105 protein-coding genes and 2 pseudogenes (2 of these 107 running past the window's edge) are annotated in these 112404 nt (G+C 62.4%); 64 read left to right on the top strand and 43 right to left on the bottom strand.

The features are described 5' to 3' along the window. The 6 genes from secA to K5Q02_RS23860 form a co-directional block, all read left to right on the top strand. Positions 1–467 carry the 3' portion of a preprotein translocase subunit SecA gene (secA, locus tag K5Q02_RS23885; protein ID WP_225835038.1) on the top strand. 2272 nt of this gene lie to the left of the window's left edge, so 467 of the gene's 2739 nt are visible here — the last part of the coding sequence; its start codon lies beyond the left edge, outside the window; the stop codon is at positions 465–467. A gap of 247 nt (positions 468–714) precedes the next feature. Further along, positions 715–1932, top strand: a complete 1218-nt coding sequence (gene argJ, locus K5Q02_RS23880) for a bifunctional glutamate N-acetyltransferase/amino-acid acetyltransferase ArgJ (RefSeq protein ID WP_225835036.1) — start codon at positions 715–717, stop codon at positions 1930–1932. A gap of 182 nt (positions 1933–2114) precedes the next feature. Next, positions 2115–2741, top strand: a complete 627-nt coding sequence (locus K5Q02_RS23875) for a glutathione S-transferase family protein (protein ID WP_225835034.1) — start codon at positions 2115–2117, stop codon at positions 2739–2741. A 2-nt stretch (positions 2742–2743) separates the two neighbouring features. Further along, positions 2744–3688 carry a Nudix family hydrolase gene (locus K5Q02_RS23870; protein WP_225835032.1) on the top strand — a complete coding sequence of 315 codons (945 nt, stop codon included), beginning with the start codon at positions 2744–2746 and terminating at the stop codon, positions 3686–3688. A gap of 66 nt (positions 3689–3754) precedes the next feature. Beyond that, positions 3755–4684, top strand: a complete 930-nt coding sequence (locus K5Q02_RS23865; protein WP_225835030.1) for an AEC family transporter — start codon at positions 3755–3757, stop codon at positions 4682–4684. A gap of 21 nt (positions 4685–4705) precedes the next feature. Then, positions 4706–5596 (top strand): RluA family pseudouridine synthase, encoded by an 891-nt coding sequence (locus K5Q02_RS23860; protein WP_225835028.1) that lies wholly within the window; start codon positions 4706–4708, stop codon positions 5594–5596. On the opposite strand, the gene K5Q02_RS23855 is transcribed toward K5Q02_RS23860, so the two are convergent. The 4 genes and pseudogenes from K5Q02_RS23855 to K5Q02_RS23840 all read right to left on the bottom strand — a co-directional run. After that, the gene (locus K5Q02_RS23855) at positions 5586–6161 is read right to left on the bottom strand and encodes a cob(I)yrinic acid a,c-diamide adenosyltransferase (RefSeq protein ID WP_225835026.1); all 576 of its coding nucleotides are present in this window, start codon (positions 6159–6161) and stop codon (positions 5586–5588) included. The genes K5Q02_RS23860 and K5Q02_RS23855 overlap by 11 nt on opposite strands. A 20-nt stretch (positions 6162–6181) precedes the next feature. After that, on the bottom strand, positions 6182–8185 hold the full coding sequence (locus tag K5Q02_RS23850) for a sensor histidine kinase (protein WP_225835024.1): 2004 nt from the start codon (positions 8183–8185) through the stop codon (positions 6182–6184). 46 nt (positions 8186–8231) lie between these two features. Then, positions 8232–9143: a putative 2-dehydropantoate 2-reductase gene (locus K5Q02_RS23845; RefSeq protein WP_225835022.1), complete on the bottom strand. Its 912-nt coding sequence runs from the start codon at positions 9141–9143 to the stop codon at positions 8232–8234. Further along, positions 9140–10111 (bottom strand): annotated as a pseudogene (locus K5Q02_RS23840) (response regulator); the annotation flags it as partial. The pseudogene K5Q02_RS23840 and the gene K5Q02_RS23845, both read right to left, overlap by 4 nt. A gap of 272 nt (positions 10112–10383) precedes the next feature. Here K5Q02_RS23840 and K5Q02_RS23835 point away from each other — a divergent pair. Together K5Q02_RS23835 and K5Q02_RS23830 are read left to right on the top strand one after the other, a co-directional pair. Further along, entirely contained in the window at positions 10384–10863 is a 480-nt protein-coding gene (locus K5Q02_RS23835; protein ID WP_225835018.1) for a YajQ family cyclic di-GMP-binding protein, read from the top strand. A gap of 139 nt (positions 10864–11002) precedes the next feature. Beyond that, positions 11003–11839, top strand: a complete 837-nt coding sequence (locus tag K5Q02_RS23830) for a mechanosensitive ion channel family protein (protein WP_225835016.1) — start codon at positions 11003–11005, stop codon at positions 11837–11839. A gap of 64 nt (positions 11840–11903) precedes the next feature. Here the strand turns inward: K5Q02_RS23830 and K5Q02_RS23825 are convergent, their stop codons facing one another. From K5Q02_RS23825 to K5Q02_RS23815, 3 genes are all read right to left on the bottom strand, one after another. Further along, positions 11904–12953, bottom strand: a complete 1050-nt coding sequence (locus K5Q02_RS23825) for an IS3 family transposase (protein ID WP_225831062.1) — start codon at positions 12951–12953, stop codon at positions 11904–11906. Between the two features lie 271 nt (positions 12954–13224). Next, complete coding sequence (locus tag K5Q02_RS23820) at positions 13225–14769, bottom strand: AmpG family muropeptide MFS transporter (RefSeq protein WP_225835014.1); 1545 nt, start codon at positions 14767–14769, stop codon at positions 13225–13227. Positions 14770–14872: 103 nt separating this feature from the next. Next, positions 14873–15241 (bottom strand): MGMT family protein, encoded by a 369-nt coding sequence (locus tag K5Q02_RS23815; protein WP_225835012.1) that lies wholly within the window; start codon positions 15239–15241, stop codon positions 14873–14875. Positions 15242–15394: 153 nt separating this feature from the next. Here K5Q02_RS23815 and K5Q02_RS23810 point away from each other — a divergent pair, with 153 nt between their 5' ends. Next, complete coding sequence (locus K5Q02_RS23810) at positions 15395–16399, top strand: DUF481 domain-containing protein (RefSeq protein WP_225835010.1); 1005 nt, start codon at positions 15395–15397, stop codon at positions 16397–16399. 95 nt (positions 16400–16494) lie between these two features. On the opposite strand, the gene K5Q02_RS23805 is transcribed toward K5Q02_RS23810, so the two are convergent. Further along, on the bottom strand, positions 16495–17253 hold the full coding sequence (locus K5Q02_RS23805; RefSeq protein WP_225835009.1) for an SDR family oxidoreductase: 759 nt from the start codon (positions 17251–17253) through the stop codon (positions 16495–16497). A gap of 92 nt (positions 17254–17345) precedes the next feature. Here K5Q02_RS23805 and K5Q02_RS23800 point away from each other — a divergent pair, with 92 nt between their 5' ends. From K5Q02_RS23800 to K5Q02_RS23770, 7 genes are all read left to right on the top strand, one after another. Next, positions 17346–18077, top strand: a complete 732-nt coding sequence (locus K5Q02_RS23800) for a HugZ family pyridoxamine 5'-phosphate oxidase (protein WP_225835008.1) — start codon at positions 17346–17348, stop codon at positions 18075–18077. A 63-nt stretch (positions 18078–18140) separates the two neighbouring features. Next, complete coding sequence (locus K5Q02_RS23795) at positions 18141–18605, top strand: FxsA family protein (RefSeq protein ID WP_225835007.1); 465 nt, start codon at positions 18141–18143, stop codon at positions 18603–18605. Between the two features lie 272 nt (positions 18606–18877). Further along, complete coding sequence (locus tag K5Q02_RS23790) at positions 18878–19171, top strand: co-chaperone GroES (protein ID WP_042554944.1); 294 nt, start codon at positions 18878–18880, stop codon at positions 19169–19171. Between the two features lie 48 nt (positions 19172–19219). Next, positions 19220–20863 carry a chaperonin GroEL gene (gene groL / locus K5Q02_RS23785; protein WP_225835006.1) on the top strand — a complete coding sequence of 548 codons (1644 nt, stop codon included), beginning with the start codon at positions 19220–19222 and terminating at the stop codon, positions 20861–20863. A gap of 174 nt (positions 20864–21037) precedes the next feature. Then, the gene (locus tag K5Q02_RS23780) at positions 21038–21265 is read left to right on the top strand and encodes a hypothetical protein (RefSeq protein ID WP_042554946.1); all 228 of its coding nucleotides are present in this window, start codon (positions 21038–21040) and stop codon (positions 21263–21265) included. A gap of 113 nt (positions 21266–21378) precedes the next feature. Next, positions 21379–22209 carry an isocitrate lyase/PEP mutase family protein gene (locus K5Q02_RS23775; RefSeq protein ID WP_225835005.1) on the top strand — a complete coding sequence of 277 codons (831 nt, stop codon included), beginning with the start codon at positions 21379–21381 and terminating at the stop codon, positions 22207–22209. Then, complete coding sequence (locus tag K5Q02_RS23770; protein WP_225839863.1) at positions 22206–22901, top strand: extensin-like domain-containing protein; 696 nt, start codon at positions 22206–22208, stop codon at positions 22899–22901. The genes K5Q02_RS23775 and K5Q02_RS23770 overlap by 4 nt, the downstream gene beginning before the upstream one ends. A 4-nt stretch (positions 22902–22905) precedes the next feature. On the opposite strand, the gene K5Q02_RS23765 is transcribed toward K5Q02_RS23770, so the two are convergent. Continuing rightward, the gene (locus K5Q02_RS23765) at positions 22906–23319 is read right to left on the bottom strand and encodes a hypothetical protein (RefSeq protein WP_225835003.1); all 414 of its coding nucleotides are present in this window, start codon (positions 23317–23319) and stop codon (positions 22906–22908) included. Between the two features lie 128 nt (positions 23320–23447). Here K5Q02_RS23765 and K5Q02_RS23760 point away from each other — a divergent pair, with 128 nt between their 5' ends. The 4 genes from K5Q02_RS23760 (at position 23448) to K5Q02_RS23745 (ending at position 28212) form a co-directional block, all read left to right on the top strand. Continuing rightward, complete coding sequence (locus tag K5Q02_RS23760) at positions 23448–24194, top strand: class I SAM-dependent methyltransferase (RefSeq protein WP_442964026.1); 747 nt, start codon at positions 23448–23450, stop codon at positions 24192–24194. Between the two features lie 330 nt (positions 24195–24524). Then, positions 24525–25034 (top strand): (2Fe-2S)-binding protein, encoded by a 510-nt coding sequence (locus K5Q02_RS23755; RefSeq protein ID WP_225834999.1) that lies wholly within the window; start codon positions 24525–24527, stop codon positions 25032–25034. After that, positions 25031–26020: an FAD binding domain-containing protein gene (locus K5Q02_RS23750; protein WP_225834997.1), complete on the top strand. Its 990-nt coding sequence runs from the start codon at positions 25031–25033 to the stop codon at positions 26018–26020. Before K5Q02_RS23755 ends, K5Q02_RS23750 begins: the two co-directional genes overlap by 4 nt. Further along, positions 26017–28212, top strand: a complete 2196-nt coding sequence (locus tag K5Q02_RS23745; protein ID WP_225834995.1) for a xanthine dehydrogenase family protein molybdopterin-binding subunit — start codon at positions 26017–26019, stop codon at positions 28210–28212. Before K5Q02_RS23750 ends, K5Q02_RS23745 begins: the two co-directional genes overlap by 4 nt. Positions 28213–28255: 43 nt before the next feature. Here the strand turns inward: K5Q02_RS23745 and K5Q02_RS23740 are convergent, their stop codons facing one another. After that, positions 28256–29170, bottom strand: coding sequence for a DMT family transporter (locus tag K5Q02_RS23740; RefSeq protein ID WP_225834994.1), 915 nt, complete (start codon positions 29168–29170; stop codon positions 28256–28258). A 98-nt stretch (positions 29171–29268) separates the two neighbouring features. Between K5Q02_RS23740 and K5Q02_RS23735 the strand changes: the two genes are divergently transcribed. Next, a complete protein-coding gene (locus K5Q02_RS23735) occupies positions 29269–30123 on the top strand; it encodes a LysR family transcriptional regulator (RefSeq protein WP_225834993.1) in 855 nt (284 codons plus the stop codon). A 9-nt stretch (positions 30124–30132) separates the two neighbouring features. On the opposite strand, the gene K5Q02_RS23730 is transcribed toward K5Q02_RS23735, so the two are convergent. Then, complete coding sequence (locus tag K5Q02_RS23730) at positions 30133–31032, bottom strand: AraC family transcriptional regulator (RefSeq protein WP_225834992.1); 900 nt, start codon at positions 31030–31032, stop codon at positions 30133–30135. A 365-nt stretch (positions 31033–31397) separates the two neighbouring features. Between K5Q02_RS23730 and K5Q02_RS23725 the strand changes: the two genes are divergently transcribed. The 10 genes from K5Q02_RS23725 to K5Q02_RS23680 all read left to right on the top strand — a co-directional run bounded on the left by K5Q02_RS23725 (position 31398) and on the right by K5Q02_RS23680 (position 41038). Further along, positions 31398–31916 (top strand): nuclear transport factor 2 family protein, encoded by a 519-nt coding sequence (locus K5Q02_RS23725; RefSeq protein ID WP_225834991.1) that lies wholly within the window; start codon positions 31398–31400, stop codon positions 31914–31916. A 209-nt stretch (positions 31917–32125) separates the two neighbouring features. Continuing rightward, positions 32126–32365 carry an Atu4866 domain-containing protein gene (locus K5Q02_RS23720; protein WP_225839862.1) on the top strand — a complete coding sequence of 80 codons (240 nt, stop codon included), beginning with the start codon at positions 32126–32128 and terminating at the stop codon, positions 32363–32365. A 280-nt stretch (positions 32366–32645) separates the two neighbouring features. Next, complete coding sequence (locus K5Q02_RS23715; RefSeq protein ID WP_225834990.1) at positions 32646–33650, top strand: TerC family protein; 1005 nt, start codon at positions 32646–32648, stop codon at positions 33648–33650. Positions 33651–33701: 51 nt separating this feature from the next. Beyond that, positions 33702–34001: a hypothetical protein gene (locus tag K5Q02_RS23710; protein WP_225834989.1), complete on the top strand. Its 300-nt coding sequence runs from the start codon at positions 33702–33704 to the stop codon at positions 33999–34001. Between the two features lie 162 nt (positions 34002–34163). Beyond that, positions 34164–35027: a LysR family transcriptional regulator gene (locus K5Q02_RS23705; RefSeq protein ID WP_225839860.1), complete on the top strand. Its 864-nt coding sequence runs from the start codon at positions 34164–34166 to the stop codon at positions 35025–35027. Positions 35028–35149: 122 nt separating this feature from the next. Next, positions 35150–36190, top strand: coding sequence for a putative 2-aminoethylphosphonate ABC transporter ATP-binding protein (locus tag K5Q02_RS23700; RefSeq protein WP_225834988.1), 1041 nt, complete (start codon positions 35150–35152; stop codon positions 36188–36190). Continuing rightward, the gene (locus K5Q02_RS23695) at positions 36190–37899 is read left to right on the top strand and encodes a putative 2-aminoethylphosphonate ABC transporter permease subunit (protein WP_225834987.1); all 1710 of its coding nucleotides are present in this window, start codon (positions 36190–36192) and stop codon (positions 37897–37899) included. The genes K5Q02_RS23700 and K5Q02_RS23695 overlap by 1 nt, the downstream gene beginning before the upstream one ends. A gap of 17 nt (positions 37900–37916) precedes the next feature. Then, on the top strand, positions 37917–38744 hold the full coding sequence (gene phnX / locus K5Q02_RS23690) for a phosphonoacetaldehyde hydrolase (RefSeq protein WP_225834986.1): 828 nt from the start codon (positions 37917–37919) through the stop codon (positions 38742–38744). 50 nt (positions 38745–38794) lie between these two features. Further along, a complete protein-coding gene (locus tag K5Q02_RS23685) occupies positions 38795–39814 on the top strand; it encodes a putative 2-aminoethylphosphonate ABC transporter substrate-binding protein (RefSeq protein WP_225834984.1) in 1020 nt (339 codons plus the stop codon). A gap of 66 nt (positions 39815–39880) precedes the next feature. Further along, positions 39881–41038: a TIGR03364 family FAD-dependent oxidoreductase gene (locus K5Q02_RS23680; protein ID WP_225834982.1), complete on the top strand. Its 1158-nt coding sequence runs from the start codon at positions 39881–39883 to the stop codon at positions 41036–41038. 84 nt (positions 41039–41122) lie between these two features. Here K5Q02_RS23680 and K5Q02_RS23675 read toward each other — a convergent pair whose 3' ends face one another. The 3 genes from K5Q02_RS23675 to K5Q02_RS23665 form a co-directional block, all read right to left on the bottom strand. Next, positions 41123–42064 carry a GGDEF domain-containing protein gene (locus tag K5Q02_RS23675; protein WP_225834980.1) on the bottom strand — a complete coding sequence of 314 codons (942 nt, stop codon included), beginning with the start codon at positions 42062–42064 and terminating at the stop codon, positions 41123–41125. Positions 42065–42372: 308 nt separating this feature from the next. Then, positions 42373–43236 (bottom strand): sensor domain-containing diguanylate cyclase, encoded by an 864-nt coding sequence (locus tag K5Q02_RS23670; RefSeq protein ID WP_225834978.1) that lies wholly within the window; start codon positions 43234–43236, stop codon positions 42373–42375. 289 nt (positions 43237–43525) lie between these two features. Beyond that, positions 43526–44749 carry an MFS transporter gene (locus K5Q02_RS23665; RefSeq protein WP_225834977.1) on the bottom strand — a complete coding sequence of 408 codons (1224 nt, stop codon included), beginning with the start codon at positions 44747–44749 and terminating at the stop codon, positions 43526–43528. A 126-nt stretch (positions 44750–44875) separates the two neighbouring features. On the opposite strand from K5Q02_RS23665, the gene K5Q02_RS23660 reads away from it, so the two are divergent. Both K5Q02_RS23660 and K5Q02_RS23655 read left to right on the top strand, forming a co-directional pair. Then, on the top strand, positions 44876–45463 hold the full coding sequence (locus K5Q02_RS23660; RefSeq protein WP_225834975.1) for a TetR/AcrR family transcriptional regulator: 588 nt from the start codon (positions 44876–44878) through the stop codon (positions 45461–45463). A gap of 266 nt (positions 45464–45729) precedes the next feature. Continuing rightward, on the top strand, positions 45730–46116 hold the full coding sequence (locus K5Q02_RS23655; RefSeq protein WP_225834974.1) for a hypothetical protein: 387 nt from the start codon (positions 45730–45732) through the stop codon (positions 46114–46116). 72 nt (positions 46117–46188) lie between these two features. Here the strand turns inward: K5Q02_RS23655 and K5Q02_RS23650 are convergent, their stop codons facing one another. Next, a complete protein-coding gene (locus tag K5Q02_RS23650; RefSeq protein WP_225834972.1) occupies positions 46189–46581 on the bottom strand; it encodes a GFA family protein in 393 nt (130 codons plus the stop codon). A 104-nt stretch (positions 46582–46685) separates the two neighbouring features. Continuing rightward, positions 46686–47321, bottom strand: coding sequence for a TetR/AcrR family transcriptional regulator (locus K5Q02_RS23645; RefSeq protein ID WP_225834970.1), 636 nt, complete (start codon positions 47319–47321; stop codon positions 46686–46688). A 90-nt stretch (positions 47322–47411) separates the two neighbouring features. Between K5Q02_RS23645 and K5Q02_RS23640 the strand changes: the two genes are divergently transcribed. Together K5Q02_RS23640 and K5Q02_RS23635 are read left to right on the top strand one after the other, a co-directional pair. Then, positions 47412–48515, top strand: a complete 1104-nt coding sequence (locus K5Q02_RS23640; protein WP_225834968.1) for an efflux RND transporter periplasmic adaptor subunit — start codon at positions 47412–47414, stop codon at positions 48513–48515. A 6-nt stretch (positions 48516–48521) separates the two neighbouring features. Beyond that, the gene (locus tag K5Q02_RS23635) at positions 48522–51614 is read left to right on the top strand and encodes an efflux RND transporter permease subunit (RefSeq protein WP_225834966.1); all 3093 of its coding nucleotides are present in this window, start codon (positions 48522–48524) and stop codon (positions 51612–51614) included. A gap of 51 nt (positions 51615–51665) precedes the next feature. Here the strand turns inward: K5Q02_RS23635 and K5Q02_RS23630 are convergent, their stop codons facing one another. The 3 genes from K5Q02_RS23630 to plsB all read right to left on the bottom strand — a co-directional run bounded on the left by K5Q02_RS23630 (position 51666) and on the right by plsB (position 56165). Further along, on the bottom strand, positions 51666–52343 hold the full coding sequence (locus tag K5Q02_RS23630; protein WP_225834964.1) for a DUF4197 domain-containing protein: 678 nt from the start codon (positions 52341–52343) through the stop codon (positions 51666–51668). A 133-nt stretch (positions 52344–52476) separates the two neighbouring features. Continuing rightward, positions 52477–53559 carry a peptidoglycan-binding domain-containing protein gene (locus K5Q02_RS23625; protein WP_225834962.1) on the bottom strand — a complete coding sequence of 361 codons (1083 nt, stop codon included), beginning with the start codon at positions 53557–53559 and terminating at the stop codon, positions 52477–52479. Between the two features lie 122 nt (positions 53560–53681). After that, entirely contained in the window at positions 53682–56165 is a 2484-nt protein-coding gene (gene plsB, locus K5Q02_RS23620; RefSeq protein ID WP_225834960.1) for a glycerol-3-phosphate 1-O-acyltransferase PlsB, read from the bottom strand. Positions 56166–56512: 347 nt separating this feature from the next. Here plsB and K5Q02_RS23615 point away from each other — a divergent pair, with 347 nt between their 5' ends. The 6 genes and pseudogenes from K5Q02_RS23615 (at position 56513) to K5Q02_RS23590 (ending at position 62926) form a co-directional block, all read left to right on the top strand. Further along, positions 56513–57781 carry an SfnB family sulfur acquisition oxidoreductase gene (locus tag K5Q02_RS23615; protein ID WP_225834957.1) on the top strand — a complete coding sequence of 423 codons (1269 nt, stop codon included), beginning with the start codon at positions 56513–56515 and terminating at the stop codon, positions 57779–57781. Between the two features lie 3 nt (positions 57782–57784). Then, the gene (locus K5Q02_RS23610; protein WP_225834956.1) at positions 57785–58984 is read left to right on the top strand and encodes an SfnB family sulfur acquisition oxidoreductase; all 1200 of its coding nucleotides are present in this window, start codon (positions 57785–57787) and stop codon (positions 58982–58984) included. Beyond that, entirely contained in the window at positions 58984–60375 is a 1392-nt protein-coding gene (locus K5Q02_RS23605; protein ID WP_225834954.1) for an LLM class flavin-dependent oxidoreductase, read from the top strand. Before K5Q02_RS23610 ends, K5Q02_RS23605 begins: the two co-directional genes overlap by 1 nt. 19 nt (positions 60376–60394) lie before the next feature. Then, positions 60395–61189 (top strand): MetQ/NlpA family ABC transporter substrate-binding protein, encoded by a 795-nt coding sequence (locus tag K5Q02_RS23600; RefSeq protein WP_225834952.1) that lies wholly within the window; start codon positions 60395–60397, stop codon positions 61187–61189. A 53-nt stretch (positions 61190–61242) separates the two neighbouring features. Continuing rightward, positions 61243–62289: pseudogene (locus K5Q02_RS23595) on the top strand (methionine ABC transporter ATP-binding protein); the annotation flags it as partial. Further along, positions 62273–62926 carry a methionine ABC transporter permease gene (locus K5Q02_RS23590; RefSeq protein ID WP_225834950.1) on the top strand — a complete coding sequence of 218 codons (654 nt, stop codon included), beginning with the start codon at positions 62273–62275 and terminating at the stop codon, positions 62924–62926. The pseudogene K5Q02_RS23595 and the gene K5Q02_RS23590, both read left to right, overlap by 17 nt. A gap of 40 nt (positions 62927–62966) precedes the next feature. Here the strand turns inward: K5Q02_RS23590 and K5Q02_RS23585 are convergent, their stop codons facing one another. Together K5Q02_RS23585 and K5Q02_RS23580 are read right to left on the bottom strand one after the other, a co-directional pair. Further along, the gene (locus tag K5Q02_RS23585; protein ID WP_225834949.1) at positions 62967–63905 is read right to left on the bottom strand and encodes a LysR family transcriptional regulator; all 939 of its coding nucleotides are present in this window, start codon (positions 63903–63905) and stop codon (positions 62967–62969) included. Positions 63906–64017: 112 nt separating this feature from the next. Continuing rightward, a complete protein-coding gene (locus K5Q02_RS23580) occupies positions 64018–64242 on the bottom strand; it encodes a hypothetical protein (protein ID WP_225834948.1) in 225 nt (74 codons plus the stop codon). Between the two features lie 250 nt (positions 64243–64492). Here K5Q02_RS23580 and K5Q02_RS23575 point away from each other — a divergent pair, with 250 nt between their 5' ends. From K5Q02_RS23575 to K5Q02_RS23530, 10 genes are all read left to right on the top strand, one after another. Continuing rightward, entirely contained in the window at positions 64493–64807 is a 315-nt protein-coding gene (locus K5Q02_RS23575) for a hypothetical protein (protein ID WP_225834947.1), read from the top strand. After that, on the top strand, positions 64804–65820 hold the full coding sequence (locus tag K5Q02_RS23570) for a 4-hydroxythreonine-4-phosphate dehydrogenase PdxA (protein ID WP_225834946.1): 1017 nt from the start codon (positions 64804–64806) through the stop codon (positions 65818–65820). Before K5Q02_RS23575 ends, K5Q02_RS23570 begins: the two co-directional genes overlap by 4 nt. A gap of 133 nt (positions 65821–65953) precedes the next feature. Beyond that, the gene (locus K5Q02_RS23565; RefSeq protein ID WP_225834945.1) at positions 65954–66481 is read left to right on the top strand and encodes a TRAP transporter small permease; all 528 of its coding nucleotides are present in this window, start codon (positions 65954–65956) and stop codon (positions 66479–66481) included. Further along, positions 66478–67758, top strand: a complete 1281-nt coding sequence (locus K5Q02_RS23560; RefSeq protein WP_225834944.1) for a TRAP transporter large permease subunit — start codon at positions 66478–66480, stop codon at positions 67756–67758. The genes K5Q02_RS23565 and K5Q02_RS23560 overlap by 4 nt, the downstream gene beginning before the upstream one ends. 31 nt (positions 67759–67789) lie before the next feature. Then, positions 67790–68776, top strand: a complete 987-nt coding sequence (locus tag K5Q02_RS23555) for a TRAP transporter substrate-binding protein (RefSeq protein ID WP_225834942.1) — start codon at positions 67790–67792, stop codon at positions 68774–68776. 53 nt (positions 68777–68829) lie between these two features. Further along, entirely contained in the window at positions 68830–69756 is a 927-nt protein-coding gene (locus tag K5Q02_RS23550; protein WP_225834940.1) for a YncE family protein, read from the top strand. A 26-nt stretch (positions 69757–69782) separates the two neighbouring features. Continuing rightward, positions 69783–70793 carry a TRAP transporter substrate-binding protein gene (locus tag K5Q02_RS23545; RefSeq protein ID WP_225834938.1) on the top strand — a complete coding sequence of 337 codons (1011 nt, stop codon included), beginning with the start codon at positions 69783–69785 and terminating at the stop codon, positions 70791–70793. Position 70794: 1 nt separating this feature from the next. Beyond that, positions 70795–71754 (top strand): amidohydrolase family protein, encoded by a 960-nt coding sequence (locus tag K5Q02_RS23540; RefSeq protein WP_225834936.1) that lies wholly within the window; start codon positions 70795–70797, stop codon positions 71752–71754. Positions 71755–72098: 344 nt separating this feature from the next. Then, positions 72099–72239 (top strand): hypothetical protein, encoded by a 141-nt coding sequence (locus K5Q02_RS23535; RefSeq protein WP_225834929.1) that lies wholly within the window; start codon positions 72099–72101, stop codon positions 72237–72239. A gap of 31 nt (positions 72240–72270) precedes the next feature. Continuing rightward, on the top strand, positions 72271–73446 hold the full coding sequence (locus K5Q02_RS23530; RefSeq protein WP_225834928.1) for an L-rhamnonate dehydratase: 1176 nt from the start codon (positions 72271–72273) through the stop codon (positions 73444–73446). Positions 73447–73467: 21 nt separating this feature from the next. Here the strand turns inward: K5Q02_RS23530 and K5Q02_RS23525 are convergent, their stop codons facing one another. Further along, positions 73468–74373, bottom strand: a complete 906-nt coding sequence (locus K5Q02_RS23525; RefSeq protein ID WP_225839850.1) for a LysR family transcriptional regulator — start codon at positions 74371–74373, stop codon at positions 73468–73470. A gap of 147 nt (positions 74374–74520) precedes the next feature. On the opposite strand from K5Q02_RS23525, the gene K5Q02_RS23520 reads away from it, so the two are divergent. Then, entirely contained in the window at positions 74521–75483 is a 963-nt protein-coding gene (locus tag K5Q02_RS23520; RefSeq protein ID WP_225834927.1) for a DMT family transporter, read from the top strand. On the opposite strand, the gene K5Q02_RS23515 is transcribed toward K5Q02_RS23520, so the two are convergent. The 12 genes from K5Q02_RS23515 to K5Q02_RS23460 form a co-directional block, all read right to left on the bottom strand. Next, positions 75480–76826 carry a M16 family metallopeptidase gene (locus K5Q02_RS23515; protein ID WP_225834926.1) on the bottom strand — a complete coding sequence of 449 codons (1347 nt, stop codon included), beginning with the start codon at positions 76824–76826 and terminating at the stop codon, positions 75480–75482. The genes K5Q02_RS23520 and K5Q02_RS23515 overlap by 4 nt on opposite strands. Positions 76827–76872: 46 nt before the next feature. Next, complete coding sequence (locus K5Q02_RS23510) at positions 76873–78516, bottom strand: Na/Pi cotransporter family protein (RefSeq protein ID WP_225834925.1); 1644 nt, start codon at positions 78514–78516, stop codon at positions 76873–76875. 301 nt (positions 78517–78817) lie between these two features. Then, a complete protein-coding gene (locus K5Q02_RS23505; protein ID WP_225834924.1) occupies positions 78818–79990 on the bottom strand; it encodes an MFS transporter in 1173 nt (390 codons plus the stop codon). Then, entirely contained in the window at positions 79987–81066 is a 1080-nt protein-coding gene (locus tag K5Q02_RS23500) for an ABC transporter substrate-binding protein (RefSeq protein WP_225834922.1), read from the bottom strand. The genes K5Q02_RS23505 and K5Q02_RS23500 overlap by 4 nt, the downstream gene beginning before the upstream one ends. Further along, on the bottom strand, positions 81063–82880 hold the full coding sequence (locus tag K5Q02_RS23495) for a M3 family metallopeptidase (RefSeq protein ID WP_225834920.1): 1818 nt from the start codon (positions 82878–82880) through the stop codon (positions 81063–81065). The genes K5Q02_RS23500 and K5Q02_RS23495 overlap by 4 nt, the downstream gene beginning before the upstream one ends. 7 nt (positions 82881–82887) lie before the next feature. Next, positions 82888–83760, bottom strand: coding sequence for a hypothetical protein (locus K5Q02_RS23490; protein ID WP_225834918.1), 873 nt, complete (start codon positions 83758–83760; stop codon positions 82888–82890). Positions 83761–83763: 3 nt separating this feature from the next. Beyond that, positions 83764–84654 carry a transporter substrate-binding domain-containing protein gene (locus K5Q02_RS23485; RefSeq protein ID WP_225834916.1) on the bottom strand — a complete coding sequence of 297 codons (891 nt, stop codon included), beginning with the start codon at positions 84652–84654 and terminating at the stop codon, positions 83764–83766. After that, on the bottom strand, positions 84651–85991 hold the full coding sequence (locus tag K5Q02_RS23480; RefSeq protein ID WP_225834914.1) for an LLM class flavin-dependent oxidoreductase: 1341 nt from the start codon (positions 85989–85991) through the stop codon (positions 84651–84653). Before K5Q02_RS23480 ends, K5Q02_RS23485 begins: the two co-directional genes overlap by 4 nt. Before the next feature lie 8 nt (positions 85992–85999). Continuing rightward, positions 86000–86752: an amino acid ABC transporter ATP-binding protein gene (locus K5Q02_RS23475; protein WP_225834912.1), complete on the bottom strand. Its 753-nt coding sequence runs from the start codon at positions 86750–86752 to the stop codon at positions 86000–86002. Next, the gene (locus K5Q02_RS23470) at positions 86745–87560 is read right to left on the bottom strand and encodes an amino acid ABC transporter permease (RefSeq protein WP_225834910.1); all 816 of its coding nucleotides are present in this window, start codon (positions 87558–87560) and stop codon (positions 86745–86747) included. Before K5Q02_RS23470 ends, K5Q02_RS23475 begins: the two co-directional genes overlap by 8 nt. Then, positions 87557–88294 carry an amino acid ABC transporter permease gene (locus tag K5Q02_RS23465; RefSeq protein ID WP_225834909.1) on the bottom strand — a complete coding sequence of 246 codons (738 nt, stop codon included), beginning with the start codon at positions 88292–88294 and terminating at the stop codon, positions 87557–87559. Before K5Q02_RS23465 ends, K5Q02_RS23470 begins: the two co-directional genes overlap by 4 nt. A gap of 10 nt (positions 88295–88304) precedes the next feature. Further along, positions 88305–90710 carry a TonB-dependent receptor plug domain-containing protein gene (locus tag K5Q02_RS23460; RefSeq protein ID WP_225834907.1) on the bottom strand — a complete coding sequence of 802 codons (2406 nt, stop codon included), beginning with the start codon at positions 90708–90710 and terminating at the stop codon, positions 88305–88307. 226 nt (positions 90711–90936) lie between these two features. Here K5Q02_RS23460 and K5Q02_RS23455 point away from each other — a divergent pair, with 226 nt between their 5' ends. Then, complete coding sequence (locus K5Q02_RS23455) at positions 90937–91635, top strand: LexA family transcriptional regulator (RefSeq protein ID WP_225834905.1); 699 nt, start codon at positions 90937–90939, stop codon at positions 91633–91635. Positions 91636–91721: 86 nt separating this feature from the next. Here K5Q02_RS23455 and K5Q02_RS23450 read toward each other — a convergent pair whose 3' ends face one another. The 3 genes from K5Q02_RS23450 to K5Q02_RS23440 all read right to left on the bottom strand — a co-directional run bounded on the left by K5Q02_RS23450 (position 91722) and on the right by K5Q02_RS23440 (position 95124). Further along, complete coding sequence (locus tag K5Q02_RS23450; RefSeq protein ID WP_225834899.1) at positions 91722–92495, bottom strand: TerC family protein; 774 nt, start codon at positions 92493–92495, stop codon at positions 91722–91724. 102 nt (positions 92496–92597) lie between these two features. Beyond that, entirely contained in the window at positions 92598–93902 is a 1305-nt protein-coding gene (locus tag K5Q02_RS23445; protein ID WP_225834897.1) for a CitMHS family transporter, read from the bottom strand. A gap of 307 nt (positions 93903–94209) precedes the next feature. Continuing rightward, positions 94210–95124 carry an AEC family transporter gene (locus K5Q02_RS23440; RefSeq protein WP_225834890.1) on the bottom strand — a complete coding sequence of 305 codons (915 nt, stop codon included), beginning with the start codon at positions 95122–95124 and terminating at the stop codon, positions 94210–94212. Between the two features lie 98 nt (positions 95125–95222). Here K5Q02_RS23440 and K5Q02_RS23435 point away from each other — a divergent pair, with 98 nt between their 5' ends. The 9 genes from K5Q02_RS23435 to K5Q02_RS23395 all read left to right on the top strand — a co-directional run bounded on the left by K5Q02_RS23435 (position 95223) and on the right by K5Q02_RS23395 (position 105052). Then, positions 95223–95627 (top strand): GFA family protein, encoded by a 405-nt coding sequence (locus K5Q02_RS23435; protein WP_225834887.1) that lies wholly within the window; start codon positions 95223–95225, stop codon positions 95625–95627. 191 nt (positions 95628–95818) lie between these two features. Continuing rightward, positions 95819–97780 (top strand): methyl-accepting chemotaxis protein, encoded by a 1962-nt coding sequence (locus K5Q02_RS23430; RefSeq protein WP_225834885.1) that lies wholly within the window; start codon positions 95819–95821, stop codon positions 97778–97780. A 139-nt stretch (positions 97781–97919) separates the two neighbouring features. Further along, positions 97920–98309 carry a response regulator gene (locus tag K5Q02_RS23425; RefSeq protein WP_225834883.1) on the top strand — a complete coding sequence of 130 codons (390 nt, stop codon included), beginning with the start codon at positions 97920–97922 and terminating at the stop codon, positions 98307–98309. 128 nt (positions 98310–98437) lie between these two features. Further along, positions 98438–98761, top strand: a complete 324-nt coding sequence (locus tag K5Q02_RS23420) for a hypothetical protein (protein WP_225834881.1) — start codon at positions 98438–98440, stop codon at positions 98759–98761. Between the two features lie 657 nt (positions 98762–99418). Further along, complete coding sequence (locus K5Q02_RS23415; protein ID WP_225839848.1) at positions 99419–100102, top strand: (2Fe-2S)-binding protein; 684 nt, start codon at positions 99419–99421, stop codon at positions 100100–100102. Next, entirely contained in the window at positions 100102–101085 is a 984-nt protein-coding gene (locus tag K5Q02_RS23410; protein ID WP_225834879.1) for an FAD binding domain-containing protein, read from the top strand. Before K5Q02_RS23415 ends, K5Q02_RS23410 begins: the two co-directional genes overlap by 1 nt. 152 nt (positions 101086–101237) lie before the next feature. Beyond that, positions 101238–103460 carry a xanthine dehydrogenase family protein molybdopterin-binding subunit gene (locus tag K5Q02_RS23405; protein ID WP_225834877.1) on the top strand — a complete coding sequence of 741 codons (2223 nt, stop codon included), beginning with the start codon at positions 101238–101240 and terminating at the stop codon, positions 103458–103460. Between the two features lie 75 nt (positions 103461–103535). After that, on the top strand, positions 103536–104504 hold the full coding sequence (locus K5Q02_RS23400; protein ID WP_225834875.1) for an XdhC family protein: 969 nt from the start codon (positions 103536–103538) through the stop codon (positions 104502–104504). 2 nt (positions 104505–104506) lie between these two features. Continuing rightward, positions 104507–105052, top strand: a complete 546-nt coding sequence (locus K5Q02_RS23395; RefSeq protein WP_225834873.1) for a nucleotidyltransferase family protein — start codon at positions 104507–104509, stop codon at positions 105050–105052. 66 nt (positions 105053–105118) lie between these two features. Here the strand turns inward: K5Q02_RS23395 and K5Q02_RS23390 are convergent, their stop codons facing one another. Beyond that, positions 105119–106375, bottom strand: a complete 1257-nt coding sequence (locus K5Q02_RS23390; RefSeq protein WP_225834871.1) for an OprD family porin — start codon at positions 106373–106375, stop codon at positions 105119–105121. 626 nt (positions 106376–107001) lie between these two features. On the opposite strand from K5Q02_RS23390, the gene K5Q02_RS23385 reads away from it, so the two are divergent. Further along, on the top strand, positions 107002–108126 hold the full coding sequence (locus tag K5Q02_RS23385) for a metallophosphoesterase (RefSeq protein WP_225834869.1): 1125 nt from the start codon (positions 107002–107004) through the stop codon (positions 108124–108126). A gap of 48 nt (positions 108127–108174) precedes the next feature. Here the strand turns inward: K5Q02_RS23385 and K5Q02_RS23380 are convergent, their stop codons facing one another. From K5Q02_RS23380 to K5Q02_RS23370, 3 genes are read right to left on the bottom strand one after another with little or no spacing between them, the layout of a single operon-like run. After that, positions 108175–108678, bottom strand: coding sequence for a (R)-mandelonitrile lyase (locus K5Q02_RS23380; protein WP_225834866.1), 504 nt, complete (start codon positions 108676–108678; stop codon positions 108175–108177). Positions 108679–108714: 36 nt separating this feature from the next. Beyond that, positions 108715–109308, bottom strand: coding sequence for a flavodoxin (locus tag K5Q02_RS23375; protein WP_225834865.1), 594 nt, complete (start codon positions 109306–109308; stop codon positions 108715–108717). Positions 109309–109324: 16 nt separating this feature from the next. Then, entirely contained in the window at positions 109325–110314 is a 990-nt protein-coding gene (locus K5Q02_RS23370; RefSeq protein ID WP_225834863.1) for an aldo/keto reductase, read from the bottom strand. A 257-nt stretch (positions 110315–110571) separates the two neighbouring features. Here K5Q02_RS23370 and K5Q02_RS23365 point away from each other — a divergent pair, with 257 nt between their 5' ends. Next, complete coding sequence (locus K5Q02_RS23365) at positions 110572–111339, top strand: carboxymuconolactone decarboxylase family protein (RefSeq protein ID WP_225834861.1); 768 nt, start codon at positions 110572–110574, stop codon at positions 111337–111339. 17 nt (positions 111340–111356) lie between these two features. On the opposite strand, the gene K5Q02_RS23360 is transcribed toward K5Q02_RS23365, so the two are convergent. Both K5Q02_RS23360 and K5Q02_RS23355 read right to left on the bottom strand, forming a co-directional pair. Continuing rightward, a complete protein-coding gene (locus tag K5Q02_RS23360; protein ID WP_225834859.1) occupies positions 111357–112250 on the bottom strand; it encodes a LysR family transcriptional regulator in 894 nt (297 codons plus the stop codon). A 143-nt stretch (positions 112251–112393) separates the two neighbouring features. After that, positions 112394–112404, bottom strand: partial view of a LacI family DNA-binding transcriptional regulator gene (locus tag K5Q02_RS23355; protein ID WP_225834857.1) — the 3' portion only. Its footprint extends 994 nt past the window's final position; 11 of the gene's 1005 nt are visible here — the last part of the coding sequence; its start codon lies beyond the right edge, outside the window; it ends in the stop codon at positions 112394–112396.

Below are 112404 nucleotides of genomic sequence, written 5' to 3'. Positions count from 1 at the left end.
CCCTGCGTACTTTCGAGAAACAGATTCTGCTGCGTGTACTCGACGACCTGTGGAAAGATCACCTGTCGACCATGGATCACCTGCGTCACGGTATTCACCTGCGCGGCTACGCCCAGAAGAACCCGAAGCAGGAATACAAGCGCGAGTCCTTCACCCTGTTCCAGGAACTGCTGGATTCCATCAAGCGCGATGCCATCCGCGTGCTTTCGCACGTTCAGGTTCGCCGCGAAGATCCGGTCGAAGAAGAAGCCCGCCTGCGTCGTGATGCCGAAGCTCTGGCCCAGCGCATGCAGTTCCAGCACGATGAAGTGTCTGCACTTCAGGAGCCTGAAGCCGAAGTGCAGGACGGCGGCGATGTAGCCGTTGCCACTGCCCCGGTGCGTGCCGAGCAGAAGATCGGTCGCAACGAGCTCTGCCCGTGCGGTTCCGGCAAGAAGTACAAGCACTGCCACGGTCAGGTCAACTGAGAACCTGCCCACGACTAGCTACGCGTCGGCCCTGCAGCGTTGAAAACAGGCTCGGACTGCTCATGTACAAAAGTACACTCCGCGTCCTCGCCTGTTTTCGCCTTGCATGGCTCTAGCTCGCAAGGTCGTGAACTGGTTCTGATCCTGAGCTGGCTGTAACGTCCAAACGCCGCGAAGGGTCTACCCCTTCGCGGCGTTTTCGCATCGAACATACTGTGCAATTTCACCTAATTCGAGGAGCTTCCCCATGGCTGTTGGTCTTGGCCCGCTGTCTACCCTGCACCCGGTTCCAGGTTTCGAACTGGGCATTGCCTCCGCCGGCATCAAGCGCCCAGGGCGCAAGGATGTGGTGGTGATGCGCTGTGCCGAAGGCAGCAGCGTGGCAGGTGTGTTCACCCTCAACGCGTTCTGCGCGGCGCCGGTGATCCTGGCCAAGAAGCGCGCCTCTGGCAGTGTCCGCTACCTGCTCACCAATACCGGCAACGCCAATGCCGGCACCGGCGAGCCGGGCCTGCAGAACGCCATGCGCGCCTGCGCCAGTCTGGCCAGCCTGGCCGGTGTGGACGAAAGCGAAGTGTTGCCGTTCTCCACCGGGGTGATCGGTGAGCCGCTGCCGGTGGAAAAGATCGAGGGCGCGCTGCAGGCCGCTCTGGACGACCTCTCGGTGAACAACTGGGCAGAAGCCGCTACCGGCATCATGACCACCGATACCCTGCCCAAGGGGGCCAGCCGCCAGTTCAGCCATGAAGGCGTGACGGTCACCGTCACCGGCATCAGTAAGGGCGCCGGCATGATCAAACCGAACATGGCCACCATGCTCGGCTACATCGCCACCGACGCCAAGGTCGCCCAGGGTGTGCTGCAGGATCTGCTGCGTGATGCGGCGAACAAGTCGTTCAACCGCATCACCATCGACGGCGACACCTCCACCAACGACTGCTGCATGCTGATCGCCACCGGCCAGGCGGCGCTGCCGGAAATCACCCAGGCCAGCGGTGCGCTGTTTGCGGCGCTCAAGCAGGCGGTGTTCGAGGTGTGCATGGACGTGGCCCAGGCCATCGTGCGTGATGGTGAAGGCGCGACCAAGTTCGTCACCGTGCAGGTTAACGGTGGGGCGACGCATCAGGAGTGTCTGGATGTTGGCTATGCGGTGGCCCATTCGCCGCTGATCAAGACCGCGCTGTTCGCTTCCGACCCCAACTGGGGGCGCATCCTCGCTGCTGTCGGCCGTGCCGGTGTGGCGCAGCTCGATGTCAGCAAGATCGACGTGTTCCTCGGTGATGTGTGCATCGCCAGCAAGGGTTGCCGGGCCAGCAGCTACACCGAAGAGCAGGGCTCGGCGGTGATGGCCGAAGAGGAAATCACCATCCGCATCGAGCTAGGCCGCGGCACCTGCAGCGAGACGATCTGGACTACCGATCTGTCGCATGAGTACGTGAAGATCAACGCCGAATACCGTACCTGAGATACGGCATTCACAGGCTTCGCGCGGATCGGTGATCCGCACCTGCTTGCCGTTCGAGGCTTGCAGTCAGTAGCTGGCGCTCATTCCGCTCGCTCATGGGGCCATGCGCGAGCGGAATTTGCCTTAACGGCAGGTAGCGGCGAAGCTGTCGCTCTGTTTCTTCTGACCGCCGGAGTGCGCGCATGCCGCTGCAATTGCTGATAGGCAACAAGAACTACTCGTCCTGGTCGCTACGCGGCTGGTTGCTGGCCGAACTCAGTGGCGCGGACTATCAGGAAACCCTGGTGCCGCTGTTCCGTGCCGATACCCACGCGCGTTTGCTAGCCCACTCGCCGACCGCCAAGGTGCCGGTGCTCAAGACCGACGACGCTGGGGTGATCTGGGATTCCCTGGCCATCGCCGAGTACCTGGCCGAGCGCTTTCCCGAGGCTGAGATGTGGCCGCGTGATGTAGCGGCTCGCGCCATGGCGCGTTCCGCCTGTGCAGAAATGCACAGTGGTTTCGGCGCGTTGCGCAGCCATATGCCCATGGACATGCAGCGCAATACGCCGCTGGCCAGCATTGCCGATGACGTGCAGAACGATATCCAGCGCATCATCGCCTTGTGGGCAGCCTGTCGTCAGCGTTTTGGCCAGAGTGGCCCGTATCTGTTCGGTGAGCTGAGCATTGCTGACGCCTATTTCGCGCCGGTGGCCAGCCGCCTGCGCAGCTATGCCGTGCAACTGCCGGAAGATGCCGCGGCCTATGTGGAAACCATTTTTCAGTGGCCGGCGTTCCAGCGCTGGTTGCAGGCAGCCTTGAAGGAGTGAACGTGAAGCGCGTGCATGTAGCGGCAGCGGTGATTCGTGGTGAGGATGGTCGCATCCTCATCGCCAGGCGTCCCGACGACAAGCATCAGGGCGGACTCTGGGAGTTCCCGGGTGGCAAGGTCGAGGAGGGCGAGGCTGTGCTGGCTGCGTTGTCCCGCGAGTTGCAGGAAGAGCTGGGGATTCGCCCAGAAAGCGCGCGACCACTGATCCAGGTGCGCCACGACTATGCCGACAAGCACGTGCTGCTCGACGTCTGGGAGGTAAGCCGTTTCAGTGGCGAGCCACACGGCGCCGAAGGTCAGCCGCTGGCCTGGGTGAGTGCCCGGCAGTTGGGCGACTACGATTTTCCGGCCGCCAATCGGCCGATCGTTGCGGCCGCCCGTTTGCCCGAACATTACCTGATTACCCCGGACGGTCTGGATGGGCCCGAGCTGCTGGCGGGCATTCGCGCGGCCATTGGCCGTGGCGCGCGGCTGATCCAGTTGCGTGCCCCGGCGATGTTCGACGCCCAGTACCGCGATCTCGCCGTGGATATTCAGGGCCTGTGTGCGGGCAAGGCGCAGTTGATGCTCAAGGGGCCGCTGGAGTGGCTTGGCGATTTTCCCGCTGCCGGCTGGCACCTGACGGCTGAGCAGTTGCGCAAGTACGCCGCCAAAGGGCGTCCACTGGCGGCTGAGCGCTGGCTGGCGGCGTCCTGCCACAGTGCCGAGGAGCTGCAGCTGGCGGCACAGATCGGCGCCGATTTCGTCACCCTGTCGCCACTGCAGGCGACCCAGAGCCATCCCGATGCGCAGCCCCTGGGCTGGGAGCAGGCTACCGAGCTGCTGCAGGGCTCCAACCAGCCCTGCTACCTGCTCGGTGGTGTCGGCCCGCAACACAGCGAGCAGGCCTGGCAAGCTGGCGCGCAGGGCGTTGCTGGAATTCGCGCTTTCTGGCCTGAGCAATAACCACGATCTGCTGCCTGTTTCGGGCGGCAGTACGTTTTTCCGTTTTCGCTGAGAGTTCTCCGGCCCATGGCCTCGGTCTTCAATGTCATCCTGCCGGTCTTCGCGCTGATCCTTGCCGGCTTCGCCTGTCGGCGGCTGGGCCTGCTTGGCGCCACAGCTGCATCCGAAATCAACCGCATGGTGGTCTGGCTGTGCCTGCCGGCGTTGCTCTTCGAGGCGATGGCGACGGTTGTCTGGGAGGAAATCTGGCAGCCGGGGTTCATCCTCGCTTATGGCATCGCTACTCTGGGCATCTTTGTCGTGGTGCTGCTGTGGCGCCTGCGTCGTACTGGTAGCCTGGCCGATGCCAGCGTGCAGGGGCTGAGCGCTTCCTACGCGAATACCGGATACATGGGCATCCCGCTGTGTCTGCTGGTGTTCGGCGACGCGGGCATGGAGCCGGCGCTGATTGCCTGCCTGATCGTCATCTGTGTGCTGTTCGCCCTGGCGGTGGTATGCATCGAAGTCGGCCTGCAGAACGAGAAGAGCGTGCTGCTGGCGGTGCGCAAGGTCTTCATTGCGTTGCTGAAGAACCCTATCGTCATGGCACCGTTGCTCGGTGCGCTCTGGGCGGCGACGGCGCAGCCGCTGCCGGGGCCGCTGCACCAGTTTCTCAAGTTGCTTGCCGCCGCTACCGGCCCCTGTGCATTGATCGCTTTGGGGCTGTTTCTGGCGCAGCGGCATGACGGAGTGAAGGAGCGCGGTACCGGGCTGGTGCTGATCAAGTTGCTCGCTCATCCGCTGATTACCTGGGTGCTCGCCGTCTACGTCTTTCGCCTGCCACCGATGTGGGCCCATGCGGCCTTACTGCTCAGCGCGCTGCCCACCGGCACCGGGCCATTCATGCTTGCCGAGTTCTACCGGCGCGAAGGCACTCAGGTGTCGAGCACCATTCTGTTGTCGACCCTGGGGTCGCTGGTGACGCTGTCGATCTGTCTGTACCTGATCGCCCCCTGATAACCGCGCCGGAGCCTTTGCATGTCCGCATCCGATCATCCACCAGGCACCCTGCGGCCCAGCACCCTGCATCTGCCGGCAGGGCCCTGGGCGACCGTGCTTGATTGCCTGTGCGCGCATTTCCCGGCGATTTCACGGGAGGTCTGGCTGGAACGTGTGGCGCGGGGCCGGGTGTTGGATGCCGAAGGCGCGCCTATTGCTGCCGATCATCCTTACCGGGTCGGCTTGCGTGTGCATTACTTTCGCGAGGTGCCGGCCGAGCCGCAGATTCCGTTCGAAGAGGCGATCGTGCATATCGACGAGCACCTGTTGGTCGCCGACAAGCCACATTTCCTGTCGGTGATGCCGGCAGGCGCCTATGTCGAGCAGACCCTGCTGGCGCGGCTGGTCAAACGCACTGGCAATGCCGATCTGGTGCCGCTGCACCGCATCGATCGGCACACCGCCGGGCTGGTGCTGTTTTCCACCAACGCGCAGACCCGCGGGCGCTACCAGGCGCTGTTTCGCGAGCGCAACATCGACAAGCGTTACGAGGCGCTGGCGGCGCCATTGCCGCAGGTGGAGTTTCCGTTACTGCGCGAGACCCGCTTCGAGGCGGGCGAGCCATTCTTCCGCATGCGCGAAGCGCCGGGCGAGGCTAATACCCGCACGCGCATCGATGTGATCGAGCGGCGCGCTGATTGCTGGCTGTATGGCCTCGAGCCGGTCACCGGCAAGAAGCACCAACTGCGGGTGCATATGGCGGCGCTGGGTGCGCCGATCCTCAATGATCCCTTCTATCCCGAGGTGAGCAGCAGCGAAGGTGATCCCGACGACTACAGTCGGCCGCTGAAGCTGTTGGCACGCGGGCTGTCGTTCGCTGACCCATTGACGGGTCAGCCTCGACGCTTCGAAAGCGATCTCACGCTTTAACGGCTGCCTGCCAGAGCACTTCGTCCACACCCTGGCGCAGGGCGATCAGCCGTGCCGCCACGAACAGCAGGTCGGACAATCGGTTGATGTAGGCCAGCAGCTCGCCGCGCAGCGGTTCGATGGTGTTGAGCTGCCCGCAACGGCGCTCGGCGCCCCGTGCACTACTGCGGCACAGGTGAGCCTGGGCGATCAGTCGTGAGCCACCGGGCAGGATGAAGTTGGTCAGCGGGCCCACTTCTTCGTTCCAGCGGTCGATGGCCGCCTCCAGGCGTTCGATCTCGACCGCCTGCAGCGCCTGGTAGTCCGGCATGGCCAGCTCGCCACCCAGGTCGAACAGGCGGTGCTGACAGGGCGCCAGTACCTCGATCAGCTCGGCAAGCCCCGGGTAGCGGGGCTGCTGCTCGATCAGTTCGGCCAGCAACAGGCCCAGCTGGCTGTTCAGAGTGTCCACTTCGCCGATGGCTTCGATGCGTGGGTGATCCTTGGCGACCCGTCGGCCGTCGGCCAACCCGGTTTCTCCGGCATCGCCGGTGCGTGTGTAGATTTTCGACAGTCGATAGCCCATGGGGTCTCCGTGGCGAGGGTTCAGCTACTCATGCCGATGGGCAGGCGCAGGGTGAAGCAAGTGCCCTGGCCGGTGCGTGAGTGCACTTCCATCTGGCCCTTGTGATTGTTGGTGACGATGAAGTACGAGACTGAAAGCCCAAGCCCCGTGCCCTGGCCGACTTCCTTGGTGGTGAAGAACGGCTCGAATATGCGCTTGCGCACGGCCTCGGGGATGCCCACCCCGTTGTCTTCCACCTGCACTTCCGCCCATGGTGGCGCCAGGTGTGTACGCAGGATGATCTTGCCCGGGACGCTTTCGTCATCGCGCAGGTGGATGGCTTGCGCGGCGTTCTTCAGCAGGTTGAGCAGCACCTGTTCCAACTCGTTGCCGATGCCGGGAATAGGCCCCAGTGCCGGGTCGAATTCGCGCTGGATCAGCAGGCTCTTGAAGTCGAAGCTTTCGGTCAGGTCGAAGTCGTTGCTGGCGATCTCCACGGCCTGGTCGATCAGCGCCGGCAACTGGCAGGGCGCCAGCTGGCGGTTGCTGAGGCGGCTGAAGCTGAGCATGTGGGTGACGATCTTCGAGGCCCTCGTGCCGGCCTGCTGGATGCCGTCGAGCAGCATGGGAATCTCCCGCGCCGTCAGGTACTGATCGATGGCCGGCAGGCTGACCCCGGCCACTTCGGCCTGCTCCTGATTGCGCGGCAGCTCGGGCGACAGGCGTCGACGGATGTTCTGCACGTTGTGCAGGATGGCGCCCAGCGGGTTGTTGATCTCGTGGGCCATGCCAGCGGCCAAGCCGCCAACGGAGAGCATTTTTTCCGACTGCACCATGACCTCCTCGAGGTTGAGGCGCTGGGTGATGTCGTCGATGCGGATCACCACGCCACGGCCAATGCTGCCGATCAGTGGATAGAAGGTCAGGGCGTAGTGATGGGGCTCGTCGTCGCGAATCCAGGTGACCCGTTCGATCTTCTCCACCCGATGCTGTTCGGCGGTGCGTTTGAGTTTGGACAGGTAGGGTTTGAGCAGCGGGAAGGCGAGAAACACCGGCTGGTTCACCGCCTCGTCCAGCGAGGTGCCGGAGAGGGCGCTGGCCTCCTGGTTCCATTGCGCCACGTAGAGCTGTTCGTCGAGGGCGATCAGCGCCGAGGGCATGGAGTCGATGATGCTGTTGAGGTAGTTCTGGAAGCCGGTGAGTTTCTTCTCGATCTTGCTGCGTACCTGCACCTCGAGTTCCAGCTTGCGGTTCGACAGGCGGGTTTCTTCGGCCAGACCCTGGGCCTGGGTGTAGGCCTCTTCGGAATCGTCACGGGCGCGCTTGAGCTGCTGCTCGCGGGCCTCGATGCGCGTCAGCATGGTGTTGAAGGCTTCGGCCAGGCTGCCGATTTCATCCTGGTTGCCGCGCCGCGCCCGCAGCGAATAGTTCTCTTCGCGGGTGACCTGACGGGTCAGCTCTTCCAGACGCTTGATCGGGCTGGTAACCAGCCGGCGAATCTGCCGCGCCACCAGCAGCCACAACACCAAGCTGAAGCCAAGGATCACCAGGCTGGCGGTGACGGTGCCCGTGTAGAAGGCGCCGGGGAGCTCGCTGGAGGCAACCAGCAGCAGGTAGCCTGGTGGCGCATCGGCCTGTGGCAACTGAACCAACTGATTGGCGCGAAATTCGCCCAGGCGCCAGTTGTCGAGGTCGTCGACCCGCGACGGCAACTGCAGTTTTTCGCCGCGTTGCAGCTGCGCCAGGCTGTCGCCGTTGGCGTCATAGATCACTGCGGCGCGCAGTGGCGCATAGCCGTCCAGGCGTTTCAGCAGATCGCCCGCGGCCTGCCGTGAGCTCAGCGCTTCGTGGCTCAGGGCGGGGCTGGCGATCAGCCGGCTGAGGGTCTGCAGGGCCTGGGGGGCGACGCTCTCCTGGGAGATCCAGTAGGCGGCGCTGATGAAGGTCATGTTGGCCACCACCAGCACTGCCGCCAGTAGCACCAGCAGGGCGGCGAGCAGTTTACGGCCAACGGGTAGATTCTTCAGGCGGTGGCGCAGGCGCATTGGGGTTTGTCGTGTCGGCAGGTGAGGGGGCAGGTTAGCGCGTGACTCAGTGGCGCGGCAATCCGCGGGCGCCTAGGTGCGCGAACAGGCGTTGCTGCAGGGCGTGCAATCGCGGCAATGACAGCTCATTACGTTCGCCCGCTGTGCAGGCGTAGCCGAGCAGATAACTGACTTCAGTGCGCCGGCCCCCGGCAACGTCCTGGTACATGGACGAGTAATTGGCGGCGGTGGCCTCGATTACCCGCCAGACATCGTCCTGGAGGTTTTCAGCCGCGTCGGCCTGGCCGCAACCCTGCAGTAGTACCGTCAGCTCAGCGCATAGCCCGGCGACTTCCTGGCGGTAGCCGGTGAGCTCGCCGTTGCGGCAGCCATGCAGCACGGTCAGCGGGTTGATCGCGCAGTTGAGCGCCAGCTTGCGCCACAGCCGGGCGAGAATGTCGGGGCTCCAGGTATGGGGAATGCGACTGCGTTGTAGGTTGCTCAACCAGCTCGGCGGGCTGACATCGGCCGGGTCACCGATCCAGGTATGTCCCTGACCGGCGAATACCACGCGCCAGTCCCCGTCGCGAAAGGCGCCTTCGGTGCTGGAGGCGAACAGGCAGCGCCGGCCAGGGAGTCGTTCGAGCACCTCGTCCTGGCTGCCAAGGCCGTTCTGCAGCAGGATCACTTCGGCCCCAGGGGCAAGGCGATGGGCGACCCGCTCGATCGCGTTCGCCGCGTCATAGGCCTTGCACGCCAGTAGCAGGCGCTCAATAGGTGCATCATCGTCGATGCTGTGTGCTGGTATGACGTGCTGGCTGGCGTGGCCTTGCTCGACCAGGGTCAGCGCGCCCGTCTGGCGGTAGGACGCCAGGCGTTGTTCATCGCGCAGGATCAGTTGCACCGGCACGCCGGCACGAGACAGGCGCACGGCCCACAGGCTGCCCAGGCTGCCTGCGCCGAGCACGTGCCAACTCATGTGCGCGGCAGGCGTACGGCGGTGACGCGGCCGCTGGCGTGGGCCTCGGGTAGCAGGCGCGTGGCGAGGTCGAGCAGTTGCTGCTGCTCCATGGGCATGGCCTTGCTATCCAGACCAACCACGGCAATACCGGCTTTCAGCGAGATAAAGCCTTCGCTGGTCTTGAAGGCCTTGAGGTTGAGGCCCTCATGCAGGCGTTTGAAGCTGCTCGGTGAGCATTCCTGAAGGTCTTCGAGCAGGGTGATCAGGGCGAAGTGACGGTCGTCCAGGCTAACCAGCACATCCAGCGGGCGCACCAGCTGTTGCAGGCGGCGGGCCACGCTGCGTAGCAGCTCGTTGTAGAAGGTCACGCCGTGTCGGGCAATCAGTTCATCGACGCCCTGCAGGCCAATCAGTAGGTAACACAGAGCGCCACCACGGGATTCCACCTGGCGCAGGCTGTCGGCCATCTTCTGCTTCAGATAACGGGTGTTGCCCAGCCCGGTAAGCGGGTCGACCAGGTTGCGTTCTTCCAGGCTGGTGATGTTCTGCACCAGCAGGGCGTTTTCCTGCAGCAGGCGCTGCAGGGTGTTGCACAGGCGTTCAGCAGCGAACACCCGTGGCAGCAGTTGTTCGTTCATCGCCGACTTGCTGATGAAATCATCGACGCCGCGGTCGAAGGCTTCGTTCAGCACGTTCTCGCCTTCCTTACCGGTCAGCAGGATGATGTAAGTGTAGTGTTCGGCCGCTTCGTCGAGCTGGCGAACCCGTCCGGTCAGTTCCAGGCCGTCCATTTCGGGCATCAGCCAGTCGGCCAACAGCACGCTGGCGGGGCGTTGCTCAAGGTTGCTGATGGCTTCCGCTGCGCTGCTCGCGAAGCGTACGTCCTGATAACCAGCCTGACTCAGCGCACGGCCGATAATGGCGCTGGAGAACTTGGCATCGTCCACCACCAGAATGCTGAGATGGGGGTTGGGCATGATGGTACTCGCTGGCAAGAAAACGGGTCGAGGAGGGGTGAGTAACCAATACAACGCCGAACGCTCTGTATCAGAGCGGATATAATGATCGTGCCAATTATATCGTCAAGCCATCCGCGCGGTTTCCGGAGAACTTAATTCACGATCTCGCGAACTGGCGCCCAGCAAGACGCGATCATCAGCTTAAACAACAGCTGTAAGGTTAGCGTAGTCGGGCCTATATGCAGTAGATCGAGAATGACAGCCCTATCAGGATCGCGCCTTTTATCAGGAGCAATTTCATGCCCTCGTTCGACGTGGTGTCGGAGCTGGACAAACACGAACTCACCAACGCCCTGGACAACGCGGCCAAGGAGCTGGAGCGGCGCTTCGATCTGCGCGGTAAATGCAGTTTCGAGATCAAGGACAAGGCCGTCACGCTGACCGCCGAGGCCGATTTCATGCTCGAGCAGATGCTCGAAATCATTCGTTCCTGCCTGATCAAGCGCAAAATCGATGGCCAGTGCATGGAGACCAAGGATGCCTATGCCTCCGGCAAGGTGGTCAAGCAGGACGTCGAGTTCCGCGAAGGTATCGACAAGGAGCTGGCGAAGAAGATCGTCGCGCACATCAAGGACGCCAAGCTCAAGGTGCAAGCCGCCATTCAGGGCGAGCAGGTTCGGGTTACCGGCAAGAAGCGTGATGATCTGCAAGAGTGCATCACCTCTCTGCGCAGCAAGAATTTCGAGATGCCCCTGCAGTACAACAACTTCCGCGATTGATGGGATACGCGTGTTTTCCGCGGCTAGGATTATTGAACCTGGTTGTGGCAACGACGTCGCACATTCTGTAACGCGCTCGCAAACGCCATGGCCAGTGCGGCCATGGCGTTTTCGTTTCAAGCCCTAGAAGGAGTGCCAGATGGATATGAGCGTCGACCAGTTGGTCGTCATGTCGCAGGCCTGGATCCCGGTTTTGCTGCAGTACAGCGGCAAGCTGACCCTGGCCCTTTTCACCTTGTTGATCGGCTGGTGGCTGATTAGCAAGGTGACTACCAAGGTCAGCGCGTTGATGGATGGCCGCAAGGTCGACCGTGCCCTGAGCAGCTTCATCGGCAGCCTGGCGAGCATCGTGCTGAAAGTGCTGTTGATCATCAGCGTGGCCTCGATGATCGGCGTGGAAACCACCTCGTTCATCGCCGTGATCGGTGCTGCTGGTCTGGCCATCGGCCTGGCGCTGCAGGGTAGCCTGGCGAACTTCGCTGGCGGAGTACTGATCATGCTGTTCCGCCCGTTCAAGGCCGGTGACTTCATCGAAGCCCAGGGTGTTTCAGGCTCGGTCGACTACATCCAGATCTTTCACACCGTGCTACGGACTGGCGACAACAAGGTGGTGATCGTGCCCAACGGCACCCTGTCCAACGGCATCATCACCAATCACTCGCGGCAGACGACCCGTCAGGTGCTGTACGACGTGAAACTCGATTATGACGCTGACCTGTCGAAGGCCCGGGAAGTGCTGCTGGAGTTGTCCAAGGACGCGCGCGTGCATCAGGATCCGGCGCCGGTCGTGGTGGTGTCCAACCTGGGCGAGACCTCGATCAACCTGTCGCTGCGCATGTGGGCCTCGGCCGGTGATTACTGGCCGGTGATCTTTATGCTCAACGAAAGCGTCCGTGATCGGCTACGTGCCGAGGGCGTCGAGTTGGCGCAGGCACCGCGGATGATTCAGATGGTGCAACAGGGCAAGGCTGGCTGATACCAGCGCCTCTGCCATGTCTAGTCCTGAAATAGGTTTACACCGTATCAGCTAGATTGTGAGATCAAAACGCCCGATGCACTGCATCGGGCGTTTTGTATTTAAGCGCTAAGTGAGGTCGCTCGGTGTTATAAATCCGCACCGCCTCATCCACTAATTGCCGTGCCTGCTCGAAGCTCTCAAAGCGCGCAGGTAAAAGCTCCGCCTTCAAAATCCCATTGACTCGCTCAGCCAGTGCGTTCTGGTAGCAGTCATAGCCATCCGTCATCGAGCAGCGCACCCCATAGCGCTCGTGTAGCCCTTGGTAAAGTGCTGAGCAGTACTGGATCCCCCGATCTGAGTGATGCACAAGTGGGGCGTTTTTTCGGCGCTTGCGCAGCGCCGCCCTGAAGGCTTTGGCAACGGAGTCTGCGTGCAGCCCCTGATGGACGTGATGGCCCACTATCTTGCGCGAGAAAGCGTCTGTGACCAGGCTCAAGTACAGTGGGTCACTCTGGCCGGGAAGGTAGGTGATGTCAGCAACCCAGACATTCTCGGGCGCGGTTGCAATCACCTGCCCAGGCCCGTCCTTGAGCAGGTTGGGATGCCGACGAAACCGGTGAAAGCTGTTCGTGGTCTTGTAATACGCACGCTTGGGCTGCACCAGTAGACGATGCTCGGCCAAGATACTGAAGAGACGATCACGACCAACCTTCAGCTCAGGGCTCGGTTGTTGGTGCAGGAGGTAATGCAGTTTGCGGGTGCCCACTCGCGGCAGGCGCATTCGGATCTGGCTAACGTACCGTGCAACGCTTCCCGACTCATCCGTCCTGCCGTCAATCGCTCGGTTGCGCTTGTAATAGGCCTGACGACTGATTCCCATGAACTGGCAAGCCCTACCGATACTCAGCCCTTCGACTTGCCTTTGTGTGAGGACTTGCCGGGTCGCTTTTTTACGATCGACACACCGTAGTCGGTCTTCAGAACATCCACTACAGCCTCGAAGAAATGGGCTTTCTGTGTCGCCACTTCGAGCTGCTGCTCGAGCTCTTTGATGCGCTGCTCTGGCGTCGGCGGCTTGGGGGCGGTCATGACGCGACTCCTCTCGGCTCGAATGGAAGCGCCTTGGCTCCAATCTTGGCGACCGTGCTTACGCAACCAAACCAATACGGTTGATCGACCTTGAATCCCATAGCGATCCTGGGCTTCTTTGTAGCTAAGTTCGCCTTTTTCGACCTGATCGACAACCGCCAATTTAAAAGCCAGCGAGTAATCTCGCTGACTGCGCCGTACACCTTCAGCCATAAGGCTCTCCTGAAAAAGAAGTCAGAAGGTGTAAACCTTATTCAGGACGGGACACCAGAAACAAAAAAGCCGACAGTTGTCGGCTTTTTTGTGCGCCGAAATCAGGCTTCGGGCTTGTCCGGCTCGTTGCTCAACGCCATGGGGCCGTCGCCCTGGCGGCGCCACTGCACAGCGATCAGGATCAGAGTTGGAATACCCATCAGTGCGGTAATCAGGAAGAAGTCGGCGTAACCGTACTTTTCCACCAGCACGCCCGAGTAGCCGCCAATCAGCCGTGGCAGCAGCAGCATGATCGAGCTGAGCAGGGCGTACTGGGTGGCCGAGAACTTCAGGTTGGTAAGGCTCGACAGGTAGGCGACGAAGGCTGCAGTAGCCATCCCTGAACTGAAGTTGTCGGCGGAGATGGTGAAGATCAGCATCTGCAGATCCGCGCCCATACCAGCGAGCATCAGGAACAGTAGATTGGTCGCCGCCGACGCCACGCCGCCGATGAACAGGATCGGCATGATGCCGAAGCGCACGATCAGCAGCCCGCCAGCACCGGCGCCGACTAGGGTCAGGACTAGCCCGAAGAGCTTGCTGACGCTGGCGATCTGATCCTTGGTGAAGCCCTGATCGATGTAAAACACGTTGGCCATTACGCCCATCACCGTGTCAGACATGCGATAGGTCGCGATCAGCCCGAGCAGCAGAAAGGCCTGCCAGCGATAGCGCAGGATGAAGTCGTTGACCGGGGTCAGCACGGGAGCCAGGCCGCGGCGGCCGAATGTGGACAGGCACAGGGCCGTGAGGATGGTGTAGAGAATCGCGCGCAGGAAGGCGCGGTCTTCGAGCAGCAGATCCAGCAGGGTGGCTTCGCCGGTGACCAAGCTGGGGAAGTCGGTGTTGTACAACTGGGTGAACATGGCCGGTACCGATACCAGCAACACAATCAGCACTAGAACCGAGGCGATCTGGTGGCTGAAACCATATTTGGCGGCAGCCAGTTGGGTCTTCAGCGAAACCTCGGGTTCCTTCATCCATAGGCTGGTCAGCAAACCGGGCAACATCAGCAGGGCGAACAGCAGGTAGGTGCCGGCCCAGGCCGCGTGTTGATAGAGCAGGGTCGTGGAGCCCAGCCCTTCGGCCACATACAATGCGCCGGCAGTGGCCAGTAGCGCGGCGACCCGGTAGCCGGCCATGTAGCTGGCAGCCAGGGCGGCCTGGCGAGAGTCGTCGACGATCTCCAGTCGATAGGCATCGACGGCGATGTCCTGGGTCGCCGAGGCGAATGCGACCAGTACGGCTAGAGCGATCAGCCAGGTCAGATGCGTATGGGGGTCGCACAGCGCCATGCCGCCCAGGCCGATGGCGATCAGAATCTGCGACAGAACCAACCAGGATCGCCGTCTGCCGAGCTTGCCGAGTAGCGGCAGGCGCCACTGGTCGAGCAGCGGTGACCATACCCATTTGAACGCATAAGCCAGGCCGATAAGGCTGGCGAAACCGATGGTTTCGCGTGCCACGCCCGCTTCGCGCAGCCACACGGAAAGGGTGGAAAACACCAGCATATAAGGCAGGCCAGCGGCGAACCCGAGCAGCAGGAGAACCAGTGTCGAAGGACTGGAATAGGCGGCGATTGCGTCGCGCCAGCTTTTACGATGCATTGAACGGGGTCGGCCTGGAGGGAGAAGACATGAACAAATGGCGCACTCTAGGGGCTAGGGTCGGGTCAGTGCAAGCCAACTACGCCGTCGTCACATCAAGGTGTCAGGCCTCATGCTCCAAGGGTCGCCAGCCATGGCGCCGGATATCCACCCGGCCATTGTGGGATAGCACCCCTTCGACGCGCAATCGGGCGCGTTGTTCAACGCCGCTTGGCGCGTCGGCCGACAGGCTCAAACGACCACCTGCGGCAACCACCCGGTGCCATGGCAGGGCGGTGCCTTCAGGCAACTGGCTCAACGTGCGCCCCACCCAGCGTGCGGCGCGGCCGAGGCCTGCCATGGCGGCCAGTTCGCCGTAAGTGACCACCCTGCCGGCCGGTACTTGAGCGAGCGCCAGGTACAAGGCATCACGTCGAGCTTGTTGATCAGCCTCGGTCATCGGTGCGGTGTAATCCGCTTGTCTTGTGGCCATGACAGGCTCCTGAAGGCATGACCAGTCGGCTGGCACGGTATTTTCAACGGCCAACCGTGAACTCACGTGAATTCCGTCGGTCATTTCTTGCTCATATGACGGGTATGCGGATAATGCCCGATTTACCGCGAACCGGAGCAGTAGCGTCCGCTTATGTTTACTCGAACCCTGTTGTGCCTGAGCCTCAGTGCGGCTGCGATGCCGCTTATGGCCGATACCGTCTGGATGAAGAACGGCGACCGACTGACCGGAACCATCAAGGTTCTCGATGGTGGCAAGCTGCTGCTGGAAACGGATTACGGTGGTTCCATTCCTCTGGACTGGAAAAAGATCGCGACCCTCGACAGCGAACAGGAGTTGCTGGTCAAGGAAAACGACATCACCGGCGAGCGCGCTAAGTCTCTGCAGGCTTCCGATTCTGGCAAGGTCACCTTGGCCAACGGCGATGCGCCGAAGACCGTAGAGCTGGCTAGCATCAAGCAGATCATGAAGCCCAAGCCCTTCGTCGAAGACTTCATGTGGAAAGGCAACGTCGACGTGGCCATGGACTACAAGCGTGCCGAGAGCGACACCGACGACTACGACGTCGATGTGAAGACCCAAGCGCGGCATGGCAAATGGCGTCACAACGCCACGGTGGATTACAACCGCGAACTGCGCAATGACGTGGTCAGCACCGACAACTGGGGCACCGAGTACGCTCTGGATCGCTTCCTCGACGAACAGTGGTTCTGGCAGGGACGGTTGGAATACAAGCGCGACAAGATCGAAGACCTGGAGCGTCAGCGCACCATCGGTACCGGTCCGGGTTACCAGTTCTGGGACAACGAGCTGGGCGCGCTCTCGGTTGCCGGTCTATTCAACCGCACCGACTACGAGTATTCCAATGGCGAGAAAGACAACTTCTACGCCATCAGCATGCGCTGGGATTACAACCGTTACCTGATCGGCAAAACGTTCGAGCTGTTCAGCACCGGTGAAGTGGGTAAGCCGTTGGCCAGTGCCGCCGACTACTCGCTGGATGCCGAAGTGGGCCTGCGTTACAAGGTCACCGACTGGGCATCCCTGAACATGAAGGCCTCGAAGGATCAGGTCAGCGGTTCGGAAGGCGACAAGGATGAGACCCGTTACACCGTCGGCTTTGGTGTGGGCTGGTAACGCGCTGCCGCGAGACCCTCTACGAAAAAGCCCCGCACATGATGCGGGGCTTTTTATTAGCGGCAGGCCACTGGCTGCGCTCGAGAGCTATCGGGCTACAGGCGCACGCCGCCATCGAGTTCGAGAATGCGCCCGGTGAAGTAGTCGTTTTCCAGCAGGTAGGCCACCGAGTGGGCAATTTCCCGCGGTTTGCCCAGGCGCTTGAGCGGAATTACCGCGGTCATGCGCTCCAGGGCTTCGGGTTTCATGCTGGCGACCATGTCGGTCTCGATGAAGCCCGGCGCGACCCCCGCTACGCGGATGCCATAACGGGCCAGCTCGCGGGCCCAGACCACGGTGTCGGCGGCGACACCCGCCTTGGCGGCCGAGTAGTTGGCCTGGCCGACATTACCGGCCCGCGAAACCGAAGAAATGTTGATGATCGCGCCCTCGTTCTGCAGCTCGATCATCTTCGCCGCCACTTCCCGGGTGCACAGAAACACGCCGGTCAGGTTCACGTCGATCACCGATTGCCACTGCGCCAGGCTCATCTTGCTCATTTCGCCGTCCTTGACCTTGATGGTCAGGCCGTCGCGCAGAATGCCGGCGTTGTTCACCAGGCCATTGATCGAGCCAAAGTCTTCGGCGATCTGGGCGATGGTTTGGATGACGTGCTCCTCGTTGGCCACGTTGCACAGGTAAGTGCGGGCCTGAACACCCAGCGCTCGGCAGGCGGCAGCGGTTTCGTCGAGTTTTTCCTGATTGAGGTCGACCAGAGCCAGGCGCACGCGTTTCTCCGCGAGGTATTCAGCCATTGCCCGGCCGAGCCCTTGGCCGCCGCCAGTAATAATGATGACCTTGTCTGCGAGTTGCATGCCGATCCCCTTCGAGTCAGTTTGGCGGGATGCCGTTACCGCACTGTAGCGATTATCCTAAGCGCTTGTCTGCGTCTGCCAGGAGTCTTGATATGAGTGTGCAAGCCAATCGCCAAGCCCGGGAGCTGTTGCTCAAGGAGTACCGTGGCGCGCTATCCACTCACTCCAAGGCGATGCCCGGCTTTCCCTTCGGCTCAGTTGTTCCTTACTGCCTGGATGCCCAAGGCTGGCCGCTGATCCTGATCAGCCGCATCGCCCAGCACACTCATAACCTCAAGGCGGATGGCAAATGTTCGCTGTTGGTTGGCGAACGCGGCGCTGGGGACGTTCAGGCGGTTGGTCGTCTGACCCTGCTGGCTGAAGCGAAGATGCTCACTGATGCGCCCGACATCGAAGTGGCCAGCGAGCGGTATTACCGCTACTTCCCCGAGTCACGGGGTTATCACAGTGCTCACGACTTCGATTTCTGGCGATTGCAGCCTGTGCGCTGGCGCTACATCGGCGGCTTCGGCGCGATCCACTGGCTCGATCAGGTGACGCTGGGTAACCATTTCGCCGGTGACAGCGAGCGGCGTATGCTCGAACACATGAACAGCGACCATGCCGAGGCCATCGCGCACTACGTTGCGCTGAGTGAGTTACCCGCTACTGAGCCGGCGCAAATGGTCGGTATCGACAGTGAAGGGTTTCACCTGCGTATCGGTCAGAGCCTGTACTGGTTGGCCTTTCCAATATCCTGTAACACTGCTGGGGAGGTGCGCGAAGCCTTGGTGCGCCTGGCGCGGGCCGATGCATGGCCAAAGCAATTTCAGGCTTCAGCTTGAATTAAGCGCAACACCCCATACTTACCTCCTACTGGAAGTCGTTCTTCCGCCAAGGAAACCGCGATGCGCATTTTCATGTTCTTGTTCCTGCTGTTCCCAATCCTGGAACTGGCAGTACTTATTTCGGTGGGTAGTGCGATTGGCGTACTGCCGACCATTGCCCTGGTGATCGCTACGTCGATCTTCGGTGGCCTGATGCTGCGTATCGCCGGCATCACCACTGCCTGGCGTGCCCGCGAAAGACTAGCCCGTGGCGAAATGCCGGATCAGGAAGTCCTGCAGGGGCTGATGATGGCCGTAGGTGGTGGTCTGTTGCTGCTGCCGGGGTTCATCAGCGACGTTATCGGCCTGCTGTGTCTGCTGCCTTTCACCCGTCGCAAGCTGGTCGAACGCGTGCGCCGTCGTGCCGCCGAGCAGGCCGAGCGTCAGCGTGCCTTCGCTGACGATCTGGCCGCGCGCAATGGTCAGCCTGGTTCTGGCGCAAATCGTCCGAACGTACTCGAGGGCGAGTACGAGCGCCGCGATTGACCGGTCTCGTTTTAGCCGTAATAGAACCCCGATCTGGCCACGCCAGTTCGGGGTTCGCTGTTTTCGCGGGGGCGGTTTTCGCTACCCCGATGGGAAAAAATTTCACCCCGCACCCTTGAATTGCTCTTGTTCGACCTTATGTAGCGGTCACCGCAAGGTTTTTCAGCGTTTCTGCGCTGGAACATATTTCGGCGTTACGTGCAGTACGCAACGCCATGATCCTGCCGGTGAGAACACCGGTTGTAATCAACAACTATTGGGAGAGATCGACAATGAAGCTTCGTCCTTTGCATGACCGCGTCGTGATCCGTCGCAGCGAAGAAGAAACCAAAACTGCTGGCGGTATCGTGCTGCCGGGCTCGGCCGCTGAAAAGCCGAATCAGGGCGAAATCGTTGCTGTTGGCACTGGCCGCGTTCTGGATAGCGGTGAAGTCCGTGCACTGGCCGTCAAGGTCGGTGACAAAGTGGTTTTCGGCCCGTACTCGGGTAGCAACACTGTCAAAGTCGACGGCGAAGACCTGCTGGTGATGAGCGAGAACGAAATCCTCGCTGTTGTCGAAGCCTGATTTCCCGCGAATCTCCGTTTAACCGTCAAGAATTGAGGATCAATTTCCATGGCTGCTAAAGAAGTTAAATTCGGCGACTCTGGCCGTAAAAAAATGCTCGCCGGTGTCAACGTCCTGGCTGACGCAGTAAAAGCAACGCTGGGGCCAAAAGGCCGTAACGTGATTATCGAGAAGAGCTTCGGCGCTCCTCTGATCACCAAAGACGGTGTTTCGGTTGCTAAAGAAATCGAACTGAAAGACCGTTTTGAAAACATGGGCGCGCAGCTGGTCAAAGACGTTGCTTCCCGTGCCAACGATGACGCCGGTGACGGTACTACCACCGCAACCGTTCTGGCTCAGGCTATCGTCAACGAAGGCCTGAAAGCCGTCGCTGCTGGCATGAACCCGATGGATCTCAAGCGCGGCATCGACAAGGCGACCATTGCCATCGTTGCTGAGCTGAAGAAGCTGTCCAAGCCGTGCACCGACACCAAGGCTATCGCTCAGGTAGGTACTATCTCCGCGAACTCCGACCATTCCATCGGCGAGATCATTGCCGAAGCCATGGAAAAAGTGACCAAAGACGGTGTCATCACCGTTGAAGAAGGCACTGGCCTGGAAAACGAACTGTCGGTTGTTGAAGGCATGCAGTTCGACCGTGGCTACCTGTCTCCGTACTTCATCAACAAGCCGGACACCATGGTTGCCGAGCTGGACAGCCCGCTGCTGCTGCTGGTTGACAAGAAGATCTCCAACATCCGCGAACTGCTGCCAGTTCTGGAAGCGGTGGCCAAAGCTGGCCGTCCGCTGTTGATCGTGGCTGAAGACGTTGAAGGCGAAGCCCTGGCGACTCTGGTTGTGAACAACATGCGTGGCATCGTCAAAGTTGCAGCCGTTAAGGCTCCAGGTTTTGGTGATCGTCGCAAGTCCATGCTGCAGGACATCGCTGTTCTGACTGGCGGTACCGTTATCTCGGAAGAGATCGGCCTGAGCCTGGAAACTACTACCCTGGAACACCTGGGTAATGCCAAACGCGTCATTCTGAACAAAGAAAACACCACCATCATCGATGGTGCTGGTGTTAAGAGCGACATCGACGGTCGTATCTCGCAGATTCGTCAGCAGATTGGCGACACCAGCTCGGATTACGACAAAGAAAAACTGCAAGAGCGTCTGGCCAAACTGTCGGGCGGCGTTGCAGTGATCAAGGTCGGTGCCGGTTCCGAAGTTGAAATGAAAGAGAAGAAAGCCCGCGTTGAAGACGCCCTGCACGCAACCCGTGCGGCCGTTGAAGAAGGCGTGGTACCTGGCGGCGGCGTGGCGCTGGTTCGCTCCCTGCAGGCTATCTCCGAGCTGCGCGGCGACAACGCTGATCAGAACGTAGGTATCGCTCTGCTGCGTCGCGCTGTTGAAGCGCCCCTGCGCCAGATCGTTGCCAACTCAGGCGACGAGCCGAGCGTTGTAGTCGACAAGGTCAAGCAGGGTTCGGGTAACTTCGGTTACAACGCTGCTACCGGCGAATACGGCGACATGATCGAAATGGGTATCCTGGATCCAGCCAAAGTGACCCGTTCGGCACTGCAAGCTGCTTCCTCGATCGCCAGCCTGATGATCACCACTGAAGCCATGATCGCCGAGATCAAGGACGACGCTCCAGCTGGCGGCGGTATGCCAGACATGGGCGGCATGGGTGGTATGGGCGGCATGATGTAAGCCACCCGGCACCTGCAGTAACAAGAAACCCCGCGCTTGCCGCGGGGTTTTTTTATCTGTAGTTTCTGGCGACCGCCACGGCGGTATACCGTTCGTCTTGAGAAAAGTTGCAACTGCTTATCGTGATCTAGTGTTAGCAGACGGCGTTTGCAGCGCCATCAAGAGGTTGCAATCATGAGATTAGAAATAGCGCGAGGTTTGTTCCTCGTAGCGGCGCTCAGTGTATCGGTGGCAGCGGCTGCTTCCTGGTATGAGCCTGGCCATGGTGTGGTCAGCAGCCATGGGCGTAGCTATTGCGCCAACCCTGATCTCAAGCGCACCTCGGCTGCTCAGGCGCAGGCCAGTCAGAATCTGCTCTGGTTGGTATTGGGCTTGTCTCAGGGCATGCGACCGCAAGGTTGAGGCGCCCGCCATTCCCCAACACTGACAAAACAGTGAATTTCTCCCCCGCTGGAAAACTCCGATACCCTGCGTACTGACCCGATCACATCGGCCAGTTTTCAGGGAGTCTCAGCATGTCCACCCAACAGCGCCTTGGCGAACGCTTCAGCCAGTTGCATCGGCAGGATGGCCTGTTGGTGCTGCCCAACCCTTGGGATGCCGGCTCGGCGAAGATGCTGGCGAGCGTTGGCTTCCAGGCGCTGGCCACCACCAGCGCCGGGTTGGCGTTTTCCCTGGGGCGACGGGATGCCGAAGGTGCGGTATCCCGTGACGAAGCCCTGGCCAATGCGCGGGATATCGTCGCCGCTACGGCCCTGCCGGTGGCCGCGGATCTGGAAAACGGCTATGGCGACAGCCCGCAGGACTGCGCGGAGACCTTGCGTTTGGCGGCTGCAATCGGCCTGGTTGGTGGCTCCATCGAGGACGCCACGGGGCGCGCCGATGCGCCCATCTATGCGTTCGAGCTGGCGGTGGAGCGCATCCATGCCGCGGTCGCCGCTGCTCGTAGCCTGGGCTTTCCCTTCACGCTGACCGCGCGGGCAGAGAACTATCTGCACGGCCGCGCGGATCTGGACGACACCATCCGCCGCCTGGTGGCCTACGCCGAGGCGGGTGCCGACGTGCTTTATGCGCCGGGCCTGACACGGCGCGAGGAGATCAGCGCGGTGGTGCAGGCGGTGGCGCCGAGGCCGGTCAACGTGCTGGTCGGCTCGCCAAGTCTGAACCTGTCGCTGGACGAATTGGCCGAGCTTGGCGTCAAGCGCGTGAGCCTCGGCTCCAATCTGGCGCGGGTGGCTTATGGCGCCTTCCTGCAAGCCGCCACAGAGCTTGCCGACGCAGGTGACCTGCGTGGTGCGCAGCAGGCGCTGCCGTTCGACCGTATCAACGATCTGTTTCGTGGCTGAGCGTGCGTAATTTTCTGCTCGCGTTGCTATTGCTGATTGTCGTGGGTGGGCCGCTGGCGCTGTACCGGCAGTGGATCGACGTACCGCCACGCTGGAACCCATGGGCACCGCTGGATCTGCGTGATGCGCCAAACTGGCTGACCGGCTACAAGCTCGGTCGTCTGCAGGACGATCCGGCGCTGTGCCGCACGGTGTTGGATACCTCGTCGCTGCGCTATGTGGCGTTGGCCGACAGCACGCCCAGCGCTGATTGCCCGCTGACCAACACGGTACGCGTGCAGGGCAGCGATGTGCGCTTGAGCAGCAGTTTCATCGCCACCTGCCCGGTGGCGGCGGCATTCGCCCTGTTCGAGCGGCATGGTTTGCAGCCGGCGGCGCAGGAGGTGTTCGGCCAGCGCGTCACCCAGATCGACCATGTCGGCAGCTTCGCCTGCCGCACCATCGCCGGCAGTCAGCGGCGTAGCCAGCACGCTTCGGCCAATGCTCTGGATATCGTCGGTTTTCGCCTGGCCGATGGCAGCCGTATCAGCGTGCTGCGCGACTGGCCCGGCAGCGATGACAAATCGCTGTTCCTGCGTCAGGTACAGCAGGCTGCCTGCACCACCTTCAACACCACCTTGGGGCCCGACTACAACGCTGCTCATCGCGACCATTTCCATCTGGATATGGGCCTATTTCGGATGTGCCGCTGAGCGATCAGACGGCCAGGCGTTGTTGCAGCGTCAGACGGCCAAGCAACAGCTCCCAGGGATTCAGTGATTCCGTGAGCAACTCGTTGGTCTTGCCCTGTTCGCTTTCATCAAGCGTTGTCAGGGACTGCGGTTGCAGGGCCAGCTGATCAAGGGTGAGGGCACTGTCGGTGTCGTGCACCGAGCAGACGAACTGGCGCTGCATCATCACATCTTCGAGGGTGCGAATGCCTTGTACCGGGGCCTCATCCGCTGCTGCCGGCGCGGGGAGCGGGAGCATGCTATTGGCAGGGCTCTCCATCGACAGCAGCACGCTGCGCAGAATCTGGTCGTACAGCGCCGAGCTGGCACTCGAGGGTGTGCCGGCTTTCTGAGACGCGACCCGGGTATCACCGGGAATACGGGAGATGACATCGAACATCAGACGGCTGGCTCTGGCAAACTATCGCATAGACAGGCTATCGGCCGATCAAGGCCCATATTGAGCCCTTTACCGTTATCGATGGACGATCCGCAATGAGTGAAAAACAGCCCGCCGCGCGCATCCGCATGGAGGCCCTGGCCCCGCATCTGCACGAGGCCGCACAACAGTGGGCGCAGCGCCTCGGGTTGCCGGTGGAGGGGGAGGCCGAGTTCGCGCTGCAACTGGGCGAAGCTGGCTTGCAACTGGTCGAACTTGGCCCCCAGGCGCCGGGGCCGGTGCGGGTGGATTTCGTCGAGGGCGCGGTCGCGCACCGGCGTCAGTTCGGCGGCGGCACCGGGCAGATGATCGCCAAGGCGGTCGGCGTTCAGCCGGGCATTCGCCCGCAGGTGCTGGATGCCACCGCTGGCCTCGGCCGTGATGCCTTCGTGCTGGCCAGCCTCGGATGTACGATCAGCCTGATCGAACGCCAGCCGCTGATTGGCGCGCTGCTCGAGGATGGCCTGCAGCGGGCTGCCGCTGATGCCGAGGTGGCGGCCATCGTCGCGCGCATGCGTCTGCTGCAGGGCAACGCCATTTCCATCATGGCCGACTGGCAGGAGGAAGTGCCTCAGGTGATCTACCTCGACCCGATGTTTCCCCATCGCGACAAGAGTGCGCTGGTGAAGAAGGAGATGCGCCTGTTCCGGCCTTTCGTAGGGGACGACACGGATGCTCCGGCGTTGCTCGAAGCGGCCCTCAAACTCGCCAGCCATCGTGTGGTGGTCAAGCGGCCACGCAAGGCGCCGGTCATCGAGGGAGCGAAGCCGGGTTATGCGCTCGAGGGTAAATCCAGCCGTTACGACATCTACCCGCTGAAGAAACTCACGCCTTAGAGCCTGTTCACGATCTTTCGGCTCGACTTCAGCGTTTTAGCTGCAAAGTGGCGGGAGCGGACATGGGGTGCTGCTGCTTTTGTGGGAGGGGCTTTAGCCCCGATTTGGTCTGTCTAGGCATAAAGAGCTCGCGGCTAAAGCCGCTCCCACGAGGTCGCTGAAAGTCAGCTTCTGCCTTGTAGCAGCCTCTTTAACGTCGCCTAGAAAGATCGTGAACAGGTTCTTGAACGAACAGCTCTGCGGTCGCGATCCAACCTGAACGTTTTTACTGGCACCTACCTCAGATTCTGAACGGATGCACCAGACATCCGAGCGAACCGAGGTAGCCCCATGAGCGAGACCATCACTGACGGCTCAGAACGCCGTGCGATTTCCCTGTCGTTGAACGGCAGCCCCCTTAACGTCGAGGTGTATCCGTGGATCACCGCCCTCGATCTGTTGCGTGAACAGCTCGACCTGATCGGCACCAAGAAGGGCTGTGATCATGGTCAGTGCGGTGCCTGCACGGTGCTGCTCGACGGCCGCAGGATCAACGCTTGCCTGACCCTGGCGGTGATGCTCGACGGCCACGAGCTGACGACCATCGAAGGGCTGGCGCAGAACGGCGAGCTGCATCCGATGCAGCGCGCTTTCGTCAAACACGATGCCTTCCAGTGCGGCTACTGCACGCCCGGACAGATATGTTCAGCGGTCGGGCTGGCTGCTGAAGGACGCATCGACGATGCCGCTGACATTCGCGAGCGAATGAGCGGCAACCTCTGCCGTTGCGGTGCCTACAGCAACATCGTCGCCGCCATCGAAGAAGCCTTGCCGGCCTGTGAAAAGGCGGTGCGCCCATGACCCCGTTCGGCTACAGCAAACCTCAGGGCATCGACGAGGCCGTGCGCATGGCCGGGCCGGATAGCCAGTTCATAGCCGGTGGCACCAACATCGTCGACCTGATGAAGGAAAACCTGGTGCGGCCCAAGCGGTTGATCGATATCAACGCCTTGCCCCTGCGCGACGTGGAGCCCACTGCCGATGGCGGTCTGCGCATCGGCGCGCTGGTCAGCAATGCCGATCTGGCCTGGCACCCGGAGGTGGAGCAGCGCTATCCGCTGCTCAGCCAGGCGCTGTTGTCCGGCGCTTCGCCGCAGTTGCGCAACATGGCCAGTGCCGGCGGCAATCTGCTGCAGCGCACCCGCTGCCATTACTTCTACGACAGCCAGGTGCCGTGCAACAAGCGCGAGCCCGGCAGCGGTTGCCCGGCACGTGAGGGTCTCAATCGCTACCATGCGTTGTTCGGTGCCAGCGAGCACTGCGTGGCGGTGCATCCGTCGGACTTCTGCGTGGCACTTGCTGCGCTCGACGCTCAGGTAGTGATTACGGGGCCCGGCGGAGAACGTCACGTGCCCTTCGCCGAGTTCCATCGCTTGCCGGGGGATACGCCGCAGCACGACACCGTGCTGGAAGCCGGTGAGCTGATCCTGGCCATTGAGTTGCCGGCCGAGGGTTTCGCCTCCCACAGCGCCTACCTCAAGTTGCGTGATCTGGCCTCGTTCGCCTTCGCCCTGGTATCGGTGGCGGCGGCGCTGAAGTTCGATGCCGAGGGGCAGATCCGCCAGGCTCGCCTGGCCCTCGGCGGGGTTGCGCACAAACCCTGGCGGTGTACCGAGGTGGAAGACAGCCTGGTTGGCCTGACGGCCAGTGATGAACACTTCGAGGCGGCCGCCGAGCTGCTTCTCAAGGATGCTCAGCCGCTGACCCACAACGCCTTCAAGGTGGAGCTGGCGCGCCGCGCCATCGTTCGCGCCCTGACCACCGCCGCAGAAGGAGTCCGCTCATGAACGCGCCTACCCTCGGCAAGCCGCTCGACCGTGTCGACGGCCCACTCAAGGTCAGCGGCCAAGCCCGCTATGCGGCTGAATACCCCGCTGAAGGTTTGCTGCACGGCAGCGTGATCTGCAGTGTGATCGCACGCGGCCGCATCACCCACATTGATGCCTCGGCAGCCCAGGCTCTGCCCGGCGTGAAGCTGGTGCTCAGCCACGAAAATCGTCCGCCAATGGCGCAAGACGACGAGAGCTATGAAGACGACGATGCGGCCGACGGCTCGCCGTTTCGCCCGTTGTTCAATGCACGCGTGCGCTACAGCGGCCAGCCGGTGGCGCTGGTGGTCGCCAACAGCCTGGAGCTCGCTCGCCATGCCGCTTCGCTGGTGCGCATCGAGTATCAGCAGCAGCCTCATGCCACGGATCTGCTGCAGGCGCTGGACAGCGCCCATGCAGCGCCAGCCGAACTGCCGGAGCGGCGCGGTGATGCTGACGCGGTCATTGCCAGCGCGCCGGTGCGCCTGGAGCTTGAATACGAGCTGCCCAACGAATATCACCACCCGATGGAGCCCCATGCCTCGACGGTGATCTATCAGGCCGACGGCAGTCTGCTGGTGCATGACAAGACCCAGGGGCCGCAGAACAGCCAGCAGTACTTGGCCAGCGTGCTCAAGCTCGACCCCGCGCGCGTGCGTATTCTGTCGTCCTTCGTGGGTGGCGCATTCGGCTCGGGGCTGCGTCCGCAGTATCAGTTGCCACTGGCCGCCATGGCGGCGCTGAAGTTGCAGCAGTCGGTGCGCGTCACGCTCACCCGTCAGCAGATGTTCACCTTCGGCTATCGCCCACGCACCGTACAGCGGCTGCAATTGGGGGCTACCGCCGACGGCAGGCTGCAGGGGCTGGTGCACGAAGTGATCGGCCAGACCTCGCGTTTCGAAGATTTCACCGAACACGTCGCCGAGTGGTCGGGCATGCTCTACCACTGTGACCATATGCGCCTGGCTTATCGGCTGGCGCCACTGGACGTCTACACCCCGCTGGACATGCGCGCGCCTGGCGCCGCGACAGGGCTGTTCGCCCTGGAGTCGGCGATGGACGAACTGGCCTGGGCGGCTGGCGTCGATCCCGTGCAACTGCGCCTGACCAACTACGCCGAGACCAACCAGAACGAGGGCAAGCCCTACTCCAGCAAAGAGCTGCGCGCGTGTTATCAGCAGGGCGCCGACGCCTTCGGCTGGAGCGACCGCAATCCGCAGCCGCGCAGCATGCGTATCGGTAACCAGTTGGTCGGCTACGGCATGGCTACCGGCGTCTGGGAGGCCATGCAGATGCCTGCCAGTGCCCGCGCCACACTGACCGCCGATGGTCGTCTGATCGTCGCCAGCGCGACCTGTGATATCGGCCCCGGCACTGCCACGGTGATGACCCAGATCGCGGCCGATGCGCTCGGCATGGACCCCGCCCGCGTCGAGTTCCGGCTCGGTGATTCGAGCCTGCCCAAGGCGCCGCTGCAGGGCGGCTCCTTCACCGTGTCATCGGTCGGCAGTGCGGTGCGCGAAGCTTGCCTAGCGCTGGCCGAGCAGCTCTGTGATGCCGCCCGGCAACTGCCGACTGCGCCGTTCACCGATGCCAGCGCATTGCGTTTCGTCGGCGGGCGCGTGCAACAAGGCGAGGACGCTGGCCGCTCGGTTGATCTCGGTACGCTGCTGGCTCGCCATGGCAGCCTCGAGGCCGAGGTGCAGGCGCAGCCGGGCAAGCTGCGCGAGCGTTACGCCAGCGCCACGCACTCGGCGGTGTTCGTCGAGGTGCAGGTGGATGAGGCTCTGGGCTCGGTGCGGGTTACTCGGGTGGTCAGCGCGATTGCCGCTGGCCGGGTGATCAACGCCAAGACCGCGCGCAGCCAGATTCTAGGCGGCGTGGTTTGGGGTATCGGCATGGCACTGCACGAGGAGGCGATGATCGATCACGAGCTGGGTCGCTGCATGAACCACAACCTGGCCGATTATCACCTGCCGGTACATGCCGATATTGGCGACATTGAAGTTATCTTTGTCGACGAGGATGACCAGATCGTCAACCCGCTGGGCTCCAAGGGTGTTGGTGAAATCGGTATCGTCGGCGTCGCTGCGGCGGTCGCGAATGCGGTCTATCACGCTACCGGCAAGCGCATCCGCCAGTTGCCGATCACCCTCGACAAACTGCTCTGATCGTCAGTTGCCGACGTCAGTGAAGCTGTCGTTACCGACCGCTTCACTGACGACTCTCTGCAGGCTCGCTGCGCAGCACCATCCAGATGCCGACAGCCGATATCGCCGTACCGAGTGCCATCAGCCAGGACAGTGGCTCATCGAACATGGCCCAGGCCCACAACAGCGTCACTGCTGGGCTGAGATAGAGCACGCTGGCCACGCGAGTCGGTGTGGAGCGTTTCAGGCATATCCAATAAAGCCCGTAGCCGGCGAGGGTGGATATCCCCGCCGTCCAAAACACACTCAGCACGAAACCTGTCGACGGCACAGGTTTCAAGCTGCCCTCCAGCAACGCGAGCAGCGCGAAGCCGATACTGGAAACGCAGCATTGCAGCCACAGGTTGGCAAGCAGGCCCAGCGAGGCGGCGCCGGTCGAGTGTTTCTGCCAGAGGGTGGCAACCGCCAGCGACAGCATGCCCAGCAACGGCAGGCCATAGGCCCAGAGCGGCGCATCGCCCCAGGCGAGGGCGTCGGATGTCACCAGTACCACGCCGAGCAGGCCGATGGTCAGCCCTACCCAGGTACGCCATGCCAGGCGTTGCCGAAACGCTAGTGCTGCGAGTATCGCCATGCCGATTGGCAGCAGGTCGGCGAGCAATGCCGCCAGGCCTGCCGGTACGCCGAGTGCAATGCCCTGAACGACACCGGCAAGGTAGCCAGCCATGGCCAGAAAACCGATACCGGCATTGCGCAGCAGCATGGCCGCTGACGCCTGGCGCAACTGCCTGAGTACGAACGGCAGCAGTACCACGCAGACCAGTACGCAGCGCCAGAACACCACCAGCATGGCCGGTGCGTGATCGATGGAAAACCGCGCGCCGATGAAACCGGAGCTCCAGGCCACCACCAGCCCCGCTTCGAGCAGCAGCAGGGGAATGGTTTTGTGCCAGATGCGCATCGCGTGTTGGCCAGGCATGACAATCCAGGGGATGAAGGGTGTATGCACAGGCTAAGGAATGCGGCTAATCTAATAAATCAAAATGTATTGAATCAGTTATTCGGTTTTGGTGAATTATGAATGGCGTTCTCGATATCGAGCTGGTGCGTACCTTCCATGCGGTCGCACGCAGCGGCAAGTTCAAGGCCGCAGCCGAGCAGCTGCACAAGAGCCCGGCGGCGATCAGCGTGCATATCCAGCGGCTCGAAGCCGTCGCTGGCGGGCGTTTGCTGGATCGCGACAATCAGTCGGTTGGCCTCACGGCACTGGGCCGGCGGCTGCTGATTTCGACTACCGATCTGCTCTCCACCCACGACCGGGTGTTGGCGGAGTTACATGGGCCGCGCCTGGTCGGACGCATCAGGCTGGGGGTGCCCGATGAGTACGCCGCACATGTGATCCGCGACATCCTGCCGATTTTCGCGGCAGCCTGGCCCAACGTCGTGCTGGAAGTGAAAACGGCGCCCAGCCACTCGCTGCGCGATCAGGTGCAGCGCGGCAAGCTGCACGCTGCGGTGCTGACCCAGCCCAAGGGGCAGGAGGGCGAGCCGGCAAACGTTCTGGTCGCCACCACGCCGGTCTGGGTCGGTGCAACGATCAGCCTGTTCGAGCAACGTGATGCGCTGCCGCTGGCCGTCCACGCCGCGGATTGCCCTTACCGCAGTGCGATGCTGGAGTCGTTAAAGCAGAGTGGTCGCAAGTGGCGCGTGGTGCTCGACAGCCCCTCGAGTCAGGCCATCAAGGCCTGTGTGGAAGCAGGCCTGGCGGTCACCCTGATAGACCGTGCCCGAGTCTCTGAAAGCATGCGCATTCTCGACGGTTTGCCGCAGGTAGCCGAGCATGAGGTGGTGTTTCTGCGCTCATCTACGGCGCAGAGCAACGAGGCCCTCGAGCTGCTCGCGCAGGCGATTCACCAGCATTTCCGGCTCTGATGGGGCTGGTCATCCTGCCAGCTCACCCGTCGTTCTGCGCAGTCGGTTGGCATCCTTGGCGGGTGGCAGGCCGAACATGCGTGCATAGTCTCGGCTGAACTGCGAAGGGCTTTCGTAGCCCACTCGGTATCCGGCGCCTGCCGCATCAAGCGCTTGCGCCACCATCAGTCGGCGCGCCTCCTGTAACCGCAACTGGCTGCGAAACTCCAGCGGGCTCATCGAGGTGACCGCCTTGAAATGGGCGTGAAACGTGGAGCGGCTCATGCCGGCCATATCGGCGATGTCATCGATCCGGCAGGTTTCGCTGTAATGGTCGCGTAACCAGGCAATCGCTTTGGATATCTGGCTCAGTCGGCTGTCCGCTTTGGCCATTTGCCGAACCACGCCGTTGCCGCTATTGGCCAGCAGCCGGTAAAGGATCTCGCGCACCGTCAATGGCGCCAGCTCTTCGGCATCGCCCGGCGTATCCAGCAGCATGGCAAGCCTGGCTGCTGCATCCAGCAGTTCGGGTGTGGTGTCGTTGAGTTCGATGCCGGCAACTGGCGGGCCATTATTCTCGTCCGCAGCGGGGTGGCGCAGCACGAGATCACTCAACACCGTCCTATCCAGATCGAGCACCAGGCACAGATAGGGCGCAGCCTCACTGGCCTCGATGACCGAACCCATCACCGGTATGTCCACGGACGCGACCAGGTATTTGGCTGCGTCATAGACATACGACGTGGTTCCGGCCGTCACGTGCTTGCGGCCTTGGGCGATAAGGCAGAGCGTCGGTGCATAGACGACAGGCATCGGCATTGTGGGTGTGCCCGAGCGCACCAGGCTGACACCCGCAATCGGTGTCCGATGTATGCCATCGGTTGTGGCATGACGGCTGATGAGGTCGATCAGCTTTTCCAGAGAACCCATGCTCGCTCCTGCAAGGCCCGTGAATTAGGCATCTGCCCATCCGGACGATCGTGTAAGGACACAGGACAATCCTGCTACAAGCCGGCGCTCCTGAAAGGGCAGACTCATTCCCTAGACATTAAGGCTCTGTTTTCTGCAAGGCGTTCATCATGAACGCTCTTTCAGTGATCTACCACTACGGCTTGTTCGGACGATCAGGCAGTAGTACCCAGTGGAACTCGATGGTTCGGAAACGCTACCCGCCTCCAATGGGGGCGTGAAGGCTGGGCTTGGTAACTGCCGTTGAGCCCTGATGCAAAGGCACCACGCCATGATCATTTCTGGCCAAACCCGTGGAAACCATCACACCAAGAGGATCTTTACGCATGGGCACATCAATCGTTAAACACACCCGCTTAGCCGTTTTGGCGTGCGCGATGCTGATCGGCATCGGGTTGTTGTCAGGTGTGGCCAACGCTGCGGCAAAAAACGATGTGGAGGCACGTAACAAGCAAATTGTCACCGAAGCATTCGATCGCTGGGCCGCCGGTGGAAGCACGTTTTTCAGCGATGTGCTGACGCCGGATGTGGTCTGGACGATCAAGGGCTCGGGGCCCAGTGCGGGTGTTTATCGAGGCGTCGATGCGTTCGTCGAGCAGGCTGTCCGGCCGTTCGTATCTCGCTTGTCCAGCCCCATAAGGCCGGTCAGCAAACAGGTCTGGGCGGATGGCGAGCACGTCATCATTCAATGGGAAGGCAGCGGTGTTGCGCGTGATGGGCAAGCCTACAACAACAGCTATGCCTGGATTTTCAACATGCGAAACGGCAAGGCCTTCGAGGTCACTGCCTACCTCGACCTGGTGCCTTACGACGATGTATTGCAGCGTATTCCCGCGCCCGAGTGATCGACCGACTTGGGTTGTCGCATCTGCTCGGCATTGCACGACAGTCCAGCTTTGGCTGCGACTAAACGGAGGCTGACATGAACTATCGATCAGCAGTCATGAGTGGCCTGATGTTGGGCATGCTCCATCTGCCAAGCGTGCCCGCAGCAATGGCCTCGAACCAGGCTGTCATCACCGATAACTGCGAACAGCGATCACTGGAGAACAGCATGGCCCAGCACCCCTATGTCGGCATGTGGGTAACCGATGACGGCCACATTCGCCACGAACTCTTGCCGAATGGCCGCTACGACGAAGCCCGTGGCAAGCAGGAAAGTGCCTACCAGGGTCGCTATGAGGTTGAAGGTAATCACATCGATTATTGGGACGACACTGGCTTTACCGCCGACGGTGAGTTCGTCGATCACGCTACCTTGCACCATGGCGGGATGATCTTTCGTCGCCGCTGATAGCGGCTGTTGAAACAGCACTAGGCGATGGAGTTAGTGGCTGCATAGGTTCTATGAAGTTACCGATGTACGCTGGTAGTGGTCTGCGTTTCTCTCCATGACCTGCGTGAAAAGACAACAGGCCTGCGTGCCGGTCAGGTTGAGATAATTTGCAATAAGTGAGTGCTTGAGTGCGGCGTGGCGCCTGATAAATTGTCGCGGCGACACCGGGCCCCTCTGACAGCTTCCCAGCTGCCATGTCGGAGTTGCAGTTTGTACAACTCTGACTTAGGAGGGGCTTATGAGCACCCTAGAACCGTTCTTAATGGCCGAGTTCCTCGGCACTGCCACCTGGTTGTGGCTCATCTTCATCACCATCGTCATCAGCCTGCTGGTCTTCGACCTCGGGGTGCTTCACCGTGAGCACCGCGAAATCGGCGTCAAGGAAAGCCTGCTGCTGTCCGGCGGCTACATCACCGCCGGCCTGCTGTTTGGCCTGTGGGTCTGGCACATGAAGGGCGCCACCTCCGGTATGGATTTCTATACCGGCTTTCTGATCGAGAAATCGCTGTCCATGGACAACGTGTTTCTCATGGCGATGATCTTCAGCTTCCTGGCCATCCCGCGTAAGTACCAGCACGAGGTGCTGTTCTGGGGCATCCTCGGGGTGATCGTGCTGCGTGCGATCATGATCGGCCTGGGCGCCGCATTGATCGCCGAGTTCAGCTGGATTCTCTACGTGTTCGGTGCCTTCCTGCTGCTGACTGGCGTGAAGATGCTGTTCAGCAAGGTCGACGACCACCCGGATCTGTCCGAGAACAAGCTGATCAAGTTCGTGCGCAAGCGCATGCGCGTCACCGACCGCTTGCACGAGGGCCGCTTCTTCGTGCGTCAGCCGGATGCGAACGGCAACATGGTGCGCTGGGCTACGCCGCTGTTCCTGGCGCTGGTGCTGATCGAGTGTGCCGACCTGGTGTTCGCGATCGACAGCGTGCCGGCGATCTTCGCCATCACCCAGGATCCGTTCATCGTCTATACCTCGAACATCTTCGCGATCCTTGGCCTGCGCGCGCTGTACTTCGCCCTGGCGGCGATGATCCACCGCTTCGCCTACCTGAAGTACGCCCTTGCTCTGGTGCTGGTGTTCATCGGCGGCAAGATCTTCCTGGTCGGCATCATCGGCAAGACCCCGCCGGTGATCTCGCTGAGCGTCACGCTCGGCCTGTTGATCGGTGGCGTGCTGCTGTCGCTGTGGAAAACCCGCAACGACCCGCCCGCCGTCGAAGCCGAAACGCCCCGCCAGTAATACGCTTGTGCCCCGGCGTGCCGGGGCCTTCATCACCTCTGGAGATGATCCATGAATCCATCACCCATTGCTGCGCTGGTTCTGGTAGCCGTGATCGGTTTGACCTCGGCCGGCTGCGGTGTCGCCGAAGAGTCGGCACAGAAACTCACCGAAAAGGCCGAGCAGGCCGTGCAGGAGATCGCTCGCGAAGCGGTCAGCGACACCCTCAATGCTTTTAACGAGCAGATCGATCAGGTACAGAAATCGGCCAGCGAATTGCTAGGCCAGCCTGAGGGCGAAGCCGCGGAGGACAACCCCCAGCGCGAAGCCGAGAGGCCTTCGCCGTCTTTCAAGGAGGGCGTCGAAACCTGAGTTTGCGTCGCCGACGCTACGGGGTTCAGGAAGAAGCCAAGGCCGAGGCATGGCTCGCCGGCTTTGGAGCAGTAGCCGTTGATAACTTCAGCGGCGTACCATCCCCACTCCTTTAACCAGGCAGCCTTGATGGGTTTGCCGACCCGAGGCGCCGCATCGGAAATGCTTTCTGCCGAGCTCAAGTCCTTTCACATGGTCGCCCGCCTGGGCAGCATCACTCATGCGGCGAAGAAGCTCGGCCTCAGCCAGCCTACGGTCACCACCCAGATTCGCAATCTGGAGGCGCAGTATGGTGTCGAGCTGTTCTACCGAGGCGGGCGGCGCTTCACCCTGAGCGAGGATGGCGCGCGCCTGCTGCCGATGGTGCAGGCGCTGCTGCAGCAGGAAGCCGATATCGAGTTCTACCTGCGCAATTGCGGCCAGTTACAGGGCAGCCTGCGCATCGCCGCTACCGCTCCGTACTACGTGCTCGACCTGGTTCAACGCTTTCGCGAGCGCCTGCCGCAGATCCAGGTGACGCTGGAAATCGGCAATTCACTGCAGGTGATCGAGGCGCTGGAGGAGTATCGAGTCGATCTGGCCGCATCCTCACAACTGGAAGAGGATTCGCGCTTCACCCGTTTGCTGCTCGGCGAGGATCCCCTGGTGCTGGCCGTACACCGCAGCCATCCGCTGGCTAATCACAAGCGTTTGCCGCCCTCAGCGCTGGCCGGGCACTGTCTGTTGATGCGCGAAGTGGGCTCGACCACGCGCCAGCTCACCGAGCAGATGCTGCGTGAGGCCGGTGTCGCCTTGGGGCCGTTGCTGGAAATCGGCAGCCGCGAGTCGATTCGCGAGGCGGTGCTGCGCAATATCGGCATCAGTGTCATCGCCCGTCACGAGGTGCCGGACAATCAGGAGCTGCGCGTCATCGCCCTGGACGGCGCACCGTTGATTCCCGAATACCTCTACTGCCTGCGCGAACGCCGCCAGGCGCGCCTGCCAGCGGCCTTCCTGGCTATCGCCCGCGAGTACACCGAGGCCTGATCAGGGCGTTGTCTTCATAAAAACGCTGATACCACTATCGGCGGCTTTTGCCCTACTGCCACAAAGCCTTCGCATGCCGGCCCCAAGATGACACTCGTTCGATTCCAAACGAGGTTCCTGGCATGGCTACCGTCGATCTGCAACTGCGCGACATTCATAAAGGCTTCGGCACCTTCAAAGCGCTGGATGGCGTATCACTGGATGTCAAAGCCGGCGAGCTGGTCTGCCTGCTCGGGCCATCCGGCTGCGGCAAGACCACGCTGCTGCGCTGCATCGCCGGCCTGGAGCATCAGGAGCAGGGCAGCCTGCACTTCGCCGGACGAGACGTTTCCGCGCTGCCGCCCCAGGCGCGTGACTACGGCATCCTGTTCCAGTCTTACGCGCTATTCCCCAACCTGACGGTCACCCAGAACATCGCCTATGGCCTGTCCGGCCGTGGGCGAGATGAGATTCGTCGGCGCGTCGAAGAGATGCTCGAGTTGGTCAGCCTGAGCAGCAGCGGGCACAAATACCCGGCACAGCTCTCCGGCGGCCAGCAACAGCGTGTGGCATTGGCTCGCGCCCTGGCGCCGAGCCCTTCGCTGTTGTTGCTCGACGAGCCGATGTCGGCCCTCGATGCCCAGGTACGTGAGCACCTGTGCGGCGAGCTGCGCAGCCTGCAGCGCCAGCTTGGCATCACCACCCTGATGGTCACGCACAATCAGGAAGAGGCCATGCTGATGGCCGACCGCATCGCGGTGATGAACCAGGGGCGGATCGAGCAGTACGCCACGCCACAGACCATCTACAACGCACCGGCGACGCCTTTCGTTGCCGAGTTCGTCGGCCAGGGCAACTGGTTGCCGTTCGAGCGCGATGGCGCCCACGCCCGCGTCGGTCGGCTGAGCATGCGCCTGGCAGACACCGGGCAAGGTGCGGGCGGGCGTCTGTTCTGCCGCCCCGAAGCGATCCTGGTCAACCCCGAGCTGGAGCAGGACAACCTGTTCCCGGCGCGTATGCGCGAGTTCACCTTCCTCGGCAATCGCTGCCGCCTGAGCTTCGAACTCGACGATCTGCCGGGTCACGCGCTGTTGGCCGAAATGGCCCCCGAAGCGCTGCCGCATCTGCACGGCGAGCAGATTCGCGTGGCCTTGCCGCCGCGCAGCCTGCAGGTGTTCGCCTGATGGAGCAGGTCGTGACGGCGCAGCGTGTAGCGAAACCTTCGCAGCGCTCGACGGATACCGCCGACCGGCTGTTCGTACTGGGCGGGCAGTGGCTGTTACTGGTGCTTCTGGTGCTGGCCGTGCTCCTGCCCTTGCTGGCCATGCTCTGGCGCGGGCTGGCGGGTGACCCGGCGCAGGGCGGTGGTCTGGCGGCGGCTGCAGAGCTGTTCGGCAGTGCCAATTTTCGCTGGCTGCTCGGCAACAGCCTGACCAGTGCCCTGGCCGTGGTGATGATCGTGTTGCCCCTGGCCTATGGCTTCGCTTACGGCCTGCTGCGTACCTGTCTGCCGGGCAAGGGGCTATGGCGCGGCATATCGCTGCTGCCTCTGCTGGCGCCCTCGATGCTGCCGGGGATCGCGCTGATCTACCTGTTCGGCAATCAAGGGATGTTGCGCGACTGGATGCCCGACAGCATCTACGGTTTCTGGGGCATCGTGCTGGGCCAGGCGATCTACACCTTTCCCCATGCACTGATGGTCTTGCTCAGCGCTCTGGCGCTGGCTGACGCGCGCCTGTTCGACGCCGCTTCGAGCATGGGCGCCTCGCCCTGGCGCGCCTTTCGCAGCATCACCTGGCCAGGTAGCCGACAAGGCGTCTTCGCAGCTGGCTGCCTGGTGTTCACCCTGTGCATCACCGACTTCGGCGTGCCTGTGGTGGTCGGTGGTGACTATCAGGTGCTGGCGCTGGAAGCCTACAAGGCGGTGCTCGGCCAACAGCAGTTTGGCCGTGGTGCTCTGATCGGGCTGTTCCTGCTGCTGCCGGCGCTGTTCAGTTTCAGCGTCGACTTCTGGTTGCGCCGCCGTCAGCGCGATGCCATGGGCGGTCGTGCCCAGGTTTATCACCCCCAGCCCCGGTCGGGTCGAGACAGCGCCTTTCTGCTGCTGGTGGTACTGGTGTGTACGGTTCTGCTCGGCGTGTTCGGCATGGCGGTTTACTCGTCGCTGGTCAAATTCTGGCCCTACGACCTGTCGCTGTCGCTGCACAACTACGCATTCTCGGATCTGCCCGGTGGCTGGCTGGCCTACCGCAACAGCCTGTTGCTGGCGACTGCCACGGCATTGTTCGGCAGCGTGCTGATCTTCACTGGCAGCTACTTGCTGGAAAAGACCCGGCAAAACCCGCTGACCCAAGTGCTGCGCCTGCTGTGCTTCATCCCCATGGCCGTGCCCGGCCTGGTGCTCGGGTTGGGCTACGTCTTTTTCTTCAACCTGCCGGCCAATCCGCTGCATGGGCTTTATGGCAGCCTGGCTCTGCTGGTGGTGTGCACCGTGGCGCACTTTCTGACCACTGCGCAGATGACCGCAGCCGCCGCGCTGCGTCAGCTCGATGGCGAGTTCGAGTCCGCCGCGCTGTCGTTGAAGGTGCCGCTGCTGCGCCACTTCCTGCGGGTGACGGTACCGATCTGCCTGCCGGCGCTGCTGGATATCGTCCGCTATCTGTTCGTTTCGGCGATGACTACCGTCTCGGCGGTGATCTTCCTCTACAGCCCGGACAGCGTGGTGGCGTCGGTTGCCGTGCTGAACATGGACGATGCCGGCAACGTCGGCGGTGCCGCCGCCATGTCGACTCTCATTCTTCTCACCTCCGCCAGCGTATCGCTCCTGCTGGCCTGGGCTTCGCGCGGCTTGCTGCGACGCTCCCAGGCTTGGCGTGCGGCGCCTGGCCTTTGATCTCCCGGAGCATCTACATGCGCTACCAGCACCCCGATCATCTGCAGGCCGTTATCCTCGACTGGGCGGGCACCGTGGTCGATTTCGGCTCCTTCGCCCCGACCCGCATCTTCGTCGAGGCGTTCGCCGAGTTCGACGTACAGATCAGCCTCGCTGAAGCTCGCGGCCCCATGGGCATGGGCAAGTGGGATCACATCCGTACCCTGTGCGACCAGCCCGCGGTCGCCGAGCGCTTCCAGAAACGTTTCGGGCGCCTGCCGAGCGATGCCGACGTGACCGCCATCTACGAGCGCTTCATGCCTCTGCAGATCGCTAAGGTCGGCGAGCATTCAGCGCCGATTCCCGGAGCGCTGGAGGCGGTGGCCAGCCTGCGTGAACGCGGCCTGAGAATCGGCAGCTGTTCAGGCTACCCGAAGGTCGTCATGCAACAGGTGGTCGAGCTGGCTGCTGCGGCCGGTTATTGCCCGGACCATGTCGTCGCCACCGATGAAGTGCCCAAGGGCCGCCCGAGCCCCGCTCAGGCGCTGGCCAACGTGATCGCTCTGGGGCTCGACGACGTGGCCGCCTGCGTCAAGGTCGATGACACCGAGCCCGGCATTCTCGAGGGCCGTGGTGCTGGCATGTGGACGGTAGCGCTGCGCTTCTCGGGCAACTTTCTCGGCCTCACTTGGGAGCAGTACCAGGCGCTGCCTACCGAGCGCCTGGAGGCCGAGCGTCAGCGCATCGATGCGTTGTTCGCCGACAGCCAGCCCCATTACCTGATCGACACCCTGGCCGATCTGCCGCAGGTCATCGAGGCCATCAACGCTCGTCTGGCTCGCGGCGAAAGCCCGCAAGGCTGCTGAGTCCGTTTTCCCTATTCGTACGCCCATCCTTCGCACACAGGAACCACACCATGTTCAAGCGCATCGCCCTTGCCGCTGGCCTACTCGCCGCCGGCGCCCTGCATGCCCAGGCCGCCACCGAACTGACCGTCTACAGCGCCCTGGAAGTCGAACAGCTCAAGCCTTACCAGCAGGCATTCGAGAAGCAGCATCCGGATATCCGCATCAAGTGGGTACGCGACTCTACCGGTATCGTCACCGCCAAGCTGCTGGCCGAGAAGGATCGCCCGCAGGCCGATGCCGTCTGGGGCCTGGCGGGTTCCAGCCTGGCCATCCTCAAACAGCAGGGCATGCTCGAAGCCTACGCGCCGGCCAGCCTGGACAAGATCGGCGCTAACTACCGCGACAGCGACAATCCGCCGTCCTGGGTGGGCATGGACGTATGGGCCGCGAGCATCTGCTTCAACACCATCGAGGCCGAAAAGCAGGGCTTGCCGAAGCCGACCAAGTGGGAAGACCTGACCGACCCGGTCTACAAGGGCAAGATCGTCATGCCCAACCCGGCGTCTTCCGGTACCGGCTACCTGGACGTCAGCGCCTGGCTGCAGATCTTCGGCGAAGACGGCGGTTGGACCTACATGGACAAGCTGCACCAGAACATCGGCCAGTACACCCATTCCGGTTCCAAACCCTGCAAGCAGGCAGCCGCCGGCGAGTTTCCCATCGGCATCTCGTTCGAGTACCCGGCCATTCAGCTCAAGCGCAAGGGTGCGCCGCTGGCCATCGTGCTGCCCAAGGAGGGCCTGGGTTGGGAGATCGAGGCGAGCGCCATCATCAAGGGCACTCAGCACCTGGATGCAGCCAGGAAGCTTGCCGACTTCGCTGCCAGCCGGGAGGCCATGGAACTGTACAAGGCCAACTTCGCCGTCCTGGCTCAACCGGGCATCGCCGAGCGCTTTCAGGAGCTGCCGGCCGACTACGAACAACGCCTGATCAACAACGACTTCGACTGGGCCTCGGAGAACCGCGACCGCATTCTCGCCGAATGGCGCAAGCGCTATGACGGCAAGTCCGAACCGGTCAGCCAGTAACCCGCGCGCTCTTCATTTCAATCTGCTGGCCGCTCCGGCGGCCACGTCCCTCTCGAGGAGTTTTCCATGAGTCAGCACGACTGTGACTTGCTGATCGTAGGTGCCGGGATACTGGGCCTTGCTCATGCCTGGGCGGGTGTTCGTCGCGGCCTCAAGGTTCGCGTATTCGAACGCAGCTACACGCCTCTGGGTGCATCCATTCGCAATTTTGGTCAGGCCCTGGTGACCGGCCAGGCTCCCGGCCCGATGCTCGACCTGGCGCGCCAGTCCCACGGCCTTTGGGCGCAGCTGGGCGCGGCCGCCGGGCTGTCGATGAAGAAACAGGGTTCCCTGGTGCTGGCCCGCACCGAAGCCGAAGAGGCCATGCTGTCGGCATTCTGCGCCGGTCGTGCCCAAGAGCTTGGCTACCGCACCGAACTACTGCGCGGGGCAGCCCTCGACAGTCTTTATGACGGCCGCTTCGCCCATCACCGTGCGGCCCTGCATGGCCTGGACGACCAGCAGCTGTTCTCCCGGGAAGCGCTGCCACAGATTATCGATTACCTGGCTGGCCAGGGCGTCGACTTCCACTTTTCGACGCTGGTACGGGACGTCGAGCCCGGCAGTGCCCTGACCACGGCGGGGCGCTTTTCGGCACGGCACATCGTCGTCTGCTCCGGCCACGACTATCAGACCTTGCTGGCCGAGCAGATGGCCAGGTTGCAGCCGTCGGTCTGCCGCCTGCAGATGCTGCGGGCCCGGCTGGCGCAGCCGCTGGATCTGCAGCACGCGGTGCTCACGGGACTGAGCTGCGTGCATTACGGCGCCTTCAGCGATCTGCCCGAGGCAGAGGCGATCCGCACCGAGATACGCCGCGATTACCCGATATTGGAAGAGCGCGGCATTCATTTGCTGATCAGCCCGACGCCTTACTGTGAGCTGATCATCGGCGACTCCCACGACTACGGCAGCGATGCTGTACCGTTCAACGAGGAGGGCGTGGATGATCTGCTCATCGAGCTGGCTGAGCACACCCTGGGCGGGCGCCTGCAGGTGCTCGAGCGCTGGCAGGGCGTATACGGTACGCGCGGATCAGGGCCATTCAGCGTGTCGCGTGCTGCCGAGGGCGTGACTGCGGTGCTGATGCACACCGGCTTGGGCATGAGCGTGGGCCTCGGCCTGGGCGAGCGAACCGTTGCGGCACTGCTTGGCGAAGGGGCGTGGCCGGACGCGCATCCGGCGTGAGGGCTGGCTAACTGTTATGGCGTCATGCCCGATGGCAGATAGTGCCTACGCCATGATGGCTGGCCGACCACAGCTTCTGCGCGATCAGGCGACAGGGGCCACGCGGGCAGCCGTGGCGTAGCGATTCTTACCCTCGCGTTTGGCTTCATACAGCGCCAGATCAGCGCGGCGCATCAGGCTGGTAAGAGGCTCGCCCTGTTCGCGTTCTGCCAGGCCTGCGCTGATCGACAAGCTGAGGCCATACAGCTGGTTCGAGTTAACTGCGTCGACGATGCCCTGAGCCAGACCCTGTGCCGCTGCTAAATCTGCCACGTGGGCGGCGACTGCGAATTCTTCGCCACCCAGACGCGCGAAGCTGTGCCCGCTGCTTTGCTCTTTGAGCACCTTGGCCACTTCTACCAATACCCGATCGCCAACCTCATGGCCGAAGCTGTCGTTTATCTTTTTGAAGTCGTCGATGTCGAGCATCAGGAAAAAAAGCCGGCTTGTCACCGCGTTATCTGTGGCGGTTGCGGCAAGCGCCTCCATGAACGCACGCCGGTTGGGCAGGCCGGTGAGGGTGTCCTTGTAGGCCATGTCATGAAGCTGTTGCTGTAAGTCGAAAACGTTTTTGCGAATGCGGCAAAACGTTTGGCACACCAGCATGGCGACCATCATGCTCGCGAGGATGAGCATCAGCGTCAGGGTCAGATCCAGCTGGCGCTCGAAGCTTGGTTGCACCACGTAGAACAACGTGGCCCAAACCGCGGCCCCGGTACTCAACGCGTGCCATGGGCGAACATGCATCGCCGAAACCGGCAAGCTCATGACCAAACCGATGGGCAAGAACCAGGTGATGGGGTTACCCACCGCGTTCGCTATCGAGCCCAGGCACGCAGTGGTAGTGCATACCAGCAGCAAGTCGGTGAGCCACAACTGATGCGTCGTGGTCGCCCGGTAAGTGAGGTAGCAGGCGAGTGTGGTGACTAGGCAGTAGCTGTAGAGAAGCGGAGATATGCCTTGTGTCGCGTCGACCACCACGAGCACCAGAAAGCCCGCTACTGCCGCTAGAATGTCGCTTCTGAGTACCAGGGGGCGCAGTTGCACGAACGACTTCTGCTCAAAGCTTTCTTCAGGGCCGTACATTTTTTACTACCTCGCCAAATGTTCGGGCGCCTATCAAGTGTTTCAGTAACCGTCTTGCGTGAGCAGGCGTGCATCACGGGTACTGATTACCATGGTTAACCTGCTCATGCCAGCGAGCAGCAAGTGCGGGGAGACTCAGTAAATCCATGTTCCAAGTGAGTAGGTCAGGGCGGGGAGCATTAAGGGGTTGTGGCACTTGCGCAGGTTCGCTATCGAGCAGTAGAGCGCTGTCTTTTAACCCGATACATCTCGCCATCCGCATGACTGAGCAGCGTGTCGGCGTCTTCCCCATGCGCAGGGTAGCGGGCCACACCGATGCTGCAGGAGGGCATTTTCAGTCCGTCGAATTCATCGCCCAATGGCTCGGCCATTGCTGCAAGAATCTGCGCCACCTTTTCGCTGACGGCGCTCTCCGACTGGATATCCGTCAACAGCACGGTGAATTCGTCGCCGCCCAAACGGGCCACCGTATCCGTCTCGCGCACGCAGCTTTCCAGCCGGCGGGCGATCACGCAGAGTACTTGATCGCCCGCGGCATGCCCGTGGAGATCGTTGATACCCTTGAAGTCGTTGATGTCCAGAAACAGCAGCGCCAGATTGCTGTTGTGACGGTGTGCCGCTCGCAGCGCCGATACCAGCCGATCATTGAACAGCGAGCGGTTGGTCAGCTTGGTGAGCGGGTCACGATGGGCGAGGAAGCGTAACTCCTCTTCGGCCTTGGCGAGGGCCGTCACATCGCGGGCGACACCGATCCGTGCGCCCACCTCTTCAGACCAGAAGGCCGCCCAGAGGATGTAGACGATGCCGCCATCCTTGCGGATGTAACGGTTGCGGAAATCGAAGTGGGGCTGGCCATTCATGACCCGTACAATGGAGGCCTTGGTGGCAACCAGATCGTCAGGGTGCATGTAATGGGTGATCGTGGTGCCGATCAGCTCGTCGGCACGGTAACCCAGCAGCGCCTCGCAGGCAGCGCTGACGAATACGATCTGGTTGTCGCTATCGACCACAAACACCGTGTCCAGCATCAGGTGGATCAGTTTGGGGTAGAGCGCTTGCAGGTCAACGGGCATAAGTCAGGATTGTCCGGTTCAGGGCGCTTGCTCACGGTCCGATCGCGAAAAGAGGCGGCGAATGATCCTGCAGGTTGCCTGCGGGCTTGTGCGCGTTCAGGTAACTGCTGTCTGCGCCAGCACAGCGTACACAGACTCCTGCTGCGCTAACTAGCAGGGGTTAAAAAAATTATCAGCGAGACGGCAGGGCGAAAATACTGGCCGTTGCTTCTCTATCCATCGTCGAAGTGTTTTTCGGGGTTCGCTGATAACTCAAGGCCACGACTTTTAGACGCTCGTGGGCTGTCAGTCAGATTGATGGCTGGGCAGGATTGCCGTCACACCGGCTCACTCGATTCGCGAAGCGTCGGTAGGCCACGAGTGCGCTCAGCAACACCACGGCGGCCCCGCACAGTGCCACGCTGAAACCCGCGGAAGCTTGCGCAAGGTCGACTACCTGACCCGAGGCGAAGGCGCCTGCCGCCACGCCGACGTTCAATCCGGCCAGCAGCCAGGTCATTCCTTCGGTGAGCTGGCTTTCTGGTACGGCGCGCTCGATCAGGGACATGGCTACGATCATCGTGGGCGCGAAGAACAGGCCCGCGACGAACACGCTGGCAGCCAGTGTCGGGGTGCTGTCGACCAGCAGCAGGGGCAGGGTGGTGAGCGCCGTTGCAGAGCCGCCGAGGAAAAGCAGGCGGTGCATCGGTGTGCGTAGCGTGAGGGCTCCGAAAACCAGGCCTGCAAGGCAGGAACCCACTGCGTAGGCCGATAGCACCAGGCTCGCCGCCGCCGGGTTGCCCGCCTCATCGGCAAACGCCACGCTGACGATATCCACGGTGCCGACGATGATGCCCAGGCCCACCATCAGCAGCGTCAGCAGACGCACGTCAGGTAGATGAATCACCGACCTCGGGCGAGTAGCGGCAGTGCCCCCCGTCTCGCTTGGCGGCTCGCTGGCGCGCTGCACGACCAGCGTAAACACGCCAAGCGCCAGCAACAGCATCCCGACCAGTAAGCCGGCTTGAGGAAACACCGCCACGCTCAACCCGACTGACAGTGGAGGCCCGACCACGAATGTCACCTCGTCGAGTACGGTCTCCAGAGAAAAGGCCGTCTGCAATTGCGGCTGGCCACTGTAAATGGCCGTCCAACGGGCACGTATCATCGCCGAGATGCTGGGCATGGCGCCCGCCATCAGTGCGCCGATGAACAGCACTGCATCGTGCATCTGCAGCCAGGTCGCAGCGAGTAGCAACGCCAAGCCAGCGATGCAGACTGCAGCAGCAACAGGCAATACCCGATACTGACCGTGGCGGTCTACCAGACGCGAAATCTGTGGCGACAGCAGCGCATAGGCCAGCACGAAAGAGGCCGCTACCGCTCCGGCCAGCGCGTAGCTACCGCGTAATTGCGCCAGCAGGGTGATGATGCCGATCCCGGTCATCGGCAACGGGATTCGCGCAATCAGCCCGGCTAGCACGAAGCCCTTCGAGCCTGGCGCAGTGAACAGTCCCAGGTAGGGATTGGCCATTTCATTCTCCTTTTTCATGGCCACCATAGGGCCTAAGATCACTTACATACGGCAGGTATGTATAAAATCATAGATTCATACGCTTCGTATGTAAATAATGGTTTGCCTGGCTCTAAGGAGAAAACGATGGCTCGCCGCACCCGCGCCGAAATGGAGAAAACCCGTTCAGCCTTGCTGTCCACCGCACGCAAGGTGTTCTGCGAACGCGGTTATGCCGAGACTTCGATGGATGATCTAACCGCGCAAGCGGGCCTCACTCGCGGCGCGCTCTATCATCACTTTGGCGACAAGCAGGGATTGCTGGCCGCGGTAGTGGCGGAGATCGACGCTGAGATGGATGCGCGCCTGCAGGCTATCTCCGACAACGGCACCGATACCTGGGCGGGATTCCGTGACCGCTGCCGGGCTTACCTGCAAATGGCCCTGGAGCCTGAAATCCAGCGCATCGTGCTGCGTGACGCGCGTGCCGTGCTCGGAGGGGCCACGCCCGATTCTCAACAGCAGTGCATCCGCTCCCTGCAGCAACTGATCGAAGGGCTGATCCAGCAGGGGATCGTCGATGACGCTCATCCGCAGGCATTGGCATTGCTGATCAATGGCAGCCTTGCGGAGGCAGCTTTCTGGATCGCCAGCGGTGAAGATGGCGACGCCCGCCTGGCACAGAGCATGGCTGCTCTGGAACTCTTGCTCAGAGGCCTGCTTATCGAGCGGTGATTGCACGGGCAGGGCATCTGTCTACGTTTTCTCTTCACCTGTTCTGGGCAAAGCAGGCAATGGGGCATTCACCGCTATCGATTGGAAAGCCCTGAGGTTGCTCTTGCCAAATCAGGCAACACGGTTCGACGGAGTGCGCGCTTTGCAGTCATCGACATAGGTGCCTGTCCATCCGGGTGTAGTGGGTTTCCGGGGATCACCGCGCGATACCTCTAGGGCTGCTTGCTCGTGTGAATCCTTCAGCGGTTCAGAACATGGCGATACAAATGCACCCGCTCCAGGCCGGCTTTTTTGACGAAATTTCTACATTTCCCGCCGCAATAATTGCGCCCGTTCGACAGCTCCAGTTCGACTACGCATTTAATGAGGCCTACATGAAATCTCGACTCAATTACCTGGCAATCGGTGCCCTGAGCATCATTGTTCTTAGCGGGTGTGATGCTGCGGAAAACGCTGCCAATAAAGCCGTTGAAGATGCCAAGGAAAGCGCCAGTCAAATTGCCAAGGACACCTTCAGCGAATCGGTAAAGCAGTTCAGCAAGCAGCTCGATGACGCCCAGGAAGCGACCAACTCCTGGATCGATGGCAAAGCGCCGGAAGACAAAGAGTCTGAAAATAGCGAAGCTGACGAGCCTCGTGATAACGAAGCATGATCGTCTCTCGGCGTTGGCTCGTCTGGTCTCTTTCGGGGCAATCATGGGGCTTGGCGCCTGAATAGATTGCCCTCAATCCTCGACGCGATCCGTCGCCTCACGGTCGTGTCTGTAGTGGGTTTTGCAGGGGAAGGGCGGTAGCCAGGATTCGCGCCGGCTCGTCCAGTTTTCGTAGGTTGGCAGCAACTGGTCTGGCGCATCGAGTGCGCCCAGATGCACTTCGATTTCATCGGCGCTACGGGCGAAAACCGATGAGCCGCAGCGGGGGCAGAAGAAGCGCCCGGCGTAATCCGCCGTTTCGCCGCTGATGGCCACCGCACCTTCAGGAAATACCGCTGCCGCGTAGAACAGCGCGCCGTGATGCTTGCGGCAGTCGAGGCAGTGGCAAATACCGACCCGGTAGGGAAGGCCCCGGGCTTCGATGCGTACCTTGCCGCACAGGCAGCCACCGGTGAATCGATCCATACGCGCCTCCTCTGATACCGACCAGCCAGGCTACACACTGGCTGCCACTCGCAAACTGCAAGCGTGATGTAGACGGTAGCAGCCAGACGCAGAACGCGGTGCGGTTAGGCCCGGTAGGCGCGCAGGAACATCCGTACTGCTTCCTGAGCATGTTGCTCCTGCTCGGCCGTACTCTGGGGCGCGCCACAACCGATCAGCAGGCGGAAGTTGGCGCAGCCCTTGAACAGAGAAAAGAACTGATCCGCGGCTACCTTGGGCGAGTCGATGGAGAGCTGACCATTCTGATTGGCCTTGCTCAGCAAGCGCTCCATTTCCGCCAGCAGGGGCTGTGGGCCGGCTTCATAGAAGACTTTAGCGAGCAGCGGATCCTTGCTGCCGAGGCTGGTCATCAGGCGATGCAGTTCGACGGATTCGGGGCTGTTGATCAGGCGATTGAAACCGCTGGCGATGTTAAGCAGCACCGTTTCCACATCGGCATGCTCAGGCAGCTCGAACAACAGTTCAGGTAGCTGCTCCTCACACTTGGCCTTCACCGCCGCGCAGAACAGCGTCTCCTTGTCGGTAAAGTGGCTGTACACGGTGAGCTTGGAAACACCCGCGTGGGCGGCGATGGCGTCCATGCTGCTGCCGGCATAGCCGTAGCGCAGGAACAGGCATTTCGCGGCTTCGAGGATGGCCTCGCGCTTGGCGGGATCTTTGGGGCGGCCGGGGCCGCTGGGGGGCAATGAAGTATTCGACATCGGGCTATCTTAATACTGGACTGGCGAGTACGCTATTTTTACTATACCGAGCAGTACAAGTATTAAAAGTTCCCTGAAAGGACGCTCATCATGTTCCGCCATGCTCTGTCTCGCGTTGTGCCTGTCTGTCTTGTCCTGTCCTTGGTCGCCTGCAGCAATGCGGAGGCTCCGCAGCCGGGCATCCGCCCCGCCATGGTGGCGCAGCCGCAATTGGCTGCGGAGTTGGCAGATGTTTACCCTGGTGAGATAAGGGCGCGGCTGGAGCCGGAGCTGGCGTTCCGCATTGGCGGCAAGGTGACCAAGCGGCTGGTCGAGGTAGGGCAGCCGGTCGACAAAGAGGCACCATTGGCCGAACTTGATCCGCAGGATGTGCGCCTGCAACTGGATGCATCCCGTGCCCAGCTGCAATCGGCCGAGTCCAATCTGCAACTGGCGCGTGCCGAGCGTGACCGCTACCGCACCCTGCAGCAGCGCGGGATGATCAGCAAGTCGCAGTCCGACAGTGCCGAAAATACCTTCCGCGCCGCCGAGGCTCGCCTGCGTCAGGTGCGTGCCGAGCTCAATGTTGCCGATAACCAGGCCGGTTACGCGGTGCTCAAGGCGCCGCAGAGTGGGGTTATCGTGCAGCGCAGCGCCGAGGTCGGTCAGGTGGTGTCAGCCGGCCAGACGGTGTTCGTGTTGGCGGCCGATGGCGAGCGCGAGGTGCTGATCGACCTGCCCGAGCAGGTGATCGGTAGTCTGAACGTCGGTCAGGACGTCGCCGTGGAGCTGTGGTCGCAGCCAGGCGAGCGACTGGCTGGACGTATCCGTGAGCTGTCGCCAGCGGCCGATCCGCGCTCGCGTACCTACGCCGCACGCATCGCCCTGCAGCAGCGCGACGCGCAGGTGGAACTCGGCCAGAGCGCACGGGTGTTCATCGCCCGTAACGGCGATGTACCGCTGGCAGTGCCGCTGTCGGCACTGACCGCCGAGAAGGATCAGCCCTACGTCTGGGTGGTCGATCCGCAAACCTCGAAGCTCAAGCGCACTGCGGTGCGGGTCGGCCCCTATGGTGAAAAGCAGGTGCCGGTGCTGGAAGGCCTGAAGGCCAGCGACTGGGTGGTGGTGGCCGGCGTACAGGTATTGCTGGACGGGCAGCAGATACGACCCGTGGATCGGCAGAACCGAGCGGTAGACCTGGCGGCGAAGGAGTAAGCGTCGATGTCCTTCAACCTTTCCGCCTGGGCGCTGCATCATCGTCAGATCGTCCTGTACCTCATGTTGTTGCTGGGCATCGTCGGCGCCCTGTCGTACTCCAAGCTCGGGCAGAGCGAGGATCCGCCGTTCACCTTCAAAGCCATGGTGGTGAAAACCAACTGGCCCGGTGCCACGGCCGAGCAGGTGGCCCGGCAGATCACCGAGCGCATCGAGAAGAAGCTGATGGAGACCGGCGAGTACGAGCGCATCGTGTCCTTCTCGCGGCCCGGTGAATCCCAGGTCACCTTCCTGGCCCGCGACTCCATGCACTCCAACGAGATTCCCGAACTCTGGTACCAGCTGCGCAAGAAGATCGGTGACATTCGCCATACCCTGCCAGGCGGCATTCAGGGGCCGTTTTTCAACGATGAGTTCGGCACCACCTTCGGCAATATCTACGCTCTGACCGGCAGCGGCTTCGATTACGCGGTGCTCAAGGATTATGCAGATCGCGTGCAGCTGCAGCTGCAGCGGGTCAAGGACGTCGGCAAGGTCGAGCTGGTCGGCCTGCAGGACGAAAAGATCTGGATCGAGCTGTCCAACACCAAGCTGGCCACCCTCGGCCTGCCGCTCGCTGCCGTGCAACAGGCCCTCGAGCAGCAGAACGCGATGGCCGTGGCGGGCTTCTTCGAGACCGGCTCCGACCGCGTGCAGTTGCGGGTCAGCGGCAGTTTCGAGACAGTCGAGCAGATCCGCGATTTCCCCATCCGCGTAGCCGATCGTACCTTCCGTATTGGTGACGTGGCCGAGATCAGCCGTGGCTTCAACGATCCCCCCGCGCCGCGCATGCGTTTCATGGGTGAGGATGCCATCGGCCTGGCCGTGTCGATGAAGCCCGGCGGCGACATTCTGGTGCTCGGCAAGGCGCTGGAGGGTGAGTTCACACGTTTGCAGAACAACCTGCCGGCAGGCATGCAGCTGCGCAAGGTGTCGGATCAACCGGCAGCGGTGAAAACCAGCGTCGGCGAGTTCGTCAAGGTGCTCACCGAAGCGCTGATCATCGTGTTGCTGGTGAGCTTCTTCTCCCTGGGCCTGCGCACCGGGTTGGTGGTGGCACTGTCGATTCCCCTGGTGCTGGCGATGACCTTCGCCGCCATGTACTACCTGAACATCGGCCTGCACAAGATTTCCCTGGGCGCCCTGGTGCTGGCTCTGGGCCTGCTGGTGGATGATGCGATCATTGCCGTGGAGATCATGGCGATAAAGATGGAGCAGGGCTACGACCGTCTCAAGGCGGCGAGCTTCGCCTGGACGAGTACGGCGTTTCCGATGCTCACCGGTACCCTGATCACCGCCGCAGGCTTTCTGCCGATCGCCACGGCGCAATCGGGTACCGGCGAGTACACCCGGTCGATCTTCCAGGTGGTGACCATCGCGCTGCTGATGTCCTGGGTCGCTGCAGTGATGTTCGTCCCTTACCTGGGCGCACGTTTGCTGCCGGATCTGGCCAAGCAGGCTGCCCAGAAACACGGTGGCGGCGCTGCCGGGCACGACCCCTATGACACGGCGTTCTACAAACGTGTGCGGCGGGTGATCAACTGGTGCGTGCGACGCCGCAAGACGGTCATCGTGTTGACCCTGGCCCTGTTCGTCGGCTCGATCCTGCTGTTCCGCTTCGTGCCGCAGCAGTTCTTTCCGGCATCGGGGCGGCTGGAGCTGATGGTCGATTTCAAGCTGGCCGAAGGCGCTTCGCTGATCGCCACCGAGGCCGAGGTACGACGCTTCGAAGAGCGCCTGGCCGGGCATCCCGGTGTGAATAATTACGTGGCTTACGTCGGAACCGGCTCGCCGCGTTTCTACCTGCCGCTGGATCAGCAACTGCCGGCGACCAGCTTCGCGCAGATCGTGGTACTGGCGAAAACCATCGAGGATCGTGAGCTGGTGCGCAGCTGGCTGATCGGCGTGTTGAATGATGAGTTCCCAAGCTTGCGTACGCGCATCTCGCGTCTGGAGAACGGTCCGCCGGTGGGCTACCCGGTGCAGTTCCGCGTTTCCGGCGAGCATATCGATGAGGTTCGCGGGCTGGCCCGGCAGGTCGCCGACAAGGTGCGTGACAACCCCTACGTGGTCAACGTGCACCTGGACTGGGAAGAGCCGAGCAAGGTGGTGTACCTGAACATCGATCAGGATCGCGCCCGGGCGCTGGGCGTCAGTACCTCTGACGTGTCGAAGTTCCTGCGCAGCTCTTTGAATGGCTCGTCGGTCAGCGATTATCGTGAGGACAACGAACTGATCGAAATCCTCCTGCGCGGTACGCCAGTGGAGCGTCAGGCCCTGCAGTTGTTGCCGAGCCTGGCGGTGCCGACCGAGAGCGGCAAGAGTGTGGCGCTGTCACAGATCGCCACCCTCGAGTACGGCTTCGAGGAAGGGGTAATCTGGCACCGCAACCGCTTGCCGACGGTGACCGTGCGTGCCGACATCTATGGCCCGCAGCAGCCGGCGACGCTGACCCAGCAGATTCTGCCGACGCTGGCCGAAGTGCGCGCGAGCCTGCCGGATGGCTACTTGCTGGAAGTGGGCGGTGCGGTGGAGGATTCCTCCAAGGGCCAGGCCTCGGTGAATGCCGGTGTGCCGCTGTTCATCGTGGTGGTGCTGACGTTGCTGATGCTGCAGCTGAAGAGCTTCTCGCGTTCGGCGATGGTGTTTCTCACCGCACCGCTGGGGTTGATCGGTGTGACCCTGTTCCTGCTGCTGTTCGGTCAGCCGTTCGGTTTCGTGGCCATGCTGGGCACCATCGCGCTGTCAGGCATGATCATGCGCAACTCAGTGATTCTGGTCGACCAGATCGAGCAGGACAGAGCCGCGGGGCTGGACACCTGGGATGCCATCGTCGAAGCCACGGTACGGCGCTTCCGGCCCATTGTGCTGACCTCCCTGGCCGCGGTGCTGGCAATGATTCCCTTGTCGCGCAGCGTCTTCTTCGGGCCGATGGCGGTGGCGATCATGGGCGGGTTGATAGTGGCCACGGCGCTGACCCTATTGTTCCTGCCCGCGCTGTACGCGGGATGGTTCAGGGTCAAACCCGGCGACAAGCTGCAAGCCGTAAGCGACACCTGACGGCAAGTGCCTGACTGCGCCGTGTGCGCGGTCAGGCGTATTGCCGCTGCTTCAGAGCGCGCCGAAGACCTTCTTCGCCAGGCTGGTGGCGGCGGCCGCAGGGTTCTCGCGGATGCCGGCTTCCTGCTTGGCGATCATGTCGAACAGGCCATCGAGTGCCTGTTCGGTCACGTAGCTTTCGATATTCGCGCTCTTGGCGTCGAGCACGCCGAAGGTGGCTGCCTGGCCGGCGAAGCTGTTGTACTGCTTCGCCAGGCCGACCTGATCGGTGGCCTGCTTGACGATGGGCAGGAACTTGGCGCGGATCTGCTCGCGGCTGCTCTTGTTCAGGTATTGAGTTGCCGAGTCCTGCGGGCCGGAGAGAATGCTCTTGGCGTCCTGCACGGTCATCTTCTTAACGGCGTCGACCAGCAGGGCCTGGGCTTGCGGCACGGCGGCTTCGGCGGCCTTGTTCATGCTGGTTTCCAGCTGCTCGACCTGAGCGCCCATGCCCATCATCTTCATGGTCTTGGCCGCTTTGCCGAGGTTGCCCGGCAGCTCGATGCGCACCTCGGGGTTGCCGCTGAAACCACCCGGCTTGCCGAGCTGCTGCACGGCCACCTTGGCGCCCTGGGTGAGGGCATCTTTCAGGCCGCCGCTGGCGTCCTGCTGGCTGAGATCGGAAAGCGACAGGGCGAACACGTTGGCGGACAGCAGCAGACCGGCGACGAGAACAGGGATGCGGAGCATGGCAGTAACCTTCGAGCGGTGAGATATGCAGCGAGCTTAGCAGGCTGTCGATGTTCTCGGCGAAGGTTGAGCAGGGAAGGGGCGAAGCGCTAGAGGGGAAACGGCACGCCCTGAGGGCGTGCCGGGTACATCGTTACTGGACTTCGAGAGCGGTCAGGCTTTCCAGGGTCAGCGCGCCGACGGCCTGGCCATTGGCGGTCTGGTATTCGGTCAGCGCGTCGAGGGTGCGCTTGCCGAGCTTGCCATCCACTGTGCCCGGGTTGAAGCCGCGCTTGACCAGGCTCTGCTGCAGGCGGGTCACCAGATTGTCATTGATATCGCCATCGCAGACGGTCTGGCGCGACACGATGCGGGCGTTGCCTTCGAAGCGGGTGACCTGCAGCTGGCGCTTCTCTTCCGGCACGATGATCTGGTTGGCTTCGACCGGGCGAACCACTTCGGTGGAGGCGACCTTGGTGTATTCCGGATCCAGCGTCACTTCGATGGCCTGGGCAGGCTTGTCGACGATCCAGCGCGTCACGCTCTTGTACTGGGCCGGGTCGGTTTCGATCCGCACGGTTTCCGGAGAGACCAGCTTCTTGACCTTGACCACTTCCTGCTTGGCCGGTACCTGGCGTGCACAGAACGACATCGCGCCGGTGCCGCTCGAGTAGCGGGTGCCAGCTGCGCGACACTGGTCGAGCACGGTCTTGGCTTCTTCGAGGGTGACGGTTTCCTGGGTGTTTTCGTAAACCGCCGGTACGACGATGTAGCGCTTGACCTCAGGACGGATCTTCACCTGCTCGGACACCACGCGGTAGGTCGGCGGCTCGATGCGGTAGGTCTTGGTGCCTTCACGGGTGACCACTTGCTTGAAGCCCTTGTCGAGCTCGGCAGGGGTGACGGTGATTTTGTTGACCGAGTCCTTGACCACGACTTCCTGGGTGCTCTGCACCGGACGTGGTCTGACCTGGGCATGAACCCAGCACTGACCCGGCTGGATTTCGTATTCCTGAGGTTCCTGGGAACTCGCTGCAGGCACCGACGGGCTGGCCACTGCGGGCTGAGGGCTTGGCGCTACTGCCGGTTGCGCTGTGGCGGGCGCGGCAGCGGCTTGCTGAGCGACTGGTACCGGTTGTGCCGGCTTTTCTTCGTTATTGGTCGATGTGGCCGAAGGCTGCATGGCGCAACCCGAAACCATGATCGCCAGTGATCCCAGAATTGTGTAATAACGCACGAAAATCCCTGCCCTAAATGGCCCCAACGACGCATCTTAGGGACTGTTGTCGTAAAGCTCAATAACGGACGAAGCCTATCGTCGTGTCAGATCGACATGACGGCCCAGCCGAGTCGCTGGGCCTAGAGTCCATCGAGCAACTCCTCGCTACGATCCATAGTCACCTGACGGATCGACAGACGAATCTCCGCTGGCAGTACACGCTTGGCGGCGCCTTCGGCCAGCTCGGCGAACTCCGGGTGGTGGCTGAGTTTGCCGGCTTCGTCCTTGCGCAGCACGCCCTGGTCGAGCAGCGTCTGGATGAAGTGGCGGAACAGGCTTTTGTCGAAGAATTCCGGGGCGTTCAGGCCATGCAGGATCGACAGGCGCTGGGCCATGACCGTACACAAGTCTTCCAGCTCCTCGGCGCTGATGCTGTTCTGCCCGGCATTGAGCAGTAGCGCGCTGGCCATATAGAAGCGCTGCAGGGTCTGAGCGATGGCGCGTGACAGCAGGGTCAGCAGCACAAAGTGCCGCGAGCTCGGCGCCGGGCGCACGTACAGGTCGTTCTCGACCTTGAGCAGGCCCTGTTCGACGAAGGCCTCCAGCCACTGATCGACCACACCTTCGAGCTCGTCCGCAGACCAGCGGATGTACAGCTCGGCCTGCAGGTACGGATACAGCGCGTGAACGAAGCGCAGAATCTGCTCGCGGCTCATCCGCCCGCTGCTCTGGAAGAAGCTCGCCAGCAGGCCGGGTAGGGCGAAGATGTGCAACACGTTGTTACGGTAATAGGTCATCAGGATGGCGTTCTGCTCATCCAGATAGAGGATGCGCCCCAAGGCATCCTTCTGCTCGGACAGCAGTTCCATGCCGCGCACGTATTCGATCAGTGCCAGGCCATCGCCTTCCGGCAGGGTGGTATGCGGCGAGTAGGGCACGCGCCGCAGCAGGCTTTGATACAGGTCGAGGATGCGCGTCAGTGCGCGCTCATCCAGGGCCAGCTTGCTGGTGGAGAGCAGTGCCAGAGCCACCAGGTTGACGGGGTTGATCGCCGCCGCCTCGTTGAGGCGCTGAACCACGCGTTCGGCAAGGCGATTGGTGGTCTCGTTGAGCCAGGCCGGGCGATAGTCCGGCCCCAGGTTCTGGTCGCGCCAGTCCGGCTGCTGCCCATCGAGAAAGCTGTCGAGCTTGATTGGTTCGCCGAAGTTGACCCAGACATGGCCGAAGCGCTGCTTGAGTGCACCGATGACTTTGAAGATATCGAAGATCGATTCCTTCTTCTTGCTCGCACCGCGCAGTTCGCCTAGGTAGGTGCGACCCTCCAGCACGCGCTCGTAGCCGATGTACACCGGCACGAACACCACTGGCAGGCGATGGCTCTGCAGGTAACTGCGCAGAGTGATGGCGAGCATGCCGGTCTTCGGCCGCAGCATGCGACCGGTACGCGAGCGGCCCCCTTCGACGAAGTATTCCACCGGATAACCCTTGCTGATCAGGGTGTGCAGGTACTCGTTGAACACCGCGGTGTAGAGCGGGTTGCCCTTGAAGGTGCGGCGCATGAAGAAGGCGCCGCCGCGGCGCAGCAGACCACCGATGATCGGCATGTTGAGGTTGATACCGGCGGCAATGTGCGGCGGTGTCAGGCCGTTGCGGAACAGCAGGTAGGACAGCAGCAGGTAATCGATATGGCTGCGGTGGCAGGGCACGTAGATCACCTCGTGCCCCTGGGCGATGTCCTGCACGCCTTCGATGTGATTGACCTTGATGCCGTCGTAGATCTTGTTCCAGAACCAGGACAGGATCAGCTCGATAAAGCGGATCGCCGTGTAGGTGTAATCCGAGGCGATTTCGTTGCCGTAACGCAAGGCTAGGGCCTCGGCTTTCTGCACCGAGATGTTCTCGCGTTCGGCCTCTTCGGCGATGGCCTGGCGAACTTGCGGGCCATGTACTAGGCCCTTGACCAGGTTGCGCCGGTGCGACACGTCCGGGCCGATGACCGCGGCCTTCTGGTTGCGAAAGTGCACCCGCAGGATGCGGTGCACCATGCGCAGGGTGCGTTCCTCGCCCTTGTTCTGCGCGATCAGCTCACGTAGCTGGATGGGCGTGGAAAATTGCACGCGGGTAGTGCGGCCCAGAATCAGAATGCTGATCAGGCGGCGCAAGCGCCCGGTGACGGCCCAGCTGTCGGCGAACAGCAGCTTCCAGGCGCTGGTTTCATGATCCGGCGACTGGCCCCAGAACACGCTGACCGGAATGATCTGTGCCTCCTCGGCGCGGTTCTCGCCGAGGGCGCTGACCATCCGTTGCAAGGTTGGCGAAATACCACGCTTGTCCTGGCGGCCGAGCCAGTCGGGCTCCGGGGTCAGGTAGAAGAACGCCGCCGGCTCCATCAGATCACCCACGGCCACTGGCAGCACCGGCCGTGGCAAACCGGCCTTGGTGCATTCGCGGTCGAGTACCGCCAGATCGCTCACCGAAGGCTGCTGCAGCACGTAGAACACCGGCTTGCTGCGGTCGAGCTTGAGGGTGAACGCCGACTGGTTGATGGTTTCCGAGCGCACCCACAGGTACAACAGGCGGCGCAGGGTACCGAATGCGAGACGGCGAAGCGGGGAGCGGGTCATACGAGATCTGGCTGTGGCGACGAGCCTAGGCTCGGGGGCGTTAGTGTGCCGGAACGCCGCTCTGTCGGCAAAATCTTGTAAAAGTTGGCGTTTCGTCGCGAAAAGTTCATTTGACAGCTATCTGCTCAGGCCGCAATTCGGCCGAGCGATAGCACGCAGCAGGTGGCGAGATCCACTGCCAGCGAACCCGGACTCCCTGGGCAGAGGAGGGCGGCGAGTAGGACGTGTCCGCCTAAGCTTATTCGAATAAGCTATTTAATTATTTAGTATCCGTTCAATTAGGGTATATCGACTCCGCGTCGTGACCCTCGTTTGTCAGGCGCGACGTCTTGCAAATCGAGGTGTGTATGGTTCATCCGACGGCAGCCGAGAGCGGCTCGCCCGCGCAGCAGAACTCCCCAGATAGCGAACTGGACGTGGCGCCCCGGCTTGCCGCTGCGCGCATTCTGCGCAGCGATGAAGAGGCGTTGCAGGCGGCTCGTGAGCTCGCCGAGGCGGCCCGTGCTCAGGCCATCGAGCGTGACCGCGAACGCCAGTTGCCCTGGGCACTGGTCGAGCAATTCACCGCCAGTGGCCTGGGCAGCATCGCCGTACCCCGCGAGTTCGGCGGCCCGCAGCTGTCCTATCGCACCATCGCCGAGGTCTTTCGGATTATCTCCGCAGTGGACCCGGCGCTCGGGCAGATCCCTCAGAACCAGTTCGGCATCATCGCGCTGTTGCAATTGCTGGCCACCCCGGAGCAGCGCCAGCGGGTGTTCGGCAGCGTGTTGCAGGGCTGGCGCATCGGTAATGCCGGGCCCGAGCGCAATAGCAAAAACACCCTGGCACTGAGCGCTCGCGTCGAACGCGACGGTGAGCACTATTTCATCAGTGGCGAGAAGTTCTACTCCACCGGCTCCATCTTCGCCCACTGGATCGTGGCCAAGGCGCTGGATGAGCAGCAGCGCCCGGTGCTGGCGCTGATCCAGCGTGGTCGTCAGGGCTTGCGGATCGTCGACGACTGGTCCGGCTTTGGCCAGCGCACCACGGCCAGTGGCACGGTGCTGCTGAACCGGGTCGAGGTAGATGCCGACAACCTGATTCCGCTCTGGCAGTTCGGTGAACGCCCCAGCATCCAGGGCGCCGCCTCGCAGTTGATCCAGGCCGCCATCGATGCCGGTATCGCTGCCGGTGCACTGGGCGATGCGATTACCTTCATCCGTGAGAAATCCCGGCCCTGGGTCGATGCCAATGTCGAGCGGGCCAGCGATGACCCCTACGTAATCGCCGATATCGGCCGCTTGCATGTCGACCTGCATGCCGCCGAAGCGCTGCTGCGCAAGGCGGCCGGGGTGCTCGACGAAGTCAGTGCCGGCGAAATCGATGCCGATGCGGCCGCGCGCGCTTCGATCGCCGTCGCCGAAGCCAAGGTGCTGACCACCGAGATCAGTCTGCTGGCCAGCGAAAAATTGCTGGAGCTGGCCGGCAGCCGCGCCACCTTGGCCGAGTTTGGCCTCGACCGGCACTGGCGCAACGCCCGTACCCACACGCTGCACGATCCGGTGCGCTGGAAGTACCACGCCGTTGGCGCCTACCACCTCAACGGGCGTCATCCCGCCCGTCACTCCTGGATCTGAGCCATGAACGCACCTTTGAATCCCGCGCCGGCACTGATCGGCAGTGACGCCGAAGCGCTGGAGATCGCCAATGCCCTGGCCGAGGTCTTTCGCGCCGGCGCTGCCCAGCGAGACCGTGAACGCCTGCTGCCGCACGCCGAGCTTGAGCTGTTCAGCCGCTCCGGGCTGTGGGCGATCAGCGTGCCGAAGGCATTTGGTGGGGCTGGCGTTTCCAGTGTCACCCTGGCCAAGGTGATCGCGCGAATAGCCCAGGCCGATGGCTCGCTCGGGCAGATTCCCCAGAACCATTTCTATGCCCTGGAAGTGCTGCGCATCAACGGCACCCTCGAGCAGCAGCGCCGCCTGTATGGCGAAGTGCTGCAGGGCGTGCGCTTTGGCAACGCGCTGGCGGAGCTGGGCACCAAAACCTCGCAGGATCGCACCACGCGGTTGATCGCCGATGGTGAAAACTTCCACATCGACGGGCGTAAGTTCTACGCCACCGGTGCCTTGTACGCCCAGCGTATTCCTACTCTGGCGGTGGATGAGCAGGGCATCGGCCATCTGGCGTTCGTGCCTCGCCATGCGCCGGGGCTGGACATCATCGACGATTGGAGCGGCTTCGGTCAGCGCACCACGGGCAGTGGCTCGGTGCTGTTGCAGCAGGTGCCGGTGGCCGCGGCGGATGTGGTGCCGTTCCAGGCTTCGTTCGAACGCCCGACCACGGTCGGACCGTTCGCCCAGTTGCTGCATGCCGCCATCGATATCGGCATCGCCCGCGGCGCCTACGCAGACACCCTGAGCTTTGTGCGCAACAGCTCGCGGCCGTGGATCGACGCGGGCGTGGACAAGGCCAGCGATGATCCGCTGACCCTCAAGGCGATAGGCCGGCTGGCCATTCACCTGCACGCCGCCGAAGCGCTGCTCGAACGCGCCGGTGAGCTCCTCGACCTCGCCCAGGCTGCACCCGATGCGGCCAGCGTGGCGGCGGCCTCCATCGCCGTGGCCGAGGCACGGGCCATCGGCACTGAAGCCTCGCTGGCGCTGTCCAACAAGCTGCTCGAACTGGCCGGCAGCCGCGGCACCCTGGCCGAACACAATCTGGATCGTCACTGGCGCAACGCGCGAACCCACACCCTGCACGATCCGGTGCGCTGGAAGTACCACGCGGTGGGCAACTACTACCTCAATGACGTGCTGCCGCCGCGTAGGGGAACCATCTGATGGCCCGGCAGATTCTCCTTAACGCCTTCAACATGAACAGCGTAGGGCATATCCATCACGGCTTGTGGACGCACCCGCGGGACAATTCCACGGCCTTCAATACGCTGGCGTACTGGACGGATCTGGCCAAGCTGCTCGAACGCGGGCTGTTCGATGGTCTGTTTATCGCCGACATTCTCGGCGTCTACGACGTTTACGGGCAGGGCGTCGATCTGACCTTGCAAGAGGCCATCCAGCTGCCGGTCAACGATCCGCTGCTGCTGGTCTCGGCCATGGCCGGGGTAACCCGGCACCTGGGCTTCGGCGTGACCGCCAACCTGACCTACGAAGCGCCGTACCTGTTCGCCCGGCGCCTCTCTACCCTCGATCACCTGAGCGGCGGCAGGGTGGGCTGGAACATCGTTACCGGCTACCTGGAAAGTGCTGCCAAGGCCATGGGCCTGGGCCAGCAGGTCGAGCATGACCGCCGCTATGACCAGGCCGACGAGTACCTCGAGGTGCTCTACAAACTGCTCGAGGGCAGTTGGCAGGACGATGCGCTGGTCGCCAACCGCGCCCGGCGTGTCTATGCCCAGCCCGGCAAGGTGCACAAGGTGGTGCACCAGGGCGAGTTCTATCAGGTCGAGGGTTACCACCTCAGCCAGCCGTCGCCCCAACGCACTCCGGTGCTGTTCCAGGCCGGTTCATCGGCGCGTGGGCTGCGCTTCGCCGGCCAGCACGCCGAGTGCGTGTTCATCGGTGGGCACAACAAGACCGCGGTGCGTGAGCAGGTCGACAAGGTGCGCGCCAGTGCGTTGAGCGCCGGGCGCCCGGCCGAGGCGATCAAGGTGTTCATGGGCATCAGCGTGATCGTCGCCGCCACCGAGGCCGAAGCCCGTGACAAGCACGCCGAGTACCTGCGCTACGCCAGCCCGGAAGCAGGGCTGGCGCATTTCTCCAGCTCCACCGGGATCGACTTCGCCGAGTACGGCCTGGACGAACCGATTCGCTACCAGAAGACCAACGCCATCGAATCGGTGGTCAAGGCCTTCACCGCACCGGACAGCGGCTGGACCAAACGCCGACTGCTGGAACAGCACGCCCTCGGCGGCCGCTACCCGGTAGTGATCGGCTCGCCTTCTCAGGTAGCCGATCAACTGCAGGCCTGGTTCGAGGAAACCGGCCTGGACGGCTTCAACCTGACCCGCATCGTTTCACCGGAAAGCTACGCCGACTTCATCGAACTGGTGGTCCCCGAGCTGCAGAACCGCGGCCTGTACAAGACCGCCTACGCCGCCGGCAGCCTGCGCCACAAACTGTTCGGCCAGGGCCCACGCCTGCCGGACAACCACAGCGGCGCTGCCTGGCGCCGGGCTGACGCTACATCGCCGATTGCCAACCACTCCCACTGATCGACCAAGGATGAAAGCCATGTCTACCTTATTGAAAACCCTCGCGCTGGGTACCCTGTTGGGCGTTTCCGGCCTGGCCGCCGCGGCGCAACCGCTCAAGCTGGGCACCACCGCGGCTTTCGCCCCACCACTGGAAGTGGCGGTTGCCGAAGCCAAGAAGCAGGGCCTGGAGGTGGAGCTGATCGAGTTCAGCGACTGGATCGCGCCCAACGTCAGCCTGGCCGCAGGCGACATCGACGTGAACTACTTCCAGCACGTGCCGTTCCTCGAGAACGCCAACAAGGATGGCGGGTACGACCTGGTGCCTTACGCGCCGGGGGTGATCAACAACGTGGGTCTGTACTCGAAGAAATACACCGACATCGCCAGCTTGCCCGAAGGCGCCAGGGTGGCCATCGCCAATGACCCGATCAATGGCGGGCGCGGCCTGCAACTGCTGCAGAAGGCCGGTCTGATCACCCTCAAGCCGGGCGTCGGTTACCGTGCCACCCTCGACGACGTGACCAGCAACCCGAAGGACATTCGCATCATCGAGCTGGAAGCCGTGCAACTCGTTCGTGCGCTCGATGAGGTCGATCTGGCCCAGGGCTACCCGCACTACATCCGCCTGGCCGGCACTCACGATCCCGAGTCGGCGCTGCTGTTCGATGGTGTCGATAACCCCGAGTACATCATCCAGTTCGTGATCCAGCCAGCCAGCAAGGACGATGAGCGTCTGCGCAAATTCGTCGATATCTACCAGCACTCGCCAGCGGTGCGTGCTGCTCTCGACAAGGCCCACGGCAAGCTCTATCAGCCAGGCTGGAAAAGCTGAGCATGAGTGGTTTCGATCCCCACCTGCAGCAGGTCGCCCAGGCCCGCCAGGATAACGAAGCGCAGCTGCGCTTCGTCGGCCTCAACAAGGTTTACGAGAGCGCCGAGGGCTCGGTGCAGGCGCTGCGCGATATCGACCTGGCCATCACCCGCGCCGAGGTGTTCGGCATCATCGGCCGCAGCGGTGCGGGCAAGTCTTCGCTGATCCGCACCATCAACCGCCTGGAAACACCGAGCAGCGGTCAGGTGCTGATCGATGGCGAAGACATCGGCCTACTCGATGAAGATCACCTTGTGCAGCTGCGCCGACGCATCGGCATGATCTTCCAGCATTTCAACCTGATGTCGGCCAAGACCGTGTGGCAGAACGTCGAGTTGCCGCTGCGCGTTGCCGGCGTGCCGCGCGAACAGCGTCAGCGCAAGGTGCGCGAGTTGCTGGAGCTGGTCGGTTTGCAGGACAAACATGGCGTCTATCCGGCGCAGTTGTCCGGCGGCCAGAAACAGCGTGTGGGGATCGCGCGCGCGCTGGTGCACGACCCGCAGATCCTGCTCTGTGACGAGGCGACGTCGGCCCTCGATCCGGAAACCACCCAGGCGATCCTCGGCCTGCTGCGCGAGATCAACAAGCGCCTGGGGCTGACCATCGTGCTGATCACCCACGAGATGGCGGTGATCCGCGATATCTGCGACCGCGTTGTGGTGCTCGAACAGGGCGAAGTGGTCGAGCAGGGCGAGGTCTGGCGGGTGTTTGGCTCGCCACGCCATGCGGTCACCCGCACCTTGCTGGCGCCGTTGCGCCACGGCCTGCCGGCGGATGTGCAGGCACGCCTCAGCGAGCACCGGCAAACCCCAGAGGATGCCCTGGTGCTACGCCTGCAGTTTTCCGGCAGCAACCCCGAGCCGGATCTGGGCGCAGTGGCCGCTGCACTCGGTGGCCGCCTGGCCTTGCTCGATGGCGGGATCGAACGCATCCAGGGCCACGCCCTGGGCTACCTGCTGCTGGCGGTGAGTGCCTCGCCGCACAGCCATGAAGCGCTCTTGAACAACGCCCGTCAGTTGGCGGATCACGTGGAGGTACTGGGTTATGTCGCTGCTGCTTGATCGGCTCTGGCAGGCGTTTCTCGACACCCTGCTGATGGTCGGCGTGTCGTCACTGCTGGCTTTGCTCGCAGGCATTCCGCTGGCGGTAGTTCTGGTCACCAGCAGCAAGGGCGGAATCTACGAGGCGCCACGGCTGAATCAACTGCTGGGCAGCTTCGTCAATGTGTTCCGCTCGATTCCCTTCCTGATCCTGATGGTCGCGCTGATCCCGTTCACCCGCTGGGTGGTCGGCACCAGTTACGGTGTGTGGGCCGCCGTGGTGCCGCTGACCATCGCGGCCACGCCGTTCTTCGCGCGCATCGCCGAAGTCAGCCTGCGTGAGGTCGACCATGGCCTGATCGAAGCGGCCCAGGCCATGGGCTGTCGCCGTTGGCATATCGTCTGGCATGTACTGTTGCCCGAGGCGCTGCCGGGCATTGTCGGCGGCTTCACCATCACCCTGGTGACCATGATCAACTCCTCGGCCATGGCGGGCGCCATCGGTGCCGGTGGCCTCGGCGACCTGGCTTACCGCTACGGTTATCAGCGCTTCGACAGCCAGGTGATGCTGACCGTGATCGTTGCCCTGGTGGTGTTGGTCAGCTTGATCCAGTTGGCGGGTGACCGGCTGGCGCGGGGGCTGAACAAGCGGGCGTAACCCAGCCTACGATCGTATTTTCTCGAACTGACTTTGCGTTCTAGTCCGCGGCGTGCTCTTGCTTTACCGCATCGATGAACGCCTGCATGGCGGACGACTGGATGCGGTGGCGGCGGGTGATCAGGCCGTAAGGCGGCAGCCGTGGTTCGAAGGTGATGGGTAGCACTGCGAGCAGGTGTTTGCCGGGGTAATCGTTGACCACCGATACCGGGGTTACACCGATCATGTCGGTCTGCTGCAGTAGCGACAGCAGGGTCATGATCGAGGTGGTTTCGACGATGCTGCTGGGAATGTCGACCCGTGCATTGTGGAACGCCTGGTTGATGATGGTGCGCATCGGGCTCGGGTGCTGTTGCAGCACCCAGGTCAGATCCTGCAGTTCCTCCCAGGTCAGTTGTGTGGCGCTTGCCATCGGGTGTTGGGCGCCGGCAATCACGCACAGGGTTTCCTCGCCGAGGCTGTCGAACAACAAATCATCGGTGCGTGCGCCATCGGGAATGCGGCCGAGCACCACGTCCAGTTGATCCTGTTGCAGGGCCTGCACCAATACGTCGCTGGTGTCGACCTGAATGCTCATGGATAGCCGAGGGTGGCTCTGCTTCAGGGTGGCGATGGTGCGTGTCAGCAGCCCCGATGCCAGCGCCGGAATCGCCCCGATGGTGACCCGCCCGAGGTTGCCGGACTCGAGTGCGGCGAACTCCTCGCGCATGCCTGACAGTTCAGCGAAAATCATTTTCGCGTAATAGATCGCCGTTTCGCCAAAAGCCGTGGCGCGCATGCCGCGGGGCAGGCGTTCGAACAGCTCGACGCCCAGCAGGCTTTCCGCTTCGTGGAGCATTTTGGTTGCCGCTGGCTGGGTCATGCCGATTTCTTCGGCGGCCCGGCGCAACGAACCGAACTCCTTCAGGGCCAGCATCAGGCGCAACTGCCGCAGGCGCAGGCGGCTATGGATGATGCTGGCGTCTGGAATGCGGGACATGGCTCGGCTCGTGGCAGGAGAGTCGGCCAAGGGTGACAAGAAATCACGGCGCTCGCCAGTCATCAGCGAGCGGCCTGTTGCGGTGGCTAGAAATAGCCCGGCTTGCTGGCGATCACGAGGCATTGTTTGTCTGCCTGGGTTGCTGCAGAACTGCCACGGTTTTGTCACCGGGCACGGCAGTGCAGTGGGTTGGGGGTATGGAATGACCGAGTGTCGTGAGCGTATAAACCTCGGTACCGCAGATGGGCATCAGCTCGTCGAGCTTGATCACTACGGTCGCCGCGAGAACCTGCATGGGCAGCAGGCTGGGCTCGGAAGGCATACGGCCAATGTGCATGGCTTATCTCGTTATCGTTGTTATGGGTCGTCCGGAGTGTGCGAAGCGACGCGATAAGCGTCTACTCAAAATAACTGATAGTCCGATAGCCTGAGGTTATCTCGTGGGTTTTGCCGAGCGATAACCTCAGGCTATGTCCGTATGAGCAGCTTTGATTAGACGGTTATCGTTGGGCGGGCCGATAGTTTGCTCAGCCCAGCGGCCATCTGCCGCCTGGCACTACAAAAACAACAACGTAGAGGTACTTCACATGGCCCAGGCTCAACCTGTCGCCCTGCAGGTGCGCGTACCCTTGGATCAGCCGCTGACAGGCAGGCTGTCCCGCGCATACTGGCGTCTCTTCGTCATCCTTTTCGCACTCCCCGTTATCGCTCTGATCGACAGGACTCTTCTGTCTATCGGCAAGCCAGCCAGCATTGGCGAGTTCAGCCTGAGCCTGGCCGCCGCGCTGCCTTATGCGCAGCAGGAATCGCTTTTTTACCGTAACGCACGGCGCCTCAACCGCACCGTGCCCGATGTCATCCGCCCGTTGGGGATGTCGGTCGACCTGAGGACTTCTGTATGAGCAAGCCAACCCTTCCACGACTGGCCATGGTATTGGGCGATCCGGCCGGTATCGGCCCTGAGCTGATCGCCCGGTTGCTCGCCGAGCCGGAAGTTCGCAGCAAGGCCCAGGTGCTGCTGATCGCCGACGAGGCCGAGGTGCGTCGCGGCATGGATATCGCCGGCGTGTCGTTCCCTTATCGCCTCATCGAATCGACCGAAGCACTGCAGTTCACTGACGACACGCCGCTGTTGCTGCCGTTTCGTGGCGCTGCTGAAGGTGAGTTCCCGCGCAGCGAAGCCAGCGTGATCGGCGGCCGCTATAGCCTCGACACGCTGGAGCAGGCATTACGCCTGACCGCCGCGGGCGAGACCGATGCCATCCTGTTCGGCCCGCTGAACAAGACCTCGCTGCACATGGCCGGCATGGGCCACAGCGATGAACTGCACTGGTTCGCCGAGTACTTGGGCTTCGACGGCCCGTTCTGCGAGTTCAACGTGCTCGACAACCTGTGGACTTCGCGGGTCACGTCCCATGTGGCGCTCGCCGAAGTGCCTGGCATGCTCAGTCAGGATCGGGTGATCGAAGCGATCCGGCTGATTGATACCGCACTCAAGCGCAGCGGTATGGAGAAGCCACGCATCGGCGTTTGTGGGCTGAACCCGCACAACGGTGACAACGGCAGCTTCGGGCGTGAAGAGCTGGACATCATCGGCCCGGCGGTGGAGCGCGCTCGCCAGCAGGGCATCGAGGCCATCGGGCCGTACCCGGGCGACACCATCTTTCTCAAGGTGCAGGGCGACAGCCAGGCCTTCGACGCGGTGGTGACCATGTACCACGACCAAGGCCAGATCGCGATCAAATTGATGGGCTTTTCCCGTGGCGTGACGGTGCAGGGCGGCTTGCCGATTCCGATCACCACGCCGGCCCACGGTACTGCCTTCGATATCGCCGGGCAGGGCAAGGCGAATGTCGGCGCGACCCGTCAGGCCTTCGAGATCGCCTGCCGCATGGGAAGTCGCCAGCGGGGCTGATCCAACCTTTTTCCGAGAACAACAATAACAAGGAGCCATTCATGGCTAGTGCATTCCGCAATGATCGGCGGCCCCTGCGGCCGTCGGCAAGCCGCTCTGTGCGCGTTGCAAAGACTGGGATGGGGGATCTGCCATGCGCCTGCTGACGCTGCTGATGTCGCGCCTGTTCGAAAGCATCGTGGTGTTCTGCCTGGGCACCATGGTGATTCTGGTGTTCTTCAACGTGGTGCTGCGCTACGGCTTCAACTCCGGCATCGCCTTGTCGGACGAAGGCGCCCGCTATCTGTTCGTGTGGCTGACCTTCGTCGGTGCGGTGGTCGCCCTGCGCGATAACGCCCACCTGGGGGTCGACCTGCTGTATCGCCGCCTGCCCGCTTTCGGCCAGCGCATCTGTGCGGTAGTGGCCGAGTTGATGATGCTGTTCTGCGTCGGCCTGTTCCTGATCGGCAGCTACAAACAGACCGTGATCAACATGGACAACCTGTCGCCGGTTGCCAATCTGCCGCTGGGGCTGATGTACGCCGCCGGTGTGGTGTGCAGCCTGGGCATGGCGGCGATCATGATCCAGCGCCTGTACCTGTTGCTGTTCCGCCACGTCGACCCGGACAAGGTCATGCCGCTGAGCCCTGAAGATGCATTGATTTCCGAGGTGTCGAAATGACGATCATGGTATTCCTGGGCTCCCTGCTGGGTGCCATGGCCATGCGTATTCCCGTGGCCTTCGCCCTGCTGGTCGCCGGCGTTGCGTTGATGATTCAGCTGGACACCTTCGACGCGCAGATTCTCGCCCAGAACCTGATCAGCGGCGCCGACAGCTTCCCGCTGCTGGCCATCCCGTTCTTCATGCTGGCAGGCGAGCTGATGAACGCCGGCGGGTTGTCGCGGCGCATCGTTGCGCTGCCGATGGCGCTGGTCGGTCACAAACGTGGCGGCCTGGGTTTCGTGGCGATCATCGCCGCGATGGTCATGGCGTCGCTGTCCGGTTCGGCCGTGGCAGACACCGCAGCCGTGGCCGCGATGCTGATGCCGATGATGCGCAAGGCTGGTTATGACCCGAACCGTTCGGCCGGGCTGATCGCCGCAGGCGGCATCATCGCGCCGGTCATCCCGCCGTCGATTCCCCTGGTGGTATTCGGCGTCGCCGGTGGTGTGTCGATCACCAAGCTGTTCATGGCCGGCATCGTGCCGGGCCTGATGATGGGCCTTGCCCTGTGGGCGACCTGGTGGTGGCTGTCGCGTAAAAGCGATCTGCCCTGTGGTGAGAAGGCGCCGTTCAGTGAAGTCTGGAAGGCCTTCCTCGACGGCATCTGGGCGCTGATGCTGCCCGTACTGATCATCGGCGGCTTGAAGATGGGTATCTTCACGCCGACCGAGGCGGCAGCGGTGGCAGCCATATATGCCTTGTTCATTTCGCTGTTCGTCTATCGCGAGTTGAAGGTGCGCGACCTGTTCAAGGTGTTCCTCGACGCCGGGCGTACCACCGCGGTGGTCATGTTCCTGGTGGCCGCAGCGCTGGTGTCGTCCTGGCTGATGACCATCGCCGAACTACCGATGATGGTCAGTGGCCTGCTCGAGCCGCTGATCGATCGGCCGCAACTGCTGCTCGTGGTGATCATGCTGATCGTGCTGCTGGTCGGCACCACCATGGACCTGATGCCGATCGTGTTGATCCTCACGCCGGTGTTCATGCCGGTGATCAAGATGGCCGGTATCGACCCGGTGTACTTCGGCATCCTGTTCATTCTCAACACGTCCATCGGCCTGATTACCCCGCCCATTGGCAACGTGCTCAGCGTGATGAGTGGCGTCGGCAAGGTACCGCTCGATGGCGTGATGCGCGGTGTCATGCCGTTTCTGTTCGCGCACCTGGTCGTGCTCTCGTCGCTGATCATTTTCCCCGAACTGGTGATGACCCCCATGCGCTGGTTCCTCCCATAACGCTCCGTTACCTCACTGCAAGGAAGAAACGATGAAAAATAACAAGAACAAACTGCGTGTGTGTGGCTGCTTGCTGTTGCTGGCGTGTTCGGTCTGGCGGGCCGATGCGGCGACCACCCTGCGTTTCGGTTTTGCCGGCTCCGACAGTGACACCCAAAGCCTGGCGGCGAAGGAGTTCGCCCAACTGATCAAGGACGGCTCCAACGGTGAACTGCTGGTACGCCCCTACGGCAACAGCATGCTGGGCAACGATCAGGCGATGATCGCCGGTGTGCGCGGTGGCACCATCGAGCTGGAAATGTCCGGCACGCCCAACTTCAGCGGGCTGACGCCGCGCATGTCGGTGCTCGATCTGCCCTTCGTGTTCGCCGACAGCGCGCATGCCTATCGGGTGCTGGATGGCGAGATCGGCCAGAAGCTGCTCGACGAGCTGGGCGCGCACAATCTCAAGGGCCTGGCCTATTGGGAAGTAGGTTTCCGCGACATCACCAACTCGCGTAAACCGGTGCGTGTGCCGGACGACGTCAAGGGCCTGAAGATCCGTACCTCCAGCAACCCGTCGCAGATCGAGGCGTTCCGCCTGCTGGGCGCCAACCCGCAGCCGCTGCCGCTGGCCGAGCTCTATAACGCGCTGGAAATGCGTGCCGTCGATGCTCAGGAGCATCCGCTGAGCATCACCTGGTCGTCGGGCTTCTACGAAGTGCAGAAGTACCTGTCGCAAACCCATCACGCCTACACCGCACTGATCGTGGTGATGAACAAAGAGAAGTTCGATGCCATGCCGGAGGCTCAGCAGAAGCTGCTGGTCGATTCGGCCCGCGCCGCCGGCCGCTCGCAACGGCAGATGAATACCGAGAACGACAGCAAGTTTCTGGTAGAGCTTGAAGCCAAGGGCATGCAGATCGAAAAGAACGTCGATCGCGAAGCCTTCCGCAAGGCCGTTTCCGCGCCCCTGCGTGAAACCTTCATCAAGCAGTACGGCAGTGATTTGCTCGAGGCCATCGACGCTCAGCGTTAAGTGCCATTCACATTTTTTGCGGTGCTCTGGCACCGCCTCCAGGAAGCCAAACCATGAGTCAGGAAATTCTTCTTCTGGTGCAGAAATGCGCCCACACCTTCAGCTTCTACGACGTCGAAAGCGGCGATGCGATCAAACACATCCGTCTGCCGGACTTCCCCCACGAGTTCGTGGTGGATTCGAAGAATCGCTTCGCCTATGTCGGCCACTACGGTATCGAAACGTCCAGCCATGAAGGCGAGGGCGGCTGTTCGGTGTTCGTCATCGACCTGGAAAAGGGCGAGCACGTGCGCACCCTGAGCATCTGGCCGTTCCGGCGCCCCCACGGTTTGGCGATGGACGACCAGGATCGCCTCTATGTGCTCAGCGAGGGCGACTCGACCCTGCTGATCTTCGATCAGCCGCACATCAAGAACACGCCGGATCGGGCGATTCCGTCCGGTGGTTACAAGAGCCACCTGGTAGCCCTCAACCGCAGTGGCGAGACCGCCTTTGCCCTCAACCTGCTGAGCAACACCATCACCCGCCTCAAACCGCAAGACCCGACCGTTGCCCCCGTGCCTCTACAGCCGGGCAGCATGCCCGAGGGCAACTGCTTCAGCCGTGACGAGCGCACGTTGTACGTCGCCACCCGGGGTGACAACAGCATCGTCGCCGTGGATGTCGAGACCCTCGAAGTGACTCATCGCGGCCGCACCGGCGCCGACCCGACGCGCATCTATCTGGATCGCCAGGATCGCCTGTACGTGACCAACTATGCGGAGCACTCGATCTCGGTGTTCAACACCGCGCTGGAGGAAATTCACCGTATCGAGATGGACACCCATGCCATCGCCATGAGCCTGCACCCAACCCGTGACCTGGCTTTCGTCACCCTCAAGGATCAGCGCGTGGGCATGCTGGATCTGCAAACCTTCACCTTCCAGCGTTACTTCCACACCCTGCTCGAGCCCGATGTATCCCAGGTCATCGTGCGCTGAAGTCCCGTCATTATCGGAGAGTACCCATGAGCAACGCTTTCATTCGCGGTATCGCCACCCTCAGCCTGGCCCTGTTGTTGCCAGGCGTGGCCGCACAGGCGCAAGAGCGCAGTTTCAAGCTCAGTGCCGGTGACCCCATCGATGCTCCAGGGCCCCAGGGCGCCAAGCTGTTCGGCGAGCACCTGAAGACCGAGAGCGACGGTGCGCTGAGCGTCAAGGTGTTCCCGTCGGCGATGCTTGGCAACGATGTGCAGATGCTCGGTGCACTGCCAGCAGGCACCATCCAGTTCGCGCTGGTGGGGGCGCCGACCCTGGTAGGGCTGGTCAAGGATTTCGGTGTGCTGGATCTGCCCTACCAGTTCAATTCCACCGCCGAGGTGGATGCCATGCTCGACGGGCCGATGGGCCAGCAATTGCTCGCAAAACTGGAAGAGAAGGGCATGGTCGGCCTGGGTTTCTGGGAGATCGGCTTCCGTAACCTGACCAACAGCAAACGGCCCATCGAGAAATGGGAAGACCTCAAGGGGTTGAAAATTCGTACCGTGCAGAGCCCGGTGTTCCGTACCTTCTTCGATCACCTGGGGGCCAACGCCCAGCCGATGCCGATCAATGAAGTGTTCAGCGCCCTGGAAATGCACGCCATCGATGGCCAGGAAAACCCCATCTCGCTGATCGCTACCCAGCGCTACAACGAGGTGCAGAAGTACCTGACCCTCAGTGAGCACATTTACACCGCCTACGTACTGCTGATGAGCAAGAAGACCTGGGATGCGCTGGACGATACCCAGCGTGCTCAGGTGCGCAAGGCCGCCGAGCAGGCACGCAGCGAACAGCGCCAGCTGGCACGCCAGGCCAACAGCGAGAAGCTGGCCGAGTTGAAGGCGTCGGGTATGCAGGTCAACGCCCTCAGCGACGAGCAGCGCCAGCGTTTCGTCGATCAGGCGAAGGTCGTCACCGAGCAGGTGCGTGGCAGTCTCGACGCCGACTTCGTGAATGCCTGGCAGGCCGAACTGCAGCGCATTCGCGAGGCCAACTGAGATGCCCGATTGCCTGCATCAGCGCCTCGGCCTGCCCCATGCCGCCGACGGGCAGCGATTGATCGATGCCCACCATCACCTGTGGAACCTCGACACCCATCGCTACCCCTGGCTGCAGGATGAAGTCGATCAGGGCTTCTTTCTCGGCGACTACGCACCCCTGCGCCGTAACTATCTGCCGGAGGATTATCTGGCCGACAGCGCCGGCCAGCGGGTGCTCGCCACGGTGCATTGCGAAGCCGAGCACGAGCGTGCCGATCAGGTGGCGGAAACCCGCTGGGTGCACGAGCAGCATGCGCGCTACGGCTTTCCCAATGCGGTGGTGGCCCATGTCTGGTTCCACCGCCCGGATTGCGAGGAGATCCTTGGCCGGCATCTGCAGTACCCGCTGCTACGCGGTATTCGCAGCAAACCGGTGACCGCCTCGCGTCCCGAACTGGCCGCCAGCGTGCGTGGTCAGGCCGGCAGCATGCAGGACGATGCCTGGCTGCGCGGCTTTGCCTTGTTGGCCAAACACGGTTTGTCCTGGGATCTGCGCGTGCCGTACTGGCACCTGCAGGAAGCGGCGCAGGTCGCCGCCGCCTTTCCCGAGGTGCCCATCGTGCTCAACCACATGGGCTTCCCCTGGGATCGCAGCGCGGCCGGGCTCGAAGGTTGGCGCATCGGCATGCAAGCACTGGCGGCGCAGCCGAATGTCCGCGTCAAGATTTCCGAGCTCGGCCTGCGTGATGAACCATGGACGCTGCAGAGCAATCGCGGCGTGATCGAGGAAACCTTGTCGATGTTCGGCATCGAGCGCTGCCTGTTCGCCAGTAACTATCCGGTGGCCGGTTTGCGCATCGGTTATGGCGAACTGGTCACCGCGATGAGCACGGTGCTGGAGGGGTACGACAGCGCGCAGCGCGATGCCTTTTTCTGGCGTAACGCCAAGGATTTCTACCGGATCGAACTGGAGGGCTAGCCCTACCAGCGGCACCCCGTAGTCGCTGGCGAACGCCTCTCACCTGATCTTTTCCGTGCACTCCAGCATCGGGCCATTGGCTCGAGGGGGAGGCGTTTGCCCGACGTTTCATCAGCCGCCCCGGTGACGCTTTGCCGGGTGCGGCTGCCCGATAACGCGCAGATGGCTTTTGCCGCTCAAGGCATTTCCTGTGGTTATCACTGAATGCGCATAAGTGATTATCCGCCGCCAAACGCTGTGGCTAGAGTCGGCGGCAGCAGGCAGCGATGGCTGTCGCGATAAACCAATAAGAAGCCCGCCTTGAGTCCCTCGCAAGGTGATGACGGGCAAAGAAGGAGCTGACCATGACAACAAAAATATCGGTCGAGGCACTGGCCTGGGCAATCGCCAAAAGTTGCATGCGTCTCCTGTCCTTTCTGACCCACCGACTCAATCGTCCCTCAACCACCCTAGCCGTGCCGCTGAAGGCAGCGCGTGTCGGCTGATCGCCAATACGTCGTGAAAGGAGCTGTGAACATGAAAATAAAATCCATCCGCACCCGTGTCTTTGAATGGAAAGGCAAGGTCGTACCGCCGCAGGCACATTTCTGCACCAATGCCAGCGATATTCTCTTCGAGCGCGGCGATGCCATGGGCTCGTTCCGTTTCCATGGCTGGCTGGTGGTGGAAGTGGAGACCGACACCGGCATCGTCGGTATTGGCAACTGCGCCTTGGCGCCCCGTGTGGCCAAGGAAATCATCGACACCTACCTGGCGCCCATCGCTATTGGCGAAGACCCCTTCGACAACGAATACATCTGGCAGAAGATGTACCGCCAGAGCCACGCCTGGGGCCGCAAGGGCATCGGCATGGCAGCGATCTCGGCGATCGACATCGCCATCTGGGACATCATGGGCAAGGCGGTGAACAAGCCGGTGTTCAAGCTGCTCGGTGGGCGCACCAAGGAGAAGATCTGGACCTACGCCTCCAAGCTCTACGCCAACGACAATCTCGACCTGTTTCTCGAGGAGGCTCAGGGCTATCTCAATCAGGGTTTCACCGCGCTGAAGATGCGCTTCGGCTACGGTCCCAAGGACGGCCCTGCAGGCATGCGCCGCAATATCGAGCAGGTACGTGCGCTGCGTGAACTGGCCGGTCCGGATATCGACATCATGCTCGAGTGCTACATGGGCTGGACCCTGGAATACGCCCGCCGCATGCTACCGAAACTCGCCGAGTTCGAGCCGCGCTGGCTGGAAGAGCCGGTGATCGCCGATGACCTGGAAGGCTACATCGAGCTGAAGAAGATGGGCATCATGCCGATCTCCGGTGGCGAGCACGAGTTCACCTCCTACGGCTTCAAGGACATGCTCGAGCGCCGCGCCGTGGACGTGATCCAGTACGACACCAACCGCGTGGGCGGCATCACCGCAGCGCGCAAGATCAACGCCATGGCCGAAGCCTGGTCGGTGCCGGTGATCCCCCACGCCGGGCAGATGCACAACTACCACCTGACCATGTCGACCACCGCTTCGCCGATGGCCGAGTTCTTCCCGGTGTTCGACGTCGAGGTCGGCAACGAACTCTTCTACTACGTATTCAAGGGCGAGCCGGCACCGGTCAATGGCTACATCCAGCTGGACGACAACAAGCCCGGTCTGGGCCTGGAAATCTCCACCGAGTACCTGAGCGAGTTCAACATCATCGAGTGATGGTCGCTCGGCGCGTTGCCATCAGCCCCGGTTCGTCCGGGGCTTTTTGCGTGGGCCCAACCATGGGCGGGTCTGCGCCAGTTCGATGAAGGCTCTGGCCGCCGGGGACGATTGCCGTGCGTCCACCACGGCCAGGCCGACCCGGCGTGGGCTCGCCGGGTCGAGGGCGCGGGTCACGTAGGGCGCCTCCTCGCTGATGGGCAGCGATGAGGCCGCAACGACGCTGATCGCATCGCCACGCCCGACCAGTTCCAGGGTGCTGAGCAATTGCGAGGTCCGGTAACGGATGTTGGGTTGCAGCCTGGCCGCGAGGAACAGCCGCGAGACGATCTCGCTGGAGCCGGCTTCGGTCAGCACGAAGGGATCGCTGCACAGTGCCTTGAGGGGCACGGCCGTTTCGAGTGCCAGTGCATGCTCCCGGGGCAGCAGGGCGACCATCTGATCTTCGAGCAGCGGATAGGTATCGAAGCGTTCTTCGGGGAGTACCACGAAGCCGACGTCGATGCGTCTGTCTTCCAGCCACTGCAGTACCTGCCGATCCGGACCTTCGTCGACGTGCACTTCGATGCCCGGGTAGGCCAGCCGATAGGCCTGCAGAATCGCCGGCAGCAGGCGTATCGATGCCGTGGGGCCGAACGAGCCGATACGCAGCGTGCCCTGTTTCATGCCCCGCGCATCCAGCGCTTCCTGGCGCATGGTTTCCGCCATGCCGAGCATCACCTGTGCTCTTTGCAGGAGTCGCGCGCCGATGTCGGTCAGCTCGATATGGCCCTGGTGCCGATGCAGCAGCTCGACCCCGAGCTCCTGCTCCAGCGCGCGAATGGCATGGGAAACCCCCGACTGCGAGATGCCGAGCTGTGCCGCCGCCGAGGTAAAGCCGCCGCGCGCCGCGACGATGGCGAAGATTTCCAGTTGAGTGAGGGTCATCGCCGGTAGCTGCTCATGAGTGATCACTCATTTCCCTATGACTGCGTATCTGCAGAAGTATGCCCGAGCTGCGCCTATCCGTCCGCTGCTCCGACACCCGGGGTCTGCGCGTGGGCGTGGTTCCCTCTCACCTGCCGTAGAACAACCATGCACGAAAATTCGACGATTCGCCTTTCACCGGACCTGCCGACCTACCTCAAGCTGGCCTTGGTCGCGATCATATGGGGCGGCACCTTCGTCGCTGGCCGCTACATGTCCAGCGACCTGAGCCCGGTGCTGCTGGCCAGCCTGCGGTTCATCCTGGCCGCGCTGGTACTGGTGGCTTTTTTGGCGCTGTCGAAGCGTGGTTTCGTGCCCATGAGCCTGGGCCAGGCCGTGCAGGTCACGCTCCTTGGCCTGGTCGGCATCTATGCCTACAACCTGTTCTTCTTCTCCGGGCTGAGCTACATCGACGCGTCCAGGGCATCGCTGATCGTCGCCAGCAATCCTGCGCTAATGGCGATCTGTGGCTACCTGTTCTTCAGGGAGCGAATCTCCACAGTGCAGATGGCCGGTATCGCCTTGTGCCTGCTCGGTGCAGGTGTGGTCATCTTCGCTCGGGCACCCCAGGGGCTGGCGTCCGTGCAGGGACACTGGCTGGGCGATGCGCTGATCTTCGGTTGTGTGCTGAGCTGGGTGGTGTACAGCGTGTTCTGCAGGAGCGTTGTGCAGGCCATCGGTGCCTTGCACACCGTGTGCTATTCGGTGATAGCCGGCGCGGTGATGCTGAGCGCCACGGCGTTGTTCATGGGCGAGATGAACAGTGCCGCCTTGCGCAGCCTGTCCGTCACCGATGCGCTCTGCCTGGCGTACCTCGGGGTGCTGGGCTCGGCCGCTGCCTACGTGATGTATTACGACGCCATCCAGCGAATCGGCGCGACCCGGGCAGGCACCTTCATCGCCCTCAATCCGTTGACGGCGGTATTGGCCGGGGTGCTGTTGCTCGATGAACGGCTGAGCATGGCGATGGCGTTGGGGGGCGCTCTGGTAATCCTCGGCATCCTGCTGTGCAACCGCAGGGCCGTGTCGTCGCGCAATAGCGTGCCGACGGCAGCGTGCAAAAGCCCCTAGCGGCGTCCGCGCAACAGCCCGAACACCCCGACAACGGCCAGCAACAGCAGCAACGCCACAGCAGCGGTGCTCACGTACAGGCCCGTGGTGCCGAGCAGCGGTTTCTCCACCCGCTGATAGGTGGGCTGTTTGAGGAGCAGATTCAGCGCTGCGTCGAGCTGTGCGGTATGGATCTGGCGCAGCTCAGCGGCGTGATCAGTGAAGCGGCCTTCCTCGTAGTCGGCCAACGAATTCCAGTACGTGTCGGCGAGGGCGCTGTTGCCCTGGGCTGTCCAGTTTTGGCGGGCGAGGGCGACGTTGCGCAGGCGCTCGACGGTATCCGCGCCCAGGCCGTCATCGGCGAGCTTGTGCAGCAGGTCGTGCAGGCGTTGCAGGGTTTGCTCGACATCGCCGCGCGCCACCTCGGCGTTGATGCTGAAGAAACTGCTGCTGGCATAGGCACTGCGTTCGACACTCGGCCCATAGGCCAGACCGTGCTCGAGGCGCAGATCGCGATACACCGCCCATTGCAGGTAGTCGCGCAGCAACTGCCAGGTGCCGTGGTCGAGTTCGCCGACGAAGGGTTCGGCGAAGATCAGATGCACCTTGGCGGTTTCACCGACCAGGCCGTTGTTCAGCGTACGTTCGGGCTTGGCTTCGCCGGTGCTATCCGGCAGTTCGCGTAGCTCGGGCATGGGGCCGGGCGGCAGTTCACCGAAGCGCCGTTCGAGGTAGGCGGGCAGGCGGCGATCCAGATCGCCGACCATGATCAGGGTCATGTTGTTGGCGACGTACCACTCGCTGCGCAGGCGCTCCAGGGCATCGGCCGTCAGATGCTCCAGGTTGTCCGGCTCGGCACAGGCCAGGCCCAGTTCTGCAGCCAGCTGCGCGGTGGCGTCATCCGCGCTGCCGGAGCTGCCGAGCAGGCGCTGCCAGGCAGCAGGGTGTTCGCCATTCTCGTGGGCGATGACGCCCTTGGCGGCGTCGATGCGCGCTTCGTTCAGCTCGGTGTTGAACAGCGCCGAGAGCAGCAGATCGAGGGCGGCGCGCTGATTGGCTGCCGGCACTTCAAGTACGAAGGTGGTGTCGCTGTCGCGGGTGTAGGCGTTCCAGTCACCACCGAGGGCCTGCATGCGTTCTTCCAGTCCGGCCTCGCCGCTGTCGTCGATGCCGCTGAACAATAGGTGTTCGAGCAGGTGCGGCAGCTCCTTGTGGCGACAGTCGAACTGATCGAAGCCGACGCCGACCACCAGGCGAATGGACACATGGCCGCGTTCGCTGGTGGGCTTGAGGATCAGTTGCAGGCCGTTGTCCAGCGGGTAGCCTTCCACCTTGAGGCGGTCGCCGCCAGCAGGTGGCTGCACAGCAACAGGCTCAGCAACAACGTCAGCGTGCGGCCGGTGGAGAGCACTACTCGCCACCTTCTTCGGCGAGCAGGGCGCCGGTTTCATGGCTGCCGAGTACGGCGTAGGCACTTGCGCAGAACAGCGAGTTGAGGCGTTTCATATCGTCGATCAGTTCCAGGTGGAGAGAGCTGGTTTCCAGACTCTTGACCACCTGCTTGTGCAGACGTTCGACATGTAAATGGGTCAGCCGGCGCTCCTGGATGCGGAAGCGACGCTTCTCGCGCAGCAGTTGGCGAGCGGCATCGGCGTCAGCGGAGAAGAATACCGACAGCCCCAGACGCAGGTTACCGAGCAGGCGCTCCTGCAGTTCGGTGAGTTCTACCAGGCCGCTTTCTGAGAAGGCGTGGCGCTGTGAGGTCTTCTCGTCCTGAATCTTGCCGAGCATGCGTTCGATGACGTCGCCGGCCCGTTCCAGGTTCGATGAGAACTCGATGATCTCTGCCCAGCGCCGGCTATCGTGCTCGCTCAATTCCTCTCTCTGTACCTGGGCGAGATACAGCTTCACCGCGGTGTAGAGGGCGTCGATATCGTCGTCGATACGACGCAGGTCCTTGCCGAGAATCGGCTGGCTGCCACGCAGGGCGTCGAGCAGGTGGCCGAGCATGCTGTCGACCAGGTCACCGATGCGCAGGGTTTCACGTACCGCATTGGACAGCGCCAGGCTCGGCGTGGACAGCGCAGTGGGATCGAGGTGGCGAGCCTTGGCGACGGCGTTCATGTCCGGGCGATCCGGCAGCAGCCAGTTGCAGAAGCGCGCCATGAGGCCGAGGGTCGGCAGCATCAGCACGCAACGCAGGCTGTTGTAGAGCACGTGAAAACCGATGACCAGTTCCGCCGGATGCCATTTGAGGCTGTCCAGCCAGTGCACCAGCGGGTCGAGTACCGGAATCACCAGCACCAGGCCGATCAGCTTGTAGAGCAGGCTGCCCAGGGCCACGCGGCGCCCGGCCTGGCTCTGCATGCTGGCATTGAGAAAGGCCAGCACGCCGCTGCCGATATTCGCACCGATCACCAGGCCGATAGCCACTGGCAGGCCGATCACCCCGGCACCGGTCAGCGTCGCGGTGAGCAGCACCGCAGCCAGGCTCGAGTAGGAAATCAGCGCGAACAGTGCACCGACCACGGCGTCGAGCAGCAGGTCGCCGGTGAGCGAGGCGAACAGTACGTGAATGCCCTTGGCTTCGGTGATCGGCGTGGCGGCGGCGACGATCAGCTGTAGCGCCAGGATCATCAGACCCAGGCCGATGGCCACACGACCGAGCTGGCTGGCGCGGGTCTGCTTGCGGGATAGGAAGAACACCACGCCAAGGAAGATCAGCAGCGGCGACAGCCAACTGAGGTCGAAGGTCAGCACCCGCGCCATCAAGGCGGTACCGACGTCGGCACCGAGCATGATCGCCAGCGCCGGGGTCAGCGCCATCAGGCCCTGGCCGACGAAGGAGGTGACCAGCAGTGCCGTGGCGTTGCTGCTTTGCACCAGCGCGGTCACGGCAATGCCGGCGACGAACGCCATGGGCCGTTTGCCGACGTTGTGGCTGAGCACGCGACGCAACTGTGAGCCGTACACCCGCAGGATGCCGGTACGCACGATATGGGTGCCCCAGATCAGCAGGGCAATGGCGGAAAGCAGATTGAGCAGAGTCAACATCACGCATCTCCCTGATACGCAGATTCGATCCCGATACTTGGGATACTGCCGGTGACGGGCTACCAGGGGCGCCAGTCACATACGAGGGCGTCTGCTTGTCGAACAAGCTTTCAATTCAACTGTAGCTGCAGCCTGTGCAGTATCTCAAACGAGTCGCTGCGAGGGGCGCCGACTCTGTGGCTGGCTGTCAGCGACAAAATGGCGACAAGCACTGGGAGAGCGACTCGCAGCCAAGTTTGCAGAGGATTCCTGCTGGTGGGGTGAGCGCTACGATCTGCTGGCAGGCAGATCGGTGGTGCGATCAGGCTTCTTCTGCGGTGGCGACGACGCGGCAAGCCGCTTTCAGACGCAGTAGACCAACACCCGTCAGCAGAAGCAGCCCCCATACGGGAAACAGCCAGTGCAGGCCGACCAGGTAACTGATGCTGCCGCCGAGCAGGGCGCCCAGCAGCATGCCGAGGGTTTGCGCCAGGTTGAAGAGGCCGGAGATACGGCTCTTGTCCGGTAGCAGATGGCTGAGGCGTGTGACATTGGCGAGGTGGATGGCCGAACCTGCCAGACTCAGCAGCAAAGCCGCCAGCAGCAGGCCAGGAAAACTGTCGGCCCAGCCCAGCAGCCCGAGCGCTACCAGTACCAATAGCAGGGCGCCGGGATACACCCGCTGATGCCCAAGGTGGCTGATCACCGAGCCCAGTCCGAACAGCGCCAGCACCGAGACCAGCCCTTGTGCCGATACCAGCGCCACCGCCTGGTAATCAGGCCAGCCGAGCACCTCGATGCACAGCACCAGGGCGAAGGTCGCGAACACGCTCATGGTGGCGCTGCTGGCGCATTCGATCAGGCAACTTTCGGTCAGGCTGCGCTGGCTGAACATGTCGCGCAATTGCTGGCCCAGGCTGCTGCGGCTGGGTGCTGCCGGCGCTTCCTGCCAGAACCCCGCACCGTAGAACGCCATGCCGGTGAAGCACAGCGCGATCACCACGAATGCGCCGGCGAACCCGGCCTGCCCATAAAGCACGCTGCCCAGCCAGGGGCCGAGAAGGCCCAGGCCGATCATCACCGAGCCGCGAAACCAGCCCGCCTTGTTCAGGCCGATATGCGGCAATTGCTGGAGAAACAGGGTGTTCATGGCCACCACGCGGAACGGCACGCAGGTGCCGATCAACAGGCGCATGGCGGCCAGCCACAACCAGCCTGGCGACAGCAGGATCGCCAGGTTGAACAGGGCCGGGCCGAGGCTGGCGAGCAGGTAGATACGCCGCGAGCCGAAACGGGCGATGAGAAAGCCAGCGGGCAAGGTCAGGAATACCATGCCCAGCGACTCCATCGCGCTGATCAGGCCGATCTGCACGCTGTTCGCACCAATCTCCAAGGCGTACAGCGTGGTGACGATCTTTGCCATGCCCAGGGTCGAGCCGCTGATCACGGCAAGCAGCAGGAAGTGCGAGAGAAAGCCACGTGCCGGTGCACTCATCGCGCATCCTGAAACAGATCTTCCAGCTCACCTGCCAAGGCTTCGGCCGCGCGCAGAGGGGCAGGGTCGATCCAGGCGTCGAAGTCGAAATCGGCCGGCAGGAAGCCTTCGCTGAGCAGAAAGGCTTTCTGGGCGGCCAGGCCCTTGATGTACTGCTCGCTGAGGTCCGGGCGCAGGCGGTGGTGGAAGTTGTCGCCATAGCCCTGCCAGATAGCGGCCGCGCTGGAGTTGGTTTCCGCGGCCAGTGCGGCAGCTGCCTCGTCGGGATGCTCACTGGCCCAGTCGGCGGTGGCGATCAGCACAGCCAGGTAGCGGGCGACCAACTCCGGCGCCTGCTCCACCAGGCTGCGGTTTACGGTGATCGGGCGTGGCGTACCGGCGTTGACGCGCACCAGCGGATCCGGGTGCTGGTTGATGTCGAGCAGGGCGCGAAGGCCGTGTTGTTCGGCCAGACGCACGCTGTTGGCACCCTTGGCGTAGATCGCCGCGACGTCGCCGTCCAGCAGCGCCTTGAGCAACGCCGCACGGTCATCGCCGGGAGATGCCTGGCCTGTTTCGCGCAGGTCGAACTCGCCGCCGCCGATATCCACGAAGGTCACCTCATCGCGCGCGACGCCCGCCAATTGCAGCGCGGTTAGCAGGCCGCGCAGGTGCGCGGTGCGGGCGATATCGACGTTGCGGGTCTGGTGGTTGGGCAGCCCCAGGCGCTGGCCGCGCAGATCCGCGGGCACGCGCAGCGGGCTGTCTTCACGCACCAGCAGTACCTGACGTTCATCGACCCAGGTAATGCCCACCACCACGGTGTCCTGGCCGCTGGCACGTGCCCAGATCGGTGGCACGTTACCGCCCTCGCGGAACATGTTGTCGTGGCCATGGTTGTAATGCGCTTCACGCACGCCGGCATCGGCAGATGCGCGTACCGACTCCAGCGTTACGCCCTGTTCGGCGAATGCGCGGTGCAACCAGCGGTAATGCTGGGCGATACCCGACGTGGTAGGTACCGGGCAACGGCTGTACCACAGGGATGAGCAACCGGCGGCGATATGGGTGACTGGTGTGGTATTGGGCTGGCTCATGTGCGCTCCTTATCGTTGAGCAGGGGCTGAGTGAGCTGTTCGAACAGCTCAACCCAGTGATCGATGATGGTGAGTACCTGATGGAAGCTACGCGGGTCGGCCATGTTCAGGCCGAGGCTGTCGAGCAGTGTCTGCGCCGACTGTGAACTGCCCTGGCGCAGCAGTTCACACCATTGCCCGGCTGCGCGAGGATCGTTGGCCAGGCGTGGCAGGAACAGGCTGGCGATGCTCTGTCCGGCCGCGTAGGTGTAGGGGTAGAGGCCCATGTAGTAGTGCTGCTGGCGCAACCAGGTCAGGCCGGCATCCGCGTCGATGTCCACGGCATCGCCCCAGAAGCCTCGCAACACGTCCAGCTTGATCCGCTGCAGCGCCTCGGCACCCGGCAGTACGCCGTTGTCGGCAGTCTGGTAGACCTGGTACTGGAATTCCGATTCGAGGTAGTGGGTGACGAAGTTGTGGTAGTAGCTATTGAGCAGTTCGAAAACCGCCAGCAGGCGCTGTTGTTCGTCACCGGTTTCCAGCAGGTGCTGGGCCAGCAGCAGCTCATTGAGGGTCGACGGCGCCTCGATGAAGTAGCGCAGCGGTGCCGAGTTGAGCGCCGACTGATGGGTATGCGACCAGTAAAAATGCACGGCATGACCCAGTTCATGAGCAAGCAGAAACAGGTCGCGGGGCGTGCCCGTCCAGGTCATCAGCACATAAGGGTGTGGGCCGAAGGGGCTGGCGCAGCCGGAGCTGTCGGCCTTGTTCGGTTGTTGCCCGTGCTCGATCCAGCGTTCGTCGAAGGCCCGTTGCAGCACCCCTGCATACTCGCTGCCCAGGCGATGACCCGCAGCGACGATTGCTGTGCGTGCTTCGTCGAGCGTCAGCGTGCCGGCCAGTTGCGGCGGGTAGGCCTTGAGGTCATGAAAGCTGAGGCGATCGAGGCCCAGCAGACGGCGCTTCACATCGACGAAGCGGCGCATCAGCGGGGCGAGCCCAGTGTTGAATACGCTGCGCTGGCTGGCGAAGTAGCTCGAAGGCACGCCTTGCTGCCAGAACAGAAAATCCACGGTGCTGGAGAAACCGCGCAGACGAGCCAGGCTGACCTGACGACCAACTTCTCCGGCATAGGCCGCGGCGAACGCATGCTGATGCGGCTTCACGGCCTCGGCGAAAACGGCCTGCGCGCTGCTGCGTAGCATGGCGTCATGGCTGGTTTCGAAGCGTTTCTCGAACAGTGGCAGGGTAAAGCGCTGTTGCCTGCCGCGCTGGTCGACGACCTCGGCGAAACGCAGGTCGCCTGCCTTGATTCGTCGGTATACCTGCACCGGTAATTGCAGGCTCGAGTCCAGCGCTGCCAGCGCCTGTTCAGTATCAGCCGTCAGGTAATGCTGGCGCCCCTGGCGATACAGCTCGGCCTTGCCCCGGTAGGCGGCCAAGCCCGGCGCAGCGCGCTCCCAGGTTTCCCAGGTGGCGCTGTGCGCGGCGGCGAGATGGCTGGTCAGCGCGACACTCAGGCGCGCAACGCCCGCACTGAGTTCGCGCAGGCGTGTGCTGTCGGCCTGTACCCGCGTATCGCGGGTATCGACGAAGCCCTGCACACCCACGTAAGTGGACAACCGACCGAGTTCGCGCTGCAAGCCGTCGAGGCGTTGCAGCCAGGCCAGCAGCGACGCCCCTTCGCTCGGTAGCGCCAGGCTTTCCAGGCTGAGTTGCAGGCGCGTCTGCAGGTCGAGCCGCGCCCGCTCCCAGTCCGCTGGCCGGTGGAACAGGTCTTCCAGCGCGCAAACCACGCCGCAGGCGCCTTGCGTCGCGGATGCCAAATCGCTCATGGCGTCCTCAACGCAGGTGGGTGAAGTAGCTGTAGCCCAGGCGGGCGAGACGCTGCGCCGCCTGTTCCACTGCGCTCACTTCGCCCAGCAGCACCACGGGCACGTCCGCTTGACCCTGCAGACCTTCGACGCTGGCTTGCCAGTTTTCGAGGCTCACGGGGTGTGGCGTTACCACTTTCTCCAGCAGCGGATCATGGTGGTCGACACTGATGACTTGCAGCGGCAGACCGGACGCCAGTGCTTCGCTGAACTCGCTGAATGTAGAGGGATGCACGCCGGATACCGCCTTGCGCTGTCCGGCGGGTGGGGTGTTCTTGTAGTGCGGGCTGTCGGGGGCGGCGAATACCGGCAGGTTGGAGTTGGCGTCGTCGTCCAGGCCGGCGTCGTAGAGGTGCAGGTGCAGGGTCTGGATGTCATCTTCGACTTCCAGGGTGTGGAACAGGCCGCTACCGATAAAGGCCGGTTCGCCCGGAATCACGTCATCGATACGCAGGGCTTCGAGGCGCCCCTGGCCGTCTACCGAACCGTCGTCGGTGCGCTGATAGATGCGATTGCGTTCCAGCCCTTTCACCGCGCCCATGGCCACCCAGGCCGGATGGGTATGGGGTTGGGTCTGTACCTTGCCGTAAATGCCGCCGGTGATGTACAGCGCGTTCTGCTTGTCGCTTTCTTCGCCCAGGCGATAGAGACCGGCATGGGTGTCTAGCTTGATCGGGAAGCTGCCGATGGGAAACAGCTCGCTCTGCTGGCTCAGGGTATTCAGCGCGTTCTTGATGCGCGTGGCGAAAGCCGGGCTTTCTTTCTGCTCTTCACGTTTGGTGGCGCGCACTTCGCTCAGTAGCGCCTGAATGGCCTGGCTGCGTTTATGGATCAGGGACATGTCTCAGTTCTCCACTTCAGATTGTTGGGCGCTGTACTGCGCGTGTTGTTCGGCGACCCAGGCGTTGGCCGGGATGCCGTAGCGTTTTTCCAGATCGATGATCAAACCGCTGCGGTGCCAGTCGGCGACCACCGTGTCGAGAAAGGCGCGCAGTTGCGGGCGTTCGTTGCGCAGGGTGATCGACCAGTAGGCGAAGTCCTGGCTGGGTAGCTTGATCTCGAAGTTGTTCCACACCTGGTGGCTATCGCGCTGCAGCAGCACCTCGAAGTAGGTGTCGTAGGCCACCAGGCCCACGCAGCGACCATCGACTACGGCTTTCTGCGAATCGACTTCGCCGCCGAAGTAGGTGACGAAGTCGATGCCGAAGCGCCGCTCGCCGGTCTTCAGCCAGGAGTTGGTCGGTGACGAACACACCGGTTTGCCACGCAGCGATTCCCAGCTGTCGATACGGCTCGATTTGAGCGCCAGGATGGTGGTGCCCGAGCGGTAGAAACCGGGCTCGGCGAAGTCCAGCAGCGCTTTGCGTTCCGGCGAGTTGGAGAGGGTCGAAACCATGAAGTCGCAACGTCCCTGGCGGACGAACTCGATACGGTTGGTGGGCGTGACCCGTACCACATTGAGCGTCAGCGGTTTTTCCAGACGCGCCTCCAGGCGCTTGTGCACATCGACGATCAGGTCGTGCACCAGCCCGGCCGGCTTATCCTGTTCGTCGTAATAGGCGAACAGTGGGAACGCCATGGTGGTGCACACCGCCACGCGCCCACGTTCCTTGATGTAGGCCAGGCCATCGGCCAGTTCCTCGGCCTGGCTGGCGGCACTCCAGGGCAGTGTCAGCAGAGCCGTCAGCAGGGTGCTGGCGACTGCGGCAGGGTGGCGAATCCATGTCCGGCTCATGCTGCACCGCCTTCAGCAAAGCGATTGGCAGGGCGCGCCAGACCCAGTTTCTCGCGCAATGTACCGTCGGCGTATTCGTGCTTGAACAGCCCTCGGTCACGCAGGATCGGCAGCACCTGATCAGCGAATTCGCTGAGGTTGTCGTCCAGGTACAGCGGTTTGAAATTGAAGCCATCCGCGGCGCCACCTTCGAACCAGCGCTGCAGATCGTCGGCGATATCTTCGGCCGTACCGGTGACCACCCGATGCCCGCCGGAACCGGCGACCTGTATCGCCAATTGGCGGATGCTCAGGTTGTGCTCGCGCGCCTGGCGCAGGAACAGCGCCTGCTTGCTGCGGTTGCCGTTGGTGAGCGTCAGGTCGGGCAGTGGGCCGTCCAGCGGATAGCTCGACAGGTCGGTTCCACCGGACAACGCGGAAAGAAACGCCACGGCGACATCAATATCGATCAGCTCGTTGAGCGCCTGCAGTTTGTCCTGTGCTTCCTGGCGGGTGCGGCCGACCACGGCGGACAACCCGGGCATCAGCAGTTGCTGATCAGCGGCGCGGCCATTGGCGACCACGCGCTCCTTGAGCGCCTGGTAGAAAGCCTGTGCCGGTTGCAGTTCCTGTTGGGTGGTGAACACCACGTCAGCCACGCGCGCGGCCAGACGCAGGCCTTCCTCGGAAGAGCCGGCCTGTACCAGCAGCGGGTGGCCTTGGGGCGGACGTGGCACGTTCAGTGGGCCGCGCACGGAGAAGTGTTCGCCGCGATGATTGAGGGCATGCACCTGGTTGAGGTCGACGTAACGGCCGCTGCTCTTGTCGCGGATGAAGGCGTTGTCATCGACGCTGTCCCATAGCGCGCGCACTACATCGACGAATTCCTCGGCACGTCCGTAACGGGCCGAGTGTTCGAAGTGCTGCTCGCGGCCGAAGTTGGCCGCCTCGGCGTCGGTCAGCGAGGTGACCATGTTCCAGCCCGCGCGGCCGTGGCTCAGGTGGTCGAGCGAGGCGAAGCTGCGCGCCACGTGGTAAGGCTCGTGGTAGGAGGTACTGGCCGTGGCCACCAGGCCGATCTGCCGGGTCACGGCCGACAGCGCGGCGAGCAATGTCAGCGGTTCCAGTACGGCGCTGCCAGCCGAACGCTCGGCAGTGGCGTTGTCACGTACCGGAAAGGACAGCCGGTCGGCGAAGAACAGCGCGTCGAACCCGGCGGCTTCGGCGATCGCTGCGGTGCGGCGGTCTGCTTCGAAATCCAGCAGATTGCTGCGTGCCGCGGGGTGGCGCCAGCCAGCCACGTGAGCGCCGGCGGCGGCGGGGAACAGAAACAGCTTGATGTGCCGAGGGGCGGTCATGGGGGTTCTCACAGGCAGTTTTCGAGGAAGCGCTGGGTGCGCGGATCTTGCGGCGCTGCGAACAGTTGTGCGGGTGGGCCCTGCTCGACGATGCGGCCCTGGTCGGTGAAATAGATGCGGTCGGCGATACCGCGGGCGAACTGCATTTCGTGGGTGACGATCAGGCAGGTCACACCACTGGCGGCCACGTCCTTGATGGTGGTCAGCACTTCTTTCACGGTCTCCGGATCCAGTGCGGCGGTTACCTCGTCGAACATCATCACGTCGGGGCGCATCGCCAGGCTGCGGGCGATGGCCACCCGTTGCTGCTGGCCGCCGGACAGCTGGCCGGGAAACGCCAGCGCCTTGTCTTCCAGGCGCACCTTGCGCAGCAGTTCGCGGGCATGGGCACGGGCTTCTTCCAGGGGCTCCTTGAGTACGCTGGTCGGTGCAAGGGTGATGTTGTCGAGCACGTTCAGGTGCGGGAACAGGTTGTAGCTCTGGAAGATCAGGCCGATGCGCCGGCGCAGCGCCAGCAGATCCACCTGCGGGTCGTCGACGCGAATGCCGCAGACCTCGATCTCCCCGCCATCGATGGGCGCCAGGCCGTTGAGGGTGCGCAGCAGGGTGGATTTGCCGGAGCCTGACGGGCCGATCAGGCAGACGATTTCGCCTGCCGCCACTTCCAGAGAAAAACCGTCCAGAACCAAGGTGTCCTGGAAGGATTTGCGGATATTGCGCACGACGATCTGCGGACGCGATGGGACGGTTGGCTCAGTCATGCGGGCTCCATTTGCGCTCCAGAACTTTCGAGTAACGGGAGATCGGGTAGATGTAGAAAAAGAACACCAGGAACACGAACAGATAACCGGGCAGCAGCAGTTCCGGGCGCGACTCGCCGGCCAGGCGCAACTGCATGGTGGTCATCATGTCTTCGATGCCCAGAAGGCTGGCCAGGGCGGTGGCCATGGTCACGGTGCAATAGAGGTTCATCCAGGCCGGCAGCATGCTGCGCAGCGCCTGGGGGATGATCACCTTGCGCAGGATCTGGCGACGATCCAGGCCCAGCGAAGCCGCGGCATCCCATTGCGCCAGGGGGATCGACTGAATTCCGCCGCGTACCACTTCGGCGGCATAACCCGAGGCGGTAAGCGACAGGCCCATGGCAACCTTGATCCAGTCTGGAATCTGCCGGTATTCGCCGAACACACGTACCTCGAAGGGGATCAGGTACATCATGAAAAAGATCACCACCAGCCAGGGCGCATTGCGAAAGAACAGGGTGAAGCCGCGCGCTGGCCGTGCCAGTGCCGCTCGCGGCGAAACCTGCAGGGCGCCGAGCAAGGCACCGAGTAGCGTGGCGCAGACCACCGAGACCAGGCCGATGCCGATGTTCACGCTGAAGCCGCCGAGCAGGGCAGGCAGCCAACTGATCAGCAGCTTCACAGCGTCGCCGTTGGCCAGCAGCCAATGACCGGCACCCGCCAGTACGGCCAGCGCCAGCAGACCCATGGGCGTTAGCAGCGCCTTGTACCAGGCGCTCCAAGGTTGGCGAGCCACTGGCTGGCCGCTCACTGTCTGCCTGTTCATACGCCGTGGTACCCCGGTAGTTTCAAGCGCCGCTCCAGAGCGCGCATGCCCATGGACACGCCGCCGAGCAGAAGGAAATAGGTGAGGAACAGCACGGCCATCATTTCCGGCACGTTGTAGTTGTCGCTCCAGATCCGATTGGCCGCGTAAGTCAGCTCCGGCACCGCGATGGCGTAAGCCACCGAGGTGGACTTCACCGATTGCACCAGGCCGTTACCCAGCGCCGGCAGGCTGTTGCGCAGGGCCAGTGGCAGCACCACCTTGCGAAAGATCTGCCCTGGCGCCAGCCCAAGGGACTGAGCCGCCTCGCGGGTGGAGGTGGGCACCGCATCCAGGCTGCCGCGAATCGCCTCGACCTGATACGCGCCGCCATGCAGCCCCAGCACGAACACCGCCCAGAGGAAGTTGGTGAGCAACTGGTTCTGCACGCCGCCTTCGTTCAGCTCGAACGACAGCAGCGCGCCAAGACCGAAGTAGAAGAAGAACAGTTGGATCAGCAGCGGGGTGTTGCGCAGCACTTCGATGTACAGCCCCACTAGCTGACGTGCGAAGAGCCAGCGCGAGCCTTTCATCCAGGCGCCGACCACGCCGATCGCCAGGGCGATCAACGCGCTGATCACACTCAGCGCGAGGGTTAGCCCGAGGCCCAGCAGGAAACGCTGGCGGTCGATCGGATCCCAGAGGATCGTCAGGTTTATTCCCAGCCCTGTGAGGGCCTGTTGCAACGCATCCATGACGGTCGCCTTACCAGGAGTAATTCAGGTTGGCGTAGTAGAAGGCGCCGTCCGGCGACAACGGTGAGTAGCTGGTGTACTGGAACGAGCCGCCGGTGTTGTTTTCCGGGCGGGTGCGATCCGGGCGCACGTCGAACAGGTTGTCGGCACCAACGCTCAGCTTCCAGTTGTCGGCCCAGGAGTAGGAGGCGGATAGATCCACCGTCCACTTGGAGGCGAACTTCTGGTCGAGCGACGGGTTGGTGTTGCTGTAGATCCAGAACGAGCCATAGCGATTCAGCGCGGCGTGCAGGTCGATGCCTTGCTGGGTGAACGAGTAGTCGCCAGCCAGAATCAGCTTGTGCCGAGGGTTGGTGTCGGTGAGCTGGCCGATTTCGCGGCGCTCCACCAGGCTCACGGGAATATTTAGCTGTTGCAGGATTGCCGGACTGGCGGCCTGGTCGGTGATCTTGGTGCGGTTGTAGGAGTAGGCCACGGTGCTCTTGAACAGGTCACCATTGTCCAGCCGGTAGCGATGCTCGCCAGCCAGATCGACGCCAATGGTGCGAGTGTCCGCCGCATTGGTCATGTACCGCACGCTCTGGTAGTTGTCGTCGGTCACGCCGTTGTTCGCGAGGAACTGACGCACTGCTGCCGAACTGACGGGGAGGCTGGATGACAGGTTGATGCGATCCGCCACGCTGATCCGGTAGGCGTCCAGTGTCAGGCTCAGGTTGTCGGTCGGGCGCAATACCAGGCCAAGGGTCTGGCTCAGGGATTTCTCCGCTTCCAGATCCTCGGCGCCGAGCAGGCGGGCAATGTTCGAATCCACGGCAAAGGTGCCGGACTGCACGGTGACCACGCCGGCACCCAGATCCTGTCCTTGAGTCTGGATGCTGGAATAGTGTTGCTGGGTCAGGCTGGGGGCACGGAAACCATTGGAGATGGAACCACGCAGGGCAACCCGTGGCGTGAAGTCGTAGCGCCCTGAAAACGAGCCGGATACCGAGTTGCCGAAGTCGCTGTAATCCTCGTGACGGGCTGCCAGCGACAGGGTGAGTTTGTCGGTCGGTTTGACTTCCAGGTCGATGTAATTGGCCAGGCTGTGGCGGCTCCAGTCCCCCGCACTCTGTGGGGAAATACCCGGCATGGCCAGTGCGCCCGCGCCGAACCAGGACGCCGCGTCGCCGGCCTCGATCTGCAGTTCCTGCGACTGGTATTCCACGCCGAGGGCCAGCGACAACGGCGAGGCCAGACCCACATCGAAGGTGCGCGACAGGTTGAGATTACCGACGCTCTGGGTGGTTTCGTAGGTGCCGTTGTAGAAGTGCGTGGGCGAGCTGCCTGTGGCGGTGTAGAGCGAGATGTTCATGCTCTTGATGTAGGGCTTGTAGGTGTTGCGGCCCCAGTCCACCGAGGCGTCATATTTCCAGTCGTCGGTGAGGTTGCCGCGGCCACCGATCACCAGGCCGAGGTCGTCGATCTCCGGGTCGTAACGCGGCAGGAAACCTTCCGGGTAGATATTGGCGACCACGGCGGTTGGCCGCTGTCGGCCGTAATGGCTTTGCGCTTCACGGTGGCTGTAGGTGCCGAAGCTGTAGAGGTTGAGCGCGTCGTTGACCTGGAAGTCGCCGTTGAAGGCCAGCTTGCTGCTCTCCAACGCTGGGGCGCCGATCTTGTGGGTGGTCTGGCCGGTCAGGCCGTCGGTTTGCGCAGCCGGCGAGGTATCGCCACCTGCGCGGTTGGTGGCCTCGTTGTGCTGGCCTTCGGCCGACAGCGTCAGCGAACCACGATCACCGAGGGCGAAGCCAGTGTAGCCCTGCAGCTCACGGCGCGTGCCGTCGCCATCGTCGTAACGACCCAGAGTGGCATTCACCGCGCCGCCTTCGCTTTGGTTCTTGAGGATGATGTTGATCACCCCGGCAATGGCATCCGAGCCATAGCGGGCCGAGGCACCATCACGCAGCACTTCGACGCGCTCGATGGCGGATACCGGGATGGCGCCCAAATCCGTAGGGTTGGTACCGCGCCCCAGTGCGCCGCCGGTGTTGAGGAACGCGCCACCGTTGCGGCGCTTGCCGTTGACCAGCACCAGTACCTGATCAGGTGCCAGGCCACGCATTACCAGCGGGCGTACAGCTTCGCTGCCGACCGTGTTGTGTGGCCGCGGTACGCTGATTGACGGCAGCAGCTTGTTCAAGGCGCCGGCCAGATCCGCAGTGCCCTGACTGCTCAGCTGTTCGGCGGTGATGACATCGATGGGTTGCAGCGCTTCACTGGCCAGCTTGCCGGTCGCTCGGGTACCGGTGACGACCACGGTATCCAGCGCGTTGGCGGTGGCGCCGGTTGGCGTCTGGGCCTGGACGGCAAATGCCAGCCCGCTCAGGCCGAACAGGGGGAGTGCACGCAAGGCAGAGGCGTAAGATCTTTTTCTCATGGCGTTGGCTCGATCGTGAATGCATGACTTGATTCATACGCGATCTGCCGACAGGTACGCGATAGCGAAAATTATCTGGGTCTTTTCTTGGCTCTTATGCAGGTATCCTCTAGGATTAAATCTGCTTAGGCTTTTTGCCAAGGTTAAAATAACTCTATTGGATTTAATTTTTATTAGAAATAACTTTTTGATCTATCAATATTCGCGATAGGAGATTTATAGAGCAATGTTTTCGCTAAAGAGTGATTCGGGGGCTGCCAAGGAAGAGCAGGTTGCTGCAGTACCTGCCGTCGATGACTTTGTCGAGCGATTGAAGAAAATCTGCTCGATCGCCGGAAATGCCAGCGCATTGGCGAAAAAAGCCGGAATATCCAACAGCGGATTCAGTCGTTACCTCAATGGAGGAGAGCCCTCGCGCAAGGTGCTGATCAGCCTCGCTCAGGCGGCAGGTGTCAATCTGAATTGGCTGGCGACCGGCGAGGGGGCGATGGAAAAAAGTGCCGAAGCGGCACGCCCAGGCTCGCTGACTCTGCTGCCGTTTCTCGGTACAGCGGAATCGCCCGGTGACGAGGTGATTCCCGGGCGCAAGAAAAACCTAACCTCGCAAGCGTTCTGTCGTTTCTGGCTGGGCAGCCATGGGCTGGACAGCAAGACGCTGGCGGCCATGCAGATTCGCGGTGACAGCATGTCGCCTACCGTGCGTGACGAGGATCTGGTGCTGATCGACGTCAATGCCAAGGACATCCAGGACGACAAGATCTATGTGATCCAGGATGCCGACAGCCTATTGATTCGCCGCCTGCAACTGCAGCCGGGCGGCAAGGTGCGCACGCTGTGCGATAACCCGACCCACCGCGAGTTCGAAGTGCCGCGCGAAGCGCTGGAGATTGTCGGGCGTGTGGTGTGGCGAGGGGCGTTGCTTTAGCGCTGCTCCATACGCTGTTTTTTGATAGGCATAAAAAAACGGGGCCTTTTCAGGCCCCGTTTTCGTATTGCATCAGCGTGAGCCGATCACTGCCCAGGAACATCCTTGCGCAGTTTCACCGGGTCTACGTCGTCCTTGCCTTCTGCGCGGCGGCGGGCGCCACGCAGGCGGATGTTCAACGCTTCGACACCCAGCGAGAAGGCCATGGCGAAGTAGACGTAGCCTTTCGGTACGTGGACTTCGAAGCTCTCGGCGATCAGCACGGTACCGACCACGATGAGGAACGACAGGGCGAGAATCTTCAGGCTCGGGTGCTTCTCGATGAAGTCACTGATGGTGCCGGCGCAGATCATCATCACGATGACGGCAACGACGATGGCCGCGACCATGACCGGTACATGGGAAACCATGCCGACGGCGGTGATCACCGAGTCCAGCGAGAACACGATGTCGATGATGGCGATCTGAATGATGGTGCCGATGAAGTGCTTGGCCGCACCCTTTGGCGCTTCCACGTTCTCTTCTTCGCCTTCCAGGCTGTGATAGATCTCGCTGCTGCTCTTCCAGAGCAGGAACAGGCCACCGAAGAACAGGATCAGGTCACGGCCGGAAATGCCTTGGCCGAAGATGAAGAACAGATCCGCGGTGAGGCGCATGATCCAGGTGATGGAGAGCAGCAGCAGGATGCGCGTGACCATCGCCAGGGCCAGGCCGAAGAAGCGGGTGCGCGCTTGCAGGTGCTGCGGCATGCGGCTGACCAGAATTGCGATCATGATGATGTTGTCGATGCCCAGAACGATTTCCAGGGCAGTCAGAGTCAAGAAGGCAACCCAGATTTCCGGGTTGGTCAGCCATTCCATTAGATGTTCCTTGCAAGTGATTGGACGACTGGCGCGAAAACGCGGCCAGGGTGCCGAATTCTAGCGCCAGTCGTGTGAAAATTTCGTCAAAATGTGTGCGGATCAGCTACCGAATAGCGGAAATACGCCTAGCACCAAGGCTGCCGCCAGGATGGCCATGCAGATCAGTACCGCCCATTTCAGGGTGAAGCGCTGCAGGTCACCGAACTCGATCTTCGCCAGGCCGATCAGCAGGTAGGTCGAGGGAACCAGCGGGCTGAGCAAGTGCACCGGCTGGCCAACGATCGACGCCCGCGCCATCTCCACGGCGCTGATGCCGTAGCCCGACGCCGCCTGGTTGAGCACCGGCAGGATGCCGTAGTAGAAGGCGTCGTTGGACATGAAGAAGGTGAATGGCAGGCTCACCAGTGCGGTGATCACCGCCAGGTGTGGGCCCATTGCATCGGGGATCACGGCCAGCAGGCTTTTCGACATGGCGTCGACCATGCCGGTACCGGTGAGGATGCCGGTGAAGATGCCCGCGGCAAAGATCAGGCCGACTACCGCCAGGACGTTGCCGGCGTGGGCAGAGATACGATCCTTCTGCTGCTGCAGGCACGGGTAGTTGATGATCATCGCGATACTGAAGGCGATCATGAACAGCACGGGCATCGGCAGCAGGCCGGCGATCAGCGTGGTCATCAGGATCACGGTGAGGAGGGCGTTGATCAGAATCAGCTTCGGACGACGAGCTTCCGGGAACTGCGAAACGCTGATCTCGTCCTGGGTGATCTTGCCTTCCGGCAGTTGCAGCACGCCCAGGCGCTTGCGTTCACGCAGACCATAGTAGTAAGCCACGCCGAACAGCACGATGGCGCCAACGATCATGCCCGGAATCATCGGCACGAAGACGTCCGATGGATCGACGTGCAGGGCGCTGGCTGCGCGAGCGGTCGGGCCGCCCCACGGGGTCATGTTCATGATGCCGCCGGCCATGATGATCAGGCCGGCCATGATGGTCGGGCTCATCTTCAAACGGCTGTACAGCGGCAGCATGGCGCCAACGCAGATCATGTAGGTGGTCGAGCCGTCGCCGTCCAGGGAAACGATCAGGGCCAGGGCCACGGTACCGACAGCGACCTTCAGCGGGTCACCCTTGACCAGCTTGAGGATCAGGCGCACAGGCGGATCGAACAGACCCGAGTCGATCATGATGGCGAAGTAGAGGATGGCGAACATCAGCATCACGCCGGTAGGCGCGAGCTTGCTGATGCCTTCGAGCATCATCGGGCCGATCTGGGTGGCGAAACCACCGATCAGGGCGAAGATGATCGGGATGATGATCAGAGCGATGAGCGCCGATAGGCGTTTGCTCATGATCAGGTACATGAAAGTCGAAACCATGGCAAAGCCAAGGAAAGTCAGCATGGAGATTCTCCGGACGTGATTCGGCTACGGTGCGAAAAGGCGGTCAGCGTTAGCGACGGGGCGAACGGAGGGGGTGCAGCAGGCGTGGGGAGCTAGGGCGGAGCATGGTTAATCACCTGTTTTGTTCTTGTTGACGGCAGCTGCGGGCCTCTCTGGCGGCAGCTCATCGACCGATCTTTGTCGGTCAGTGGGCGGATGCTAGAGCACGAAGCTTTCAGCCAGCTTTCGCCAAATACAGGTAATTCTTGCTGCGCAGGGTGTTTGTTGAGGTGGCGATGCGGGCTGGTAAGCCCGCACTACCCGCCCGCTAGAGCAGGTGCTCCAGCAAATACAGCATGCCGACAAGTGAGGCGGCAGCCAGCAGATGCTGCAGGGTGATGATGCCGGCCATCAGATTTCCATCGCCGCCCAACTGGCGAGTGAGCACATAAGAGGTGGGGGCGGTGGGCAGCGCGAAGAACAGTACCAGCACGGTGCTTTCCATCGCCGGTAACTGCAGACCGTAAGCCACCGCGAAAGCCAGCAGCGGCATCAGCAACAAGCGCAGCAGGCTGTTCCAGGCCAAAGCCGGAACCTCGCCGCCCAGTTGTTCGGGTTTCAGTGCCGCACCGACACACAGCAAGCCCAAGGGCAGGCTGGCGGCAGCGAGCAGGCTGAGCAGACGGTCGCTGCCGCCCGGCAATCCGAGCCCACTGAGGTTGAGCAGAGCGCCGGCCAGGCAGGCGAGGATCAGCGGGTTGCGGATGATCGGCAACAGCAGGCTGCGTACGCCGACGCCACGCTCGGCGGTTAGCGACCACACCGACAGCACGTTGGCGGTCGGCACCATCAGCGCCAGCATCAACGCCGCCAGGGTCAGGCCCGGCTGGCCGAACAGGCTGCCCACCGCCGCCAGGCCCAGATAGGTGTTGAAGCGCAGAATGCCCTGGCTGAACGCGCCGAAGCGTGACGCCGGCCAGCCGCGTACACGGCGTACGATCAACAGCGCCAGCCAGGCGATACCCAGGCCGAGCAGCACGGCCAGCGCCAGCCGTGGTAGCTGCGGGTTGTCCAGCGGCGCGGTGGCCAGGCTGTTGAACAGCAGGGCGGGGAATAGAATGAAGTAGTTGAGGCGTTCGGCGCCAGGCCAGAAGGCTTCACTGGGAAAACCGCGACGGCGCAGTTCATAACCGGCAACGATCAGGGCGAAGAGTGGCCAGAGGGCCAGAAGCAGTTCGATCACGGGAGCCCCCGGTGGTGGTGAACGTGCATCTTCGCCAGTGCCGTAGCATCAGGCAAGCCGGATGCGTGCCCGATACCAACAGGCTTCAGGAGAGAACCATGAGCGATCTACATAGCGGTGGCTGCCAGTGCGGCGCATTGCGTTATCAGTTCCAGGCGCCATTGAGCGATATCGCCCATTGCCACTGCTCGATCTGCCGGCGTAGCACCGGCGGCATTCTGGTCACCTGGATCACCGTGCCCCTGGATCGCTTCACCTGGCTGCAGGGTGAAGCGGCGCGTTTCGACTCGTCGCCAACCTGCACACGGTATTTCTGCGCTCGGTGCGGTGGGCACCTTGCTTTGTTCACCACCCTGAGTCCGCAGTCGATGGATGTGACCATCGCGACGCTGGATCACCCGGAACAGGCGCCTGCGGATCGGCATATCTGGACGCAGAGCAAGTTGTCCTGGCTGCAAGTGGACACGCACTTGCCGGCAGAAACACAGGAGTGGATCGGCTGACTGAAAGCACCTAAAGAATGTTCGTGCCGAGCCGATGAACACTCCATCTGCCTTATCCAAATGCTTTTGTGTGCCGCATATACATGCGCCTACTCCTGCTCAACGCGCCGCCAATAAAAAGCGCGACGGCAGGCAATTGTTTTCGCTTCGTCAGGGAATACCAGCGAAGCAGATGAAATAGGTACTACACCGTGCTCAGAAATATCCCATTGAGCCTCAAGCTGTTGCTGATCCTCGCCTGTCCGGTACTCGGTTTTCTCTGGTTGGCTGCATTGCAGGTGGTGGGGAGCTATCAAACCCTGGAGGAAATGGATCGAACCCAGGAGGCCAGCGCTGCTGCTCAGAAGATCAGCCAGTTGATTACCGTGGTGCAGCGTGAGCGGGGTGCCAGTGGCGTGTTCCTCGGTAGCAAGGGCAAGAGCATGCAGGACGTTCTGCTACGCATGCGTGGGCAGACCGACACGGCGCTGGTTGAAGCACGTGCGTTATCCGGCAGCTCGGGCGCACAGCTCGATGAAGCGCTGGCTGCGTTGAGCGGCCTCGATGCGACCCGCGGGCAGATCGACAAGCTGGCGATCGACAACCGTGAGTCGGGGGCGCGTTATACCGCCATCATCCGTACCCTGATCGGCTACACCCACGGCCTTGAGCGCAGTGTCGACGATCCTTCGCTGGCCCGCGCACTGTCATCGCTCACCCAGTTCATCGAGATGAAAGAGCGGGCCGGGCGTGAACGCGCCATGCTCGGCGTGGTGTTCAATCAGGGCCGCTTCGACGCGGAACTGCTATCCACCTTCAGCCGTAACCTCGGTGAGTTCTCCGCGTACTCGGAAGGCTTCCGCCGCAATGCGTCCGCCGATTTCGTGCGCAAACTCGACGAGAAGATGCAGCAGCCCAGCGCACTGGAAGTTGCCCGGCTGCAGAAACTGGCCTTCGAAACGCCGCTTGGCCAGCCGCTGGGCGTCAAGGCCACCGACTGGTTTCAGACCTCCACCAACCGCATCGACCTGATGGGCGAAGTGGAGACCGAACTGGGCCAGAATGTCGGCATCCTGGCCGCCCAGGCCCGCGACAAGGCTGCCGGCGTACTGTGGATGACGGTGATCGGCGTGCTGGCGGCGCTGGCGGTGGTGGCCGTGCTGTCTTACCTGATCATCAGCAACATCAACTACGCCGTGCGCGAGGCGAACACCGCGCTGCTGGCCCTTTCGCAGCGTGATCTGACCGCACGCTCGGCCTATGTGGGCAAGGATGAGTTCGGTGAAATCACCCGCAACCTCAATATCATGGCCGAGGAGCTGACGCAGATCGTCCGGGAAATCGGCTCGGCTACCGCCCAGGTCGCGACGGCTGCCGAAGAGTGCTCGGCGGTCACCCTGCAGACCAGCAACAGCCTGGAACGTCAGCGCCAGGGCACCGAACTGGTGGTGACCGCCATCAACGAAATGAGCGCGACGGTTCGCGACGTGGCGCAGAGCACCAGTGATGCTGCGGAAATGTCCCGCCAGGTGAACCTCAACACCACCCAGGGCCGCCAGGAAATCGAACGCACTGTGGCGGTTATCCGCGAGCTCTCGACCCAGGCCGATGAGACGGCGCGGATCATTGGCGATCTGAAGCACGAGAGTGATTTGATCTCCAGCGTGCTCGACGTGATCCGTGGTATTGCCGATCAAACCAACCTGCTGGCCCTCAACGCAGCCATCGAAGCGGCGCGGGCCGGCGATCACGGTCGCGGCTTCGCGGTGGTTGCCTCCGAAGTGCGTACGCTAGCGCAGAAGACCCAAGAGTCCACCGGCAACATTCAGCAGATGATCGCCAATCTGCAGAAAGGCTCGGATCTCGCCACGCACTCCATGGAGGAGACTCTCGGCAAAGCGCGGGCTGGGGCGGCCAACATCGAGCGCGCCGGTGACCTGCTGGCCGATATCGCCGCCGGCGTCGCCGGTATCAACGACCGCAACATGCAGATCGCCACGGCTGCTGAAGAGCAGAGTGCGGTCGCCGAAGACATCAACCGTAACGTGGTCGAGATCAACGATGTCGCCATTCAAGTCAGTTCCGGTGCCGAACAAACCGCAGTCACCAGCCTGGAGCTGGCGCGGCTGGCCGAGCACCAGCAGAACCTGGTGAGCCGTTTCCGCCTGGAGTGACGGGAGCGCTGACGTTGCCTGCCCTGCAGGCAGCGTCATGGTTGGCGCTGCTGCCGCCAGTCGGCAGGGTGCGGATATTTATGAAATCTTGCTCATGGCCGCTGGTCAGAGCCTGACTCCTACTGCCCGGATCCATGCGATGCCACTGATAGTCATAGCCGAAGACGAACGCTCCATCAGAGAGCTCCTCGTGGAGATCTTCGAAGAAGAAGGTCACCAGGTGAAAGCCTTCCCCTGTGCCGATGACGCCTGGGAGTTCCTTTCCAGCAGCGATGGTCAGGTGCAGATGGTGCTGACCGACTTCAGCATGCCCGGCGACATCGACGGTATCTTTCTCGCTCACCTGATCCGCGACCGTTTCCCGGATCTGCCGATCATCATCTCTTCCGGTTTCCTGGAAGGAACGACCGATTTCGAAGGCCTGAACGTGGCGGTGATCCCCAAGCCGTGGACGGTCAACCAGCTCCTCGCCATGTGCGCAGCGATGATCCCCGAAAAAGCCCCCCAGGCTGGCATTCAGCCGGTTTGATGGTTTTTAGCGAAGGCTGCGCTGCCTCGCTGGCCGTCTCGTTATCCACGACTTCTCTCATGTGACTGCACAGAAACGTCGGCGGATATGTAAAATCGCCGCCCCGTTTTACTGCTGGAGATGTCACGTTGGCCATTCACTACTCGCCTTCCCCTGATGCTGTCGCTTGTGGCCGCACCGGCTCGAGCCTCAGCGCTACCCAGGATCAGGCGCAGGTTTCCTGCAAACTCTGCCTTCGCTCGCTCGAGAAGGATGCTGCCCCAGCCGAGGCCGTTAACCGCACGCCAACCCTGGCCGAGTTGCGTGCAGCTGCCCGCGCCGCCAAAGCGCCGGTCAAGCAAGCTGAGCCAGAATCTACCCTGAGCGTGCGGGAGGCATGGCGGCAGAAGCTGGAGCAGATTCCTGGCCGCAACCGGCTTCCACGCGGTGCCGCTCGTCAGGCGTACGTGTAATCTGCCGCGTTGCCAGAACCGTGAGGCGATTGCATTGCGGTTCTGGTTGTCTCAGCCCTTCGGTACTGTCGTACCTAAATTGATCTCGTTTCAATTCCCTCCTGGTCGACCCACTCCACCATTTACGCCTCTCAGCTTTAGGCAACTTCAGACAACTTCCTGTCGTTGATAAACGCGTCAATGCGCTTACGGAAATATTAAGTTTCTGCCAAGGAAACTTTGTTCGGATTGGAATAGGCAAGTTTACCTCTTAAATAAAACCATCAGTCGCTGGCGCATTTAAAATGCACTTGCGTCTTCATGTGTCGAAAATAGCTTCTTTCTCTCGTTGTTTTCTGAATAACCGCCGGCCAGTTGGCTGCCGACTATTCATGAGCCTCACTCATTAGGTCTTGCAGTATTTCGCTACTAATCACCTTCGCCAATAGCTGCTAGCTTTACCCGTTGTTCGCATGCCGCCTCTTCGCAGGCGAATAAGTTCGTATTCGCGAATACCTATTATTTGTTGGATGAAGCGGGCGCTAAAAACACTGAACCGAAGTGAGAGCCGCAGCTACCAAGTTCAATGCCTGGTGCATTGGCAATAAAACGAAATGAGTCGTGGCAGCCGCTGATGTTCAGCAGCTCGCCAACTTGAGCGACCTTGAGGTTACCGTGATGAAAGACCAGAAGACCTTGCAGAACCCGGTGGTTGAAGTGGATCCGGCCGCATTGGCGGTATCGCCCACGCGCCGCAGTTTTCTCAAATTCGGTGCCTCCGGCATCGCGGCGGCGACACTGTCCGGCCTGATTCCCGACAGCGCTCTGGCGACCGTCCAGAATGCCGTGCCCGGTATCGAGGACAAGTCGGCGCCCGGCGTCGGCGAACAGCGTATTCGGCTGGTCGTGAATGGTCAGGTGCACGCGCTGAACGTGCCGGCCAACGCTGTGTTACTCGATGTATTGCGTGACCGCCTGCAACTGACCGGCACCAAGAAGGGCTGTGATTACGGTCAATGCGGCGCCTGCACCCTGTTGGTCAATGACGTGGCGATCAATTCCTGCCTGTCCCTCGCTGTGCAGCATGACGGCGACAGCATCACCACCATCGAAGGCCTGGCCCAGGGCGATACCCTGCACCCGGTACAGGAAGCCTTCTGGGAGCACGACGCCTATCAGTGCGGCTACTGCACGTCCGGGCAGATCATGAGCGCCGTGGCGATTCTCAAGGATCCGAACATCCCCAGTGACGACGCTAGCGTTCGCGAAGCCATGAGCGGCAACATCTGCCGCTGCGGCGCCTACAAGAACATCCTCAGCGCGGTGCAGTCCGCACGGTCGAAGATGGGAGGGGCGGTCTGATGCGGACTTTCAATTTCGTGCGTGCCGAGTCTCCCGCACACGCCGTCGGTTCGATGACCGGCGACGAACCACGCTCTTACCTGGCAGGCGGCACCACGCTGCTCGACCTGGTCAAGCTGGACGTGATGAAGCCCGAGCAGATCGTCGACATCAACCACCTGCAACTGAAGCAGGTCGAGCGCCTGGCCGATGGCCGGCTGCGCGTCGGCGCGCTGGTCAGCAACACCGATCTGGCCAATCACCCGCTGGTGCGCGAGCACTATCCGGTGCTTTCCCAGGCCCTTCTGGCCGGTGCCTCAACGCAGTTGCGCAACAAGGCGACCACCGCCGGCAACGTCATGCAGCGGGTGCGCTGCAATTACTTCCGTGACGGTACCTCAGCCTGCAACAAGCGTGAGCCGGGTTCGGGTTGTGCGGCCATCGGCGGCTTGAATCGCAGCGTGCACGCAGTGCTGGGAACCAGCGAGCACTGCATCGCCACGCACCCGTCGGACATGTGCGTGGCTATCGCCGCCATCGGCGCACAGGTCACCGTGCGCGGCGCTGCTGGCGAGCGGCAAATCCCGTTTGGCGACTTCCACCTGCTGCCCGGTTCGACGCCGTGGCGCGAGCATGCGCTGGAACGCGGCGAGCTGATCACCCACGTGACGCTGGACGCGCCGCTTGCCGGCAGTCGATCCGCCTATCTCAAGCTGCGCGACCGTGCCTCCTATCAGTTCGCCCTGGCTTCCAGCGCGATCATCCTGGTAATCGACGGGCAGCGCATCGCCGACGCACGCGTCGCCCTCGGTGGCCTGGGCAGCAAGCCGTGGCGAGCCACGGAGGCCGAGCGGGCGCTTATCGGCCAGCGGGCCACCCCGGAGGCGTTCGCCCGGGCGGCCGAATTGGCGGTCAAAGGGGCGCGTGCTTACGAGCACAACGCTTTCAAGATTCCACTGGGGCAGCAGGTGGTTATGCGCAACCTGCGCGACCTTACGACTTAGACCCTATTCACGATCTGCTGCGCGTCGGCCCTACTGCGTTAAAAACAAGCTCGGAATGCTCATTTACAGCCGTAAACTCCGCTTCCTCGCTTATTTTCGCTTTGTATGGCTCTAGCTCGCTAGGTCGTGAAAGGCTCTTCAGGAGCTTATTCATGAGCGATAAAATCATCGGCGTCGCCCAGCGACGCGTAGAAGGTCGTCACAAGGTCAGTGGCGCGGCGTTGTATGCCGCGGATCATCATCTGGACGGTCAGCTTTACGCCTATGGCGTTTACAGCAGCATTTCCAGTGGGCGGATAGTGGCGGTTCACGACGAGCAGGCGCGGCGTATGCCCGGTGTCGTCGAGGTGCTGCACCACGGCAATTTCCCTCGCCTGCATCGCACGCCCAGTGGCGCCAAGAACCTGATCAAGAACATCCTCACTGCCAGCAAGGTGGATGAGCACCGGCTGCCCTTCGAGGACGACCGGGTCTACTATCCAGGGCAGTTCGTAGCCCTGGTGGTGGCCGAGAGTTTCGAGCAGGCGAGGGCGGCCGCCTATCAGGTGAACGTCGATTACCAGGCGGACGAGTCGATCAACAGCCTGCAGGATGCGCTGCGTACCCGTGGTGCCCGTGCCGGTGGTGGTGGCCACGAGCGTGGCGATCCCGAAGCGGGGTTTCAGCAGGCCGCGCACCGCATCGACGTGACCTACACCACGCCGGTGGAAACCCACAATCCCATGGAGATGCACGCCACCACCGCCCACTGGCGTGATGGTCGCCTCTTCGTCTACGAAAGCAGCCAGGGGGTGGTCAACCACCGCAACGTGCTGGCCAATGTCTTCGACTTGTCCACCGATCAGGTCGAGGTGCTGGCGCCCTACATCGGCTCCGGTTTCGGCGCCAAGCTGTGGCCCTGGCCGCACTCCATCGCCGCCTGCGCGGCTGCCAGGGTCACCAAGCGGCCGGTGCAACTGATGTTGCCGCGCGAGCAGATGTTCACCACCGTTGGCCATCGCCCGGAAACCCGCCAGCGGATGCGCCTGGCTACCGATGGCGAAGGCAAGTTGCTGTCCATCCGTCACGAGTCCTACAACAGCACCTCGACCCTGGATAACTACACCGAGACGTGCGGCGGGGTGACCAAGAGTCTGTATTCCTGCCCGAACGTGCTGGTCAGCCACAGCATGGGCCAGGTGAATCGCGGTACGCCGACCTCCATGCGTGCGCCCGGTGCGGCCCCCGGGTTGTTCGCCCTGGAATCGGCCATCGATGAGATCGCCCTGGCAAGCGGCGTCGACCCGTTGGTGTTCCGCCAGAACAACCTGGCCAGCAAAGATGAAAGCACTGACTTGCCGTGGTCCAGCAATCACCTGCCCGAAGCCATCGAGAAGGCTGCCGAGCGCTTTGGCTGGCATCAGCGTAATGCTGCCGTCGGCGCCATGCGCGAAGGCGACGAGCTGATCGGCTACGGCGTGGGCGCCTGCAACTGGGAGGCTTTTCAGGTGGCGACCGATGCGCGGGTGATCCTCCGCGCCGATGGTCGCGCGCTGGTGCAGTGCGGCTTGCAAGACATCGGCACCGGCACCTACACCATCATCGCGCAGACCGTCGCCGAATTGACTGGCTTGCCGATGGATCGTGTCGAGGTGCAATTGGGCAACTCGTCGTTCCCGCCTGGCGCCCTGTCCGGTGGCTCTTGGGTGACGGCCAGCCTGATGCCTGCCGTCGCCGGTGCGACTCGCCAGGCGCTGGACAAGTTGCGCGAGTATGCGGTGATGAACAATGGCCCCTTCGCCGGCCAGGATCCACAGAGCCTGGAACTGGGTGCAAGCGGGCAACTGAGCAAGGGCGGCGTGAACGCCAGCTTTGCCGATGTACTGACCCGCCAGCGCCTGTCACGGGCCGAGGCGACCTACCACAGCGGTGCCTCGGAGAACGACAAGTACTCCTTCCGCTCCTTTGGCGTGCACTTCGTCGAAGTGCGCTGGGATCCAGGCATCTCGCGTCTGCGCGTTGCACGGGTGGTCAGCGCCATCGACGTCGGCAAGGTGGTCAACCCGCTGGCGGCGCGCAATCAGGTCGAGGGCGCGATCATCATGGGCATCGGCATGGCGCTGTTCGAGGCGGCCGAGTACGACCCGCGCAATGGCTTGCCGGTGAACAACAACTTCGCCGAGTACATGGTGCCCGTGCATGGCGACCAGCCGGATATCGACGTGCTGCTGCTCGACTATCCGGATTACCAGCTTGGCGAATTCGGCGCACGGGGCATTGGCGAGATCGGCGTGACGGGGCTCGCAGCCGCCGTCGCCAACGCGGTCTACCACGCCACCGGGCAGCGTATTCGCAGCCTGCCGATCACCAAGGAAAAATTGATGGCCACCCGGTAATCGGGGGCGTGAACGAGCGCAGGCCGTCAAACGAGTGGCCTGCGTTGCCTGGGTTGAGGTGGCGAGGTGGTGTTGATGAAGCAACTTGACCTGCAGGTAATTCAGCAGGCTCGTGCCTGGTTGGCAGAGGGGCAACCGATCTGGTTGTGCACCGTGCTGTCGACCTTTGGTTCTGCTCCCCGCGCGCCGGGTGCGATGCTGGTGGCGTTGCCTAACGGTTCATTCTGCGGGTCACTGTCTGGCGGCTGCGTGGAGGAAGATTTTCTCGAGCGGGTGGCGAGCGGTTCGTTCGCCACCCGCAATCAGGTGGTGCGCTACGGCGAGGGCGGATTGACGCCAACCCGTGCGTTGCCCTGTGGCGGCGTGCTCGATGTACTGGTCGAGTACATCGAGCCTGGTGCTATCGCCGAGGCGATGCTGGCGCAGGTCGAGCATGCTCTCGGCGGCGGTGAACTGCTGATCCGCGACGTGCCGTTGGGCAATGGGGTCGGCGAGTGCCGGCCGGGCAGCATGAGCGATGCGAAGATCCAGCGCGGCGAGGAACATGTGTCGATCCGCATGGGTGCCGTGCTGCGGGTGATCCTCGCGGGTTGGTCACCGGTCGCCGAGTTCTGCGCCAGCTTCGCGCTGTCCCTCGGTTACGAGGTGATCCTCTGCGATCCGCGGCCCGAGGTGATCGCTGAAGTGACCCTGCCAGGCATGCAGGTACTCGAACTGCTGCCGGCACGTTTTATCGCCGAGCAGGGCGCCCATCGCGCCACCGCAGTGCTGGCCCTGACCCATGATCCGCGTATGGACGATCTGACGCTTATCGAAGCCGTGCGTACCGACGCCTTCTATATCGGCGCCATGGGCTCGCAGCGCACCAGCGGTAAACGTATGGAGCGTTTGGCACGCCTTGGCGGGCTGACGCCTGAGCAGATGCAGCGAATTCACGCTCCGATCGGCCTGCAACTGGGCAGCAAGTCACCGGCTGAAATCGCCCTGGCGACCATGGCCGATGTGCTACGGGTCGCCAACGGTATCGACCGGGGGGCGCTGTAGGCATGCAGTCGAACGCCCCCGTGGTGATCGTGCTGGCGGCGGGTCGCGGCTCGCGCTTCCGTGCTTCTGGTGGCGCAGTGAGCAAGCTGCAGGCCGATCTACACGGCAAGCCGGTTCTCGACCATGTGCTGGCAGCGGTCGAACGCTCAGGGCTCGCCGTTCACGTGGTACACAGCGCCCGTGGTGATGGCATGGCCGATTCGATTGCCGAAGGCGTGCGGGCTACCGCAGGTGCTTCGGGCTGGCTAGTGCTGCCGGGCGATCTGCCGCTGGTGACTGCGCAGAGCATCAGCAGCGTGGCTGCTGCCCTGGCGGACAGTCCCGTGGTGGTGCCGGTCTTCGATGGCGCCAAAGGCCATCCGGTGGGGTTCTCTCGCGAGTGCTTCGACGAGCTGGCTTTGCTCAGCGGCGAGGCGGGCGGGGCATCCGTCGTGCAGCGCTACCGTGCTGCGGGGCGTGCTATGCAACTGCCGCTCGATGATCCGGGCATCCTCACGGACATCGATACGCTCGAAGATCTGCAGCGAGTACGCCGTCTGCTCGAATAGTGCTTCTGGCCAGCAAGCGTGATCAGCAAACGACGACCCGAGGGTCGTCGTTTGCTTTTGGCTGCCTTACAGAATGCTCAGCGGGTATTCGACGAAGGCGCGAATCTCGTTGAGATCCGGGCCAACATCATTGCTGGAGCGGTAGATGGAGTTGCGCAGGCGCAGGGAGAGGTCTTTGACCGCACCGTTCTGCACGGTGTAGCTGACCTGGTTGAACAGCTCGCGCTCCTTGCCTTCCTTGTCGCCACCGGTGTCGATGTTGTCGCCACGCACATAGGCGAACTTGTAGCGCAGGCCCGGTACGCCATAGCCGGCGAAGTCCAGCTCGTAGCTGGCCTGCCAGGAGCGTTCGTCCTTCAGGTTGAAGTCCGAGTAGTAGGAGTTGGCCAGATAGACGCTGCTGCCGCCATCGCCGTAATCATAGGCATAGCCGGCGTCGCCGCTGCTTCGCTGGTGGGCGATGATGAAGGCGTGGTAACCGACGCTGTACTTGGCCGCCAGGCTCCAGATGTTGTTGCGGTCGTTACGGCCGTCGCCGCCGAAGTCCAGCGCTGCGTCCGAGTTGTCATCGTAGTCGGTGCGGTACAGGTTGAAATCGAAATTGAGCGCCTGGGTGTCGCTCAGCTCGGTGGTGTAGTTGAGGTTGGCGTAGTACTTCTCGTAAACGTCCTCCACGTCCGAGTGATACAGCGCGGCGCTCAGGTTGTCGGTGAAGGCGTAGCTGCCACCCAGTACATCGATGTTCTTCAGGCGGTTGGCATCCCGTGCCGGATCGCCCATGGGGCTGTCGGCAGTGAAACGACCGGCATTCAGTTCGAGGCCCTGCACTTCGTTGCTGGTGACCAATGTGCCGGTGAACGATTGCGGGAGCAGGCGGCTGTCGTCATGGGCCAGCACAGGCAGCGACGGGAACTGGTTGCCGTAACGGACTACCGTATTGGAGAAGCGCAGCTTGACCGCCGCCCCAGCCTGGGAAAGGTCGTCGACCGGGCGGCCATCGCCGTCGGTATCGAAGAACGCGCTGTAATTGCGGCCTCGGCCGCTGTCGAGCTTGACCCCGAGTAGACCGAAGGCATCGACACCCACGCCGACGGTACCCTGGGTAAAGCCGGACTCGAAGGTGGTGATGAAGCCCTGGCCCCACACCTTGGCGTCGGCGGCGTTGTTCTTGAAATCGCGGTTGAAGTACGCATTGCGCAGCAGCAATTTCAGGCTGCTGTCGGCGATGAATCCGTTGGATTCGGATTGCTCACTGGCCTGTGCCAGTGGAATGCCTGCTGCCAGACACGCACAGGCGAGTGCGAGTTTCTTGTGTTTGAACATGGATGCTCCTAGTCGATTGGCAGGTGTTGAAGTATTGATTCACCAATGTCACAACATAATTATTATGTGCGCTGGATATACCAGCGCAGTGCGATAGTTATCATCGGCGTTGGCGCATGAGCCAACCACAGGAGTCGATTATTACTATCGATGGAAATGATGCGTAGCGGCAGGGGTTTACCTATAGCATTCGAGGCGATGAACTCATAACCATTGGCTCCGAGAGTAGCCGGTGGTCTCTCCAGTTCATCATCCTTTGGTTTCCGCCTCACTATGAGGCGGTTTTTTTTGCCCGTAGAAAAGTACTTTGAATTGAAGCGGTAAGTTTGTTTTGTGCTGTTTTTCATTGGAATGGGCAATATGCTTTGGGCTCATTCGTGGTAAGGCGCGATATTGATAGTTGGATATTGTTATTGATGACTTCTGCTCATAAGGGTATTCGTTTATTGATACTTTATTTACGCCGAATTTATCTTTATAGATTGTCTGTTTGCCGGCGGGCACAAGTCAGCGCGTCGTCGCTTTTTCCTGTCGCAAAGGCTTACAGGAAAACGCGGCACCCCGTTGCGCTGTCGAGGTCACATGAGGCCGCAGCCGATTCACCTCCTGAACAAGCGAGATAAACCGTGTTTCACCTGATCACGGGCCTCATAGCCCTGTATGTATTCTGGCGAATGATCTGCATCCAGCGCTGGTCGCGCCCCGTCAAAGGCGTGGCGGGCGTTCTGATCCTGCTGGTCGCCGAGCACCATCTGATCACCCGTACCTTTTTCGGCAGCATGGCCTCCCCGGAAATTCCGGGCGAGATACTGATGTTGCTGGGCTGGGCATTCGGTGCGCTGATTGTCAGCGCGTTGGTGCTTCTGGTGCTGGATTTCACTGCGCTGGTTTTCGCACGGGCTGGCTCCGTCGGCAGTGCCGTCAAGGCGCCCGGGTTACGGGCAGGCGTCGGCTTGGCTGCCATGTTGCTGACGGCGCTGGGCGTCTGGCAGGCGGTGCGAGTGCCGGATGTACGCGACGTCGAGATCGAGCTGGCGCGGTTGCCGGCCGAGCTGGATGGCCTGCAGTTGGTGCAGCTCACCGATCTGCACGCCAGTCGCCTGCTGCAGCGCCCGTGGATGGAAGCGGTGGTCGCCAAGGCCAACGCGCTGCAGCCGGATCTGATGGTGATCACCGGCGATCTGGTCGATGGCACCGTCGCTGCCCGTGAGCAGGATGTCGAGCCGCTGCGTGATCTGCGCGCACGGCTCGGTGTGTACGCGATTCCCGGCAACCACGAGTACTACGCGGAGTATCAGAACTGGCTTGGCCACTTCGAATCCCTGGGGCTGCCCATGTTGCTCAACGAGCACGTGACCATCGAGGACGCGGGTGCCAGCCTGGTGCTGGCCGGCATCACCGATCCGGCCGCCAGCCGTTTTGGTCAGCCGCTGCCTGACATCGAAGCCGCGCTCGCCGGGGTTCCCCCGGAGGCGGCGGTGATCCTGCTTAGCCATCGGCCACTGGCGGCTGCGGGCAATGCCCTCGCCGGTGCCGATCTGCAGTTGTCCGGTCACACCCACGGCGGTCAGGTACTGGGCATGCACTGGGTCACCCAGGCGTTCAACGAGGGCTATGTGTCCGGGGAATACGCAGTGGGTGACATGCGTTTGTACGTCAGCAATGGCGCGGGGCTGTGGAATGGCTTCCCGCTGCGCCTGGGCAAACCTTCGGAGATCACCCGCATCACTTTGCGTGCAGCCAAAGGCTAGCTTCGGCTGAGGAGCGAACCGTCGGTAACGACGGTTCGCTCGGCTGCCTCACTGCGCCGAAGCGGCCTGTGGCGGCGCTGCGTACTGCTCGTCCGAGACCTTTTCCATCCAGTCGGCAGCCTTGCCGTCCAGCTGCTCGGCAATGGCGATATGGCTCATCGCCGTGGTCGCGGTCGCGCCATGCCAGTGTTTGACCCCCGGCGCGATCCACACGGTATCGCCCGGGCGGATTTCCCGGCGCGGGCCATTCCAGTTCTGCACGTAGCCCACGCCGCTGACCACGATCAGCGTCTGCCCAAGCGGATGGCTGTGCCAGGCAGTGCGCGCACCCGGCTCGAAGGTGACCGTGCCGCCACTGACCCGTGCAGCATCGCTGCCCTTGAACGGCGCATCCAGGCGGACGTTGCCGGTGAAGTATTCGGCGGGCACCTGCACGGACGGCTGTTCGCCGGCTCGTGCGATGCGGATATCGGTGGGTTCTTGCGCCTCGCTGAGGCTGCCCAGCGATAGCGCGGCAGCTGTCACGAACGCTTTGGTTCGACGTGCACTCATATCGGATCTCCTCAATCGATAAATTGATAGGGCGTCTCAGCCGCTGATTCCGGCGTCTTCGAGCCAGCGGTTGACGCGCTCCATGGTGCGGCGCTCCTGATCGGCTTCCAGGGTGAAGCCTTCGAGCACCCGCGCGCCCTTCGCATGACTGGTGAGGATCGATCCGCTGTCGCCCAGGCCATGGCCGCCGTGGGTGACGAACGGGATCAGGGTTTTGCCGGACAGGTCGTGAGCGGCCAGAAAGGAACGGATCACCGGCGGCGTGCTGCCGCCCCAGATTGGAAAGCCCAGCAGCAGTGTGTCGTACGAGGTGAGATCCACCTCTGTGGATGCAAGCGGTGGTCGGTAGCCACTGTTACGTTCCTGGCGCGCCTGCTCGACGGTTTGCAGGTAGTCCTCGGGATAGGGCGTGGCCGGCTGGATCTCCAGCAGGTCGGTACTCAGCGCGCGCTGCAGCATGCCAGCGATGATGCGGGTGTTGCCGCTTCGCGAGAAGTACGCCACCAGCAGGCGCGAACCCTGTCGTTGCACCTCGGCGCCCTGGGTGGCGGCGCTGGCGCCAGCCAGAAAGGGGACGCTGGCGAGCGCGGCGAGCAGCGTGCGGCGCAGTGGGTCGTGGGCATCGCTCATGAGCAGTTTCCGGTTTTCATCGACCGACCCTCGCCTGCAACGCCGCGGGATAGCGATTGCCGGTCACCGGAATCTGTTCGACCGCATTGCTGATCCGGCTCATCTCGGCGGCATCGAAGATGAGCGTTGCGGCGGCCAGGTTCTCTTCGAGCCGGGCCAGTTTGGTGGTGCCGGGGATCGGCACGATCCAGGGTTTGCGCGCCAGCAGCCAGGCAATCGCCACCTGTGCCGGTGTCGCACCCTTGTCCATGGCGATTTCCTGCAGCAGCTCGACCAGTACCTGATTGGCATCCAGTGCGCTGGCTGCGAAGCGCGGCACCTGGCTGCGGAAATCGTCACTGCCGAACTGCTGGCCCGACTTGATCGCGCCGGTGAGAAAGCCCTTGCCTAGTGGGCTGAAGGGCACGAAACCGATGCCCAGCTCTTCGAGCAGCGGCAGGATTTCCTCCTCCGGCTCGCGCCACCACAACGAATATTCGCTCTGCAGGGCCGCGAGCGGCTGCACGGCATGAGCACGGCGGATGGTGCTCGCGCCGGCTTCGGACAGGCCGAAGTGCAGCACCTTGCCCTCGGCAATCAGCTCAGCGACGGTGCCGGCGACATCCTCGATGGGCACCTGTGGGTCGACGCGATGCTGGTAAAGCAGGTCGATACGCTCGGTGCGCAGACGCTTGAGCGAGCCCTCCACGGCCAGGCGAATCTGCCGTGGCTGGCTGTCGAGTATCTGCTGTTTGCCGTCGTCGCCGAAGGTGAAGCCGAATTTGCTGGCGATCACCACCTGATCACGCATGGGGGCCAGGGCTTCGCCAAGCACATCCTCGTTGATGAACGGCCCGTACACTTCGGCGGTATCGAAGAAGGTCACGCCGCGATCCGCTGCGGCGCGGATCAGCGCTATAGCCTGGCTGCGATCGGTAGCCGGTCCGTAACCGTGGCTCAGCCCCATACAGCCGAGGCCAATGGCCGAGACTTCAAGACCGCTGTTGCCGAGTTGGCGTGTTTGCATCTGTACTTCTCCCGTCTGGTTCGGCCGCTGCTCTCTGGTAGCGAGTGCAGTGGTATCGAATAAGCCTGACTCACCTTAATCAGCGGGGGAGGGCAGCACTAGGTAGTAAAGTCGGCATAGCGTCATGAGGTTAATTCATGAGTTGATCAGTGGTTTTCATGAGTTTTGCTCACCACCGTATGCGTGATTCTGGTCTTACTCACGCGAGGTCTGGGCCCTAGGCTTTCAAGACCTCAAGTGAACGGACAGGTGTTCCCATGAAATCCCGTGCATCCCTGGCTTCCACACTGCTCTGCGCCATCTCCCTGGAGGCTGCCGCTCAGGGCGTACCGGATACGCCCGCCGCCCGGCAGGCGCGACAGACCGCCCCCCAGCTGTTCGCCTATACCGAAACGGTGCTGTTCGGTGATCTGTGGAAGCGCGAGGCGCTCGCGCCCCGGGATCGCAGCCTGGTCACGCTGTCGACGCTGGTCGCCAATGGGCAATCAGCGCAGATGACCTCGCACATCAATCTGGCGCTGGACAACGGTGTCGAACCGGGGGAGCTCGTCGAGCTGATCACGCACCTGGCGTTCTATACCGGCTGGCCGAATGCGATGTCGGCGGTTGGCGTGGCTGGTGACGTGTTCGAGACCCGTGGCATCGACCCCGAGCAATATCGCGCGGCTGATCAGCCGCCTCTGCCGGTCGACGAGGCGGCCGAAGCCCGGCGTGCAGCCAGCGTGCGCGATAACGTCGCGCCGGTTGCGCCGCGCCTGGCGCGTTATACCGACGACGTACTGTTCGCCGACCTCTGGCTGCGCCCGCAGTTGGCCGCCCGGGATCGCAGTCTGGTTACCGTGGCGGCGCTGATCGCCCGTGGTCAGGCCGAGCAGATGCCGTTCCACCTCAACCGCGCCATGGATAACGGCCTGACCCGCGAGCAGGCCGCCGAGGTCGTCACCCACCTGGCGTTCTACGCGGGTTGGCCGCGGGCGATGTCGGCCTTGCCGGTATTGCAGTCGGTTTTCGAGGTGCGTCAGTAGGCCTATGCAGGCACTACTCAGCCCGGGTGACGCAACGCATCGATGATCACGCCGAGGGCGCGGGAGTACTGGCGGCGGTTCGGGTAGTACAGGTGGTAGCCGGCAAACGGCTCGCACCAGTCTTCCAGCACGCGCACCAGGCTGCCGTCGGCCAACTGTTCCTGCACCATGTCGTCGGGCAGAAAGGCCAGCCCGCAGCCAGCCAGGGCAGCGCGCAGTACCGGCGCGCTGCTGTTGAAGGTCCACTGACCATCGACGCGGGCCTTCACTTCGTGGCCGCCCTTCTCGAAATCCCATTGCAGCAGGCCGCCGTAAGTGGGCAGGCGCAGGTTGATGCAGCAATGCCGAGCCAGATCCGCCGGGCTGAGTGGGATCTCGTAGCGGGTGAAGTACTCCGGCGAGGCGACCACCGCCATGCGCAGGGTCGGGCCGATCGGTACGGCGATCATGTCCTTGGCTACCTGATCACCGAGGCGCACACCGGCGTCGTAACGCTGCGCCACGATATCGGTGAGGGCATAGTCGACGGTGATCTCGACTTTGATATCCGGGTAGGCGCCAAGCACCTTGTGCAGCTTGGGCCAGAGAATGTTGTTGGCCGCATGCTCTGACGTGGTGATGCGCAGGGTGCCAACCGGCTTGTCGCGAAACTCGCTGACGGCGATGATCTCTGCTTCGATCTCTTCGAGGCGCGGCGCCACCGTGGCGTAGAGCCGCTCGCCGGCCTCAGTGAGTGCCAGGCTGCGCGTGGTGCGGGTCAGCAGGCGTACGCCGAGGCGTGTTTCCAGGCTGCGAATGGTGTGGCTGAGGGCCGATTGGGAAACACCGAGGTGCGCTGCGCCGCGGGTAAAACTGCCCTCCCGGGCAATGACCACGAAGGCCTGCAGGTCGTTGAAATTTTCTCTGGGCATCTACGATTCGGGCTCGGGGGGAGGATGTTCAGCGCAGCATCATAAGCAGGTCATGGGCGTCTCGTTCAGCGCTAATTTTCTCTTTTGATGTCAGCCGCAGTATCAGGCAAGCAGCATTGTCGCCCCTGGGCTCGCAGCTGCCGTTAGGCCTGAG

Origin of the sequence: Pseudomonas sp. MM211 (assembly GCF_020386635.1) — a bacterium.
Taxonomy (GTDB): Bacteria; Pseudomonadota; Gammaproteobacteria; order Pseudomonadales; family Pseudomonadaceae; genus Aquipseudomonas.
This window is presented reverse-complemented; position numbering and strand designations above follow the sequence as displayed.

Excerpts from the sequence above, each read along its gene's own strand:
- argJ (WP_225835036.1), top strand. The coding sequence starts at position 715 with ATGGCTGTTGGTCTTGGCCCGCTGTCTACCCTGCACCCGGTTCCAGGT.
- K5Q02_RS23875 (WP_225835034.1), top strand. The coding sequence starts at position 2,115 with ATGCCGCTGCAATTGCTGATAGGCAACAAGAACTACTCGTCCTGGTCG.
- K5Q02_RS23865 (WP_225835030.1), top strand. The coding sequence starts at position 3,755 with ATGGCCTCGGTCTTCAATGTCATCCTGCCGGTCTTCGCGCTGATCCTT.
- K5Q02_RS23860 (WP_225835028.1), top strand. The coding sequence starts at position 4,706 with ATGTCCGCATCCGATCATCCACCAGGCACCCTGCGGCCCAGCACCCTG.
- K5Q02_RS23855 (WP_225835026.1), bottom strand. The coding sequence starts at position 6,161 with ATGGGCTATCGACTGTCGAAAATCTACACACGCACCGGCGATGCCGGA.
- K5Q02_RS23850 (WP_225835024.1), bottom strand. The coding sequence starts at position 8,185 with ATGCGCCTGCGCCACCGCCTGAAGAATCTACCCGTTGGCCGTAAACTG.
- K5Q02_RS23845 (WP_225835022.1), bottom strand. The coding sequence starts at position 9,143 with ATGAGTTGGCACGTGCTCGGCGCAGGCAGCCTGGGCAGCCTGTGGGCC.
- K5Q02_RS23835 (WP_225835018.1), top strand. The coding sequence starts at position 10,384 with ATGCCCTCGTTCGACGTGGTGTCGGAGCTGGACAAACACGAACTCACC.
- K5Q02_RS23830 (WP_225835016.1), top strand. The coding sequence starts at position 11,003 with ATGGATATGAGCGTCGACCAGTTGGTCGTCATGTCGCAGGCCTGGATC.
- K5Q02_RS23820 (WP_225835014.1), bottom strand. The coding sequence starts at position 14,769 with ATGCATCGTAAAAGCTGGCGCGACGCAATCGCCGCCTATTCCAGTCCT.
- K5Q02_RS23815 (WP_225835012.1), bottom strand. The coding sequence starts at position 15,241 with ATGGCCACAAGACAAGCGGATTACACCGCACCGATGACCGAGGCTGAT.
- K5Q02_RS23810 (WP_225835010.1), top strand. The coding sequence starts at position 15,395 with ATGTTTACTCGAACCCTGTTGTGCCTGAGCCTCAGTGCGGCTGCGATG.
- K5Q02_RS23805 (WP_225835009.1), bottom strand. The coding sequence starts at position 17,253 with ATGCAACTCGCAGACAAGGTCATCATTATTACTGGCGGCGGCCAAGGG.
- K5Q02_RS23800 (WP_225835008.1), top strand. The coding sequence starts at position 17,346 with ATGAGTGTGCAAGCCAATCGCCAAGCCCGGGAGCTGTTGCTCAAGGAG.
- K5Q02_RS23795 (WP_225835007.1), top strand. The coding sequence starts at position 18,141 with ATGCGCATTTTCATGTTCTTGTTCCTGCTGTTCCCAATCCTGGAACTG.
- K5Q02_RS23790 (WP_042554944.1), top strand. The coding sequence starts at position 18,878 with ATGAAGCTTCGTCCTTTGCATGACCGCGTCGTGATCCGTCGCAGCGAA.
- groL (WP_225835006.1), top strand. The coding sequence starts at position 19,220 with ATGGCTGCTAAAGAAGTTAAATTCGGCGACTCTGGCCGTAAAAAAATG.
- K5Q02_RS23780 (WP_042554946.1), top strand. The coding sequence starts at position 21,038 with ATGAGATTAGAAATAGCGCGAGGTTTGTTCCTCGTAGCGGCGCTCAGT.
- K5Q02_RS23775 (WP_225835005.1), top strand. The coding sequence starts at position 21,379 with ATGTCCACCCAACAGCGCCTTGGCGAACGCTTCAGCCAGTTGCATCGG.
- K5Q02_RS23765 (WP_225835003.1), bottom strand. The coding sequence starts at position 23,319 with ATGTTCGATGTCATCTCCCGTATTCCCGGTGATACCCGGGTCGCGTCT.
- K5Q02_RS23760 (WP_442964026.1), top strand. The coding sequence starts at position 23,448 with ATGGAGGCCCTGGCCCCGCATCTGCACGAGGCCGCACAACAGTGGGCG.
- K5Q02_RS23755 (WP_225834999.1), top strand. The coding sequence starts at position 24,525 with ATGAGCGAGACCATCACTGACGGCTCAGAACGCCGTGCGATTTCCCTG.
- K5Q02_RS23750 (WP_225834997.1), top strand. The coding sequence starts at position 25,031 with ATGACCCCGTTCGGCTACAGCAAACCTCAGGGCATCGACGAGGCCGTG.
- K5Q02_RS23745 (WP_225834995.1), top strand. The coding sequence starts at position 26,017 with ATGAACGCGCCTACCCTCGGCAAGCCGCTCGACCGTGTCGACGGCCCA.
- K5Q02_RS23740 (WP_225834994.1), bottom strand. The coding sequence starts at position 29,170 with ATGCCTGGCCAACACGCGATGCGCATCTGGCACAAAACCATTCCCCTG.
- K5Q02_RS23735 (WP_225834993.1), top strand. The coding sequence starts at position 29,269 with ATGAATGGCGTTCTCGATATCGAGCTGGTGCGTACCTTCCATGCGGTC.
- K5Q02_RS23730 (WP_225834992.1), bottom strand. The coding sequence starts at position 31,032 with ATGGGTTCTCTGGAAAAGCTGATCGACCTCATCAGCCGTCATGCCACA.
- K5Q02_RS23725 (WP_225834991.1), top strand. The coding sequence starts at position 31,398 with ATGGGCACATCAATCGTTAAACACACCCGCTTAGCCGTTTTGGCGTGC.
- K5Q02_RS23720 (WP_225839862.1), top strand. The coding sequence starts at position 32,126 with ATGGCCCAGCACCCCTATGTCGGCATGTGGGTAACCGATGACGGCCAC.
- K5Q02_RS23715 (WP_225834990.1), top strand. The coding sequence starts at position 32,646 with ATGAGCACCCTAGAACCGTTCTTAATGGCCGAGTTCCTCGGCACTGCC.
- K5Q02_RS23710 (WP_225834989.1), top strand. The coding sequence starts at position 33,702 with ATGAATCCATCACCCATTGCTGCGCTGGTTCTGGTAGCCGTGATCGGT.
- K5Q02_RS23705 (WP_225839860.1), top strand. The coding sequence starts at position 34,164 with ATGCTTTCTGCCGAGCTCAAGTCCTTTCACATGGTCGCCCGCCTGGGC.
- K5Q02_RS23700 (WP_225834988.1), top strand. The coding sequence starts at position 35,150 with ATGGCTACCGTCGATCTGCAACTGCGCGACATTCATAAAGGCTTCGGC.
- K5Q02_RS23695 (WP_225834987.1), top strand. The coding sequence starts at position 36,190 with ATGGAGCAGGTCGTGACGGCGCAGCGTGTAGCGAAACCTTCGCAGCGC.
- phnX (WP_225834986.1), top strand. The coding sequence starts at position 37,917 with ATGCGCTACCAGCACCCCGATCATCTGCAGGCCGTTATCCTCGACTGG.
- K5Q02_RS23685 (WP_225834984.1), top strand. The coding sequence starts at position 38,795 with ATGTTCAAGCGCATCGCCCTTGCCGCTGGCCTACTCGCCGCCGGCGCC.
- K5Q02_RS23680 (WP_225834982.1), top strand. The coding sequence starts at position 39,881 with ATGAGTCAGCACGACTGTGACTTGCTGATCGTAGGTGCCGGGATACTG.
- K5Q02_RS23670 (WP_225834978.1), bottom strand. The coding sequence starts at position 43,236 with ATGCCCGTTGACCTGCAAGCGCTCTACCCCAAACTGATCCACCTGATG.
- K5Q02_RS23665 (WP_225834977.1), bottom strand. The coding sequence starts at position 44,749 with ATGGCCAATCCCTACCTGGGACTGTTCACTGCGCCAGGCTCGAAGGGC.
- K5Q02_RS23660 (WP_225834975.1), top strand. The coding sequence starts at position 44,876 with ATGGCTCGCCGCACCCGCGCCGAAATGGAGAAAACCCGTTCAGCCTTG.
- K5Q02_RS23655 (WP_225834974.1), top strand. The coding sequence starts at position 45,730 with ATGCACCCGCTCCAGGCCGGCTTTTTTGACGAAATTTCTACATTTCCC.
- K5Q02_RS23650 (WP_225834972.1), bottom strand. The coding sequence starts at position 46,581 with ATGGATCGATTCACCGGTGGCTGCCTGTGCGGCAAGGTACGCATCGAA.
- K5Q02_RS23645 (WP_225834970.1), bottom strand. The coding sequence starts at position 47,321 with ATGTCGAATACTTCATTGCCCCCCAGCGGCCCCGGCCGCCCCAAAGAT.
- K5Q02_RS23640 (WP_225834968.1), top strand. The coding sequence starts at position 47,412 with ATGTTCCGCCATGCTCTGTCTCGCGTTGTGCCTGTCTGTCTTGTCCTG.
- K5Q02_RS23635 (WP_225834966.1), top strand. The coding sequence starts at position 48,522 with ATGTCCTTCAACCTTTCCGCCTGGGCGCTGCATCATCGTCAGATCGTC.
- K5Q02_RS23630 (WP_225834964.1), bottom strand. The coding sequence starts at position 52,343 with ATGCTCCGCATCCCTGTTCTCGTCGCCGGTCTGCTGCTGTCCGCCAAC.
- plsB (WP_225834960.1), bottom strand. The coding sequence starts at position 56,165 with ATGACCCGCTCCCCGCTTCGCCGTCTCGCATTCGGTACCCTGCGCCGC.
- K5Q02_RS23615 (WP_225834957.1), top strand. The coding sequence starts at position 56,513 with ATGGTTCATCCGACGGCAGCCGAGAGCGGCTCGCCCGCGCAGCAGAAC.
- K5Q02_RS23610 (WP_225834956.1), top strand. The coding sequence starts at position 57,785 with ATGAACGCACCTTTGAATCCCGCGCCGGCACTGATCGGCAGTGACGCC.
- K5Q02_RS23605 (WP_225834954.1), top strand. The coding sequence starts at position 58,984 with ATGGCCCGGCAGATTCTCCTTAACGCCTTCAACATGAACAGCGTAGGG.
- K5Q02_RS23600 (WP_225834952.1), top strand. The coding sequence starts at position 60,395 with ATGTCTACCTTATTGAAAACCCTCGCGCTGGGTACCCTGTTGGGCGTT.
- K5Q02_RS23590 (WP_225834950.1), top strand. The coding sequence starts at position 62,273 with ATGTCGCTGCTGCTTGATCGGCTCTGGCAGGCGTTTCTCGACACCCTG.
- K5Q02_RS23585 (WP_225834949.1), bottom strand. The coding sequence starts at position 63,905 with ATGTCCCGCATTCCAGACGCCAGCATCATCCATAGCCGCCTGCGCCTG.
- K5Q02_RS23580 (WP_225834948.1), bottom strand. The coding sequence starts at position 64,242 with ATGCACATTGGCCGTATGCCTTCCGAGCCCAGCCTGCTGCCCATGCAG.
- K5Q02_RS23575 (WP_225834947.1), top strand. The coding sequence starts at position 64,493 with ATGGCCCAGGCTCAACCTGTCGCCCTGCAGGTGCGCGTACCCTTGGAT.
- K5Q02_RS23570 (WP_225834946.1), top strand. The coding sequence starts at position 64,804 with ATGAGCAAGCCAACCCTTCCACGACTGGCCATGGTATTGGGCGATCCG.
- K5Q02_RS23565 (WP_225834945.1), top strand. The coding sequence starts at position 65,954 with ATGCGCCTGCTGACGCTGCTGATGTCGCGCCTGTTCGAAAGCATCGTG.
- K5Q02_RS23560 (WP_225834944.1), top strand. The coding sequence starts at position 66,478 with ATGACGATCATGGTATTCCTGGGCTCCCTGCTGGGTGCCATGGCCATG.
- K5Q02_RS23555 (WP_225834942.1), top strand. The coding sequence starts at position 67,790 with ATGAAAAATAACAAGAACAAACTGCGTGTGTGTGGCTGCTTGCTGTTG.
- K5Q02_RS23550 (WP_225834940.1), top strand. The coding sequence starts at position 68,830 with ATGAGTCAGGAAATTCTTCTTCTGGTGCAGAAATGCGCCCACACCTTC.
- K5Q02_RS23545 (WP_225834938.1), top strand. The coding sequence starts at position 69,783 with ATGAGCAACGCTTTCATTCGCGGTATCGCCACCCTCAGCCTGGCCCTG.
- K5Q02_RS23540 (WP_225834936.1), top strand. The coding sequence starts at position 70,795 with ATGCCCGATTGCCTGCATCAGCGCCTCGGCCTGCCCCATGCCGCCGAC.
- K5Q02_RS23535 (WP_225834929.1), top strand. The coding sequence starts at position 72,099 with ATGACAACAAAAATATCGGTCGAGGCACTGGCCTGGGCAATCGCCAAA.
- K5Q02_RS23530 (WP_225834928.1), top strand. The coding sequence starts at position 72,271 with ATGAAAATAAAATCCATCCGCACCCGTGTCTTTGAATGGAAAGGCAAG.
- K5Q02_RS23525 (WP_225839850.1), bottom strand. The coding sequence starts at position 74,373 with ATGACCCTCACTCAACTGGAAATCTTCGCCATCGTCGCGGCGCGCGGC.
- K5Q02_RS23520 (WP_225834927.1), top strand. The coding sequence starts at position 74,521 with ATGCACGAAAATTCGACGATTCGCCTTTCACCGGACCTGCCGACCTAC.
- K5Q02_RS23510 (WP_225834925.1), bottom strand. The coding sequence starts at position 78,516 with ATGTTGACTCTGCTCAATCTGCTTTCCGCCATTGCCCTGCTGATCTGG.
- K5Q02_RS23505 (WP_225834924.1), bottom strand. The coding sequence starts at position 79,990 with ATGAGTGCACCGGCACGTGGCTTTCTCTCGCACTTCCTGCTGCTTGCC.
- K5Q02_RS23500 (WP_225834922.1), bottom strand. The coding sequence starts at position 81,066 with ATGAGCCAGCCCAATACCACACCAGTCACCCATATCGCCGCCGGTTGC.
- K5Q02_RS23495 (WP_225834920.1), bottom strand. The coding sequence starts at position 82,880 with ATGAGCGATTTGGCATCCGCGACGCAAGGCGCCTGCGGCGTGGTTTGC.
- K5Q02_RS23490 (WP_225834918.1), bottom strand. The coding sequence starts at position 83,760 with ATGTCCCTGATCCATAAACGCAGCCAGGCCATTCAGGCGCTACTGAGC.
- K5Q02_RS23485 (WP_225834916.1), bottom strand. The coding sequence starts at position 84,654 with ATGAGCCGGACATGGATTCGCCACCCTGCCGCAGTCGCCAGCACCCTG.
- K5Q02_RS23480 (WP_225834914.1), bottom strand. The coding sequence starts at position 85,991 with ATGACCGCCCCTCGGCACATCAAGCTGTTTCTGTTCCCCGCCGCCGCC.
- K5Q02_RS23475 (WP_225834912.1), bottom strand. The coding sequence starts at position 86,752 with ATGACTGAGCCAACCGTCCCATCGCGTCCGCAGATCGTCGTGCGCAAT.
- K5Q02_RS23470 (WP_225834910.1), bottom strand. The coding sequence starts at position 87,560 with ATGAACAGGCAGACAGTGAGCGGCCAGCCAGTGGCTCGCCAACCTTGG.
- K5Q02_RS23465 (WP_225834909.1), bottom strand. The coding sequence starts at position 88,294 with ATGGATGCGTTGCAACAGGCCCTCACAGGGCTGGGAATAAACCTGACG.
- K5Q02_RS23460 (WP_225834907.1), bottom strand. The coding sequence starts at position 90,710 with ATGAGAAAAAGATCTTACGCCTCTGCCTTGCGTGCACTCCCCCTGTTC.
- K5Q02_RS23455 (WP_225834905.1), top strand. The coding sequence starts at position 90,937 with ATGTTTTCGCTAAAGAGTGATTCGGGGGCTGCCAAGGAAGAGCAGGTT.
- K5Q02_RS23450 (WP_225834899.1), bottom strand. The coding sequence starts at position 92,495 with ATGGAATGGCTGACCAACCCGGAAATCTGGGTTGCCTTCTTGACTCTG.
- K5Q02_RS23445 (WP_225834897.1), bottom strand. The coding sequence starts at position 93,902 with ATGCTGACTTTCCTTGGCTTTGCCATGGTTTCGACTTTCATGTACCTG.
- K5Q02_RS23435 (WP_225834887.1), top strand. The coding sequence starts at position 95,223 with ATGAGCGATCTACATAGCGGTGGCTGCCAGTGCGGCGCATTGCGTTAT.
- K5Q02_RS23425 (WP_225834883.1), top strand. The coding sequence starts at position 97,920 with ATGCCACTGATAGTCATAGCCGAAGACGAACGCTCCATCAGAGAGCTC.
- K5Q02_RS23415 (WP_225839848.1), top strand. The coding sequence starts at position 99,419 with ATGAAAGACCAGAAGACCTTGCAGAACCCGGTGGTTGAAGTGGATCCG.
- K5Q02_RS23410 (WP_225834879.1), top strand. The coding sequence starts at position 100,102 with ATGCGGACTTTCAATTTCGTGCGTGCCGAGTCTCCCGCACACGCCGTC.
- K5Q02_RS23405 (WP_225834877.1), top strand. The coding sequence starts at position 101,238 with ATGAGCGATAAAATCATCGGCGTCGCCCAGCGACGCGTAGAAGGTCGT.
- K5Q02_RS23400 (WP_225834875.1), top strand. The coding sequence starts at position 103,536 with ATGAAGCAACTTGACCTGCAGGTAATTCAGCAGGCTCGTGCCTGGTTG.
- K5Q02_RS23395 (WP_225834873.1), top strand. The coding sequence starts at position 104,507 with ATGCAGTCGAACGCCCCCGTGGTGATCGTGCTGGCGGCGGGTCGCGGC.
- K5Q02_RS23390 (WP_225834871.1), bottom strand. The coding sequence starts at position 106,375 with ATGTTCAAACACAAGAAACTCGCACTCGCCTGTGCGTGTCTGGCAGCA.
- K5Q02_RS23380 (WP_225834866.1), bottom strand. The coding sequence starts at position 108,678 with ATGAGTGCACGTCGAACCAAAGCGTTCGTGACAGCTGCCGCGCTATCG.
- K5Q02_RS23375 (WP_225834865.1), bottom strand. The coding sequence starts at position 109,308 with ATGAGCGATGCCCACGACCCACTGCGCCGCACGCTGCTCGCCGCGCTC.
- K5Q02_RS23370 (WP_225834863.1), bottom strand. The coding sequence starts at position 110,314 with ATGCAAACACGCCAACTCGGCAACAGCGGTCTTGAAGTCTCGGCCATT.
- K5Q02_RS23365 (WP_225834861.1), top strand. The coding sequence starts at position 110,572 with ATGAAATCCCGTGCATCCCTGGCTTCCACACTGCTCTGCGCCATCTCC.
- K5Q02_RS23360 (WP_225834859.1), bottom strand. The coding sequence starts at position 112,250 with ATGCCCAGAGAAAATTTCAACGACCTGCAGGCCTTCGTGGTCATTGCC.